122 protein-coding genes, 1 tRNA gene, 8 pseudogenes and 2 riboswitches (1 of these 133 running past the window's edge) are annotated in these 115,343 nt (G+C 42.5%); of the genes and pseudogenes, 25 read left to right on the forward strand and 106 right to left on the reverse strand.

The genetic code is table 11. From position 1 onward, the window contains the following. Nucleotides 1–51: 51 nt before the first annotated feature. The 20 genes and pseudogenes from NIE88_RS11655 to NIE88_RS11745 all read right to left on the reverse strand — a co-directional run bounded on the left by NIE88_RS11655 (nt 52) and on the right by NIE88_RS11745 (nt 13,214). Nucleotides 52–1,962 carry an exosporium glycoprotein BclB-related protein gene (locus NIE88_RS11655; protein WP_290446443.1) on the reverse strand — a complete coding sequence of 637 codons (1,911 nt, stop codon included), beginning with the start codon at nt 1,960–1,962 and terminating at the stop codon, nt 52–54. A gap of 420 nt (nt 1,963–2,382) precedes the next feature. Then, complete coding sequence (locus NIE88_RS11660) at nt 2,383–2,796, reverse strand: GNAT family N-acetyltransferase (RefSeq protein ID WP_253062314.1); 414 nt, start codon at nt 2,794–2,796, stop codon at nt 2,383–2,385. A 233-nt stretch (nt 2,797–3,029) separates the two neighbouring features. Further along, nucleotides 3,030–3,743, reverse strand: a complete 714-nt coding sequence (locus NIE88_RS11665; RefSeq protein ID WP_253062316.1) for a phosphotransferase — start codon at nt 3,741–3,743, stop codon at nt 3,030–3,032. An 81-nt stretch (nt 3,744–3,824) separates the two neighbouring features. Further along, complete coding sequence (locus NIE88_RS11670; RefSeq protein ID WP_253062318.1) at nt 3,825–4,346, reverse strand: metallophosphoesterase family protein; 522 nt, start codon at nt 4,344–4,346, stop codon at nt 3,825–3,827. An 85-nt stretch (nt 4,347–4,431) separates the two neighbouring features. Then, nucleotides 4,432–4,596: pseudogene (locus NIE88_RS22800) on the reverse strand (metallophosphoesterase); the annotation flags it as partial. Between the two features lie 96 nt (nt 4,597–4,692). Beyond that, nucleotides 4,693–5,467, reverse strand: a pseudogene (locus NIE88_RS11675) (SDR family oxidoreductase). Nucleotides 5,468–5,559: 92 nt separating this feature from the next. Next, entirely contained in the window at nt 5,560–5,694 is a 135-nt protein-coding gene (locus NIE88_RS11680) for a GNAT family N-acetyltransferase (protein WP_253062320.1), read from the reverse strand. Nucleotides 5,695–6,051: 357 nt separating this feature from the next. Next, on the reverse strand, nt 6,052–6,702 hold the full coding sequence (locus NIE88_RS11685) for an HAD hydrolase-like protein (RefSeq protein WP_253062321.1): 651 nt from the start codon (nt 6,700–6,702) through the stop codon (nt 6,052–6,054). A 263-nt stretch (nt 6,703–6,965) separates the two neighbouring features. Then, nucleotides 6,966–8,111, reverse strand: coding sequence for a glycosyl hydrolase family 18 protein (locus tag NIE88_RS11690; protein WP_253062323.1), 1,146 nt, complete (start codon nt 8,109–8,111; stop codon nt 6,966–6,968). 184 nt (nt 8,112–8,295) lie between these two features. Then, nucleotides 8,296–8,991: an HAD family hydrolase gene (locus NIE88_RS11695; protein WP_253062324.1), complete on the reverse strand. Its 696-nt coding sequence runs from the start codon at nt 8,989–8,991 to the stop codon at nt 8,296–8,298. A gap of 141 nt (nt 8,992–9,132) precedes the next feature. Then, entirely contained in the window at nt 9,133–9,540 is a 408-nt protein-coding gene (gene uppS / locus NIE88_RS11700; protein WP_253062325.1) for a polyprenyl diphosphate synthase, read from the reverse strand. Nucleotides 9,541–9,544: 4 nt separating this feature from the next. After that, nucleotides 9,545–10,156, reverse strand: coding sequence for a bis(5'-nucleosyl)-tetraphosphatase (symmetrical) YqeK (gene yqeK / locus NIE88_RS11705; protein WP_253062326.1), 612 nt, complete (start codon nt 10,154–10,156; stop codon nt 9,545–9,547). A gap of 48 nt (nt 10,157–10,204) precedes the next feature. Continuing rightward, nucleotides 10,205–10,505: pseudogene (locus NIE88_RS11710) on the reverse strand (VOC family protein); the annotation flags it as partial. A gap of 119 nt (nt 10,506–10,624) precedes the next feature. Further along, nucleotides 10,625–11,110 carry a GNAT family N-acetyltransferase gene (locus NIE88_RS11715; protein ID WP_253062327.1) on the reverse strand — a complete coding sequence of 162 codons (486 nt, stop codon included), beginning with the start codon at nt 11,108–11,110 and terminating at the stop codon, nt 10,625–10,627. Nucleotides 11,111–11,121: 11 nt separating this feature from the next. Then, nucleotides 11,122–11,301: a GNAT family N-acetyltransferase gene (locus tag NIE88_RS11720; protein ID WP_253062328.1), complete on the reverse strand. Its 180-nt coding sequence runs from the start codon at nt 11,299–11,301 to the stop codon at nt 11,122–11,124. Then, nucleotides 11,298–11,780: a tetratricopeptide repeat protein gene (locus tag NIE88_RS11725; RefSeq protein ID WP_253062329.1), complete on the reverse strand. Its 483-nt coding sequence runs from the start codon at nt 11,778–11,780 to the stop codon at nt 11,298–11,300. Before NIE88_RS11725 ends, NIE88_RS11720 begins: the two co-directional genes overlap by 4 nt. 38 nt (nt 11,781–11,818) lie before the next feature. Then, nucleotides 11,819–12,298 carry a GNAT family N-acetyltransferase gene (locus tag NIE88_RS11730; protein ID WP_253062330.1) on the reverse strand — a complete coding sequence of 160 codons (480 nt, stop codon included), beginning with the start codon at nt 12,296–12,298 and terminating at the stop codon, nt 11,819–11,821. A 32-nt stretch (nt 12,299–12,330) separates the two neighbouring features. Beyond that, complete coding sequence (locus NIE88_RS11735) at nt 12,331–12,552, reverse strand: hypothetical protein (RefSeq protein WP_253062332.1); 222 nt, start codon at nt 12,550–12,552, stop codon at nt 12,331–12,333. 24 nt (nt 12,553–12,576) lie between these two features. Next, entirely contained in the window at nt 12,577–13,014 is a 438-nt protein-coding gene (locus tag NIE88_RS11740; protein ID WP_253062334.1) for a branched-chain amino acid ABC transporter substrate-binding protein, read from the reverse strand. Then, nucleotides 13,011–13,214 carry a helix-turn-helix transcriptional regulator gene (locus NIE88_RS11745; RefSeq protein WP_253062336.1) on the reverse strand — a complete coding sequence of 68 codons (204 nt, stop codon included), beginning with the start codon at nt 13,212–13,214 and terminating at the stop codon, nt 13,011–13,013. Before NIE88_RS11745 ends, NIE88_RS11740 begins: the two co-directional genes overlap by 4 nt. Nucleotides 13,215–13,357: 143 nt before the next feature. After that, nucleotides 13,358–13,464, forward strand: a riboswitch (THF riboswitch). A gap of 62 nt (nt 13,465–13,526) precedes the next feature. Here NIE88_RS11745 and NIE88_RS11750 point away from each other — a divergent pair. Continuing rightward, complete coding sequence (locus NIE88_RS11750) at nt 13,527–14,123, forward strand: folate family ECF transporter S component (RefSeq protein WP_253062338.1); 597 nt, start codon at nt 13,527–13,529, stop codon at nt 14,121–14,123. Between the two features lie 396 nt (nt 14,124–14,519). Here the strand turns inward: NIE88_RS11750 and NIE88_RS11755 are convergent, their stop codons facing one another. After that, nucleotides 14,520–15,497 (reverse strand): NAD(P)-dependent oxidoreductase, encoded by a 978-nt coding sequence (locus NIE88_RS11755; RefSeq protein WP_253062339.1) that lies wholly within the window; start codon nt 15,495–15,497, stop codon nt 14,520–14,522. 102 nt (nt 15,498–15,599) lie between these two features. Continuing rightward, nucleotides 15,600–16,559, reverse strand: coding sequence for a pyridoxal phosphate-dependent aminotransferase (locus NIE88_RS11760; RefSeq protein ID WP_253062340.1), 960 nt, complete (start codon nt 16,557–16,559; stop codon nt 15,600–15,602). Between the two features lie 626 nt (nt 16,560–17,185). Between NIE88_RS11760 and NIE88_RS11765 the strand changes: the two genes are divergently transcribed. Further along, nucleotides 17,186–18,334 (forward strand): PucR family transcriptional regulator, encoded by a 1,149-nt coding sequence (locus NIE88_RS11765; protein ID WP_253062341.1) that lies wholly within the window; start codon nt 17,186–17,188, stop codon nt 18,332–18,334. Between the two features lie 65 nt (nt 18,335–18,399). Here the strand turns inward: NIE88_RS11765 and NIE88_RS11770 are convergent, their stop codons facing one another. The 5 genes and pseudogenes from NIE88_RS11770 to NIE88_RS11785 all read right to left on the reverse strand — a co-directional run bounded on the left by NIE88_RS11770 (nt 18,400) and on the right by NIE88_RS11785 (nt 21,239). Next, on the reverse strand, nt 18,400–18,912 hold the full coding sequence (locus NIE88_RS11770; protein WP_253062342.1) for a DUF6141 family protein: 513 nt from the start codon (nt 18,910–18,912) through the stop codon (nt 18,400–18,402). Then, entirely contained in the window at nt 18,890–19,429 is a 540-nt protein-coding gene (locus NIE88_RS11775) for a GNAT family N-acetyltransferase (protein ID WP_253062343.1), read from the reverse strand. Before NIE88_RS11775 ends, NIE88_RS11770 begins: the two co-directional genes overlap by 23 nt. A 242-nt stretch (nt 19,430–19,671) precedes the next feature. Beyond that, entirely contained in the window at nt 19,672–20,268 is a 597-nt protein-coding gene (locus tag NIE88_RS11780; protein ID WP_253062344.1) for a GNAT family N-acetyltransferase, read from the reverse strand. A 130-nt stretch (nt 20,269–20,398) separates the two neighbouring features. After that, a pseudogene (locus tag NIE88_RS22805) lies at nt 20,399–20,659 on the reverse strand (nucleotidyltransferase family protein); the annotation flags it as partial. A 136-nt stretch (nt 20,660–20,795) separates the two neighbouring features. Next, on the reverse strand, nt 20,796–21,239 hold the full coding sequence (locus tag NIE88_RS11785) for a GNAT family N-acetyltransferase (protein ID WP_253062345.1): 444 nt from the start codon (nt 21,237–21,239) through the stop codon (nt 20,796–20,798). A gap of 62 nt (nt 21,240–21,301) precedes the next feature. Here NIE88_RS11785 and NIE88_RS11790 point away from each other — a divergent pair, with 62 nt between their 5' ends. Further along, nucleotides 21,302–22,102, forward strand: a complete 801-nt coding sequence (locus NIE88_RS11790; protein ID WP_253062346.1) for an HAD family hydrolase — start codon at nt 21,302–21,304, stop codon at nt 22,100–22,102. A gap of 24 nt (nt 22,103–22,126) precedes the next feature. Here NIE88_RS11790 and NIE88_RS11795 read toward each other — a convergent pair whose 3' ends face one another. From NIE88_RS11795 to NIE88_RS11825, 8 genes are all read right to left on the reverse strand, one after another. Then, nucleotides 22,127–22,426: a GNAT family N-acetyltransferase gene (locus NIE88_RS11795; protein ID WP_253062348.1), complete on the reverse strand. Its 300-nt coding sequence runs from the start codon at nt 22,424–22,426 to the stop codon at nt 22,127–22,129. A gap of 187 nt (nt 22,427–22,613) precedes the next feature. Then, nucleotides 22,614–22,745, reverse strand: a complete 132-nt coding sequence (locus NIE88_RS22430; protein WP_290446444.1) for a hypothetical protein — start codon at nt 22,743–22,745, stop codon at nt 22,614–22,616. A gap of 195 nt (nt 22,746–22,940) precedes the next feature. Next, a complete protein-coding gene (murI, locus tag NIE88_RS11800) occupies nt 22,941–23,723 on the reverse strand; it encodes a glutamate racemase (protein WP_253062350.1) in 783 nt (260 codons plus the stop codon). A 107-nt stretch (nt 23,724–23,830) separates the two neighbouring features. Continuing rightward, nucleotides 23,831–24,460: a sugar O-acetyltransferase gene (locus NIE88_RS11805; protein ID WP_253062352.1), complete on the reverse strand. Its 630-nt coding sequence runs from the start codon at nt 24,458–24,460 to the stop codon at nt 23,831–23,833. Between the two features lie 571 nt (nt 24,461–25,031). Further along, nucleotides 25,032–25,478: an aminoacyl-tRNA deacylase gene (locus NIE88_RS11810; RefSeq protein WP_253062353.1), complete on the reverse strand. Its 447-nt coding sequence runs from the start codon at nt 25,476–25,478 to the stop codon at nt 25,032–25,034. Nucleotides 25,479–25,701: 223 nt separating this feature from the next. Next, complete coding sequence (locus tag NIE88_RS11815) at nt 25,702–26,010, reverse strand: GNAT family N-acetyltransferase (protein ID WP_253062354.1); 309 nt, start codon at nt 26,008–26,010, stop codon at nt 25,702–25,704. 112 nt (nt 26,011–26,122) lie between these two features. Next, nucleotides 26,123–26,773 (reverse strand): aminotransferase class I/II-fold pyridoxal phosphate-dependent enzyme, encoded by a 651-nt coding sequence (locus NIE88_RS11820; RefSeq protein WP_253062355.1) that lies wholly within the window; start codon nt 26,771–26,773, stop codon nt 26,123–26,125. Beyond that, nucleotides 26,752–27,468, reverse strand: coding sequence for an aminotransferase-like domain-containing protein (locus NIE88_RS11825; RefSeq protein WP_253062356.1), 717 nt, complete (start codon nt 27,466–27,468; stop codon nt 26,752–26,754). The genes NIE88_RS11820 and NIE88_RS11825 overlap by 22 nt, the downstream gene beginning before the upstream one ends. Before the next feature lie 58 nt (nt 27,469–27,526). Between NIE88_RS11825 and NIE88_RS11830 the strand changes: the two genes are divergently transcribed. Further along, entirely contained in the window at nt 27,527–28,444 is a 918-nt protein-coding gene (locus NIE88_RS11830) for a GNAT family N-acetyltransferase (RefSeq protein ID WP_253062357.1), read from the forward strand. A gap of 553 nt (nt 28,445–28,997) precedes the next feature. Here the strand turns inward: NIE88_RS11830 and NIE88_RS11835 are convergent. Beyond that, nucleotides 28,998–29,468, reverse strand: coding sequence for an alpha/beta fold hydrolase (locus NIE88_RS11835; protein ID WP_253062358.1), 471 nt, complete (start codon nt 29,466–29,468; stop codon nt 28,998–29,000). Between the two features lie 144 nt (nt 29,469–29,612). Between NIE88_RS11835 and NIE88_RS11840 the strand changes: the two genes are divergently transcribed. Continuing rightward, nucleotides 29,613–30,392 carry a hypothetical protein gene (locus NIE88_RS11840; RefSeq protein ID WP_253062359.1) on the forward strand — a complete coding sequence of 260 codons (780 nt, stop codon included), beginning with the start codon at nt 29,613–29,615 and terminating at the stop codon, nt 30,390–30,392. Nucleotides 30,393–30,420: 28 nt separating this feature from the next. Here the strand turns inward: NIE88_RS11840 and NIE88_RS11845 are convergent, their stop codons facing one another. The 11 genes and pseudogenes from NIE88_RS11845 to NIE88_RS11895 all read right to left on the reverse strand — a co-directional run bounded on the left by NIE88_RS11845 (nt 30,421) and on the right by NIE88_RS11895 (nt 43,094). Next, the gene (locus tag NIE88_RS11845; protein ID WP_253062360.1) at nt 30,421–31,395 is read right to left on the reverse strand and encodes a DMT family transporter; all 975 of its coding nucleotides are present in this window, start codon (nt 31,393–31,395) and stop codon (nt 30,421–30,423) included. A 32-nt stretch (nt 31,396–31,427) separates the two neighbouring features. Beyond that, complete coding sequence (locus NIE88_RS11850) at nt 31,428–32,297, reverse strand: AraC family transcriptional regulator (RefSeq protein WP_253062362.1); 870 nt, start codon at nt 32,295–32,297, stop codon at nt 31,428–31,430. A 232-nt stretch (nt 32,298–32,529) separates the two neighbouring features. After that, a complete protein-coding gene (locus tag NIE88_RS11855; protein ID WP_253062364.1) occupies nt 32,530–33,678 on the reverse strand; it encodes a toxic anion resistance protein in 1,149 nt (382 codons plus the stop codon). Between the two features lie 16 nt (nt 33,679–33,694). Further along, nucleotides 33,695–35,377: a VWA domain-containing protein gene (locus NIE88_RS11860; RefSeq protein WP_253062366.1), complete on the reverse strand. Its 1,683-nt coding sequence runs from the start codon at nt 35,375–35,377 to the stop codon at nt 33,695–33,697. Further along, entirely contained in the window at nt 35,374–36,123 is a 750-nt protein-coding gene (locus NIE88_RS11865; RefSeq protein ID WP_253062368.1) for a hypothetical protein, read from the reverse strand. Before NIE88_RS11865 ends, NIE88_RS11860 begins: the two co-directional genes overlap by 4 nt. Nucleotides 36,124–36,533: 410 nt before the next feature. Next, a complete protein-coding gene (locus NIE88_RS11870; protein WP_253062370.1) occupies nt 36,534–38,282 on the reverse strand; it encodes an ABC transporter ATP-binding protein in 1,749 nt (582 codons plus the stop codon). Further along, the gene (locus NIE88_RS11875) at nt 38,275–40,050 is read right to left on the reverse strand and encodes an ABC transporter ATP-binding protein (RefSeq protein WP_253062372.1); all 1,776 of its coding nucleotides are present in this window, start codon (nt 40,048–40,050) and stop codon (nt 38,275–38,277) included. The genes NIE88_RS11870 and NIE88_RS11875 overlap by 8 nt, the downstream gene beginning before the upstream one ends. 95 nt (nt 40,051–40,145) lie before the next feature. After that, on the reverse strand, nt 40,146–41,108 hold the full coding sequence (locus tag NIE88_RS11880; RefSeq protein ID WP_253062374.1) for a helix-turn-helix domain-containing protein: 963 nt from the start codon (nt 41,106–41,108) through the stop codon (nt 40,146–40,148). A gap of 623 nt (nt 41,109–41,731) precedes the next feature. Beyond that, nucleotides 41,732–41,938 (reverse strand): annotated as a pseudogene (locus NIE88_RS11885) (transposase); the annotation flags it as partial. Nucleotides 41,939–42,059: 121 nt separating this feature from the next. Further along, nucleotides 42,060–42,674 (reverse strand): trypsin-like serine peptidase, encoded by a 615-nt coding sequence (locus NIE88_RS11890; RefSeq protein ID WP_253062482.1) that lies wholly within the window; start codon nt 42,672–42,674, stop codon nt 42,060–42,062. Then, nucleotides 42,675–43,094: a hypothetical protein gene (locus NIE88_RS11895; protein ID WP_253062376.1), complete on the reverse strand. Its 420-nt coding sequence runs from the start codon at nt 43,092–43,094 to the stop codon at nt 42,675–42,677. 66 nt (nt 43,095–43,160) lie between these two features. On the opposite strand from NIE88_RS11895, the gene NIE88_RS11900 reads away from it, so the two are divergent. Further along, the gene (locus NIE88_RS11900; protein ID WP_253062377.1) at nt 43,161–43,595 is read left to right on the forward strand and encodes a hypothetical protein; all 435 of its coding nucleotides are present in this window, start codon (nt 43,161–43,163) and stop codon (nt 43,593–43,595) included. A gap of 185 nt (nt 43,596–43,780) precedes the next feature. Next, nucleotides 43,781–44,344: pseudogene (locus NIE88_RS11905) on the forward strand (DsbA family protein). 40 nt (nt 44,345–44,384) lie between these two features. Here the strand turns inward: NIE88_RS11905 and NIE88_RS22810 are convergent. The 6 genes from NIE88_RS22810 to NIE88_RS11930 form a co-directional block, all read right to left on the reverse strand. Next, nucleotides 44,385–44,621 (reverse strand): hypothetical protein, encoded by a 237-nt coding sequence (locus NIE88_RS22810; RefSeq protein ID WP_373689432.1) that lies wholly within the window; start codon nt 44,619–44,621, stop codon nt 44,385–44,387. Then, entirely contained in the window at nt 44,546–45,040 is a 495-nt protein-coding gene (locus NIE88_RS11910; RefSeq protein WP_253062378.1) for a T7SS effector LXG polymorphic toxin, read from the reverse strand. The genes NIE88_RS22810 and NIE88_RS11910 overlap by 76 nt, the downstream gene beginning before the upstream one ends. Next, on the reverse strand, nt 44,947–45,156 hold the full coding sequence (locus NIE88_RS11915) for a hypothetical protein (RefSeq protein WP_253062483.1): 210 nt from the start codon (nt 45,154–45,156) through the stop codon (nt 44,947–44,949). Before NIE88_RS11915 ends, NIE88_RS11910 begins: the two co-directional genes overlap by 94 nt. Further along, nucleotides 45,153–45,407 (reverse strand): DUF5344 family protein, encoded by a 255-nt coding sequence (locus NIE88_RS11920; protein ID WP_253062379.1) that lies wholly within the window; start codon nt 45,405–45,407, stop codon nt 45,153–45,155. The genes NIE88_RS11915 and NIE88_RS11920 overlap by 4 nt, the downstream gene beginning before the upstream one ends. Beyond that, nucleotides 45,407–45,835: a hypothetical protein gene (locus NIE88_RS11925; protein WP_253062380.1), complete on the reverse strand. Its 429-nt coding sequence runs from the start codon at nt 45,833–45,835 to the stop codon at nt 45,407–45,409. Before NIE88_RS11925 ends, NIE88_RS11920 begins: the two co-directional genes overlap by 1 nt. A 376-nt stretch (nt 45,836–46,211) precedes the next feature. Then, on the reverse strand, nt 46,212–46,505 hold the full coding sequence (locus NIE88_RS11930) for a WXG100 family type VII secretion target (RefSeq protein ID WP_253062381.1): 294 nt from the start codon (nt 46,503–46,505) through the stop codon (nt 46,212–46,214). Between the two features lie 485 nt (nt 46,506–46,990). On the opposite strand from NIE88_RS11930, the gene NIE88_RS11935 reads away from it, so the two are divergent. Both NIE88_RS11935 and splB read left to right on the forward strand, forming a co-directional pair. Then, on the forward strand, nt 46,991–47,224 hold the full coding sequence (locus tag NIE88_RS11935; protein ID WP_253062382.1) for a transcriptional regulator SplA domain-containing protein: 234 nt from the start codon (nt 46,991–46,993) through the stop codon (nt 47,222–47,224). A 17-nt stretch (nt 47,225–47,241) separates the two neighbouring features. Further along, entirely contained in the window at nt 47,242–48,270 is a 1,029-nt protein-coding gene (gene splB, locus NIE88_RS11940) for a spore photoproduct lyase (RefSeq protein ID WP_253062383.1), read from the forward strand. Between the two features lie 103 nt (nt 48,271–48,373). On the opposite strand, the gene NIE88_RS11945 is transcribed toward splB, so the two are convergent. Further along, the gene (locus NIE88_RS11945; RefSeq protein ID WP_253062384.1) at nt 48,374–49,150 is read right to left on the reverse strand and encodes an alpha/beta fold hydrolase; all 777 of its coding nucleotides are present in this window, start codon (nt 49,148–49,150) and stop codon (nt 48,374–48,376) included. A gap of 132 nt (nt 49,151–49,282) precedes the next feature. Between NIE88_RS11945 and NIE88_RS11950 the strand changes: the two genes are divergently transcribed. Next, nucleotides 49,283–49,978 (forward strand): alpha/beta hydrolase, encoded by a 696-nt coding sequence (locus NIE88_RS11950; protein WP_253062385.1) that lies wholly within the window; start codon nt 49,283–49,285, stop codon nt 49,976–49,978. Nucleotides 49,979–50,688: 710 nt separating this feature from the next. On the opposite strand, the gene NIE88_RS11955 is transcribed toward NIE88_RS11950, so the two are convergent. The 11 genes from NIE88_RS11955 to NIE88_RS22815 form a co-directional block, all read right to left on the reverse strand. Then, nucleotides 50,689–52,677, reverse strand: a complete 1,989-nt coding sequence (locus NIE88_RS11955; RefSeq protein WP_253062387.1) for an ABC transporter permease — start codon at nt 52,675–52,677, stop codon at nt 50,689–50,691. Further along, the gene (locus NIE88_RS11960; protein WP_253062389.1) at nt 52,667–53,434 is read right to left on the reverse strand and encodes an ABC transporter ATP-binding protein; all 768 of its coding nucleotides are present in this window, start codon (nt 53,432–53,434) and stop codon (nt 52,667–52,669) included. Before NIE88_RS11960 ends, NIE88_RS11955 begins: the two co-directional genes overlap by 11 nt. Before the next feature lie 120 nt (nt 53,435–53,554). Further along, a complete protein-coding gene (locus NIE88_RS11965; protein WP_253062391.1) occupies nt 53,555–54,565 on the reverse strand; it encodes a sensor histidine kinase in 1,011 nt (336 codons plus the stop codon). Further along, nucleotides 54,562–55,230 (reverse strand): response regulator transcription factor, encoded by a 669-nt coding sequence (locus tag NIE88_RS11970; RefSeq protein ID WP_253062393.1) that lies wholly within the window; start codon nt 55,228–55,230, stop codon nt 54,562–54,564. The genes NIE88_RS11965 and NIE88_RS11970 overlap by 4 nt, the downstream gene beginning before the upstream one ends. 162 nt (nt 55,231–55,392) lie before the next feature. Beyond that, on the reverse strand, nt 55,393–56,055 hold the full coding sequence (locus NIE88_RS11975) for a class I SAM-dependent methyltransferase (RefSeq protein ID WP_253062395.1): 663 nt from the start codon (nt 56,053–56,055) through the stop codon (nt 55,393–55,395). After that, nucleotides 56,052–56,621 carry a TetR/AcrR family transcriptional regulator gene (locus NIE88_RS11980; RefSeq protein WP_253062397.1) on the reverse strand — a complete coding sequence of 190 codons (570 nt, stop codon included), beginning with the start codon at nt 56,619–56,621 and terminating at the stop codon, nt 56,052–56,054. Before NIE88_RS11980 ends, NIE88_RS11975 begins: the two co-directional genes overlap by 4 nt. Before the next feature lie 492 nt (nt 56,622–57,113). Beyond that, nucleotides 57,114–57,854 (reverse strand): class I SAM-dependent methyltransferase, encoded by a 741-nt coding sequence (locus tag NIE88_RS11985; RefSeq protein WP_253062398.1) that lies wholly within the window; start codon nt 57,852–57,854, stop codon nt 57,114–57,116. Between the two features lie 210 nt (nt 57,855–58,064). Then, on the reverse strand, nt 58,065–58,916 hold the full coding sequence (locus NIE88_RS11990) for a metallophosphoesterase family protein (RefSeq protein ID WP_253062399.1): 852 nt from the start codon (nt 58,914–58,916) through the stop codon (nt 58,065–58,067). A 22-nt stretch (nt 58,917–58,938) separates the two neighbouring features. Continuing rightward, entirely contained in the window at nt 58,939–59,385 is a 447-nt protein-coding gene (locus tag NIE88_RS11995) for a hypothetical protein (RefSeq protein ID WP_253062400.1), read from the reverse strand. A gap of 412 nt (nt 59,386–59,797) precedes the next feature. Next, the gene (locus tag NIE88_RS12000) at nt 59,798–60,148 is read right to left on the reverse strand and encodes a YqfO family protein (protein ID WP_253062401.1); all 351 of its coding nucleotides are present in this window, start codon (nt 60,146–60,148) and stop codon (nt 59,798–59,800) included. Nucleotides 60,149–60,280: 132 nt separating this feature from the next. Beyond that, the gene (locus NIE88_RS22815; protein WP_373689434.1) at nt 60,281–60,442 is read right to left on the reverse strand and encodes a MerR family DNA-binding transcriptional regulator; all 162 of its coding nucleotides are present in this window, start codon (nt 60,440–60,442) and stop codon (nt 60,281–60,283) included. An 80-nt stretch (nt 60,443–60,522) separates the two neighbouring features. Here NIE88_RS22815 and NIE88_RS12005 point away from each other — a divergent pair, with 80 nt between their 5' ends. After that, nucleotides 60,523–60,903 carry a carboxymuconolactone decarboxylase family protein gene (locus NIE88_RS12005; RefSeq protein WP_253062402.1) on the forward strand — a complete coding sequence of 127 codons (381 nt, stop codon included), beginning with the start codon at nt 60,523–60,525 and terminating at the stop codon, nt 60,901–60,903. A 47-nt stretch (nt 60,904–60,950) separates the two neighbouring features. Here NIE88_RS12005 and NIE88_RS12010 read toward each other — a convergent pair whose 3' ends face one another. The 3 genes from NIE88_RS12010 to NIE88_RS12020 are packed head-to-tail and all read right to left on the reverse strand — an operon-like array spanning nt 60,951 to nt 62,530. Next, nucleotides 60,951–61,319: a cytidine deaminase family protein gene (locus NIE88_RS12010; protein WP_253062403.1), complete on the reverse strand. Its 369-nt coding sequence runs from the start codon at nt 61,317–61,319 to the stop codon at nt 60,951–60,953. Between the two features lie 18 nt (nt 61,320–61,337). Next, nucleotides 61,338–62,006: an HAD family hydrolase gene (locus NIE88_RS12015; protein WP_253062404.1), complete on the reverse strand. Its 669-nt coding sequence runs from the start codon at nt 62,004–62,006 to the stop codon at nt 61,338–61,340. Nucleotides 62,007–62,020: 14 nt separating this feature from the next. Further along, a complete protein-coding gene (locus tag NIE88_RS12020) occupies nt 62,021–62,530 on the reverse strand; it encodes a GNAT family N-acetyltransferase (protein ID WP_253062405.1) in 510 nt (169 codons plus the stop codon). An 80-nt stretch (nt 62,531–62,610) separates the two neighbouring features. On the opposite strand from NIE88_RS12020, the gene NIE88_RS12025 reads away from it, so the two are divergent. Then, nucleotides 62,611–63,069 (forward strand): hypothetical protein, encoded by a 459-nt coding sequence (locus NIE88_RS12025; protein ID WP_253062406.1) that lies wholly within the window; start codon nt 62,611–62,613, stop codon nt 63,067–63,069. A gap of 2 nt (nt 63,070–63,071) precedes the next feature. Here NIE88_RS12025 and NIE88_RS12030 read toward each other — a convergent pair whose 3' ends face one another. From NIE88_RS12030 to NIE88_RS12040, 3 genes are all read right to left on the reverse strand, one after another. Continuing rightward, nucleotides 63,072–63,599, reverse strand: a complete 528-nt coding sequence (locus NIE88_RS12030) for a GNAT family N-acetyltransferase (protein ID WP_253062407.1) — start codon at nt 63,597–63,599, stop codon at nt 63,072–63,074. A gap of 91 nt (nt 63,600–63,690) precedes the next feature. Further along, nucleotides 63,691–64,197 (reverse strand): PadR family transcriptional regulator, encoded by a 507-nt coding sequence (locus tag NIE88_RS12035; RefSeq protein WP_253062409.1) that lies wholly within the window; start codon nt 64,195–64,197, stop codon nt 63,691–63,693. Next, on the reverse strand, nt 64,194–65,894 hold the full coding sequence (locus NIE88_RS12040) for an MFS transporter (protein WP_253062411.1): 1,701 nt from the start codon (nt 65,892–65,894) through the stop codon (nt 64,194–64,196). Before NIE88_RS12040 ends, NIE88_RS12035 begins: the two co-directional genes overlap by 4 nt. A gap of 499 nt (nt 65,895–66,393) precedes the next feature. Between NIE88_RS12040 and NIE88_RS12045 the strand changes: the two genes are divergently transcribed. Continuing rightward, nucleotides 66,394–67,386: a Gfo/Idh/MocA family protein gene (locus NIE88_RS12045; RefSeq protein ID WP_253062413.1), complete on the forward strand. Its 993-nt coding sequence runs from the start codon at nt 66,394–66,396 to the stop codon at nt 67,384–67,386. A gap of 14 nt (nt 67,387–67,400) precedes the next feature. Beyond that, entirely contained in the window at nt 67,401–68,246 is an 846-nt protein-coding gene (locus NIE88_RS12050; protein WP_253062415.1) for a MurR/RpiR family transcriptional regulator, read from the forward strand. A 77-nt stretch (nt 68,247–68,323) separates the two neighbouring features. Here the strand turns inward: NIE88_RS12050 and metG are convergent, their stop codons facing one another. The 8 genes and pseudogenes from metG to NIE88_RS12090 form a co-directional block, all read right to left on the reverse strand. Beyond that, nucleotides 68,324–69,964: a methionine--tRNA ligase gene (gene metG, locus NIE88_RS12055; protein WP_253062417.1), complete on the reverse strand. Its 1,641-nt coding sequence runs from the start codon at nt 69,962–69,964 to the stop codon at nt 68,324–68,326. 466 nt (nt 69,965–70,430) lie between these two features. Beyond that, nucleotides 70,431–70,775 (reverse strand): annotated as a pseudogene (locus NIE88_RS12060) (type II toxin-antitoxin system PemK/MazF family toxin). Nucleotides 70,776–71,087: 312 nt separating this feature from the next. Continuing rightward, nucleotides 71,088–71,528 (reverse strand): NUDIX hydrolase, encoded by a 441-nt coding sequence (locus tag NIE88_RS12065; protein WP_253062419.1) that lies wholly within the window; start codon nt 71,526–71,528, stop codon nt 71,088–71,090. A gap of 101 nt (nt 71,529–71,629) precedes the next feature. Then, complete coding sequence (locus NIE88_RS12070) at nt 71,630–72,502, reverse strand: phosphotransferase (RefSeq protein ID WP_253062421.1); 873 nt, start codon at nt 72,500–72,502, stop codon at nt 71,630–71,632. A 193-nt stretch (nt 72,503–72,695) separates the two neighbouring features. Next, nucleotides 72,696–74,714 carry a beta-galactosidase gene (locus tag NIE88_RS12075; protein WP_253062423.1) on the reverse strand — a complete coding sequence of 673 codons (2,019 nt, stop codon included), beginning with the start codon at nt 74,712–74,714 and terminating at the stop codon, nt 72,696–72,698. 351 nt (nt 74,715–75,065) lie between these two features. Continuing rightward, the gene (locus NIE88_RS12080) at nt 75,066–75,776 is read right to left on the reverse strand and encodes a helix-turn-helix transcriptional regulator (protein WP_253062425.1); all 711 of its coding nucleotides are present in this window, start codon (nt 75,774–75,776) and stop codon (nt 75,066–75,068) included. A gap of 5 nt (nt 75,777–75,781) precedes the next feature. Further along, on the reverse strand, nt 75,782–76,321 hold the full coding sequence (locus tag NIE88_RS12085) for an MFS transporter (protein ID WP_373689435.1): 540 nt from the start codon (nt 76,319–76,321) through the stop codon (nt 75,782–75,784). A 403-nt stretch (nt 76,322–76,724) separates the two neighbouring features. Continuing rightward, entirely contained in the window at nt 76,725–77,342 is a 618-nt protein-coding gene (locus tag NIE88_RS12090; protein WP_253062428.1) for a cation diffusion facilitator family transporter, read from the reverse strand. A gap of 231 nt (nt 77,343–77,573) precedes the next feature. On the opposite strand from NIE88_RS12090, the gene NIE88_RS12095 reads away from it, so the two are divergent. Continuing rightward, the gene (locus tag NIE88_RS12095) at nt 77,574–78,485 is read left to right on the forward strand and encodes a class I SAM-dependent methyltransferase (RefSeq protein WP_253062429.1); all 912 of its coding nucleotides are present in this window, start codon (nt 77,574–77,576) and stop codon (nt 78,483–78,485) included. Nucleotides 78,486–79,216: 731 nt separating this feature from the next. On the opposite strand, the pseudogene NIE88_RS22820 reads toward NIE88_RS12095, so the two are convergent. Continuing rightward, nucleotides 79,217–79,438 (reverse strand): annotated as a pseudogene (locus tag NIE88_RS22820) (DUF2812 domain-containing protein); the annotation flags it as partial. Nucleotides 79,439–79,783: 345 nt separating this feature from the next. Between NIE88_RS22820 and NIE88_RS12100 the strand changes: the two are divergent. Further along, nucleotides 79,784–81,157, forward strand: a complete 1,374-nt coding sequence (locus NIE88_RS12100) for an MATE family efflux transporter (RefSeq protein ID WP_253062430.1) — start codon at nt 79,784–79,786, stop codon at nt 81,155–81,157. A gap of 685 nt (nt 81,158–81,842) precedes the next feature. Here NIE88_RS12100 and NIE88_RS12105 read toward each other — a convergent pair. From NIE88_RS12105 to NIE88_RS12115, 3 genes are read right to left on the reverse strand one after another with little or no spacing between them, the layout of a single operon-like run. Further along, nucleotides 81,843–82,193: a hypothetical protein gene (locus NIE88_RS12105; protein ID WP_253062431.1), complete on the reverse strand. Its 351-nt coding sequence runs from the start codon at nt 82,191–82,193 to the stop codon at nt 81,843–81,845. Next, nucleotides 82,190–83,071: an ATP-binding cassette domain-containing protein gene (locus NIE88_RS12110; protein ID WP_253062432.1), complete on the reverse strand. Its 882-nt coding sequence runs from the start codon at nt 83,069–83,071 to the stop codon at nt 82,190–82,192. The genes NIE88_RS12105 and NIE88_RS12110 overlap by 4 nt, the downstream gene beginning before the upstream one ends. Before the next feature lie 20 nt (nt 83,072–83,091). Next, nucleotides 83,092–83,457 carry a GntR family transcriptional regulator gene (locus NIE88_RS12115; RefSeq protein WP_253062433.1) on the reverse strand — a complete coding sequence of 122 codons (366 nt, stop codon included), beginning with the start codon at nt 83,455–83,457 and terminating at the stop codon, nt 83,092–83,094. Nucleotides 83,458–83,806: 349 nt separating this feature from the next. Between NIE88_RS12115 and NIE88_RS12120 the strand changes: the two genes are divergently transcribed. After that, complete coding sequence (locus NIE88_RS12120; RefSeq protein WP_253062434.1) at nt 83,807–85,108, forward strand: MFS transporter; 1,302 nt, start codon at nt 83,807–83,809, stop codon at nt 85,106–85,108. A gap of 48 nt (nt 85,109–85,156) precedes the next feature. Here NIE88_RS12120 and NIE88_RS12125 read toward each other — a convergent pair whose 3' ends face one another. The 4 genes from NIE88_RS12125 to NIE88_RS12140 all read right to left on the reverse strand — a co-directional run bounded on the left by NIE88_RS12125 (nt 85,157) and on the right by NIE88_RS12140 (nt 86,896). Beyond that, entirely contained in the window at nt 85,157–85,615 is a 459-nt protein-coding gene (locus NIE88_RS12125) for a GNAT family N-acetyltransferase (protein ID WP_253062435.1), read from the reverse strand. A 104-nt stretch (nt 85,616–85,719) separates the two neighbouring features. Beyond that, nucleotides 85,720–85,989, reverse strand: a complete 270-nt coding sequence (locus NIE88_RS12130; RefSeq protein WP_309247036.1) for a Txe/YoeB family addiction module toxin — start codon at nt 85,987–85,989, stop codon at nt 85,720–85,722. Then, nucleotides 85,973–86,239, reverse strand: a complete 267-nt coding sequence (locus NIE88_RS12135; RefSeq protein ID WP_253062437.1) for a type II toxin-antitoxin system RelB/DinJ family antitoxin — start codon at nt 86,237–86,239, stop codon at nt 85,973–85,975. The genes NIE88_RS12130 and NIE88_RS12135 overlap by 17 nt, the downstream gene beginning before the upstream one ends. Before the next feature lie 204 nt (nt 86,240–86,443). Beyond that, a complete protein-coding gene (locus NIE88_RS12140) occupies nt 86,444–86,896 on the reverse strand; it encodes an AraC family transcriptional regulator (protein WP_253062439.1) in 453 nt (150 codons plus the stop codon). 564 nt (nt 86,897–87,460) lie between these two features. Here NIE88_RS12140 and NIE88_RS12145 point away from each other — a divergent pair. The 3 genes from NIE88_RS12145 to NIE88_RS12155 are packed head-to-tail and all read left to right on the forward strand — an operon-like array spanning nt 87,461 to nt 89,047. Then, nucleotides 87,461–87,805, forward strand: coding sequence for an ArsR/SmtB family transcription factor (locus NIE88_RS12145; RefSeq protein ID WP_253062441.1), 345 nt, complete (start codon nt 87,461–87,463; stop codon nt 87,803–87,805). Then, a complete protein-coding gene (arsC, locus tag NIE88_RS12150) occupies nt 87,802–88,227 on the forward strand; it encodes an arsenate reductase (thioredoxin) (protein WP_253062443.1) in 426 nt (141 codons plus the stop codon). Before NIE88_RS12145 ends, arsC begins: the two co-directional genes overlap by 4 nt. 16 nt (nt 88,228–88,243) lie before the next feature. After that, nucleotides 88,244–89,047 carry an arsenite methyltransferase gene (locus NIE88_RS12155; protein ID WP_253062445.1) on the forward strand — a complete coding sequence of 268 codons (804 nt, stop codon included), beginning with the start codon at nt 88,244–88,246 and terminating at the stop codon, nt 89,045–89,047. Nucleotides 89,048–89,137: 90 nt separating this feature from the next. Here NIE88_RS12155 and NIE88_RS12160 read toward each other — a convergent pair whose 3' ends face one another. Next, nucleotides 89,138–90,400, reverse strand: a complete 1,263-nt coding sequence (locus tag NIE88_RS12160) for an APC family permease (protein WP_253062446.1) — start codon at nt 90,398–90,400, stop codon at nt 89,138–89,140. A 120-nt stretch (nt 90,401–90,520) separates the two neighbouring features. Here NIE88_RS12160 and NIE88_RS12165 point away from each other — a divergent pair, with 120 nt between their 5' ends. Beyond that, complete coding sequence (locus tag NIE88_RS12165) at nt 90,521–91,423, forward strand: LysR family transcriptional regulator (protein ID WP_253062447.1); 903 nt, start codon at nt 90,521–90,523, stop codon at nt 91,421–91,423. 739 nt (nt 91,424–92,162) lie between these two features. On the opposite strand, the gene NIE88_RS12170 is transcribed toward NIE88_RS12165, so the two are convergent. The 3 genes from NIE88_RS12170 to NIE88_RS12180 are packed head-to-tail and all read right to left on the reverse strand — an operon-like array spanning nt 92,163 to nt 93,504. Then, nucleotides 92,163–92,663, reverse strand: coding sequence for a GNAT family N-acetyltransferase (locus NIE88_RS12170; RefSeq protein WP_253062448.1), 501 nt, complete (start codon nt 92,661–92,663; stop codon nt 92,163–92,165). 23 nt (nt 92,664–92,686) lie between these two features. Next, nucleotides 92,687–92,977, reverse strand: a complete 291-nt coding sequence (locus tag NIE88_RS12175; protein ID WP_253062449.1) for a DUF5316 domain-containing protein — start codon at nt 92,975–92,977, stop codon at nt 92,687–92,689. Nucleotides 92,978–92,991: 14 nt separating this feature from the next. Further along, a complete protein-coding gene (locus NIE88_RS12180; RefSeq protein ID WP_253062450.1) occupies nt 92,992–93,504 on the reverse strand; it encodes a YcxB family protein in 513 nt (170 codons plus the stop codon). 795 nt (nt 93,505–94,299) lie between these two features. Here NIE88_RS12180 and NIE88_RS12185 point away from each other — a divergent pair. From NIE88_RS12185 to NIE88_RS12195, 3 genes are all read left to right on the forward strand, one after another. Further along, nucleotides 94,300–94,372 (forward strand) — tRNA-Ala (locus NIE88_RS12185). A gap of 688 nt (nt 94,373–95,060) precedes the next feature. Continuing rightward, nucleotides 95,061–95,690, forward strand: a complete 630-nt coding sequence (locus tag NIE88_RS12190) for a LysE family translocator (RefSeq protein WP_253062451.1) — start codon at nt 95,061–95,063, stop codon at nt 95,688–95,690. Between the two features lie 1,472 nt (nt 95,691–97,162). Beyond that, nucleotides 97,163–97,765, forward strand: coding sequence for a pentapeptide repeat-containing protein (locus NIE88_RS12195; protein ID WP_253062452.1), 603 nt, complete (start codon nt 97,163–97,165; stop codon nt 97,763–97,765). Nucleotides 97,766–97,881: 116 nt separating this feature from the next. On the opposite strand, the gene NIE88_RS12200 is transcribed toward NIE88_RS12195, so the two are convergent. The 15 genes from NIE88_RS12200 to NIE88_RS12270 all read right to left on the reverse strand — a co-directional run bounded on the left by NIE88_RS12200 (nt 97,882) and on the right by NIE88_RS12270 (nt 113,307). Then, nucleotides 97,882–98,022, reverse strand: a complete 141-nt coding sequence (locus tag NIE88_RS12200) for an FbpB family small basic protein (RefSeq protein WP_253062453.1) — start codon at nt 98,020–98,022, stop codon at nt 97,882–97,884. 223 nt (nt 98,023–98,245) lie between these two features. Further along, the gene (locus NIE88_RS12205; protein ID WP_253062454.1) at nt 98,246–98,962 is read right to left on the reverse strand and encodes a cation efflux transmembrane domain-containing protein; all 717 of its coding nucleotides are present in this window, start codon (nt 98,960–98,962) and stop codon (nt 98,246–98,248) included. Beyond that, nucleotides 98,959–99,996 carry a uroporphyrinogen decarboxylase family protein gene (locus NIE88_RS12210; RefSeq protein ID WP_253062455.1) on the reverse strand — a complete coding sequence of 346 codons (1,038 nt, stop codon included), beginning with the start codon at nt 99,994–99,996 and terminating at the stop codon, nt 98,959–98,961. The genes NIE88_RS12205 and NIE88_RS12210 overlap by 4 nt, the downstream gene beginning before the upstream one ends. Nucleotides 99,997–100,016: 20 nt before the next feature. After that, nucleotides 100,017–100,709, reverse strand: a complete 693-nt coding sequence (locus tag NIE88_RS12215; RefSeq protein WP_253062457.1) for an amino acid ABC transporter permease — start codon at nt 100,707–100,709, stop codon at nt 100,017–100,019. 63 nt (nt 100,710–100,772) lie between these two features. Then, a complete protein-coding gene (locus NIE88_RS12220) occupies nt 100,773–101,471 on the reverse strand; it encodes an amino acid ABC transporter permease (RefSeq protein ID WP_253062459.1) in 699 nt (232 codons plus the stop codon). 52 nt (nt 101,472–101,523) lie between these two features. Then, complete coding sequence (locus NIE88_RS12225; RefSeq protein WP_253062461.1) at nt 101,524–102,354, reverse strand: transporter substrate-binding domain-containing protein; 831 nt, start codon at nt 102,352–102,354, stop codon at nt 101,524–101,526. A 15-nt stretch (nt 102,355–102,369) separates the two neighbouring features. Further along, nucleotides 102,370–103,128 carry an amino acid ABC transporter ATP-binding protein gene (locus tag NIE88_RS12230; RefSeq protein ID WP_253062463.1) on the reverse strand — a complete coding sequence of 253 codons (759 nt, stop codon included), beginning with the start codon at nt 103,126–103,128 and terminating at the stop codon, nt 102,370–102,372. Nucleotides 103,129–103,221: 93 nt separating this feature from the next. Further along, a riboswitch (SAM riboswitch) is annotated at nt 103,222–103,327 on the reverse strand. A 48-nt stretch (nt 103,328–103,375) separates the two neighbouring features. After that, nucleotides 103,376–103,543, reverse strand: coding sequence for a hypothetical protein (locus NIE88_RS12235; protein WP_253062465.1), 168 nt, complete (start codon nt 103,541–103,543; stop codon nt 103,376–103,378). Between the two features lie 181 nt (nt 103,544–103,724). Further along, entirely contained in the window at nt 103,725–104,852 is a 1,128-nt protein-coding gene (locus NIE88_RS12240; RefSeq protein WP_253062467.1) for a metallophosphoesterase, read from the reverse strand. Nucleotides 104,853–105,084: 232 nt separating this feature from the next. Next, a complete protein-coding gene (locus NIE88_RS12245; RefSeq protein WP_253062469.1) occupies nt 105,085–106,458 on the reverse strand; it encodes a M20/M25/M40 family metallo-hydrolase in 1,374 nt (457 codons plus the stop codon). Then, complete coding sequence (ilvA, locus tag NIE88_RS12250; RefSeq protein ID WP_253062471.1) at nt 106,455–107,729, reverse strand: threonine ammonia-lyase IlvA; 1,275 nt, start codon at nt 107,727–107,729, stop codon at nt 106,455–106,457. Before ilvA ends, NIE88_RS12245 begins: the two co-directional genes overlap by 4 nt. Nucleotides 107,730–107,791: 62 nt before the next feature. After that, entirely contained in the window at nt 107,792–109,249 is a 1,458-nt protein-coding gene (locus NIE88_RS12255) for a DHA2 family efflux MFS transporter permease subunit (protein ID WP_253062473.1), read from the reverse strand. A gap of 47 nt (nt 109,250–109,296) precedes the next feature. Next, nucleotides 109,297–110,133: an alpha/beta hydrolase gene (locus NIE88_RS12260; protein ID WP_253062475.1), complete on the reverse strand. Its 837-nt coding sequence runs from the start codon at nt 110,131–110,133 to the stop codon at nt 109,297–109,299. A 50-nt stretch (nt 110,134–110,183) separates the two neighbouring features. Next, on the reverse strand, nt 110,184–111,602 hold the full coding sequence (locus tag NIE88_RS12265) for a M20 family metallopeptidase (protein ID WP_253062478.1): 1,419 nt from the start codon (nt 111,600–111,602) through the stop codon (nt 110,184–110,186). 91 nt (nt 111,603–111,693) lie between these two features. Continuing rightward, entirely contained in the window at nt 111,694–113,307 is a 1,614-nt protein-coding gene (locus tag NIE88_RS12270; RefSeq protein WP_253062480.1) for an ABC transporter substrate-binding protein, read from the reverse strand. Nucleotides 113,308–113,537: 230 nt separating this feature from the next. On the opposite strand from NIE88_RS12270, the gene NIE88_RS12275 reads away from it, so the two are divergent. Next, a protein-coding gene (locus NIE88_RS12275) for a helix-turn-helix domain-containing protein (RefSeq protein WP_253062481.1) crosses the window boundary here: on the forward strand, nt 113,538–115,343 show its 5' portion. 252 nt of this gene lie beyond the right edge of the window; only the first 1,806 of its 2,058 coding nucleotides appear in the window; its start codon is at nt 113,538–113,540; its stop codon lies beyond the right edge, outside the window.

The raw sequence follows: 115,343 nt of genomic DNA on the forward strand, positions 1-115,343 counted from the left end.
AAAAGGACTGCTGAAAGCAGCCCTTAATAAGATATTCATTATATTTTTTTGTTAATCAATCTCAATGCCTGCACTCGCGTAACCCGCAATGGTAGTAGCCAAAGCAATTCCTGTAGTTGTTACTGAAAAAACCATTAGTAATCGGGTTTGAGGTGTTACGGGTATATTCAATCCGGTAGTGATGTCATTTATGCTGTCACCCAGGCTTAGCAAACCTGTTAAAGGCGGAAGTGCCACACTGGCGCCCGGTACCGCGGTAAACGTATTATCGGGTGTTGTTGATTGATATAGCTGTGCTGTAATCGTAGCAGAACCTAAAAGTGTCAACGCTGCTGTAACACTGAAATATGCAGAAACTGATGTGATGATTCCGGCACGTGGAACTGAGAAAGCAAAGTTTAATAGTGTTCCGGCGGCACCCGTTAAGTCAATTGTTGTACCCAATACATTCAGACTAGGCGCTGAACTCCCAAATCCTATAAAGGATGGGGTGCCCGCTAATCCACCGGCAAGACTGGTAAGTGTCGTTGGAATACCAGACGCAAACGGTACGATTGCTCCAGCGCCTTCAGGACCGGTTGGGCCGGTCGGACCCGTTGCTCCTGTGGGACCCGTCGGGCCTACTGCTCCGTCAGCCCCGGTTGCTCCCGTTGGGCCTACTGCTCCGTCGGCTCCTGTCTCTCCCGTTGGACCGGTCGGGCCTACTGCTCCGTCGGCTCCTGTTGCTCCGGTTGGGCCAGTCGGGCCTACTGCTCCATCAGCCCCTGTTGCTCCCGTTGCTCCAGTCGGGCCTACTGCTCCGTCTGCTCCTGTTGCCCCCGTTGGGCCGGTCGGGCCTACTGCTCCATCAGCCCCTGTTGCTCCCGTCGGGCCTACTGCTCCGTCGGCTCCTGTCGCTCCCGTCGGGCCTACTGCTCCATCAGCCCCTGTTGCTCCCGTCGGACCTACTGCTCCATCGGCTCCTGTTGCCCCGGTTGGGCCGGTCGGGCCTACTGCTCCGTCGGCTCCTGTCGCTCCCGTTGGGCCGGTCGGGCCTACTGCTCCATCAGCCCCGGTTGCTCCCGTTGCTCCAGTCGGGCCTACTGCTCCGTCGGCTCCTGTCGCTCCCGTTGGGCCGGTTGGGCCTACTGCTCCGTCGGCTCCTGTCGCTCCCGTTGGACCGGTCGGGCCAGTCGGGCCTACTGCTCCATCGGCTCCTGTTGCTCCGGTTGGGCCGGTCGAGCCTACTGCTCCATCAGCCCCGGTTGCTCCCGTCGGGCCTACTGCTCCATCAGCCCCTGTTGCTCCCGTTGCTCCGGTCGGGCCTACTGCTCCGTCTGCTCCGGTTGCTCCCGTCGGGCCAGTCGGGCCTACTGCTCCGTCGGCTCCTGTCGCTCCCGTTGGACCGGTCGGGCCAGTCGGGCCTACTGCTCCATCAGCCCCTGTTGCTCCCGTTGCTCCGGTCGGACCTACTGCTCCGTCTGCTCCTGTCGCTCCCGTTGGGCCGGTCGGGCCTACTGCTCCATCAGCCCCTGTTGCTCCCGTTGCTCCGGTCGGGCCTACTGCTCCGTCTGCTCCGGTTGCTCCCGTTGGGCCGGTCGGGCCTACTGCTCCGTCTGCTCCTGTCGCTCCCGTTGGGCCAGTCGGGCCTACTGCTCCGGTCGGGCCGGTCGGGCCTACTGCTCCGTCGGCTCCTGTTGCCCCGGTCGGGCCAGTCGGACCCGTTGCCCCGGTATTTCCACCGGCAGGGCCCGTTGGACCAGTCGCTCCCGTTGCTCCCGTTGGACCGGTTGCTCCTGTACTTCCTGTTGGACCGGTTGCTCCTGTATTTCCAATAGGGCATATCGGTCCCGACGGCCAACATGGCCTTGGACGATTTCCACATCCACATCTGCGTCTGCATCTATATCCATTTCCACTTCCACTTTCATTGCAATCTTCTTGCGGCCTAGCAAAAAAATCATCGGCATCTTGCCTATACATATCTACTCCTCCAATTCCAATTCTACACACTATGTTCACTGTCTACTGTATGATCCACAGTTAAATCTGTATAAGCAGTAGACCTAGGAGATCAAAAAATTTTTTAATTGAGTTATCCTGAAAACAGGAATTTTTGTTGAATTCATATACTCAAAATCTGATCCTCATTATTTTCGCACTTGGAATCATTAAATCTAGAACATGCCTGAACGCTGATACATTTGGTTCAGCTCAACAAAAAATCCGCTTCAGGTCTGCACCCTAGCGGATTATCCTTTGGTTCGTTCAATTCAAAATTAAGAGGAGGTCTTGAATTCCTACGATCGATTACAAAAATTCCTGCTCACCAGTTCCAAATTTTGGGGAATTTGCTTGTTTGCCCTTCCTCTTCGGATCATGTCCTTACCTGTATACTAATGATTATTTCTCACTCAAGAATAGCTGCATACCCGGCGCATCATTCGGGCGTGCTTTAAATCCAAGTCGTTCATAAAAAGGCTGTTTTCCCTGCGCACACGAAAGCTGTATCCACGTCAATCCGTTCATCTTGCTGTGATTCAGTAACCGTTTAACGATTTCTGTTCCAATACCCTGTTTTCGATAATTCGGTGAAACAATTAAGTCGCAAAGGAACGACTGGTACACACCATCGGAAATGATGCGGCCAAATCCAATAAGCTGCTTGTCCTCATAAACACTCAGCGTATACCAACTGTTGCTGATCGCCTGATGAAGTCGCTCTTTACTAAGTTCAAAATTGTCATTCCAGCCGGTGGTTTGATATAGATTAAAAAATTCTGTAGAAGATGGTACCTGGTCAATAAAAGTTTTCATAGAAGACCTCCGTTTTTTATAAAAAATCTACAGTGACCCTTCAATTATGCCTTAAATAATTGCCCCTGTTCAATAATATTGAGACAACGTGATAAATGAAACAATTGATTTGTGGAAAAGCGTTTATCAATCACATCGCTTAATGCCAGTGATAAATTCATTATGGTCGACATGATGATTTGCGCCTTTAAAGCAAAATTAAAAGAATTTATATCGTGGATAATTTCACCGTTTTAATGGATAAATGCAACAATATAGTCTTTATCATTTTCAGTTAAAAGCTTATTACCTAGAAAAGACGCAGCGTCCCAAAATTTCGGCATCAGGGACACGTCCTCAAAGTCAATCCATCGCCAGCCTGTTTTAGTCGAAACAAGATTCTTTGGGTGGGCATCACCATGTGATGGAACAAGTAGCTCCGTATGATTTATTCGATCATTTATTTTTATAAATTCTTCTAATAACAAGGATATTTCGTAGCCCTTGTTATCCATTTCTTGTACGCGTTTTGCTGCCTGACTTGCATTTCTCCATGCTCCCAATCGGGGAAGCTCGCCTGAGTAAAGTTGCATAGCTTTACCCATCCCATCAAGCATTTTCACTGCCTCGCAGATACTTAGTTTGCGATCATTGATTGAAACATATTCCCATAAAGTCATCCATGTATTCCCAATTTCATAAGGACCTGGACCGATCCGTTGGCAAAAAGGAACAATCGGAATATGACATTGTTCAAGATGCTGGGCTATCTTAAGTTCGCGTGCTAAAATACCTTTCCAAAAATCGCGGTCATCTTCAGGGGAGAGTTTCATAATACGAGCAACGATCGGATACGGAGAAAGATGAACAATCAAGTTCCCTGCATCATTCAAGATAACCGGATGTATGTTTGAAAAGCCAAGTTTTTTAGTTACTTGCTTTAACTCAAAAATCAACCCATTTTCCATAGAACGATACTCCCCAATTCATTCGCTAACCACATGAAAAACCGACTTACCATTCAAACATTGTTTCTGAATTTCATCCAATTACTCAACCTTTTTTGCCAGTTTTTCTAACAATCTCATGGATTCTTCTTCGTCTGGAACGTGAAGTACGTTTTGAGCAACAAATGCTTCTGCATTCGGGCAATGAGCTTCTCTAATCTCCGAGGCTGCCTTTTCCAAATCGTAAGGAGTCCGTTTGAATGCTGCGCGTTTCGAATCAACAAGCAGCCAATATGCTCCGGGCTGTTTCGCAAACGGCATGCCGACACTGCCTGCATTAAAAATACTTATTCCCTCAAACTCCATTTCGTACTGAATATGTGTATGACCACACACAACAACAGACTGCTTCACTTCAGCAAAAAGTTCCTTGATTCGCTTTTTAGACGATAAAGGAGTGAAAAGATCGTGATCGTTTTGCGGTGTCGCATGGCAAAAGAGCACATCGCCAAGTTCGTCCACATGAATATTTGCTACGTCGTCCAAATTGGAAAGAAAGACAAGTTGTTTCTCTGTCAAGCTGTTTGCGACCCATTTTGTCGTTACTCGACCTTCTTCCGACATTATGAAGCAACGGTGCTCCCTTTGATGCGGCAACAACGTCACGATCACCATTCCCTCTAATAAATGTGACGTTTGTTTCAGTACGCAAATTCAAAAGGCAGTTTAAAGTTTGAACCGGCATCGGCCCGGAAACCATATCACCGCCAATCACGATGCGGTCCGGTCTCACTTGGACAAGCTCATGAAGCACCGCTTTCAGTGCAGGAAAATTCCCATGAATATCATAGAGCGTGGCAATGATCATCAGCATGTTCCTCCTCCAAATATAGGAACGAAATTGTCTTCCAATCTGTTACATTATGCGTCTAATAGAAGGAATATTGATGCCAAGCGATATAGTTGTTATTTACCGCATAAACCCACCTTCAGAATGAATAACTTGACCAGTAATCCAATCCGCTTCATCACTTACAAGAAATTTCACTAATTTTGCTGCGTCGGTCGGTTGCCCTATCCGCCCCAATGGAAATTTGGATAATAGCTCATTTTTTATTGCTTTTGTCATCCAGCCTGAATCGGCTGGACCGGGATTGATCGCATTGACTGTTATCCCAAGAGACGCAACTTCGGCAGACAATGTGATCGTCATCGCTTCAACCGCCCCCTTTATTGTCGCATAGGCTAATTCACCCGGCATCGGTCCCTGAAATTGACCTGAAGTGAGGGTAACAATCCTTCCGCCACTTTTTTTCTTAAAAACTCGGACAAATTGAACACTTAATAATGTTGTCGCTCGAACATTAATCAGATAATGTTTATCCAGTTCCGACTGAGTTAAATTAGAAAAGTCGGTATTTGTTGAGTAAGCCGCATTGTTGATCAAAATATCTGGGGTACCTTACTTTTTCAATAACCTGTTTAAAAAGGGTTTCGGGTGCTTCGGAATTGGCTAAGTCAAGCTCCATGCAATCAACCGTTACTCCTTCTTGCAGTAATTCATTTTTTAATTGCTCAGGTTCATTGGATTCAGCGCCCCAATGCATGTCTTTATCATAGGAAGTCCAATAGGTGAAAAACAGATCGCAACCTGATTTCGCGAGTTCTCTACAAATAGCAGCACCTATTCCTTTTTTCCTGCTTGCCCCTGTAACAATCGCTGTTTTCCCAGCTAAATCAGCCATATACATCCTCCCTAAACCCATATAGATGATCCTTAATCAACCATCGATACATTAAAACCTCATCTACATAGTCATGATCAGAAAGCTTGATTTCATGAAACTACCGTCCTTCTTCCATCTTCCATAAAACCCATAGATTTATACAAATGGATTGCTGCTTCATTGGTTGAAAAAACACCTGACGCGACCTTTTCAATCAAGGGATTCGCTTTTGCCCATTCAATCATTTCCCAATTCCCTGATGGCGGCAAGAACGTTCAACCATGATGCTCACGGTAACTACATGTTGCAGAAGTCGTTTCATAGATGCCTGCACCAGCAAAAATCCAACCAACTGTTGATTCAATAAGGCACCCCAAACATTTTCTCTTTTATTAGTGATCAATTCATTCAATAATTAAAATCAGATCGAGTCATAGCAAATTCATTAAGCTGGCTAATATAATATTTATTTTCGAAAATGGATCTCTTATAGAGTCTATATAAAGCGTCGCTATACTGATTGGTCAACATTTTGATTTCTAGACTTTGTTCCATATTCAGCCTTCTATTTACTGCAATTATTCAGAGACTGTAAGCGATGATCACAAATAATTCATGACCTCGTCCAGGGTTTTTACTTCAGAGTAAGGCATGCAATTTTGAAGACCCTTTTTCGCTTGGCGATTCACCCATATTCTTCTCCAATTCATTCTTTGTGCGGGAACCATGTCCCACCAGAAACCGGCCGCTATATGGACATGTTGATTCGTTCGCAGCTCATTTTGAACCTGCTCGAAAAAACTTAACTGCGGCTTGTACGCATGCAGATCCTCTGCCAAGTAAATAGAATCAAAATCATTTTTAAGTGATTCTAAGTTAGATCTCATAATATCCCAATCAGAATTTGACATAACTGATGTTTGATAGCCTTTGGACTTCAACGATTTCAATGTAGTGATTACTTCAGGGAACGGAGACAGTTCTTTATGTACCTTGATTAATCGCTCGTATTGATCGGTCAATTTGCCACTATTTAATTCCATTTCACAATACTGCAAAGTTTTATAAATGATATCACTGTAAACAGTAAATAATCCTTCCCCATACATCAATCGATCCTCATAATTGACATAGGTAGTGACTAATGAAGATTTATCGATTCCGTTCTCTTCAGCAATTTTCTTAAGTTCCTTCCAAAAAGGGGCCGTATCAATCAATGTCCCATAACAATCAAAAGTCAACAGTTCAGCCAAAGCCATCTCTCCTTCCAACAAATTATGAATAACAGTTTGATGATGAGAAAATCTGTTCACCTGCCGTGGCTAAAATCGAAGTATGTCTTACTTTATAATAATCGGATACAACGCAGAATCTCAATACAATTCATCTTCTGTCCCATTTTCTTCGGATCTTTTTTGCCACTCATTAATTGCTTTTACCCATTTTCACCTTAGCCACGAAAGTTCACGGAATTTTCTCCTCCATACGTTTGCTACAAAAAATATATTTTTGACCATCAAAGCCATTTTCCGACACTAAAATTACGTTCCAACAATGCCCAATTCTCCGGATAGGGAAAGCCTAAAGCCCAGTAGCTGATCCCGCGCAGATTATATTGCCGGACAAGATCAAATTTCGCCTGTGCACTGCGCGCATCTTCAAACCATACCTCATGCGTGCTCCCGCTGGCATCCACATATGTGTAAAAAGGGGATTGCGCGGTTTCATCAAATTGAATACTTACGCCATTAAAAATGGCACGTTCAAGTGCTTCTTTCGGACTGAAGGTTTCTGCTTCCTGTCCCTCTTTGTGCGGCAGCAACCAATCCCGAGCATACGTTTCAAATCCAAGCGAAATTTTACTTGCCGGCATCACCGATAAAGCATACTCAATCACGCGCTTCATTTCATTAACCGGTGAAATGGCCTGAGGCGGACCGAGGCGATATCCCCACTCATAAGTCATCAAAACAACAAAGTCGACAATTTGGCCATGCGCTTCATAATCATACGCAATGTAATCCGCACGCGGCTGATCGATGGCTGTTTTCGGCATAACCGCTGTAGATACGCTGAACCCAAACGGATGCAGCCGATCAACAACAAACTGCAAGAAATCATTAAAGCCTTGCCGGTCTTCGGGGCGTACACTTTCAAAATCAATATTTAGTCCTCGATAACCCTTTTGCTGCATCACACGAATAACCGATGATACCAAGTTTTCACGAGCGACAGGCGTAGTGAAAATCGCGTGAGCAACGTCTGCGCCCGATTCATTTAACGCGAAATTAACAATCGGCATAAGAGGCATGACGCTGTTCGCATAAGCGGCAGCTATGGATTCCTGATCGTCCAAATCATCCAGGTTTCCGTCCTCGGTTACATGATAAGCAAACGGCAGCACAGTTGAAAGAAGACCGTTTCGCTGAACAATTTCGGCAGCCGCTTCTTTTACCGGCTGATACGTATAGGCGTTGACTTCAATGACCGGGCGTTCCGGTGCGAAAACCGGTGGCATAGACGGAATAACCAGCGCCTGTCCCGGAACGAGACGTTCTGGATAGGCTAATCCATTTAACGCAACAATGCTGACAAGCGGCACTTGATAATGTTGAGTAATTCCCCATAATGATTCACCACTTTGCACAACATGAATATCCATGATTCATGACTCCTCTCGCACCATTCGTTTTTAATCGAATTCATTCAACCTCCTTATAACTATGACAAAATGTTAATGAATAGGTTAAGATCGGGAGATTTTATTTTGAGAAGGATTTGACTTACCTGCCAGAGAAAGGCTGCTCATCGTGCAGGCAGACCTTAAAGGTGGATGCGGCACAGCCTCATTCCGATATGCCCAAAAAATCCGGTAACTCATTTAAACTAACAATCTTTTTTATGTTTGTTGTCCGTTCCGAATGATCCGTTGCGGGATTTTTTCGTAATAACCAGATCGCTTTCATCCCAACATTGCTGCTGCCAATTATATCTTTCTGATAATTGTCGCCGATGTAAAAGCACTGGCTTGGCGAGTAGCCTGCCGCTGAGCAGGCATGACGAAAAATTTGTGGCTCCGGTTTTGCAACGCCGATATCTCCGGAAAAAATGAGAAACGAGAAATAATCTATGAGCCCCGTTTTTTTCAATTTTTTCATTTGCTGCGTGCTGCTTCCATTGCTGATGATTCCGAGTTTCTGTCCCTTCCGAAACAATGCGTTTAAGCATGGCAAAACATCAGGAAAGCATTTCCAATGTTGCTCATAGAATTCAAGGTAGTCGCTAAACAAGACATCCGCTTCATGATCCGTCAACGCACGCGCGAACAGTGCGCGCATCCTCATTCTTCTTTGCTGCTGAAACGAATATTTCCCGTCGAGAAATAACTGAAAGTACTGCGCAGACAGCTGATCCCACTTTTCTCTAAACAGACACTTGGTAACAGGGAAATTCTCCTTGTATTTATTATAAAAATCGGAAACCGCATTCGCATCAGCAGTCTCATGGTCAAGAAGTGTATCGTCCAAATCAAAAAAAATCATTCATGACACTCCTTTATGTAGATTCAAGCCGAATTTGATACAACTTTCTTTCTTGGATACAAATTCAGTGGTGTTTGATACAACTTTTCCTGAGTTTGATACAACTTTCGTTGCGTTTGATACAACTTTCTCCTAATCTTCTTATTTACCTCCATAATTCAATGCAAAATTAACGATTAACTTCGTATTGTTCTTGGTTTTCTCAGCCGCGTTTTTTACCGCTTCTCGCGTTAGTTTTGGGAGCCCATTAATATCACCCGAAAAAATCAAACGAATATCTTTTTTTATAAATTCAGTTATTTTTCTCTTGAAAAATTTAACGGGTAATGCCATTAAATAATCCACTTCAGCCTTCGGACGTTTCCAAATTTCAATTGAGAAAGCATACTGTGTCAATACTTTGATGTTCAGGTCTAAGGCTGCATCGATTATTTTTTCCATCGCTTGTGCTCCTGCAAAATGACCTTGACTTCTTGTGACCCCGTGTTGTTTTCCCCAACGGCCATTACCATCCATCATGATTGCGACATGAGCAGGTACTTGTCTCATTTTGTCATCTTCTCACATTTTCAAAATAAGCCTCTGCTAACCAAGGATGGACGACCTTTAACTTGTCTTTTCGTTTCCATAGATAGTGGATATAGGCATAGGCTCCCGCCTCTAAAGAGGATTGCAGTTGTTGTTTTAATTCGTCTAGGTATGGAGGTATTCCTTGTTGATCCCATTCAATCTTATCTGCCACAAATACAATGAGATCGAGAACAGACGGATGGCTTCTGAGCGTTGTGTGGCATTCAATCGCATTGAGTATTTCTAGATCAGTGACGTGAAATAAGTCTCTGGCCATAACCTTTGAGATTTTTTGATGAAGGATCATCGGAAATGCTGCCTCTTCCTCTAAAACATCAATAGTCAATTCTCTTGCTACGGAAAGACGCTGATTGTTTGGGATCACCGCGCTAATGTCATGTAAAGCACCGGCAATCTCAGCTTTTTTCTCCCCGGTTCCAAATACACGAGCAAGTCTGTTCGCTTCCTCGCTCACTCGTCTTGAATGATCAGCAACTAATGGTAATTGGTTGTTTCTTAAAAAATGATAAGAATCAAAAATAGGATCGCCTGTAAAGTGAACATTTTGAATAAATTCAGAAAATAGGTTCATCATATAAATCCTTTCGATTCGAAGTTTGAATCATGACTTTTTATCGATTCATTACTCAGGGGCAACGAATTCAACCTTGATCCGATCCGAATCCTCAAAAAAGACCGCATAATAATCCTTCCCGCCTGCAAAGGGGTGGCGGTCTTTTCACCCCACGGTGGATTAAAGCTTCGGTCATTTCATCCACTTCTTCTCTTGATTCAGCATGAAAAGCGAGATGATTAAGTCCTGTCCTGCATCGGTGGAAGGGGATATCAAGATATTTTTTCCTTGTCTGTACAAAAACAAGATATGTATCGCCTAACTTCCAGCTCTCCCCCTCCTCCCATTCTTGAAACGGCTCATAACCTAGTGGCTTTTTTCCACATAGCAATGACTTCATCACGTAATTCAAACGATCGAAAATTCAAAGGAATCCTTCCAATGAAACACCATTGTCCGCAGTTGTCCAATCCAGAAGTTGAAAAATGGTCAAACTATGCTTTTCTCAAAAACATACTGCTTCCCTTTTTTACCGATGAAGGTGCGGGCGGTGTCACGATAGCCCATTCGTTTGTACAATCCGATAGCCGTAAAGTTAACAGCATTCGCACCCAATACGATCATCGTTTTACTGGAGAAATGCTTGCGAACAAACGAAAACAGTGCTTCCATGACTATTTTTGACAGTCCTTTTCCTCTATAATTGACATCAAGTGAGAACGCTCGAAAAAGAAGCGCATGATCATAGGTGCCATAGTCAGATTGACGAGGAAGCTCCTCTAAAATGAAAAAACCGGCAACCGCATCTTGAACAAACACGACAATCGGGTAAGCTTTTGTTGTATCAGCGATTGACTCAAGTGCCTGAACGGGGTGAGAAGAAAATTTTGTCTGCCCAAATTGATAGTTTTGTAATTGTTGTGACAGAGATTCACGATAAAATGCCAACTCTACTTGCAGCAAATGTTTGCCCATTTTTTCCTCCATCAATTGAGTTTTTTTAACAATTTTTGATAAGCTCCATAGGCATCCTTACCTTGATAAAGAACATGGGTAAAGCCTTTTTTCAAATATAACTTAATTGCAATGAGTTTGTCCAAATCGACACCTACTGTTACTTCTTGATAGCCTAATTCACGCGCGTAATCGATGAGAAAATCAATCAAAGATCATCAAATTTGTCGCTTAATGCTTGAAAAAAGCCGTCAAATTTTTGCGCCTCTACTTCATTCAATAAAAGTCCGCCTAACGTTTTTACAGCTTGGGTTGGTTTATTGTCATCAATAAGAATAAGGCTATAGAAGCAATGTGCCGCAACATCTTGTCGATATTTTTCACAAGCCTGCTCAATTGTCTCTAAGGCCGAATGAATCTGTCCTACATTTCGATAAGATGACGCTAAGCAGATTAAAGCGATCCGTTCATCTTCTTTGGATAAACCAAGCTCAAGTGCCTTTTTATATTTCGGGATCGCCTCTTCCTCCATTGCCAGTTTATCAAGCGCCAACGCATACTGTAGCCAAATTTTGCTTTCCTGGGGGTGCTGATCACTTAACATTTGGAACATGTTCAACCCTCGCCCGTTCTGCCCATGTTCTATTAAGGAGCTTGCCTTTTGAATGATCGAATCAATACAATCTTCCATAATTTTTTCCACCTTACTCTCCAATTACGCGTTTAGCTCTACTCATAGGATAAGACAAAATCTGTTCGTTCCGTTTCCATTTTGATAAACGTCACAGTTTTTCCAAAACTGAGCCGTGCCTCCCTGCCTGTTTCAGAGAATTCAAGCTGCTTATATAAATGAATCGCACGTTGATTAAAATCGACAACATCCAGCTTTATGACTCCTTGGTAATTAAAGTGCTTTCTGCCAAAAGCAAGACAATTAGATGCAAATGCTCTGCCGTTGCCCTTTCCTATTTCTTGTGGGCAAATTCCCAGTCCGATTTCAAAACCGTTCGCGGACACGGTGTATTCAAAAATACCAAACAAACGTCCATCTTTCAGAACCGAAAAATAATGGTTTGCAGGATCAGTGACTATTTCTTTATAGGTTTCTTCAATTCCTTCTTCCGGAATCGTGTAAAAAGTATAAGGCTCTGCATAGGTCCAGTGGACATATTCTTCTGCCTGAACACGATTCATCGGCATGATGTTCATGTTAATATCACTCCCTTTTTCTTAACGGGAACCTATTTTTTTTCTTTTCCATAGTGACGATCAAAACAGGTCCGGCAATAGACTTTGCCATGAGCGTCTTTCACAAAACGATGAATAATCGTTTCCGTCACACCATACCATGCCTTCTTCGGTGACTGAGCGATAATACACATGAATTCGCCGGGATGAATGGTTTGACCACATTCCGTACATCTAAAAATGTAATTGTTGTTTAATTTCGAGAGAAAGCTCATATCAGTGCCTCCTGATTGGAACTTTTACTCTTCATCGTCATCATTCGCTCGTTTTTTCTTAAGATAATACATGAATGAGAAGGAACCGAGAAAGCAAACAAAAAAGATCGTTCCGCTGATCCATGCAAAGGAAGGATGTTGACGGTCGGTGAACCAGCTGATCAATCCCATCAGTACACCGACCGCTAAAGAAATAAGGACAAAAACATAATAAGGAACTGGCGTCTTGCACTTTTTTTCGGTTGCCTCAACATCCGCCGTTACTCTCATTTGCAGAAAGATGAGCAGAATGTTGGTCAGCATCATGACAAGAAAAAATGGTGATTCAATTGCCTCCCTTGAACCGCTAGTGAAGGCTATATAAATTAAAACAGCAAGCATTCCAACCGTCTGGAAAATATAGGCGATTCGAAAGTTTTTCAAGTTAACGAGAATTAATCGTTCATCAGTAATTCTCTTCATGACTTTTCCTCCTCGATCCAAAAAAGTTCATCCAGTGATTTTCCGACTGCGTAACAAATAGCTAAACATAATTTCAGCGTTGGGTTGTATTTTCCTTTTTCAATCAAGCTAATGGTTTGCCGTGTTACTCCGGTATTTTCTGCAAGCTGTAATTGCGTCAAGCCTGCTTCGATCCGGGCGCTTTTCACATGATTCATCAATGAACCGAAACACCTCCACGCTTCTAGTGTAATATATACATTACATCAGTGCAATATATACATTCCGTTTTTATCTACTATTCTATGAATACATTAACCAGTTGCAGAAATCGTGAAGATTAACTACAATAAGATTGATCTAAGGCAGAGTAGATTGTTGCGGGTTACGTGCCCGGGGGACGGGGAGTTGTCCCCGGGACGAAAAACGGTGTTCGTGCCGTTTGCCGTGCAATGATCGCATCCCGCTGCCGCATATCGGAGGTGATCCTCCCTTATGTGGCAACATTGCCAAACCATAAGGAGGATCTTTCTATGGCTATTCATTCATCTATTTTTTCCGCTGCCTATTGGAAAACGGCCGCTGCGGAGCTTCGTAAGTTAAACAGGCTGACACTTGCCGCACTGATTATCGCTTTAACCGTGGTGATCGGTTCATTTACTATCCCCGTCACCGAGAATCTGCATATTTCTTTCAACTTTTTGATCGTTGCTTTCGGATCGATGGTCTATGGTCCGCTGCTTGGCATCTTTGCCGGAGCTGCCATGGACATTGTCGGTTATATCGCCCATCCCTTCGGCGCATTTTTTCCAGGCTACACACTATCTTCCATGCTTGGCTGCTTTATCTACGGTCTGTTCTTGTATCATCGCCGGATTTCAGTGATGCGTATCTTTCTCGCCAAGCTGATTGTTAATTTTGTTATTAATGTTGGGCTTGGATGCCTCTGGAGCCAAATGTTGTTCGGAAAGGGCTACTGGTTCTTTTTGATCAACAGCCTGATCAAAAATGCATTGATGCTTCCGATCGAAACCATTATGCTTACTGTACTTTTGCAAGCATTGATGCCCGTACTGACACGCGCGCATGTAATTCCGGTTCAGAACGGCAATCGTATTTCTCTCATCTGATCACGTCTCAACTCCCTAATCAGCACGTTCGCGAAACACGGTTTGATCAACCTTGGCCCATGATGAGGCAACCGGAAATCGTTTAGTTTTGAATGGCGTTTGCAGCTCATATAATGAAAAATGACCGTTTGTGTGCTTACACCGGACGGTCGATTGCAACAGCATGCCCACAAAAATATATGTTTCGATAAAAAAATAACCTCCCCATTAATAGACGTTTAATAGACGTTCGCTCAGGGGTGGTTATTTTTTGCTATTATGAAACATCATTAGGCTTTTGAACCACGAATCAACAGGACATATGGAGCGAACACCTTGACTCAGAGCGGATAAGATCCGTTCCCGAAGGACATCGGTCGCTTTGCGCTGATCCTGTATCCTTCGCTACATTCCCGCCTAGTTTACGACGACTTTTTGCGCCTTTTCCGGTTGTTCGCTGAGGCAATACGCCAGATTCCTGCCGCTGATGGTCTGCAGTTTTTCCAACGAATCCTGCGAGTAAAACGCGCTGTGCGGTGTGATAATGACGTTATCACGCCCAAGCAGCGGGTGCCCGGCCAGACGCGGTTTTTCTTCAGCGAGAACATCCAGTCCCGCGCCGCGAATCTTGCCGCTGTCCAATGCTTCCACCAGAGCCGCTTCGTCCACACAGCCGCCACGTCCGACATTGAGAAACAAAGGCCTGCGCTTCATCTGCGCGAAGGCGGCAGAATCAAAAAAGTGAACATTGTCCGCCGTCAGGTTCATGTGGTTGGAAATGACGTCCGCTTCCGCAAAGGCTTCCTGCGCTGTCGAAGCATGTACGTTGCAGCGTGCCGCCTCTTCCGCTGTCACATTCGAACTGACCGCGAGCACCTTCATGCCAAAGCCGTGGGCAAGCGCCGCGACCTTGCGCCCGATCCTGCCGAAACCGAACACCGCCAATGTCTGTTTCCCTATTGGTCTGCCGCCGGGAATTGAGCGATACTGCCAGCGAAATTCACGATCAATCTGTCCGGTGTAGTACTTGAGGTTGCGATTCAGAGCCAAAAGCAGCGCCATCGTGTGCTCCGCAACCTCATCGGTGCAATATTCCTTGATGTGACAAATGATTACCCCATGCTTTTTTGCAGCCTGCAAATCGACCGAGTCATAGCCGACCGCATTGACGGAAACACAGCGTAACCGTTTCGCTCGACTGAAAAAAGCCGCGTCCAACGGCAGAAACACGGTAATCAATCCGTCCGCCTTTGCCAGTGCTGCATAGTAAGATGCGTCATCTGCATAGGACAGCACCTGTACCTGAGCGTCGGGCAGAATCGAGGCAATCGCGGACGTTGTTAGCCGATAATCCGATACCATCACATTTCGGTAATCACTGATCAGGATTCGCACGCCCTTACCTCCTGCAGAATTTCATGAAGCTGCTGCAGAACCATATCCATTTCTTCATCCGTCCCAATAGTTATGCGAACATAATCTCGAATCCTCGCCTCGTCATAATGCCAGAATGCCCCGCTCCTTCAGCATTCCGCATAGTTTTCCGCCTGAAATATAAGGATGCGAGACAAAAAGAAAGTTTGCATGCGGCTTGGCAACGAAAAAATTCATTTTTTCCAATGCCTTCTGTACACGAACGCGCGTAGCAAGAACAGAATGGACACACCTTTCCAAATATGCGGTATCCCGCACGGCCGCCGAACCTGCCGCAAGAGCGAATTCGCTCATGTTAAATGGATTAAATGTGAATTTAATTTTATTCATATCGTCAATAATTTCTTTTGACGCAATAGCAAAGCCGATTCGCGCACCGGCCAGATTGCGCGACTTGGAGAAGGTCTGCACCACGATAAGGTTGGCATATTTTTCTGTTAGCGGAATGCACGATTCATTGCCGTAATCGACATACGCCTCATCAATGATCACCAATCGATTCGGTTTGTCTGCAACAATGCGCTCGATATCAGAAACACTGAGCGTCAAACCGGTCGGATTGTTGGGATTCGCCAGCACAATATCGCGATCGGTTGCGATATAATCTTCCACATTCACATGAAAGCCAGTATCCAGTGGAATTTGCTCAAAATCTATACGGTTAGTCTTGGCATAGGTTCGGTAAAAGTCATAGGTAATATCGGGAAAACAAAGCTTCATCCGCGGAGAAAAGAAGCTCATGAAGCAGAAGCCGAGCACCTCGTCCGCGCCGTTGCCGACAAACACCCGATCCGCTCCGACTCCGTACGTCTCGCCGATTGCCTCGCGCAGCTGCTTGCAGTGAGGGTCGGAATAGTGACCCAATCCTTGAATCCGGCTTTGTGATACGGCTTCCAAAACACGTGGGGACGGTGGAATTGACGACTCATTGGCGTTTAGTTTGATATACGCCCGATCTTTCGGCTGTTCACCGGGAATATACGGCTCCATATTTTGAAATTCATCACATAAAAAATAGCTCATACTGATCCCCCTCATTTGTTATGTAAGCTAACAACATTCATGCATTAAAAGCCCAAAACGTTTGCAGCATTGAAGCTCACAATTTTAAATAACCGAAATTTCAGTCATTTAAAATTCAGTCTTCTGTATAAAAATCACAAGGTACATGTAAAAATTTTCACCCGCGATTTCACGCATCTTCAGACGGCATCCGGTCAGCACAGATAGAAAAAGCTTAAGAGCGGCATCCTGACCACAAGTTTAAGACAGCTTCCGTTGTCTCGAAATCCGCGGAGTTATTTTAGAATCCAAATACAAAAGAAGTTTTATGATGATTTGTTCTGCAATGATTTGTAAAGATCATGTCATAAAACCTCCCCTGCTCCTCTTACTTGTATCAAACCCCGATGGTACTGTCTATATCCGTTCATACAAGAACTTTTCCCTCATTTTGTAATTTTTACAAATCAATTTTGCCGATGCACACAGCTCTAAGGTTCATTAGTTTTCAAAACAGAAAATAAATTTTTGATATTTTCCATTTTTTTGCCTTGACTAAAACGAAGTACTTGTTGTAACTTTGCTTTTTTGACACCGACTTATATTTTTGTTACAATTTGCAGAAAATTATTATGGGAGAGATAGGGATGCCGGACGTTGCTTCTTTGCAGCAGTTTGAATTTTTTTCTAATTTCACTTTATATGCAGGTGCAAAAGGCATTCATCGCATGATTTCGAACGTGGTGATTCTTGATCACGAGGGGTTCGACGGCAACTATACGGACTTTCATGAAGGCGATTTTGTCATCACAAACTTGCTCTATGCAAAGGATAACCCGGAGCGCATCCTCCCTTCATTTTCCAAGCTGATTTCCATCAAAGTCGCTGCCATTGCAATCAAGTCGATTTATTATCACGAACTGCCTAAGGAGGTTGTGGAACTGGCAGAAGCGCACAGCCTTCCCGTCTTTTTCTTTGATTCTGTCTACATTGAAGATATCATTCTGAACATCGTTGATTACCTGCGCTCCTCTGAAAAAATCAGTTACCTTGAAAATCTAGTAGATACGGTTATTTATACCGAAACACCCGAAACGGCACTAAAGCAGCTCCTGTCGCATTGCTGCCCGGATCATCGACACTATGTTTCCTCGCTTTACCTGACCGATCCCTCATCGAAGGATAAAATGTCCCTCCAAAACAGGCTCAATCGCAACAGTTTTTCCGGAAAACAGTTCATTGACTCGTCAGATGTCTCCTTTCTTATCTATAAAAAAGGCGTCCTGATGCTCTATTTTTCGGAGGAAGTGCAGCCATCCTCCGAAATCATGAAGAACTGGAGGCACATCCTCAGTGTATCAAATCTTAGTCCCGGTGATTACCAAATCGGTGTGGATGACGAAATGCTGCCTATCCGTCAAATTGATATCGCCATTCGTCGCAGTATCTATACGAACCGCTGCTGCGCGCAACAGGATCACCCAAGGGCAGTGTACAGTTCGATGCACTTGCGCACCTTGATGCTTTCGCTGTCTGAAAACCGATATGCCCATGCTTATTTGACCGATCTATGCAAAAAGATCAGCGCTTATGACCGCCGGCACAACACCCGACTCATGGAAACCCTTTATGCCTATGCAGGATGCCTGTTCCACATTGACAAAACAGCAAAAAAGCTGACCCAGCACCCCAATACCATACGCTATCGTCTGAATAAAATTAAATCCATTCTGCATTGCACTAATGATTTTGAGTTTCAAATAATTGTCGGCCTGATTTCGGAAACACTTAGCTGAATTTTCAAACATATGAATGCGTTTAGACGAATTACCCGGCATGCTGCAACCAAATTCCGCATCCATTACTTACTCGAATCGATTCTCGCCTGCCCCATCGCCTTTTTCAAAGTTGCCGCATGACGGGAGCCGATCACAATAACCTTGCCTGATCGTAGAAGGATCTCGATTCCCCGATTGCCGCTTACCGTATACGCTTTATTACCCCGCAAATCAGTTCGAATTCCCCAGCCGCCAAACCTCACGATTGGTCGATACGTCATGACTTTGCAGCTGCTTATTTCGCCCCATTCAAAACAGTGCGGATGAAGATGAAACGGAAAAACGCGCACATAAAGACCATCCTTTTTCACCGCACATGTTAAGCGCATCGCCATAAAAAAGGTTGGAAGGATTATTCCAAAGATAATCACAAATACAATCATCATGGGATCAGGCATTGGATTCGTTCCAAATGGCTTGCCAAGAACAGTCTGAACGATGAATTCATACCACATCAGCGCAGAAACACCAAGTATGATTAACAAGAGCCACCACCGTGTCATTCTCTGAACTTCACGGTAATACACGATCGGCATGGTCCGCTCCTCCCCACAATAAACGTCTGTATCTTAAAGAAACAAATCCTTCACGTTCCGGCAATGCATACGTTGAACCTTCGCATTGGCACTCAAATCCCATCGCTTCGTAAAAGGAGATGCCCATCGTATTTCCTTTAAACACAGAAACCCATTGTTCCGTTGCACCATGGTTGATTTGATCGTCAGTGATTGCATCAAGCAATTTCGTGCCGATTCCCTCACGTTTACGGCTCGGATCTAAATAAAGAACAAATAATTCGGACTTTTTATCATCAGTAAATCCTCCGCCACCGGCGCCCACAACCTTACCATGATCATCAGCGACAAACCAGCCGTTCCAGCCTCTGTTGATCGTTAAAATTTCGCGTTTGATTCGGCCTTTATTATAAAATTGTGCGATTATTTTTTCGATATCATGCTGAGAAATAAGCGATTCATATGTTTTTCGGTATCCTTCCGAACAAACATCCATTATTCCGCCGACATCAGAAAGACAGGCACGCCTGATTTCCATAAGTAATCACTACTTTCTGCTTGTTCAATTGTCCGGAGTCCATAAATTGATTACAATACAGACAACATCTTATTTTTAAAGAAGAACACGACCTTCCTCCATGAGGGAACTATGCATCGACCACCCTTGAGCAATCATTCTATTGTTCTTCTATTACAATCAGTGAACATCCATTCGTATATATGATAATGGTCTTATTTTCCACTTAAAAATGATTAAATTGAATGTTTCTTTTATCTTCTTCAATCAGCCAAATCTTTCTGAAACCCCTGCGGATGCCATGCGTCCCATTCATCTCTAAGCACACCGTAACCGATTGAATCATAGTACTGTCCATCAACAATGCGTGCCTTACGAAAACAGGCTTCTTTTGTGTAGCCGAGCTTTTCGGCAAGTCTCATCATACCGAAGTTACCGGACCATGTACGCAGATCAACCCGCACAATTTCCGGCATCGCCTGAAAAAGATAGTCGGTCCACAGACCAAACGCTTCATAACCGCGTCCATGCCCCCAGTATTCCGGGTTGTAAATCGCGATCCCGGCGCTGAGCCAATTTGTCTCCCTGCTTTCCCAGTACCAGCTGACTTGCCCGATCAGTTTATCTGACTTTTTATCGGCAATGGCGAGATTCTTTCTAGGGATTTCAAAGGAATCCGTTCTGATTTTTTCACATTGTTCATCGACTGATTCAATGATCTCTTCTTTCGTTTTTAGAGGATAATAGGGTCCATCGAACTTCTGCCAGTCTTGTTCCGGCGATCTCCAAAAAATACAGTCATCCTTGTCCGCTAATTTCCAATCGCGGACAACGATTTGATTTCCATTAAGTAAAATCATCTGTTTTCTCATTCCTGTTCGTTTTTTATTGTGCTGCGAATAAGTTCCATGACTCTTGCCAGCACTGTGATAGAGCCGGCGGTATCAAACGTATCGATGCCGACATCCAATGAATGATCGGCATGATGGATCACTTCACGGTTTCAGGAAATTTGCCAATTGCATCTGTGGATGAGACATACGGATCAGCATCCGAACTATGCATATGCATTCTTGCTTCATTTTTTACTTCCTATTTATACTCCAGAGCTCGTTTTTTTAATTGCGCTTGTATCTTCAGTTCATAATTGTAATCAATGTCGTTATTCTCAAAATAAACAACATCGACATCGTGAACCGGTGTTTGATGGGACGATCGAGTTTGATAATTCCACATTCGCGCACGCAAGAGTCCCGCGCATACTCAGCAATCAGAGAGATTTAATTCACGAACCGAGCTCAAAATTTTTATTAATTCCTGATCATTGGTAATAAACGTTCGACTATCTTCTTCATCTTCAAGTCTCAATGAAATTACCTTTTTACTTTCATTTTAGCTCTTTCCTCATCACCATTCGACTTTCATTCATTGAATAACCCTTTTTACGGTAAAAATCGCTGATTGTACCGATTTTCTCAGTAATGAGAAAAAGTGAAGTAATCCCTTTTTCCGTTAACTTCTGCTCGAGATGATGAAGCAGCCAAGAGCCGTAACCCTTTCCTTGTATCTGGGTCGTGACACAAAATTCAGCTAAGTAAAAGGTCTTTCCCATAAAATTCATTTTGCTGTATCCGGCAATGAATCCGATTAATTGGTTGTGATCCCAGAGCGCGTACCCTAAGAAGTTCGGTGTATGGATCAAATCAAGCAACCTTTGATAGCCTACATCATCGGTCCATGATTCATTCCACGGCTCATTCCTGAAAACATTGATATATAACTCAGTATAGTCATGCAAAAAATCGGGGTCCATGACAGCTAATTTAATCATTAACATTCCTCGTTTCTTTCGGTCTACCGATGTTATAATGAAAGGCAAAAAGGCGGAGACACATGAATCAATTATCATCAATTAAAGCGCTTGTCTTTGATCTGGACGGGACGCTACTCAACGCGCAAAAAATCATCTCCGAACGAAATCAGAAAGCACTGATGCGCAGTTATCAGTCCGGGTTTAAGCTTTTCATTGCGACCGCCCGTCCCCCGCGTTCTGTACATACAATGGTGTCAAAAGAACTGCTCGATTGCGTGTCGGCTATTTATTACAACGGCGCGTATGTAAGGGATGCTAATGGAAAAACAATGAGCTTCACGATCTCCCGTGCGGATTCAGAAGAGCTCATCGATTTGATGTGCGTTCACAACGAAACAGATTCCATTTCCATTGAGTCCGAGGACATACTCTATGCACTTTCCGACAAGACTTTTGCAAAGAATGCCAAGCACATGGTCCTCCCGCCAACCATTGTCACTCCACCTGAACTCAAGAAGCTGCTGGCAAATAAAATTTTACTGTTTCACTGTTCCTCCATTGTAAAGCGCCACATCATGAACGATAAAAAACGATTGAGCATCGTCGAAACCGACGGCAAAGAACTCATGCAAATCATGGCCCAAAATGTTTCAAAAAGTCATGCTGTTGCCGCACTCTGTAAGAAAATGAACCTTTCAATGGACAGTGTCATGTCCTTCGGTGATGATTGGAATGATCTGGATTTATTCAAAACATGTGGTTATTCCGTTGCTATGGGTAATGCAGTGCCCGACCTAAAGAAATACGCTTCCATGACAACTGCTTCAAATGATGAGGATGGTGTTGCTCAGATCGTTGAGCAGCTTATAGAAGCACAGTAGCATTAAGGCGTCCATGTTTATGATCTAGTCAATGGTGCCCTTCATCCGCCAAACCTTGCCGTCACATTCGGTTTTTAATTTTTTCATTCCTTGTTTCTCGTAGAATGCCTGAGCATGTGTATTGGTTGGCGCGACGCGGAGATGATATTCGGAGGTGCCGTGCTGCTTGAAGAGGTGCATCGCATACTGATGAAATTCATGGCCTAACCCGTTGCCCCTTTTTTCCGCAATCAGATAGAAAAGATGAACATAGCCGATGCTTTTGGCTTCGTATTCGCGAATACTTAGTTCCAGCTGCCCAATTGCTCGCCCCCTCGAAAACAAGGACAAACCCGTCGGAAAATTGACTCACTTTGTTCCCCAATCAGCTTAGATATTCGTCGGCATGGAAATTCTCGTCCGTTCTAAAGCTCAGTTGAAACGAATCTCTGCGAAAAGCAGTGATACAGGCCTTATCCCTTTCCAAATCAATAGGCTTAAAACGAAGCAAAAAATGCGCCTCCTCATTCCGTCATTTATCTTTCAGTTCCCTTTTAATCTCTTGAATCGTGAAGCGAATGAGATTCTTGATTAATTTATACACAATGGCGATAACGATACCCCAGATAACAAGAATTGAAATTAATGGTGCAAACTGAAACATTAACAGGTCACTTCCCCTCGTACGTTTTTCATAAACGTCAAATAATTGGTTAATGTATTTATTATACACATTCGCGTTCGCGTTTTGTTGGCAAATAAGGAAAAAATTAGCTACAAAAAAAGCAATCCCTTAAAAACCAGTGAATTGCTTTTTCGACTAAGCTCCAGACTTATATACGTTGGAAACGGCCATTGCTTATCTAAGCATATCGTCCAATTTTTTTAGCAGCTGCGCGTAATGCGCCAGCGTTTCCTGATCGTCCACGCGAACGCCGGATTTATAGAAGGTGATTTTTCCGCTTCCTCCGCCGGTTTGATGCAGCCTTTCAAGTATCCGCTTCAGATTCATCGCCGTACCGAATCCACCGTCAATGACATGGGTTCCTTTCGGGAAGATCTGTTCAATAATGTCTTTAAAAATCGGAAAATGGGTACAGCCGAGTACAACCGTACCATATTGAGTCAAATCGAACGGTTTCAGCTGCTCTTTTAAATAAGGAATGACGTGATTTGGTTCAAAGTCAAACGCTTCAGCAAGCTCCACCAGTTGCGGCATCGGTAGCGGATCAACAATATCGTGCTTGTCGATCTGTTCAACGAGTCGATGATACTTTTCTTCCTTCAGCGTCGTCCGTGTCGCCATGACAAGCACTTTCTTTTTTTCCGGTTCGGTTTCGATCACCGCCGGTTTGACTGCGGGTTCAATACCGATAATCGGAATCGAATAGCTTTTGCGCAGATCCTCAATCGCCGCACTTGTTGCCGTATTGCAAGCGATGACCAGTGCTTTGATCTCATGGGCAACCAGAAAATCCACCGCTTCAAAAATATATTTTTTTAATTCATTTTTTGGTTTTTCTCCATAGGGAAGATGCGCGGTATCCGCATAAAAAAGAAAATTCTCATTAGGCAACAATTTTCTGATGTGATGGAGAACAGTCATGCCACCAACACCGGAATCAAATACTGCTATATTCATGGATTATCACTTTTCTTTATAGTTTTGATCTTAACGTTGTTTTATTGTATCACCTTTATTTATTATTCTCCATGATGATCGCAGAATTTCTTAATACGTGTTCAAGATTAATGATTTTCATCATTATCTATAAATAATTTCCTGTCAATTTTCCTATTTTTATAATAGTATCTTTTATCGCGTTCGCCAATTTCACGGAGAACCTTACATGGATTTCCAATGGCTACCACATTATCGGGGATATCCTTGGTAACAACGCTGCCCGCACCGATTACAGAATTTTCACCGATTGTGACTCCGGGCAGCACGACAGATTGCGCTCCAATCCAAACATTATTCCTGATGGTAACCGGTAAATTGAATTGCATCTTTCTTCTTCTCAAATTGGGATTAATCGGGTGACCTGCGGTAGCAATGGTCACATTAGGGCCGAACATGACGTCATTTCCAACATAGATCGGTGCATCATCCACAAGTGTCAAATTAAAATTGGCATAGACCGCATTTCCAAAGTGAGTATTTGATCCCCAATTGGCTCGCAAAGGCGGTTCCACATAACAGGCCTCGCCACATTCAGCTAAGAGCGCTTTCAATAGGTTCTCACGTTCAGCCGTTTCAGATGGCCATGTTTGATTAAAGTCATAGAGCAATTCATTCCACTTCTGTTGCTGTTTTAATAGTTCTTCATCGCTTGGATCATATAAATCACCACGAAACATTTTTTCTTTATGATCCATCTCTGCCCCTCCTTCGATGTATGTTCAATTATTTCCTTTTCATTGCGAATCGGGAAAAGTAAAATGGTATAATCAATTTTAAAACGAACGCTAACAAAAAAAGTTGATCACCGAGATGAATCAGTGTCTTGGAGGACCGTTGTTGTATTCTGTTAATTGATTTTCAGTATAGTGAATCACAATTTCTTTAGAAACAGCCCCCAATGTACTCATGAAATAACTCGGTGACCATAGATTGCTCCCTCCAAAGGTCCTGCTTGGTTTCAGGATATTGCTTAAACCCCAGGAGATTGGGCTACCGAGAATGGCTTCATACTCGGTGGAAAATGAATCATCATGTGGATGTGATCGAGCATGATCTCTAAACCACAAAACATCTTCGTTTTGTAGCACTTTTTTGCTCCCGGATTTAAATTTGAGATGACCACCCTGTTTCCTTTATTCTCAAAATCTTCCGGTTTGCAATTCAGATCAATAGCTGCTGCCTCATGGCAATTTTTCTGATATCTTCATGATTCAATTTCTCACCTGCTTTGGGTCATTATGCACTATAAAAAGTGATCGTCTCTGATCAAAAATCCAAGAAATCAACGCTTGAATTTAATTCCACCAGCGCTTGCGGTGAAATTTTTAACGTACTCGTGGCATTCCCTGTTCCGCCGTAAACATAATCAAATTTGAAAAGACTTTTATCGATCAAGCAAGGGAGATGCAATCCAATTAAAGCAACACTTCCCACATGAAAACCCGTCACCTTTTGAACCTCTTTTGGTGACGCTAATTTTGCATGCTTGCAATTGAGCGTACGAGCGATTTGATCAAAACTAATTTTTTCACGGCTTCCAGATATAATCAGCGCGAAGAATCCTTTATCTGTTTTAATGATTAACGTCGGAGCCGTCTGCCCAACATCAATCCCAAAGTACTTCGAACCATCTTCTCGAGTCAAAATCGGCTGATCATGTTGAATGATTTCATATTTATACTTGGTCGTGCTGAGCATGTCGCTTATTTTCATCTTAAGTCCTCCGGGTACGTTACTCATAGATATAAATTCTGTTCAAATAGTTTCCGTCAAAGCTTTTCATCACTACCTCTTCATGAAAAATAAAGTGATTATTGCTTAAAACTTTTTGTGATCACTTATTATCCGCTTTCACAATTCCGTAAATGGCATTTAATTTAAGGCTGCATTTTGCCCATCTGGAAAGAGCGCCTACTGCCTCAGTTGCGTACCCTTTTCACTGATGCTCCATGCCAATTGCATAGCCGATCTCAACACCATCTAGTTGTTCACTTAAACCGATATGTCCGATCAAGGTGTTTGTTTTCTTCAAAACGAGTCCATAAACAAGCGGATAAGACCGGGGAACGGATTTATAGGTGACAGATAGGCATTTGATTACTTCCCTGGCTTCATTTTGAGTTTCATACACCTGATCCGGTAATTCTTCCCGCATGGATTTTTCTAAATTATATTTGTAAATCAACAAGGTGTCGTTTGCATTTAATTCACGTATCGTTAACCGTTCGGTCTCAAGAAATATCATCATTCGCCTCATCTGGTTGCCTACTTTCTTCCTGCTAGAAATAGTTCACTTGTACAACCAGGACAACCTGTACGAACAGTAGGTTTGGATTTTGCCATTTGGTTGAACTCTCTTAGGTTGAGCTTTCATTCTTCGGTTCAGCCTTCTCTTCGCGGATTATTTTTAGCATCGTTTCTAATGAATCCAGTTCTTTTTCAGGCACGCCTGCAATGCAGAGACGAAGGCCTTGCGCCTCTTTATCAAGAATACCATATCGAGAGACGATAATATTTTTTTGCGCGAGCTTCTGAGCAATCCGTTTAGCTGAAATTTCAATGGGGAGCGTAATCCAGAGGAAAAGTCCCTGTCTGGGTACGTGAAAAGAAAAGCCTGTCAAATCGGCATGTGACAGAATCGCTTTTGCCTTCACTAATTTTCGCCGATAGCATGCGTTCACTTTGCGGACATGCCTATCGTACATCCCCGATGTTAAAAAGAAATTCAGTGCGCCCTGTGCAATGCCGGAAGTGCAGATGTCAGACAAATACTTCTGCTGAATAACGGTGTCACGCAAAGCATCGGAAAACACCATCGTGCCCAAACGAATCCCCGGAAGAAATGTTTTTGAAAAGCTGCGAATATAAACGGTAAGCTGATTGGTGTCGTAATAGTGTAGCGGAAGGCAGCGTTTGTCCACGCCCAAGTCTGCCAGATAGTCGTCTTCAATCATCAGAACGTGGTAGCGACCGCAAAGCTCCGCGATCATTTTCTTGTCATTTTCCAAAAGAGAATATCCGTTGGGTTATGAAATCTAGGGATGATATAGAACGCCTTGATCTGCTCTGCTTGAAAAACGCGTTCCAATTCTTTCAGATTGATCCCGGAGGAGTCACGCCGAATGGCCACGCAATCGATATTTAGCGACTTAGCCATGTCGAGAGCTGCGTGATAGGTGGGCGATTCTACTAAAAGCTTTCCCTTCGACGGAGCTGTAAAAATGGCTTTCAGAGCGAGGAGAATTCCCTGTTGGGCACCGTTTGTAAGCATAATTTGAGCGTTTGAAGCATGGATTCCATCCCGTATCAGCCTCTCTTGAAGCGTTTTTCTCAATTCAGCGAAGCCCAATGGCGATTCATAGGAAAACAATTTCTTCTTATACGCTTCGATCGATTGGTTCATCGCATGGGCAAAGGCTTGATAGGGAATTAAGGTGGGATCAGGTGCTACCGTTTGGAAATCGATTATGCTCGATAGTGGTGTCTCTTCAAAGTCCGACTTGACTACATAGTATCCGCCTCTTGGCACGCAATAGAGAAAATGTTCGTCTTCCAGAGCTTTATAGGCCCTATTGACCGTAATTTTATTGACGGAAAGAACTTTGGCGATTTCTCTGCATCCCGGAATCTTTTGGCCTTCTACAAACCGCTTCTGCTTGATTCCTCTTAGAATATAATCTTTAACCCATTCCATTTTTGACATAGAACCCACCCATTTCCATTACAATTCATCGTCTGTAGTAGTACAGATCAAATATCGAATGTTTGAACTATTAATGAGTGCATTATATACTAATGCCAACGAAATACAAGGGGGAGTCCAGGTGATTGAATTAAAAAAAGAGAGGTTTCGGGAATTAATTCCGATCCTTCGTACAGCGGATATCAATAGTTTATTTGCTATGTCCGTATTAGAAGGAAAAGTGGGTGGGAAAGTTTTTGTCGATGACAGCGCTTCTCCGGCGTCATTTTATCTTCAGCATCCATATGGAATGAATTTGCTTTTTGGAGAGAATGGGAAAGAAGATTTTTATGAAAGCTTGAAACCTCACTTGCTCGATTTTCACAAAACCAGAAAGAAAGCGGAGTGGCTTCAGGTATACCCTGCCGCGTTGTATTCGAAAATGGACACGCTTTTAGCGGATCGTCTCAGAAAAAAAGATCCAGAAGAACCCTACAGCGATTCATCAGTGGTGGAAGCAGGTAAAGTCTTGGAATATCAGAGAATTAACTTTATCTTTCAGCAAGAAAAGTATCTCAGTTTCCGGAAAAGTCTTCCAAGTAAACATCAAAAAATTGTTTCAACAACGGAACTTATTTTCAACCGGTTGGCCGGAAGTGTCGTGCCGAAATACTTTTGGAATAGTTTCCGTGATTTTGAAGCGTATGGCATAGGCTTTACGTTGCTGTTAAATGATAAAATTCCTGCTTCTACTGCTTTCGCATCCTTTGTCATTGATCGTAAACTGGAAATTGGGATTGAGACAGTTGCAGATTATCGTGGTTCCGGATTTGCCGCAAGCGTATGTGCCCAATTGATCGATTATTGTCTCGAGCATGGTTTGGAACCCGTCTGGTCCTGTAACTCTGGAAATATCGGTTCCAGAAAGCTTGCACAAAAGTTGGGTTTTGAAGAATGCAAAAGAATCCCTTATTATCGTTTACCATTATCATTTTAAACAACAGGGCACTCCCCTAAACAATTCTCTTGAATGTAAATCTTTCAGTACGTTTTTTCAGCCTCGGACACTCAAATCAATCAGTACAGCTTCCTTCAAATAGGGGCTACTCAAAAGCGATGGACACCTTTATCCGTACAAATAAAGATGTGTTTATCGCTTATTCCTGTAAAACTATATATGTGGTTACTGCGTGGTTAAGACGGACTGTGAAATATGAAGGCCAGCCATAGTACAAGTTAATGCGAAACTGAGAATGCGAAAAACAAAAGCTAAAACTAACTCGTGAAAAGTTAAAGCTAACAGTTGAAAACCCCCGCTTATTTACGCTTGCTTAAGCGTGTATACCATAAAATTCCATTTATAGTGATTAGCATAATCCGTTTTAAATTTAACTCATGCGTTTAAGGAATTCCTATATCTGGGATCAAGAGAATTCGATCTTATCGGCTGGGCGATCATGCAAAGCGCCAACTCTGATAAATAGACGGAAAAATTCCGCTTAATTAGAAAGTGAATGAAAAAATCGCTTAAATAAACGGAGAAATTCTGCTTATCGAATCGAAAAACGTGAAAATGGAGGGTTTTGCGTTGCATAAGCGGAAAAATTACCCTCATTTACACGCGAAACAAGCGCTATGATGCATATAACCGGAAAAGTCACCCTTATCAATCCTTTTACGCGCTCAGAATAGTGATCCGCAAAATGAAGAGCTAAAGAAGCTCCCCATGAATGACCGACGAGCCAAAATTTTTTCGCACGCAGTTGATCAAGTATGTCAACGAGTTGCTCGGACAATGTGGTGAAATCATAGCTTGTACTTAATCCACTGTCCCCGCACCCTGCCATATCCGGTACGATACTATGTACGCCCTGTAATCGCTTAACCATCCGCCAAACCTCGCCGGTCCATGCCTGTCCATGAATAAGCACCACCGTCTCAGATGCAGATGGATCGCCAAATTCTCTAATTTTATAGTTTATTTTTTCGTTTCCCGCAATGATATGCCGCACCATCCACATTAAGCAACACTTCCGATTGTTAAAACTGTTTCGTTAATTATAGCAAATTTATATTCTTATGCGTTGGATTTCCGCCTGGAGATTGAGGCTTAAACAAAAAATACGCGTTACACTTTATTAAACGATCAATTGGAGGAATGAGCGATGAATATTGATAATACGATTGTTCAAAAATATTTGAATGGGGTTCCTTCAAATGAATATGCTGATGATTGGATTTTTCATCACATCGAAGAAAATAATTATTTGTTTGAAGAACCGTCCCAAGCAATAAAGACGCAAATTTTCGAATTATATCAGGGTGTACAGGACATGGCGCGTCATTTTGTTCCCTGTCATACGCAATTGTGGGATGCGTTGTTTCCCCAGTATAGAGAGCGGCTGAACAGCTGCACCATTCAATTGGTTGTCGGATGCCCTGCGCCTTACGAAGCAATGGTTCGAGAAAATACGCACCATGAGGAAGTGATCATCTTTGACTTAATTCGATTTACGCGATATGGCATAAGTCGCGCGCAAGAAATCATTCGCTCGATGATGACGCATGAATGCGCCCACATTTTACTGCATCAGGACTATCCCGCATCCCACGCAAAACCATACATAGAAAAATTGAGCTATATGCTTTTCGATGAAGGACTCGCACACTTTCTGGCAACATCGGAGCCCCTGAACAATCCTGAGCTGCTTCATTACAAGAAGAGTACATTCCGGACCTATCAACAAGCGTTTAGCGAACAGGATTCCAAGCAGCAACAGGCGCTATTGATTCGTGCTTGTTCCGGTCCTTATTGGAATAAATTCGCCTGCATTGCCGGCATGTTTCTCTGGGCAGACATTTATTCCAGTTCCGGAATCAAAGGTGCATGCACCGCCTATACAAATGGATGGCGGGAATTCAGCAAATTTATAACCCCAAAATAACTTCTTGCTGCTCAGCAATGACGTACCATTAAATTACGGCTTGATGATGCTTTTTTGATGATCGTTTGTATTTATTTGTTTTCCAAATTGCTAGAGCAACCCCGAACAGAACAAGAGCGATGCAAAAAAACTCTGATAGCGACGGCAGCTCTTTGTTGTACAAATAGGAGTAGAGTAGACCAAATACCGTCTCAAAAACGATCATCATTCCGGCTATTGAAACTGGCAGCTTTATTGAGGCATTGTTCCATGCCCATGTCGCTATCCATGAGGTGAATATGCCCAGGACAATAATTCCAACTACATATTTTGAGAGATCCCGATGAATAAGAATGCGATGAAGGATTGGTTGTTTCAACAAGATGGAAACCAGTGAAACAACAAGAACTAATACTAACGTTTGAATACCAATAATAGTGGAAAAAAAGTCGGACGAGATTTGACAATCATCCTTTAGAAGATGGGCATTTGAAACCCCATACCACGTCCATAGCGCTAATGCAGTCAGACAGAAAAAAATGCCAAGTAACTGTGCTTTTTCAGAAGGGTCAATTGAAGGACCATTCTGCCCTCCGTTAAGGCACAAGATAATCATGCCTACAAGAACAAAAGCTGAAGGAAAAAATAAGATTTTAAAAGGAAATTCACGATTCCGCAAGTTACCGAAAAAACTAATTGTGATCGGTAAGATGCCAATGATTAATGTGGCAACAGAAGCACCGACAAGTTTAATCCCCAGCACCAAAAAAAAGAAATAGCCCAGATTCCCTATAAGTGCGTACTGCAATGCCCTTAGCCAAATCTTCAATGATATTTTCAGAGGATTTTTCTTATAAAAGAAAAATAAAAAAAGTGAGTATAAGCCATACATCAAGTAGCGCCCTAAAGAAATTTCCAATGACGAGAAAGCTGAAAGCATGTTTGGAACAAGATAGGCTAATCCCCACGAAGCACCGGCAATGATGCCGTACATTAAGCCCAAAAAAGTATTCTTGTTTGTCATACTTTCCTACCTCCAACGTTTTCATGATTCCATTATAGGGGGTGATCTCTTGTTTTGTATTGTACATTCTTGCTCGCTGCTTGGTATTGACCAGGCGTAATACCAAACACTTTTTTAAAACGCCTCAAAAGATGGCTCTGGTCAACAAAACCGACCTCAGCGGCAGCTTTGGGTATCGCTAAACCATGAGCTAAATATTCTTTTGCCTTTCTTACTCTAATTTGATTGAGATATGCATGAGGAGAGAGACCATATTGTCTTTTAAACATTCGAGCAAAGTGATACTCACTTAAATGCGTGACTTGAGCGAGCTCAAGAAGAGAAATATCTTCGTCAAAGTACGCTTGCATATAATCAACTGCTCGCTGAATTTCTTTATGAGGCAGCGCATCATCTTTGATGTGCGATAATGACTTACTTGCATATCTCTTTAGCAGTTTGTCAAAAAAATAAATAAACTCAGTCCTTTGTTCTAGAGCAGAATCGGAATATTCAAGAGTGTCGTGTAATTTTAAAAACAAGGACGCCATCTCTGCATTATCTATAACAGATTCTTTGAAAAAAATTTGGCTGAGATCCTCTGCATTTTCTATTCCCAACATCTTCTGAATTAAAGACTTTTCCGGATAAATCATTCGGTAAGTCCATCCCTCTTTCTCTGCGGCATATCCTGTATGAACTTCTTCAGGATTGAGTACGACCAGACTGTTCTTTAGCCCAAATTGATTTTCTCCTCTGTAAAGAAAACCTTCAATGCCGCTCTCAATGACTCCAATTGCAAATCCACTATGCGCATGTTTCGAAAAAGTATGGTCAATGTACTTTGCATGCAGGCAGTCCAGACCTTCTAAATGGTTGCTTTTCCAGAACACGATTTTTTCATTTTCGACTTGTTTACTCAAAACGACACACTCCCATCTTTTTATGCACGGGAATCCATATTTTGGGGTCGTACATTACCCATCTAATGTTCATTACAGGCCACTTTTTGCTGTGTTTTTAAACAACTTCACGATTGCACTCTCAAAGTCCGTGTGATGATCAAATAGACATTCCGCGAAAAAAATAAAACGCCGCTATACGTGGAAGGGCGCTTTAAATTAAGATGTTATTGCTTTTGAACTCATCTATTTTTTATAAAGATACGTGTGAGCCATTCTCGAAACGTTTGATCTGTTTTTCTCCGCTGTCAGCCAATTCTCTGAATTGGCTGATCGTCTCGCGCATCTTTGGCAGCGCTTCTTGCTTATAAGCGCTAATTGAGTCGAGCGCGGAAAGCACGTCAACAAATGCCTGTTTCAATGTCTCCACCGAGACTCCGGTTTCCATCGCTTGTTTCTGAATATCGGCACCCTGTTCTTTGAGCATCTTAGACGTTCCGGAAATGAACATGTTCGTCGTCTTGTTGAGCGATTCAATCTTGCTGAGGACGATTTTCTGATTATACAGCGCACTCGCAACCGTTACCGCATTTCGCAATGCGGACAGGGTCACTGTCTTTGCCCGCTCTACTCCGCGAATAAGCTCCTTGTTGTTCCGCATGACTACTTCATAAGCGATAATGCCCTGCTGGTTGACGACCAGCATCTGCTGCATATCCATAACACGCTGCCGCAATGGAAAAAGGATTTCTTCGGTGACAAACCGTACCTTTTCCGCATTTTCATCCTCCATCTTTGCCTGCTCAATGCTCGCTTCAATGGACTGATCCATTAATGAACCCAATTCGATATTCGTCTGCAGCTTCTTTGTGATTTCACGAAGTGTTTGCTGTTCAAGCAGCAGGGTTTTATTGTCGTCGGTCAGCACGCGCTTCCCTTTGTCGAGGGATTCAACGATGTCACCGATGACCGCGTCGGCTCGCTGGTACTTTTTAAAATAAGCGCGCAGCGGATTAAAAAGCTTGCCGAGAAACCCAGATTTAGTGAAGTCGACAATGCTGGGATCAAGATCCTGAAACTGTGTTTGCAGCTCCGTTAATCCTTTTGCAACCGCACCGCCTTCGTCACCCGACTTTGAAAGCTTGCCTACCGAAACCTTCAACAGAGAATTTTTACTTGCTGAACTTCTCAGCGTATCCAGTCCAAAACTTTCAACGGATTGCAGCATTTCCGTACGTTCACTGAAAGAACTCGTCGATGCCGGATCAATTTTCATGATCTCAGCAACGTTCTTATCCGCCGTTTCTTTGATTTTCTGCATTTCTTCCGATACCGGCTTTACTTGTTCCTCTATTTGAGCCTTAACCTCTTTCTCATTCACCACTTCCATTGAAAATCCCATTGACCGATCCCCTCTCTTACAGCTGTACGTTGAACAGGTTTTTGATTTTATAAATCACATCATCCGTATCAGCATTGATTGAAGCTGCTTCGTTAATGCTCGAGACTTTTTCAAGATCCTTTAAATTGGCGTTATACCCGATTGTATAAACAGGCATTTTGTAAGCTTTTATCAAGCCTTTCACTTCATCAAGCGAATGACCGCCGTTTGTCTCTCCATCGGTTAGGACAAAGATGATCGGCCTTGTGTTTGGATTTTTCTTCATTTGATCCTGAAGCATTCTGATTGCGACAATAATTCCATCGTAGGTTGCCGTGCCTCCGCTGGCTTCGAGACGCTCAACCGCACCGACAAATTTAGACTGCTGTTCAAGGGTATACTTGCCGATGGGTAGATTTATTGATACATCGTTTGCGTAGGACACTAGACCAATACTGTTCTGCCGACCGAGATACTTTTGCGATTGCAGTAATGATTTCTTCAATTGATTCAATGGGGCACCGCCCATACTGCCGGAAGTATCCGCGACAAAGACGGCCGAAATCGGTTTTTGAAGATCCTTCTTTTCCTTCCATAGCGCTTGGGCAGATGAAAGCGTCGCACCGTCTACTCTGCTGTATTCCGATTTATAATTTGACTCATGGTTAAACCCATACTTGCTTCCCAGATCTTGATACTTTGCTTGCTTGGAAAAATCGGAAAACTTTTGCAAAATCTGTTTTTTTTCAGATGAGATATTGCCTAAAGCATACAATGGGCTGTCATGACGTACGCCGAACGGAGTAAACGTATAATTTGCTTTAAGATCGGGCGCTTGACTGAACGTCTGATACTCCATCACAAAGCCGTCCAATGTTCCCGATTTTGCCGCATCACGCATCTGCAGAGTAGTCAGCGCTGTGAATGGAACATTGTTTTGAAATTTTTCAAAACCGCTGACCGCTTTATTGCCAAGCAAGTTACCAGCATCAAACGTATGCAGAATACTGATCAATAAATTTAATCCGGTGGAGCTTGCATAGGGATCTGTATAGCCCATGGTTAATTCGTTATTTGCCATTGCCTTGATCACCGTTTTGGCATCAATTTTTCCGTATTTTTTCTTAATTTCATTATACTTTGAATTTTTCAACAAAATCCCAGGAACATTTCCCACCATACGATTCGAGATTATTTCGGTTTTTACACCGCCGGCCTTTGTCATCTCACCCCATAGTTCGTTCGACGGTGTAAATCCGTCGGGAATATATTTCTTCGATTTAATAAAATCGGTGGCCGTCCCCGAAGCAATATTTCTGATCTTTACCGACACCTGCTTTCCATCGACTGTTACGTTCGTTTGATTAAAATCATCGGCTACTTTGTTAATCCAGCCATCCACGCCGGTTCCCGACTTTTCGGTTGATGAGAAGATCTCAACATAATCATTGGTCGTGTTTTTAACAGGCACCTCGAACTTGTTAATCGACGGCAGTTCGGATGCGACATTGGCAGGATTAAGATCAATACTTCCTTTAACCGTTTTTTCCTTCGTTACATCAATATCTGAGTACAATTTATTCAGTATCTCCAATTTGTTTTTATCGGTTACTTTTACGGGTTTTGAATTCGAGGTCAGCGATACCCCGATAAAAACAATTGCGAACACAGCGATAAGGGCCACTGCTCCGAATCCGATAAATTTGCCCGTATTTTTCATTCATAGACCCCCTCAGAATTCTTGTAGTACTTCGTTTGGCTAATCAATTGATTCATTTCCTGCATGCAAGGCAGATTGTCAACCTCCGACACATCAACAGTGTTCAAGTTGGAGATTTCCAATATTAGTTTGTCTAAGCTTGTCAGTACTTCTTCATTGATGTTTTTCGATGACTTGACTGAGTCGATGTAATGATTGAATAATTGCATTTTATCCTCCATCACATCTGCGGTAAAATCTTTTTCAATTCGAGCGAGTTTAAAATATTCCCCCTCATCAAAAACACTGACTTTGACAATTATGTTTCTAATGTTTACGTAAAAGAGCTTTTCAACATCGGAAACAGGGGCCATAAACTTTTGATAGCTTAATTCTCCTTCGCCAAACCGATGGGCCAGCGTTCTTTTTACCGTGTCCTTTTTCTTTTCCAAGCGCTCTACTTGGGCTAAAACTGTGTCAATATCCCTGCCAAATACCTGGCTGTCTTTAAATTCTCTTAACGAATCCAAATAATCTTCTCTCGTTTCCAATTGAGGTATGTTGCCCGCACTGCGCGGCTTGAAGTAAATTAAATACAGGGCGACAAGAATAGCCATCGCACTCGCAAATAACAGCGTTACGCCAAGAGCCGTCTGAAATGCGCTCTCACCGCCAATGGCAATGCCCAAAAATTGAGGGGATAAAATGAAAATATCGATAATGACAACCCCTGCTAATAGTCCGATGAATTTAAAAAGTCGATTCACCCTACTCCCCCGTTCTCGTTGCATGCTTATTAAATCAAGCAACGTTCACCAATCGCTTACCAGACATAAGTCGATGATTGATCCATTAAAATGACATCCTTTCTTTTATTTTAGCAGAGAATGATGAACTATTTGCAATTATTTTTCTGTTTATTACAAAATGATTGACAACTACGCCTGTCGACTTTCAAAATGCATTTTTTAGTAGAAAAACCGGGCAAAAAACGCCCGGTCATTGGCTTTGACTTTTTTTGTTACGTTACATTCAATCTCGTCTGCTTTATGAGTCCCGTCAAAAAAGCAAGGATTTGCAGGAACGCCTAGCCTGTACTTCCATCGGTTTCGCGCCTTTCCATGTTCCATTAAAAAATACGCTCTCCGTCGTGAAACAGAGAGCGTACGACAAGGAATTATCCAAGGCTCCATTCTTCAGCTTTCTCACGAATTGAAATGAAGTGTCGATAAACACCTTCTTCGTGACTCAACTGCTTATGCGTGCCCTTCTGCACGATCTGTCCATCTTGAAGCACAAGGATTTGATCGGCATTCTCAATTGTTGCCAGCCGATGCGCGATGACAATAATTGTTTTGCCGTGCGTCAATGCACTGATCGCTTCCTGAACAAATTGCTCATTTTCCGGATCGATGCTTGCCGTAGCTTCGTCAAGAATGACGATCGGCGCATTTTTAAGCATCGCCCTGGCAATTGAAATTCTCTGTTTTTCGCCTCCTGACAGAGATGAGCCGCCTTCACCGACCATTGTGTCGTATCCATCGGGAAGGTCTGTGATAAATTCATGGCAGCGTGCTTGTTTCGCAGCCTCCATAACCTCTTCCATCGTCGCATCCGGTCTTCCGAATTTGATGTTGTTGCCAATCGTATCATGAAAAAGATAAACATTCTGAAAGACCATACTTATGTTTTTCAACAGGCTGTCTAAGGTAAGATTGCGGATATCTGTCCCGCCAATCGTGACCTTGCCTGCATCGACATCATAAAAACGTGCGATCAGGTTACAAATCGTGGTTTTCCCCGATCCGGAGGGCCCGACAATGGCAGTTGTGCTCTTCTGCGGAATCGTGAAGCTGATTTCATCCAGAATTCGGCGTTTGTCATAAGCAAAAGCAACATTTTTCATTTCAATGGTGTAATTGTTCAGCGACTGATCTTTGCCATGGTTATCGATGAATTTCGCCTGTTTTATTTTTTCTAATTTGTCAATAATCGGGCCGATGATCTGCATCACATGCGTCGCGTTGTTCACCTGTTCCACCTGCCCAAAAATTACAAAGGAAAAAACAGCCAACATTAAAAAATCAGGCACAGACAAACCGCCCTGCATCGCGAGAAGAGCGGAGACGAAAGCGACCGCCGCCGAGCTCGCTTTAAGTGCGAATAAATGCAGAACGTTACACGGAACATATTCCCGCTCGATCTTGATGTTAATATCCCGCTGCTTCCGATATGCGCTGCGAATCGACTCAATCGCTGCCCCTTCCTGTCCGTAAGCTTTAATAACAGCGACACCGCGAACATATTCAAGAGTTGCATTGATGATTTCATTTTGCGCCTTTTGATGAATCGGCGCATTTCGGTGACTGTAATGCCCCATCAGACGCAATGCCAAAGCCGACAGAGCGAGCCCGATCAGAGCAATCACCGCCGCCTGCCAGCTATAGAAGGCGAGGCACAGAATCATGGCGGCGGCACCGATATAGCCGCCAATAACCGTATCAATCATTTTCATCGAGTACATTTCAACAAAAGAGAGGTCCGTAGTTACCGCGCCAACGAGTTCGCCAACACTAATCCGATCAAAAAAACCAAGAGATACTCTTTTTAGAATATACCCGATTTTCATCCGTTCCTCCGCGGTCACCTCGTGACCAATGCTCTCCTGAAAGACAGCTCTTAAGTACGAAAACAGAAAGCGCCCCAGCACCATGAGCACCATAAACAGCAATAAATAGAGGGATAAAATAGGTTTCAATTCAATTCGCCCTGTTTGATCATCAACTATGAGTTTTAAAACATAAGCAACACCCATAATCGGCATGGCGGTAAAGAGCGCCTGCAAAAACGACCAAAGGAAGCCCCAATAAAGCCAACGCTTGCGCTGTCCGGTCCAATCAATCAATCGTCGCATGGTCTTAAGCATGAATGTTCCCTCCTTTATTTCCGTCGCCGGCCGCCCATTCCTTCGCTCCGATATGTGCCTGCCACATTTTTCGGTAAAGAGGACTATGTTCCAAAAGATCGGTCTGGGTTCCTTTGGTCACAACACTTCCTCCATTCAGCAAAACAATCTGATCCGCGTCTTTTATCGTTGACAGTCGATGGGCAATGACTAAAAGTGTTTTGCCTTGGGTAAGTGCCGCAATGGATTGCTGTAACTGATTCTCATTTTCAGGATCGGTAAAAGCCGTTGCCTCATCAAGAATGACGATTGGCGCATTTTTCAGAATGGCTCTCGCGATCGCGATGCGTTGCCGCTCGCCTCCTGAAAGCTTATTCCCCGCTTCTCCAGCCATCGTGTGCCATCCTTTTTCCAGGTGACCAATGAACTCGTCGCACTGAGCGGCTCGTGCAGCGGCATAAACTTCTTGATCCGTAGCTTTCGGATTTCCGAGCCGAATATTTTCAAGCAGAGAACAATTAAACAGAAAATTGTCCTGCGTCACAAAACTGATCAGTTCAGAAAGCTGATTCAGTGGCAAATCACGAATATCGATACCGCCAATCATGATTTTGCCGGCAGATAAATCCCAAAAACGCGCAATCAGCCTCGCAACCGTCGATTTACCACTTCCAGATGGCCCTACCAGCGCTGTCATTTGATTAGAGGCCAGTGTCAAATTGATGTGGTTGAGCACATTTCCATCTTTGTCGTTATAGCGAAAGCTCACATCGGAAAGCCGAACTTCATAAGACGCTAAATTCACCGGTGCCGCAGTATCCGGCAGAGTGGGCAATCTCAGTAACTCGTTCGCATCGCTAATCGCGTATTCAATCGATTTCCAATCATTAACGGCGACTGTAAACCAGTTCACGGGAGCCAAAAGCGCTAAGGAGAGAATCATGCACAAGGTTAATTCTGCCGGCGTTAAGCTTCCGTCGATATAGAGCAGCACTCCGACGGGCAAAATCCCCAATAGTGTTGATGGCAAGAGTGCGCCGCCAAGATTCATCAGCTTCCATGTACTTCGGAACCAATCCAGCGTAAAATCCCTAAAGGAGCCAATAGCATCCGTGAATTTCTCGTAAGAGCCGGACGATTGATTGAATGCCTTGATGACCTCAACACCCTCCACATATTCAACCATGACACTATTGACATGGTTGCTTGCCTCCATATAAGCGTCGTATTGCGTACTGAAGTTCTTCATCATAATGAAGTAGACAATACCGCCCAGAACAATACACACTATAGATGCCAGCGCAATGCGCCAATCCAGATACACCATATAAGCAAAGACAGCAACGGGAAGAAGCAGATTAGATATCCCCTCCGGAATTAAGTGCGCGAGTGGCAGCTCAATGGTTTCAACCCGATCAACAATTATATTCTTAAGCCTGCCCGCCGTGCTTCCAAGCACAGTCCCGAGCGGTGCCTTGATTAAACGTCTAGTCATCGCCAAACGAATACTTTCAAGGGTCTGATAGGCCGAACAATGGGACAACGTTGTGGACAAACCATAAAACAGCAGCTTGACCACGTACCCTGCAACACAAATTCCAAACCACAATCCGATCCATTCAATTGTCGGTTTCCCATCTAAAAAAAGCAGCAGCATCTGATAGATTCCCCAATAGGGAATCAAACCACCGACAACGCTTATTATGGCGCATAAAATTGAAAGCAGCATGATTCCCCGGCATCCTTGAGTAAAATCATAAATAATCCGAAAGGTCTTCCAAGTATTCATCCAATCCCTCCAAACAATAAAGGTGATTTGCCCGGAGCAAATCACCTTTATTGTAGTGTACCTTTCACTTTTCAGCCGCTCCAAAACCCGACCGGCTACTCCATTTGGACAACCGATTTGCGGTAGTCGGAAGGCGTTGTGCCCATAATTGATTTAAATGCGGCCGAGAACTTGCTGGCATTGCCGTAACCCGACTGCAGCGCGATGGATGTGACACTGTCTTTTGTCTTATGAAGTTTAACGGCTGCGGCTTTCATTCGGTACTGCTTCATATAAGCATGAATCGACATACCGAATACACCTTTAAAGCATTTAGTCATCGATGTGACCGGCATTTGAAAACGATCAGAAAGTGCTTCAAGTGTATAATGGTGTTCAGGGTTTCGTGTCATCAGTTTCATAATGGCTTTAATCTTCTTAACCTGCAGTCGATCAAAATACGAACGTTCTTCCACTTTAGAAGGAAACTCCCAAGCACTCAATAAAAGCAACATTTCCATAACCTTGACTTTAAAAAAAGGAATTTTAATTTCATCCGGGACAGCGTAAAGTTCGGAAAAGATGTGCTCGATGCGTCGTCCGGCTCGAATGATAAACGGTTGCTTGTCTTGGCAAAACTTTGCTCTTAAAGCGTTAAAATCGACAGCAAACCCATCCAGTATATTGCGCAGCGACTCAGATGCCTTTTCTGTACAGATTGATACCGTCAATCCGCGATAAGCATGCAATGGAAATTGGTACCTTCCTTCATGCTGAGCGCGCGCATTCAGCTGAAGGTCACCTGCTTCCATATAAAGACAACCGTTGCCACGCACCTCCCACTCAAGCCGGCCTTCCTGGCAATGATCGATACAGAAAACAGGTACCTGAGTCTTGAAATAGGACATACAGTGCTCAATTTGGAAGTCGCTAAAAAGCAAATTCACGCCCGGAAAAACCTCATAAACGGTCATTAAACCTTCTCCTGTATCCGCATGAAGCCTGTAAACAGAACAAACACGATCACAAGCGACACGCGACACATTCCGTCCCAAATAAAAAGAATTTTCCAAATTCATTCCAAACACCTTCACAAAACCCATTTTTATCTTACAAAGCCTTGCCGTACCAAGAACAGTCGGAAAATGCGCCATTTTTATAGAAACCGTTCGCTTTCCACCTCTTAATAAACATAACGGATTGATACTGCTTAACACAAAAACAGACTACTTTTCCGATCACAGCCGCCATCCAATAGTTGATAATAGTTCTCATTATCATTAAATTTAAAAGATACCTCTTTGTTTGTCAAGATACGGTGATGACATGATGCGTCACTATTTTCTCGGAACCTTGGCCCTGCTTACGTGAGTTGGCGAGCTTCCAGGTAAAAAGGTTCATCATGAACACGCCTTGAAGAGACTGATTCTTTGCTTGACTTGATCATCCGCCTGCCGAACAAGTCTCTGTCGGTGGTAGCCTAGTCATGACATTTGTGGTAAGTAGGCGTTGATTCCTTTTTCACTTTAACCGAGCATTTTGAACGTTTAGAGCGTCTGATCATAGGCATTCAGTTCACGTTCATTCGCCCCGTCCCTAGCCCGTTCACTATTAATAAAGCAACATGTCTGCTTGTAGATCTGTAAAATAATCTTCAAAAACTTTACCCATCTATATCCTCCTAATTTTTTATCTTTTCTGATTATACCGTTAGCTCATTATATGTGACCGTTTTTGTAGAAGCGCAGCAGGCAAGGAGGCGATTGAACAATTCGCCCCGAAAGTTTCGACGGTTGAATCGATAACAGAATTCATCCAGATAGGCCTGAAGATGTTTTTTGTCCAAGCCATGAAACGTACCCCCGATAGAGGCCTTAGCATTAGAAATAATCGTGTGCAACCAGTGCAAACAGAGATTCCGTACAAAAGGATCCAGTGCCAGAACGCAACCAATTCGAAAGAAAGTTTGACAAAACCTTAGACAAATAAAAATTGTTGAAGTTACGCAGTGATCGCTATTTAGAGGTGCCTTATTGATTAATAGATGACCACGTTTGTATTGTACCTCTTGAACCGTCAGCTGCTAGCTGAGGTCCCCAACTTGCAGTACTATTTAATGAATAAATACCCCAATCATTAGGGCTTACTATCGGTCCCCCGCTCATTCCTGAAGTAACATATGCGTTATGAGTAATTGTACTATATTCAATTTTATTTATGGTACCTAAACTTCTGTACATGTAATAGTAATAAGATCCGTTTGATTCGAAAGATTTGTCACCTGGATATCCAATTGAGTATATGTTACCATTAGCATTTACACTTGTATGAATCGATAAGTGGTTAGGAAAATCAGTATCTGTATTTAAATTAATTACAGCATAGTCAAAAGCAACATCCAAATAATAGACGCTTTCTGGATCTGGAGGATTGGCACTTTGCCATCCACCCGAAACATATGCTTCTGTCGTAGCTTCGCCGCCATATGGTAAATCGGTGCCATTTTCTGCTGGATATACATACCATGCATCATAGAATTTATTATTATACGTGTCATAAACACAATGAGCTGCAGTAACAACTGTATTATGGTCAACAAACCAACCAGTACAACTATATCCATTTGTTCCATCAGTAAAGTCTATTTATGCTATGGCATTATAGGGAAATGATGTTGTTGGATTAACACGTACTCTATTATCTGTTGCAAGTGTTTGAAAAAGATTTGATTTAATTTGATCATGTGAAGATTTGAAAGGTGTACTAGCAATATTAGATTTAATTAAACGTCCTTGAGAGCTGATTGAATATTGATGCAGTGAAGATGATGTTTTTTTTAATTTGGTTAATTCTGAGGAACTTAACTGTTTCACAGGATGATCGATGTCCTTAGCATATTTTAATAATCTTTTAAGACGGTCCCCCTTAATTTCGGGCATAGTAATCTTTTGCCGATTATTGATCACAGTTTTTTCTTTCGCTTGTGCTGTAGGTGGATTTGTGTAGAATACTAATAATAGCAAAGCTACCACAGAAAAAAATAAAAACAATCTTTTCACTATCAAATAAATCATCCCCTAGTAATCTTATTTAAATTATATTATCATAAAATTATGAAGTGAGTGATTATTATGAGCAAAATAATTACAATATTGTTTATATTCGTTTTGCTATTGGGTTGTCAAAATATCAATGAGGATAAACCTATTAATCAAGCAAAGAAATCTAAGGTTAAAATTACCATTGAGGTTAGATATGACCACACTAAATATAATCAGTATGTAGTTCGCATTCTTCGAGAACATCAAGATAAGGATGATGGTTATTTACCCATGGGGAAGTATTTCATTGAATCTAAAACTAAATTCGGCTTAGAGTTAGATAAAGGTGTAAAATATACAATTAAAATTTCCCCGATTTCTAGTAGGGACATTAAAAATTTAATGGATAAAAAAATCGATAATTCAGGATTTTTAAATGACATATCTAATAAAGAATCCTTTGAAATTACAAAATCTATAGTTCCAAGTTTTAAGCATAATAGATTGAAATTCATAATAAAATAATTATTGGGTTTATTTTACATGAGGATAAAAATTAATAATGAGGTAATATAAAACATTAAATGGGGTGATATAATGAAAAAAAATATACTATATTGATTTCTTCGATTTTTCTTTTAATTGCTATAATTATCGTATCATTTTTGACATATAAAACGCATGAATCAACAAAACCTCTTAATACGAAAATGAGCAATAAGAGTGCAAAATTAACAATAAATCTTGACAATGAGCCGCATATTGGAAACGATAATGCCCCTAATATTATGATTGAATTTGGTGATTATAGATGTCCTTGGTGTAAAAAATTTTAGGAAAACGTATTTCCGCGACTTAAGAAAAAATATATAGATACCGGCTTAGTAAAATTCTATTACATAAATTTCACAGTATTAGGCCAAAATTCCGAATACGCAGCGAATGCCGCAAAAGCTATTTACACTCAAAATAAAAATGAATTCTGGTCTTTTCATGATGCCCTTTACAAAGCACAAAAAAATGAGAAAGAAGAATGGGTAACTAAAGATTTGCTTTTACGTTTGGCAAACAAGACTGTTCATAACTTAAATGATCAATCTTTTGAAAAAGCAATTGATAATAATATTTATGAGAAAATATTAAATAAAGAAAATAAAATTAACCTAAGTATCGGTATTCGCGAAACCCCAACACTTGTGATAAATGGAGAAACACTTGCTAATCCACAGTCATTAATAAAAATAGATCAAATGATTAATCCAAATCTTAAATAGGGGTCACTGCGTAACCCTGAAAATTTTGTTTATCTCATGATCAGTTTGTTTCTTGGCGTATGATCTGTATTTTGAACGTCCAAAAGAGAACATCGGAAAAGACGACAAAAAAGGTTCTGACTCTTTTGCACAAATTAAGTCCCAAAATAGCCAGCTCAATTTCCAATTCTGAGGTTTCCTTAAGCCGTGAACACAGACGTTCTAACCCATGAAAGGTTTTGAGTGTGCTAAACTTACTTTCAACTTGGTTGCGTTCACAGCTATCCTGATACTGAATCTTTTTATCTGGTCGAGGTCTTGAACGTCGAGCACTGTTTGCGCACGTTTTTTATCCGCGGCGTCCAGTGCCTGATCCACCTCATGGCTGGAGAAGACGTTGATCGGTACCAGGTCGGAAATACTGCTCAAGATTTTGGAAATGTCCACCCGCTGTTCTCTAACCATTTCCTTGGCGCGCGCATCCCCCATGGATAAATCTTCATTCAGAAAGGGCACTTGAATCTGCGTGTCGCCACCCAAATTTTTCTCCTCAATCGTGCCGGAAACGCCTTGGTAGTAGGCAATTTTTTTGTCAATCAGCCGTAACCAGGCGTCAACCACATTTACTTGCGCGGCATAGAATTGTTTGATCGCCTCTGCGCCTTTCCCCTGAAAATCAGAGCCGAGTCCTGAGATTTGCCCGAACGCGTGTCGCAAGGTGTGGAATTGATTGCGCAGCGTTCGATAGTGTGCGGCGCCGCGATCAGCGATTCAGCTTCATACGTTTGCGTATCGGTGGCTGAACCGGAACCGCCGCTTAGATTTGCTCTCATTTAATCGCCTCATCCTGTCGTTGCAGAAGCGCAACGTTCGCCTGCGTATCGGCAATGTTTTTTTGTACACCGGCGAGGTAGGCGGATAAAAGCTGTTCCATCATCTGCTCACCCTCCTGATAGGCGGCGGTCGCGGCGAGACGATTCCGTCCGCAGGAGACGGCTTGGAGCGGCACCACCCCTTGACGCGCCTGCTCTGCCGCCGCAATACGTCCTTCTGTCACATGTGTATTCAGTTCAATTTGGACCATTAGAACAACCGCCCTTTAATTTCGGTTAACTTGTGCTCCAAGGCGTCCGCTGCCTTTTCCCCTTGGTGAACGAGGGCACCGGCTTCGTGCGCCATCGCGCACGTTCCGGCGAGAAAATCGCGTTTCATCTGCAACTCATGGATTTTCGTCTTGATGCTCTGCTGATAACTGTCCACACTGGTTGTTAATTTCACGTGCAGTTTATCCTGAGCGGCATCACGTTTCTTTTGGAACGTGCGCGCCTTGGATCCGGTCCAATCCGAGCCAAGTTCCGGCCTGGTCAGAATGCGCAATGCATGCATCCCTGCCGCTTGTTCCTGACCCAGCTTGCGATTTGATCGCCTCAACCGGTCGATTTGATCGTCCACCGCCGCCGACTGATGGGCGAGTGTACGGAAAATCGCGTTTAGTGTTGCCGATGCGCCCATAAGACGCGCCTCCTTTCTTGACCCTAGCTCTGAATACACAGGGTATTTAAAGTAACGAGTAAAATAAGTGGAGATTTTCCGGTTATCTGCATCATGACGCTTGTTTCACAGGTAAATAAGGGTAATTTTTCCGCTTATGTCCTGCAAAACCAGCCATTTTCACGTTTTTCGATTGAATAAGCGGAGTTTCTCCGTCTATTTAGGCTATTTTTTCATTCATTTTCTAATTAAGCGGAATTTTTCCGTTTATTTCTCAGACTTGGCGCTTACCTGATCGCCCAATCGAATCTTATGACCTTATCGTCGTACCAGCAAAGCAAAACGCTGTAAAAAAACCGGACTCCACCTAGAGCCCGGTCCTTTTGTTTGTATCGCGTTAAGCGTTAATCTGTCCGGCAATCTGGTTGTCGGTATCCTCAAGGATCGTCGCGCTCTTCGCTAACTGATGATTCACGTCTTCTAGGAGCTGCTGCATCTGTTGAAACGATGGGCGAAGCCGTCCATATTGATCCTTGAACGCGCGGCTGGACGCCCCTTCCCAAACCTGAGCCAGCTGATTAATCATTCCATCGAGCCTGCCGATCAATTCGCCTGTGTTTGATGATTCCTGACCGTATTTCGCCGCGTAGCTGCGCAACTCTTCCGGAGTTAATCGAATTTGTCCTGCCATGAGTAAAAAACCTCCTTGTTTTGTCGCATGCTTTAGGCACGCATGGTGAACCTTCACCGAATCGAACGAAAAGAGCCTTCATGAATCGTCATTCGTCAATTATATGGAACCGCCTTAAGGCGGTTTTCCGCTTCGTCAGATTATGCTTGAAAGAAAAATGAAGAAAATCTTGAGGTGTTTCGTGTAATGGATCTCACCGGAGCTGTTTTTCTTGCTTGACCCTATCATACAAAATGTGACGGTTTCTTGAACACGGCCAAAACTCCTGAATTAGCAGTGAATTTTCATCAAGCAAAGCGTATTCGACCTATTTCGGCAAAAAACACCGTGTCTTTTTTACTAGTCGAAAAAAACGCATATCAAATAGAGGTTCAGCAACTTAAAATCGCATCAATTACAGACTGCCTTGACGCTAACTAAGGCATAACCCAATAATTTCTGGACATAATGAACCAAGAAAAAGAATGAGATATGAGGTATATCAAATGAAAAAAGAGGAAACACAAGTTGGCGATCATGTCTATGTCATTTGCCGAAATCCGCACACAGCAACTGCCACATTGATTCAGGAAGCAGAAATAGTTGAGAATCCGAATAAAAAAGAGGACAAGGTGTTATCCCTAAATGACATGTACTATGAATTTGCCGAGGACGACGCAGTATTCCCAACAGTCGAAGACGCGAAACGCGTGTACAAACAGATCTATGATGAAGATTAAGGAGATGTGTGGCACTCATGGTAAAACCCTTTGTTCCCCAGCTTGTCTACATTGAACCTCGCGCGTTGGACTACCCTCTTGGTCAAACGCTAAAGGACAAATTTGAAAACATGGGGATTGAGATTCGTGAAACGACTTCACATAATCAAGTACGTCATCTTCCGGGGAATAATGATTTTCAAAAATACCGCAACGCCAAATCAACATTAGTCGTTGGTGTGAGAAAAACCTTAGACTTCCAAAGCTCCAAACCTTCAGCTGAATATGCTATTCCGCTTGCCACCGGCTGCATGGGGCACTGTCATTACTGCTACCTGCAAACCACCATGGGCTCGAAGCCGTATATCAGAACCTACGTCAACGTCGATGAGATTCTCGAACGCGCCGATCAGTACATGGCCGAACGTTCGCCTGAGATCACACGATTTGAAGCGGCCTGCACCTCGGACATCGTCGGCATCGATCATTTGACCCATTCATTAAAAAAGGCAATCGAATTCTTTGGTGAGCGCGATTTCGGTGAACTGCGTTTTGTGACAAAATTCGCTCATGTGGATCATTTATTGGACGCGCGACACAATGGACGAACCCGATTTCGTTTCAGCCTCAATGACGCGTACGTGATCAAATTTTTCGAGGCAGGAACATCCCGCCTCGTTGAACGGATTGAAGCAGCGAGAAAAGTATCCGATGCCGGTTATCCGCTCGGATTTATTATTGCGCCAATCTATATCCACGACGGCTGGCAGGAAGGCTACCGCCATCTGTTTGAGACACTGCACGACCGGCTTCCGGTGAAAACGGCTGTCCCGATCACATTCGAACTCATCCAGCATCGTTTCACCGGTCCGGCTAAACGTGTGATTGAAAAAAATTATCCGAATTCAAAACTGGTTATGAACAAAGAAGAACGCCGCTACAAATGGGGCCGCTACGGAATTGGCAAATACATCTATCAAAAAGAAGATGAGGCACTTCTGCAAGAAACAATTGAAGGCTATATCCATCACTATTTTCCGGATGCTGTGGTGGCGTATTTCACGTAAAAAAGCACATGCCCCGTACGCTTTTCACGATGCCCTGTGCTTTTTATACTTTGCGCGTTTTTTAGGTGATCCAATCAAAGCTTTTATCGAGATGCGCAGCTCATCACTTAGCTGCTTTCTTTTTAACAAACGACCTGATGAAGCTGTTTAGTTCTGACGCTGCCTTTGTTGGAATTTGGTGTTTAACATTTTGAATCCATTTCAGTTCGTTATTTGGCAGGTTTTCATGCAGTATTTTTGCATAACGAAAAAATCCGCGGTCTTGACTTCCAAAAACCAGTAATATCGGCAGTTGAATCTGATCCAATTGACGGGTACAGGTGTAGGACAGACAGTATTGATAATACTCGGCCACATTTTTCCCCGATCCTTGTCGCTCTTCCCGCAGCATTTTCCAGAATGAAGAACGTGTCGCCATATTTGTCCCAGCAATATAAAAGCCTAAAATGGAGAGTGCTTTCAGGCGGGCAAGCGTCGCTGCCAGAACCAGTTTGCTTTTTAATGACCGGTCGCTGACTTCAGACAGGCCGCTGACCAAGATTCCGCCCAATGCTCGGTTCTGATACTTCAAGAAAAATTCCAGTGCGATTGATCCACCGGTTGAATAGCCGCAGATATAGGCCTTATGAATATTCAGATGATCAAGCAAATGCAGCATATCATCCGCGATGAGCGGGTAAGTTAAGGACTCATCCGTTGCTGAACTTCTTCCATGACCGCGTATATCAAAAGTAATGACTTGATAATCCTTAGATAGTTCCTTCATTTGATTTAAGAAATTTAAATGAGTCAGTAAAGGGGGATGGACAAAGAGAATCGGTATTCCGCGTCCTTGAACATTGTAGTAGAGTTGGCAATCATCTACTTTGAAATAGGGCATCTTCGGTCACCTCAGAGCAATGAATTGCACCTATTTTCCCCAAAACTTTTTGTTTTTATCCAAAATATTTTTTAGTCGATAGGAATGATGCGCCGTGGACACGGCAGACTAGGAGCGAAAGGAAGTGATTAAATGAAGCCGCCATTATGTATCATTATTCATGGATTCGCCGGAAATCCATGGGAGGTAGAACCGCTGGCACGCGCACTTGAACACTCCGGATATGAAGTCACCACCCCGCTTTTGCCCGGTCACGATCGGAATAAAAAACAAATGAAAAAAATCACTGTTCCAGATTGGCTGCACGCGATTGAAAAGATTGTTATACGAGCAAAAGACGACAAGAAAGAGATTCATCTGATCGGTTTTTCAATGGGTGCGATGATCGCCTCGATTACAGCTTCCCAGTATCCGATCTCTTCTCTTGTTCTGCTTTCTCCCTCCGTTTATGTGCTGACCCCTCATATCTTCAAAATGAGATTAAAAAAATTTCGTCAGCGAAAGAAAATGAAGCCAAATGAGTACGACCCGGTGCTACTCAACCATTCGCAACTAACTCAAAAGATCCCGATTGCCAATATCTTTCAGTTTCATAAAGTTGTCAGACAGGCAAAACAAATTTTTCACACCATTCATGTTCCGATCTGTATCATTCACGGTAAATGTGATGAAACGATTGATCCGAAAAGTGCTGAACTGATTTTTCGCGTGGCTGCTTCGCAAGAAAAAGAGCTGCACTATCTGCCGTGCGCCAGGCATCACATATGTCACGGTGCCGAAGCGGAAAAGGTCATCCGATTTGTGACAGCATTTCTAAACAAGCATTGAACTTTATAATCCCCATTGCATTTTGCTTATTAGAAAACTTGACTTTGCCAAACCCTGACAAAGGCGAAGCCTTAGTTGCACTTCACTAGATTTCTCCAAATTTCTATACCTTCTTATTTGTGTAAGAAAAACCGGGTAAAAAGCGCCCGGTTCTTACTTCCGCAGGAGGCCGCGGCTTTCGCGTTGCGTGCAGGACGTACTTTCACAGGACGTGATGGCTTTCGCTCCAAATGCGGTTTTGAATCATCAACCTTGAACAGACATTTTTATTTCATAAATCACTTTGGTTCTTCATTAAGTAACGAAGTAAAATAAGCGGAGATTTTCCGGTTATATGCATCATAGCGCTTGTTTCACGGGTAAATAAGGGTAATTTTTCCGCTTATTCAAAGAAAGGTCCTCCATTTTCACGTTTTTCGATTTGATAAACGGAATTTCTCCGTCTATTTAAGCGATTTTTTCATTCATTTTCGAATTAAGCGGAATTTTTCCGGTTATTTCTCAGATTGGGTGCTTACCTGATCCGCCCAACTGAATCCTATGACCTTATCGTTGTATCAACAGGCCAAATACTAAACTTTCTCATCTTGTTAGAAAACCTGGCTTCGCTAGACTCCGGCGGGTCATGAATGTTTCTTGGCGTAAAAAAAAGCAGGGCCGATTGCTCAGCATCCTGCCTTTTTGCCCGCTCTATTCTACTTATTATTCTCTTACGCTTTTCTCGCGTTTTTATTCACAATTGATTTTGAATTGAAATAGGTGACAATAAAATAGGCGAGATAAATGACAAGCAGGATCGGAATCACAACATAAGCGGTTTTCCATATACTCTCGCTGCTGCTAATCGCTTCATTCTGCGCGTCCATCGCCTTCAAACCGACAAAGGCATGGATCATCGCGACGCTGAGCGGAATGAAAAAGTAGATGGCGATCTGCGTGAACAATGCCTGATGTATTATTTTGCGGCTGGCGCCGAGCTGCTTGAGAACACTATAACGATGAACATTATCCGCAGACTCCGCAAGCTGCTGCAAAGCCAGAATCGCGCAACCGGCAATCAGAAAGATTAAACCAAGATAGAGAATGGCAAAATTGACCATTAGATTGTTTCCCAAAATCGTATCTGCGATAAAAGCACGGGTCAGGACTCTCGTTTCTGCTGTCGGCTCCTCAAGAGCTTTTGTTTTTTTCTGCAGATCTGCCAGTTGTTTCGTTTTGTTTCCTTCAAAATTAAAATTAATGATGGAATAAAAAGGCTTCATGCCGAGTACTTCATGATCCGGAACGACAACGCCGAGTGCGTATGAAGTACTGACCGAATTCTCTATCGTGGTCTGCTGCACCCTGCCTTTATTCCAAAAAGTTATTTTCTTTAAAGAGCTTGGCGGATTGAGCTGCTTCACAACGCCAAGGTCAGGAGTAATCAGCTTCCACTGATGGGCGGTTAAGTGAATCGGACGCTTTCCCTGCACACGCATCAGCTGATTATAGTCAGACAGCTTCATCGCCGGTATTGGTGCGTGGGTATCATAAAGTTGATCCATTGACTTTCTTTGACTTTGATTCGTATAGGGAAGAAAGTCGCTTAATTTAAGAGGCGAGCCGTACAGCATAAAGGCATTCAAGTGCCTTGAATAATCGTCAGGATTAATCCGTTTTTGCTCAAGCTGCTGCTTAAGTCCATCTAATGTCCCTTTTCCTCTTATACTCACATCAAAAGCGGCAACCTGGTCGGTTGCCGCATTTAAACTTTTACTCAGGTTCACACCGATTGCAAGACCGGTGATCGAGAAAAACAGAAGCAATGTGACAAGCGAGATGGAAATCCATGCCGTATTCATTTTGCTGCTGATTTGACGCATGACAAACATATTCAAATGCCTGAAATACACATTTTTACTTATGCTCATGAACTTGAGCGCGAACCCGGCCAGTGAGAGAAAGAACAGAAACGTGCCGATCATCCCGAATAAAATCGCGTAGCCCATTTCCTTTGATACCGTATGCAACCCGTAATAGTTGATCAGCCAGTAGCCGCGCCCGATCAGAGTCACGCTGCATGCAAGCACAATTAAGTAACAATAAGACGGCCAATGTCTGATCCGCTGATTCTTACGTTCTCCGCGAATCAACTCAATCACGCGGTAACGCCCAATCACGACCGTATTGAAAATCATGACGCAAAGAAACATAGCGGCAAAATAAAGAATCGTTTTAATACCCGCTGCAGTAGAGAAAATAAAACGAATCGAGACTTGCAGATTACCAAGAGCCAGGCGCTGAATCAATGCCGCAAATCCTTGCGAGAGGAAAACGCCGACAATCAAACCAATGATAAGCGAGACAAGACCGATCACACAAGTTTCCAGAAACAAAAGCCCGGAAACCTTGCGTCTGCTCATACCAAGTGTTAAATAAATCCCCATCTCCTTTTTTCTTCGTCGAATTAAATAATTGTTGGCATATATAAGCAGAAACCCAAGAATCAACGAAATAAAAATGGACAAGAAAGTCATCACCATGTTGATCGCTTTGGCTATATCCGCGTTTTTCAAATGCATGACCCGGCCTAAAGCATCTTTTTGCGAAAGTGCGTTAAACACATAAAAAAGGCTGACGGCAACAATAATGGTCAGAAAGTAGACCGCATAGTCCTTATAACTGCGTTTCACGTTGCGCAGTGAAAGTTTAGCGAACATGCTCTGCGTCCCCTTCCATGACCGTTGTCACTTCAACAATACGATCGAAGAAATCCTTTCGGGAGTCATCACCGCGAACGAGTTCATGGAACAATTGTCCATCTTTGATAAATAAAATCCGCCGCGCATAGCTTGCCGTCACCAAATCATGAGTGACCATCACGATGGTTGCTTTCAGTTCTTCGTTCATTTTTGTCATGTGTTCAAGCAGCAGTCGCGATGATTTCGAATCAAGCGCTCCGGTCGGTTCATCGGCAAGAACAAGCGAGGGCTCGGTCACAATCGCGCGAGCAGCAGCAGCGCGTTGGTTCTGTCCGCCTGATAATTCATAAGGAAACTTATTGAGGCAGCTCTCAATCCCGAGAAGATGCGCGATCTTGTGAATCTTCGAATCAAATTCAGAGTGCTTGATGCCTTGAATCGTAAAAGCGAGCGCAATATTTTCATAAATGGTCAAGGTGTCCAGTAAATTATAATCTTGAAAAATAAACCCTAGGTTCTCCCTACGAAAGGCAGCTAATTTTCCCCCTTTTAAATGAGTGATGTCCTGTCCTGAAATGAGAATGTGACCACTGGTTACGGTATCGAGCGTGGAAATGCAGTTCAGCAGCGTCGTCTTACCACTCCCGGACGGTCCCATGATGCCGACAAATTCGCCTTCCGATACGGTTAGCGAAAGATCATCAATCGCTTTGGTTAAATTTCGCTTATTTCCGTAATATTTTTCAATATGTGTGACTTCAAGTACATGGGCCATTTTCTATCCAACTCCCCTCATCTGATGCGTTCAGTATGGCAGGAAATCTGAGGCCGTTCCATCGAACTCGCGATCATAAACGAACAAAACTGTTCGTTTTCTCCAACAGAAAACATCGCGTTATTCATAGGGATTACGCTGCGGGATCATGACAATGGCTGTGGTACCCACACCTTTTTTCGAATCAATCACGAGGCTAAAACCTAATTTTTCACAAAGTTTATCTGCCAAATACAAACCCATGCCGGTCGATTTCCCATTCATCCGTCCGTTCTCTCCGGTGAACCCTTTTTCAAAAACGCGCTCTAGATCACGTTCCGAAATGCCCGAACCATTATCAATGACCCGCAAAGCGACAAAATTTTTGCGGTGTATTGATTCAATTCGTATCCGTGGATCACTGCCGATCCTATATTTAATCGCATTGGTCAGCAACTGCCCCAAAATAAACATCAGCCATTTCGGATCGACGGCAACCTGCTCATCAAGCGGTCCACAGTCCAAATGAACATGCGCGCTGATAAATGCATGACGGTGTTTTTGAACCGTCTGCTTCACAAGCACGTCAAGCCCGCAAGTTCGGATGACATAGTCGTAAGCCACGTCACTGCTGCGCGCATAATAAAGAACCTGTTCAAGCAGCCGTTCAATTTTCTCAAGTTCATCGCGCACGCTGTCTGCGGCCGGTGATCGATTATTTTCAAGAATCAGTTGACTTGACGCAAGCGGCGTTTTCACCTCATGCAGCCACAGCTCGATGTATTCTTTATAATCCTTCATTGTGAATTTGTAACGATTTATCGCTTCGATCATCGCTTTATCAGTCATTTTCACAAGATCATACAAAGCCTCACCCTCCGCAAAATCCGGACGCTCAATAACCTCGGCAATCAAATACTTCTGGTCGAGCTGTTCGAACTGCCGTGTGACCTCTCTGAAAAAATGCCGTCTCTTCCGGTAATCGAAAACAAGGCATAGCAAAACAGCCGCAAGCCCCATGACCGCGACCAACGCATAAATCCAGAAATTAATCTCAAAAAGCGCAAACACACCGCCGAACAGAGTAAACGAAAATAGAAGAGACAGAAGAAGCGGCAGACGTTCTTTTAAATAATCGCTGAGCACGATCATAGCCGATATCCGACTCCTCGTTTGGTTTGAATGCTCGGTTCTGCGTGAATCTCGCTCATTTTTCTTCGTAACCGATTGACATTAACCGTCAGCGTATTGTCGTCCAAGAATTGATGGTTGTTCCATAAATCATCCATCAGCTGTTCACGCGTAACAATCTTCCCCCGCTCCCGCAAGAGACAGGCAGCGATCCGATATTCATTCTTGGACAATTCGCAGGATCGCTCTCCGCAAATCAGCAGCATTTTGTTGGCATCAAGCGAGAAATTCCCATAATTCAGAACAGAGGTCTGCACGCCATCTTGCCTCACCCTTCCGGCCAATGACGCGACGCGTGCCAACAGAATCTGCGTATTAAACGGTTTCGTCACAAAATCATCGGCTCCCAGATTCATGCTCATCAGCTCGTCCATCTCCGCATTTCTGCTGGTCACAATAATAATTCCCATTTTCGATTGCTTTCTAATGGAACGGCATATGTAAAAGCCGTCATAATAAGGCAAATTAATGTCCAACAGAAGGATGTCCGGTTTGGCAGAGAGTACCTCATCCACAACATGATCAAACTGCGTTGCGCAGGCGACTACATAACCGTACCGCTCAAAGAAAAGTCGCAGTTCATCACGAATTTTTTCATCATCTTCAACAATCATTAGTTTTGTCATGCGGTCACCGCCTCTTTCGTTCCTTGTTTATTAGTAAACGCCATCTAAAAAAACACTCGGTTCCAGTTTGTCCGATACAAATTCTGATACCGTGGCGTGGTCTTTCCTACATCCATAGTGCCATTTACAATAATCAGCTTTTTCATTGTGCTCTCCTTATAATTACTTTTCAGCAACAAATATCGCCGCGCTTCGATATCGTTTATGCAGTTTGACACAACTAAATCCTGCCAGTCTCAACAAGTTCATTTGATTTCCAACGGTACATGGTGTATCAAAGTGATAAAATCCTTTAGTGATGCCTTGCTTCGCTTTAAGTCGTTTGCTTTCTGCATAGTAAAAGTCTTCGTCTTTCTGAGCGTTGGCAATATAATCCGTTTCAACATAGTAGCCATCAGCCAGTAAGCAATCGTGTAGTTTAGCGTATAGAGTAACTTTTTCTTCATGTGTAAAGTGGTGCATCGTCTGAACGGAAAGTGCAATATCGAACTTTTCCGTCCCAAAATCAACATCAAAATAGGAACCTTTAATCAAGTTAAGATGATTTGATTTTTCTTTATGCTTCAACATCAAACGTTCAAGCATTTTTGACGATAGGTCAATGCCCGTGACAAACACATTCTCATTAATCTTGAAAATTTCATCAAGTTCCAGCCCGGTACCACAACCCAAGTCCAGTAATTTAAGATTTTTCTTTGCTGGAATCAAGCTTGCTGTTTCGGCGTAAAATTGGAGAGAATCAGTTACATCATCGCGCATATGTTGCTCATAATTATCAACACGTTTATCAAAGAAACTGCTCATATCTTCCAAACGTTCACTCATTGTTTTTCCCCCTCTATGACTAACGAAAATCGCTGAAACGCATTGTTCATCAATTCAACGACCTTTTCATAGGGTAAATCAACAGCATTAGCGACAATTTGCGTTGCAATTCCGTGTGAGTAGAGCCATACATCTCTGAATAAGCAACGGGTTTGTTCCATGTTTAATCCAGTAACATTTTTCGCATTTAGAATAGAAGGCTGATTCCATTCTGCGCGCAGTATGTCGTCGATGCTTTTTCCTGCACAGGTTTTATCCATAAAAAGAGTATTAAAAATGTGCTTCTCTTGCCGAGCAAATTCAATATACGCGATACTTTGTGTCAAGAGCCTGTTTTGTTGGCTCATTCTGCCCTCCATATAGGAATTATAATAATTGTTCAGTTCCTCAATTACATCCTCTTTCAAATCATTCATATTCTGATAAATGCGAAACAAAGGCTTTGTTGAACAATTTAAACTGCGCGCAAGACTTCTTGCATTAAGACTTTCCATACCGCCGGTTCTAACTAATTTCACGGCGGCCGACAAAATATCTTTTTTATTAATTATTGGCATCGGTGGCACACAATCGCCCCTTTGGTAACATATGTTGCGTAACGTATGTTACCAAAATAATACACTAAACGTTTATTGTCAATCTCAAATTTACATATGATTTTTTGCATTTGTAAATTTAGTATCTGACAAAATCATGATCTTTCGGTTCTACTTCATAAAGAGACCTTTACCTATCAAGTGAATGTTTCATTTCAAGTTTTTCATCTGATCGTTGACCTTAATACATTTATTTATTTTTTTGTGAGCCAAACGGACTGTTGTGTTGACTAAATCATCCTGTACTTTAATACGAGGAGATGGGAAGTTCAAAATATGCTCAAGTGAGTGGCAGCCATGCCTCTGCGGAAGATGCCCAGACAAGCCTTAATATATAGCACAGGCTTTTAAAAGGCAAAAATAATCACTGTTGTAAAACAATTCATCAGACTAAGTCCCTGCACGGACCCTCTGACATGTCACGGTTCGTCCAAATACACAACGAGACTAATTGATCATTAATCATAAATTATTTTTTGCTTTGGTTGCTTTAATTAAATAGGTTGACAGCCACGGTCCCGTCCACCAACCGATCCATCCAGTATTTTGACGACTTAGATTTTTAAATGAGAGGGATTGAAGTGTCCGCATGTATTCCTTAGTTTTACTAATATCAGCAATGATTAATGTTCCTCCAGGTTTCAACACTCTCGTTGCTTCACGAAGTGCATCGTCTCTTCCTTCTTTGCTTTTTATATTATGTATTGCTAAGCTGCTAAAGATAAAGTCAAAGCTTTCCTCTTGCAAGGGAAGCTCCGTCATGTCTGCTGTTATTAGTTGAATTTTATTTGATACATTTTCTATCAATGCATTCTTTTCCGTTGCATGCATATCATTGCCGGATTGGTCGACTTTCCGCCACAAATCAACCCCTACGGCTTCCCCGCTGCCTCCAAGAAATTTGGCAGCTTTGATTAAAACAGCACCATGCCCACATCCCAAATCCAATATTCTTGCATTTTCGGGTAGTTTTAACTCCGCAAAAACATTGCTCCAAATTAAGAATTTTCCCCGTAAGGAGGTGTGCAGGTGGAAGCCTCCACCACTCAGCATAAATAATGCATAGATCAAAATCCAGTATCCTGATTTTTGATCGTGAATCAACTCAATAACTGATATACATAGAGCGCTACAACCAACTAAAACATATAATATAGGAACCATAGGTGCATCAATTCCATAATTAGTTCGATGTTGCTTCAATTGCCATCACCCCTTTAAATTTTATCTGTATAAAAACGTATAGCCCGTCTCCATTTTAATAGTTTGAACAGCAAAGCATGCTGAACAATCTTTAAATAATGAATCAAATTCTTATTCGACGCACCTTCTGACAAAGTAATAGTTTTATTGTCCGCATCCATTAGTGCCTTAGTTCCGATTGGGAGTACTGTATTGGAACAATTGTGTCAGTCATCCGTCAAGATCCAAGCTTGTTAAAAACTCACGAACATCTTTCTCGTAGCCGTAACGTTGGTTGATTTCTTTTAAAAAGTCTTTGTCATGTGTGTGCGTTTTGCCGGTTTCCAGTTGTTCTTTGTACAAAGTGAGGTAAGGAATAGTATGCCGTTTTGCTTCTTGCAGTTCTTTGTTTACGTCATAGCCGACTTTTCTGAAGCTGACTTGCGCCACACCTTGTTCATCAATTTCAAAAATGGCATACTGCGCGCGCCGATCACAGCGGTGTTTCGCCCACTTAAAATAGGGTTGGCCCACAGAACCCGGATTGATAATTAACTGATCTTCGCTGCTGTAACGCAACATCTGGTGGTGTACATGAGCATAAATGGCAACATCACTTTGAGGTTGTGTAAAAAGGCGATCAAAATTTTGCTGCGTTTGATCAGGTACCAAATCACCGCCATAATTTTTATCCGGCAAGTTATGCGCAATGCTGATGTTCAGCCCATTGATTGTCTTCGTTGCATGTAAAGGCAGACGCTTGATCATTTCTATTTGCGCGTTATTTAAAGTTTCGCATTGGTATTGAGCAAGACGCGCGATATAAATATCAGAGGAATCATTGAGGTCAACTTCCCCCGCAAGTGCTTCGAGAAGGCAGTCTTCCCAGTTGCCTTTTACATAAACGGAAACATTGATGCTTTTCAGCAGTGCCAATAGATCGGCCGAACCTGGTCCGGGCATGATGAGGTCGCCTAAAAACCAATAGTCAGTGACCTTCTCAAGAATGGAGTCTTCAATGACCGCTTTTAATGCGGTTGTATTCCCATGTACATCAGCAAACAAAGCTATTTTATGATTCACGCTCCCTCCACCTCTCTTACCATTATTCCCGATCCCCGACACTGGGCATGTCAAATGCTTTTTTGGTCGTTGATAAGCGTTTGCCATTAAGCGCGACTTCTTTCAGAACGGATTGGTCTCTCACATACAATGTGATCTGTGTTGCTTTGCTTCCCGCATAGATGAGATTCTTTGAGGTATAAAGGTTTAAGGATAGGATGCTTGAATTCGGCCGCAATTGTTCAAATTCGTTCTTAACGAATGAAGGGACAGAACCGGTAATGGAAACATAGTCGTACGGTTTCGAACTTTTTCGAATTGCTACATGATAATCGATTTTTGCTTCTGTTAGTTTAAACGATTGAAGATGATTCTTAACCCGTATTTGTTGATTCACTTTGGCTAATATATCAAACGATGTGAAGATCTTAATAATAAGGATGGCTGCTAAAACACATACAAGGCCGACAATAATGAAACGTTTTTTCATGATTCATAATCTCTTTTCCGCCCACTATATTTTTTTATCCACTGCTCTAATTCGGCTTTAAAATCTCTTTTTGTTCATCATTTTAAAAATACTTTTTTTAGATTGTATTTTTTGATGAATCTTCTAAACTTCAGGTCACTTAGCAGCTTCCTGTCGTATTGGTGTTTAAATCATTCCTCGCCCTCAAGATATTCAAAATTTGACTGAATTCCAATCTGGTGAGTAAACAAAAAGTCCAAAAATGGAAATGAGGTCAAATAAATTGATGATGAACATCTCCGCCAGTTATTTTACATCCATTCGTTAACAATGTTTTAATATCAAACACCATTATAGTTCGACGAACGATCGGACACGACAGCGCGTTGAATATATTTGGCACATCAGCCATGGTCATCCTCTATAGTCTATTTCAATAATATCGATTATCTTTACTTATATCAAAACAAAGCAAAGGAATAATATTAACAATTGGTTCTTCGTAGGGGTGAATGGCTTTAATGATCATCAGGGCAGCATCAATCTGCTGAAGCCGGCATCTGAATTCCATTTTACATTCCGTCCCCTCAGATAAAGTACCAGCTTCTCCATCATAGGGATCCGAGCCTTCAAGCGTTCGCCAGTAACCTTTAACTTCTGAATATGAGATAACGTTGTCATATTTCCCCACTGTAAGAATACCGGCTTCGTTTAATCGATTCCTAAGTGAAGCAATATAACGTTCGGGAATCAGCACTTCAATTTTGTATGTGTTGCATTCCATTTTCTCTGCCCCCTTTATTCACTGAAAAAGTACCTTCTGATTCATTCTTTAAGTGCGATAATAACCGCTGCATGGATTTCTATTTTCTGGTCAAGATGGCCCAAATTATGTTCAAGCTTTTCGCTGTTTCTTTCAGTCTGAGGATAGAGTCAATCCACACTCTATCTTTCTCCGTGAACTGTCTCTGATTGCTCGTATTTCTGCCCAGATGAATGATTTTTCTTTTTCATAATAACGAAGGGTATCGATGCTTATACCCGTTAATTTGGAAAACCCGCCAATTGAGTAAACCAGGAGCGTCCCTCGTGATGCCTTGACATGGAGTGAGCTCCAGCTGCTACACTTTTATTGTAGCAAAAAAGGAGATGGAAAAATTGGAAAAAAGTCGTTATGAAGCAGGTTTAGAAAAGTTAAATGAAGTAGACGGAAAAACAGGCGATCGGGTTGTCCAATCGTTGAAGGACATTGCGCCTGATCTGGGACGGTTTATTATCGAATTTGCCTTTGGCGATATTTATACCCGTCCCGAGTTGGATCTAAGGCAGCGTGAATTGATCACACTGAGCAGTCTTGCCTCGATTGGCGGTACGGAAAATCAACTGCGCGTACACATCAATGGCGCATTGAATGTAGGCGTCACCACAAAAGAGATCTCCGAAGCTTTCATCCAATGTGTTCCTTATGTTGGATTTCCAAGGGCACTGAATGCCGTTGCCGTCGCAAAGGAAGTCTTCAAAGAAAGAAATTTGATTTAAGCAAGACTCCGGCAATTTACTTTGGTAAATTGCTTTTTTTGAGTTGCTTAAATAATATAGGGCAGTAATTCCTTTATTTTCATGATTTTTGTCGCAGAGAGCATAACATCTGTCTCAATATTTTCGTGGTTGACAAAATAAATGAACGCTCTGCATCGCCCGCATGGAGGCAAAATCTTTCCCTTTCGCCCGACCGCAACAATTTTTGCAATTCGCGATTCTTCATGGGTAATCATTTGCGCGATGGCTGCGTGCTCTGCACAAAATCCGAGGCTGCAGGCGGTGTCAATACAGACACCAACATAGACGTTTCCTTTAACGAGCGCACTGGCAACTGAAGCGACCTGGCAGTCTTCAGACAGTGCTCTGGGATTCACCTTTTCCTCCGCTAATCGCTTTAATTCGCTGAAATCCATTTGCCGTCCCTCCATTCCCTACGGTGCTTCACGCAATTTCAAGCTTAAATCATCAATTGCTTGAATCGTCATCATGGGTGCATAATCCGAATTCCTCGGCTGCTGCAGGCAAGCCATCCCTTGCAGAACACGGATTGTTTTCATCCCAAGTTTATTCGCCGGATAAATATCAAAATCCAGCCGATCACCGACCATGTATGCTTCATTCGGCATGCTGCCGGCCCGTTCCAGAGCATAGGTAAAGATGCGCAGATCCGGCTTTTTGACACTAAGTTCAGAGGATAAGGCAAAAACAGAAAAATACCGATGAATGTTCAGCTTTTTCATCCGCTCCTGTGCGTCCTCGGATTGATTCGCGATGATCCCCAAATTAAAGTTTGCGGATAAATCGCTTAATACCTCGATCACATTTGGATACAAAAACTCTTGCTCCGGCAAATAGACAACCTTACTCCGCACAAATTCATACTGCTCTTTCGTTTGTACCAATGAAGGTAGAACATCGTTTACCGTGTGTTGATACGACCTGCACGCATTCTCTCTCAGATGACGGATATGCTCGGCTGAGCAAGGAAAGCCCAATGCGGAAAGTGCGTCGCTCATTACATGGACAATCGATTCTTCCTGCGCACTTTCATCAATTAAAGTAGAACCCAGATCGAAGAAAATCCATCTTTTTGTTTTCATGACACATCATCCCGTCAAATAAAATTATCTACGAAAATACATTCCAGCTCATCTGAAGTCACGATTTGAAATCCGCAGTTCTTCAGTACCTTAATCGATCCGACATTTGTTTTGAGCACGCGAGCGGTAACACCTTTACAGTTTGGATTTAAACGTGCCCATTCCGCTAACGTATTCACCGCTTCAGTCATCAGTCCTCTTTTCCTAAAGTTTAGCGACATGCCGTAGCCAATTTCTGAGTATCCTTTTTTATTGGGAAATCCTTTAAAACCAACGAAACCAATTCCTTTATCTACAGTTTTGTCAATTATTGCCCAATACGTGTACCATGGATGCAGCTTTTCGCTGATTCGTTTCATCTTGCGAATCTTTTTGCTGATTGCCGCCTGAAATGATTCTGACATGGTTTCAGAGTCAAACGAGATCTCAATCGTATCCGAATCGTTGCTGTTGATTTGCGTGAGTTCACGGATTGATAAAGGGTATAAAAACAAACGGTTTGACTGCAATTGCGGTTCGTTCAATTTAATTCCTCCACATCCCCTTACCGAATGTAAATAAAGTCGTACGGCAGGGATATACTATTAAAAAAAGGAATGACACAATGATTGGCCTATTGCTCGCTGTCGCGCTCTTTAATAGCGCTGCCTTTCTCATCAATAAACGGCTTACAAAAAATCAACTGGTACATATTTGGATGTTCACCGTCGCCGTACAGGTGCTTACCGATAGCTATTTGAAAAAAAATCATGCCTATTGGTACTTCTCCCAGGGATCTTTTGAGTGGCGAGCACTCCTTGTGCTGACCGTATTGATTCCACCGGTCAACATCATTTTCTTAAACAGCTACCCATTTGGAAAATTGTTTACTAAGAGGCTGCTTTATATTCTTGTCTGGGATCTAGCCATCACCGCTTATGAACGCATCGCACTTCTGCCTCAGCCATGGGGTTACTTCAACTACGGCTGGTGGCAAATCAGCTACTCGTTTCTTGTGTATCCGTTTTTACTGTGGATTGTTGCAGTTTACTATCAATGGATTCGAAAGATCGAACGGGAATAACCTTAAATGCTGCAGTTCACAGTGTCAATGACGTATTTAAAAAGTTCTTTATCTTCCTCTTTATTATAAAGAGTACCCAGACATGTTCCGCCGTTTTTTTCGATGATTCTTTTTGATGGCTCATTATTCGTTCTGCAGGTCACCACGGCTTTTTTGATTCCAAGCTCTCGCGCCTTAGCCAAGGCTAAGTTAAGAATCTGCGTCCCATACCCTTTGTTTCGGTGTTTAGGCGAAACATCATAACCGATGTGCCCGGCAAACCTGACCTCCTGATGCCTGATCCGCACCACACCAACCACCTCATGCTGATCAATCAGCCAAAAGGTCGACGACGCTACCCGGCCCTTCGGCAAATGAGTTCCATGTGCTTCATGGATCAAGTGCCTTACAAAACCGGAGAAGTCTGTTAACGCTTTGCTGTATTTCTTAAAATAATACGCATCTTCACCCGCCTCATTATAATCAAGCGCATAATTTTGAAAACTTTTCTTGTAACGTTCCGTTGGCTCAGTTAGAAATAGCTTTTTCACTTTTTCACCTTTTCTCATCAATAACTTACTGCCACAATTTCGGAAAAAACCGTACCGTTAAAAAAACAGGAGCCTTATCCATCGCTGTTGGTCAATGTCCTTGAAACTTTTTTAAAATCTCAATCTCCGAACGATAGGATTCAATGCCGATTTGGCAGCATAGTTTCTGATACGAAGACATATCTTCTTTCCACACCTCAAATTGGCTCTCAAGTTCTTCAACGAGCTGCTCCTTCCGATTAATCTCCTCTATAATGATTTGCTTTATCTGCTCTTCAGGCAGGTATTCTCCATGATACAGGCGCATGAGGAAGTCGGATTTCATGACCTCGGTTTGCACAGGTGACCGGAGATATTTATTGAATTCTTCTCTGCCGGACTCTGTAATCGAGTAAAGATTTTTATTCGGTTTTCCCTCTTGAACGATGATCTTCTTTGTGACCTTTCCCTTATTTTCCAATTTGTGCAGCACCGGATAAATGCTCCCATAAGAACCGTCAAAGAAGTGCGAAAAAATGGTCTTAATTTTTTCCACAATATCATAACCGGTTTGCGATTTTTCATTGAGAATACCTAGTACAACATCTTCAGTCTTCATCTTGTCAGCGTCCTTTTCTTTTCCTTCTTTTCGTAGATAAACGTAATAAAACTTGAAGCAAAGACAAATGGAATGCCCCATCCGTAAAGTGAAGAAAATGCGTCCTTCATAACCATGCTTACGTTCGTTTGTATTCTATTCATTGTTTTTTGAATCTGTTGGTTCAGAGCAACAACCTTAGCTTTCACTTGAGCTTCGACTTTAGAATGAATCCTCCGTTTTTCCTGCACGGTGATCGACTGCTGACCCATTTGTGTGAGCTGATGATGGTAAGCAGAGGAAATCATTGATTGTTCTTTTGAGTCGGAAATGGCTGCACTCTTCTTCATCGGACTCTGATTCTTAATGCCAAGAGTCACATGTTGATCCATTTTATCGCGATCAGCCACAGGCAGTGTTAACCTGCTGATTTGTTTCTTTGAATAATGAATCGCTTCACCTTCCGCATGACTGATCGTTCCCGTTAATCCGGAAATAAAAATTGCGACCGCGAGGACAGAACCAAGCTGTCGCAAAACGCCGACCATACTCTGTGATGCAGTAAGAAGTTCTCCTGTAAAATCAGCGGCCGCAAGTGTTGTGATCGGACCAACAATCAGACCATAACCGGCACCGAGTACAATACAGGTCCAAATCAACTGCTGATAGTTTTGCGTCACATCTAAATGATAGTACGAAAAATAAGCAAGCGCCATAAGAAAAAATCCGCTGAAAATAATAACACGTGGACCGAATCGATCAATAAGCAACCCTGCAATCGGTGCAAAAATAAAAATCGTCATCGAAACCGGGGTGACAAGTAATGCGGCTGTCAATTCGGTCTCATTCTGCATTCGTGTCAAAAAGGTCGGCAAAATAACCATAACACCGACAAGAAATAATTGACTTAATACGGCAGCTAAAGCTGAACCAGTAAACTGACGATTCTTAAAAAGACCCATTGGGATCATCGGCGAACTGATACGCATTTCATAAAAAATAAAACCGACAAAAGCAGCAAGACAGGTGAGAAACAGACAAATCACTTCCATTGTTCCCCAACCCCAGTCATTCCCTTTAACCAAAGCCAAGGTTAATGTGAATAAAAAGAGCATACTTAACAGCGAACCGCCAAGATCTAATCTTATCGCCAATTTCTTTTCATTTTTGAACGTTAGCTGCATCAGAGAAAGGCAAAGAGCAACGATTAAAACAGGGATGTTTACAAGGAAGACCCATCGCCAGCCGAAAAATTGGGTCACGATTCCTCCAATCGCCGGGCCTAAAGCAGCCGCCAATCCCTGTGTAATCCCCAGTGCTGCAATTACATTCTTGCGTTTCTCAATAGCCACCTGTGAGATACCGATGATCATACTTGCTGGAAAAACAATCGCAGCACCAAGGCTCTGAATACTCCTCCCGGTAAACAGACCCGAACTGCTGGCAAGACCGCTCAGCAACGATCCTAAACCAAACATTACAAGGCCAACAACATAAACCTTATTCTTCCCCAATCGATCCGCCACACGTCCAAGCGGAATTGTAAAAACAGCAAAAACAATCGTGTAACTATTCATCGCCCAGGAAAGTGACTCTAAAGAAACATTTAATCCGGATTGAATGGCAGGTAAGGCAATATTCATAATCGTCGTATCGAGCATACATAGAAAAATGCCAAGACACATAGCCGCAACCGTTAATTTATAATTTCTCTTCACATAAACCGCCTCAATATATATATTTTATATATAAATATATTATATATAAATAAAAATAATATCAAGAACAAATTTTTTGTGCGATTAAATTGAAGCTAAATAACGATGGCTCGAAATAGACGCAGCAGTCTCTTGATTGATTTAAAAGGCAGAGGGTGCTTCTTATTGACATGGAAATCCGATCTTGACCCTTGTTCATGCATTGAATTCTAATTTTCTTGCATTGAGACATCGGTTTTATGCATAGATTCAGCGCAACGTTGGGCTCGTACATTGCGTGTGAACACCGGTACAAGTAAAATCATGCATGATCTCATTTGAAATGAAAATTATTTTAATAATTACTATTTTGTTGACAAATTCATTGCAAACGAATATATTAAAATTAATTACAAAATAAAAATAAATAATAAAATTATTTTCATTTTGTAAGACAAAACAATCGCTTATAGCGGTTTCGATCATTTCAAAAAATAAATCATTTGGAAGGATGAATTAAATGAAAACGTATCATTGGGGCATGATCGGTACAGGTTGGATTGCACATGAAATGGCTGACGCGCTGAATCATGTTAATGGAGAAATTTATGCAGTGGCAGATGTTAATGAAGTCGCTTTACAGGCTTTCAGTCAAGAAAAGAAGATTCAGCGGACATTCACCAATCCTGATGATTTGCTTAAAGATCCTAATGTTGATATCGTATATATTGCGACCCCGCATAATTTTCACTATGAATACATTATGAAAGCTCTGGAAGCGGGCAAACATGTCTTTGCTGAGAAAGCGATAACTGTAAACGCACAACAGTTAAGCAACGTAAAGCATTTGGCCGCTGAAAAAGGTTTGATTGTCACTGAAGGCTTGACATTATTTCACATGCCACTTTATAAAAAAGTGAAACAGCTGATCCGTGACGGTAAAATCGGCGATGTTAATTTGGTGCAAGTTAATTTTGGCAGCTTAAAAGATTATGATGTCAAAAACCGCTTCTTTAATAAAAATTTAGCTGGCGGCGCACTCCTAGACATCGGCGGTTATGCAACTGCCTTTGCCCGTTCCTTTTTAAAATCGCAACCAGTTAATGTTTTGACAACCGTTAAATACTTTGAAACAGGGGTTGACGAACAATCAGGCATTCTGCTTAAAAATCTCGATGATCAAATCGCTGTGATGGCATTGTCAATGCGCGCGAAACAGCCGAAACGCGGGGTTATTTCAGGTACCAAAGGCTATATTGAAATATCGAATTACCCGCGCGCCACTGAAGCCGCAGTCACCTATACAGATGATGCACACGCCGAAACACATGAAGTGATCACGGCAGGAGATGCATCGCTTGCCTTGCACTACGAAGTTCAGGATATGCAAAGATATATTGAACAGGGACATGACGACGGCGAATTTTCACTATCCTACGACATTATGGACATTTTAACAAATGTGCGCAATCAATGGGGCATGAAGTACCCGTTTGATCATACAGACTATTAAAAAAGGAACGCAATATGGAAGCAACTAATAAAGAATTCGTCAACAGAATCTACTCGAATTTAGGAAATTATTCTAAGTCAGAAAAAAAAATCGTTGATTTAATCATCAGTGATCCAAAGTTTGTAATCAATGCAACCATTTCACAGCTGGCAAACCGTGCGGATATCAGTGAAGCATCCGTGTCTCGTTTTTGCAAAAGAATCGATCTCGATGGATTCCATCATTTAAAGGTGTTACTGGCGCAAAGCTCATTAATTAATGCTGAACCACCAAACCGTTCATCCTTTGCCGGTCAGGATAAAACGCTGGACAAATTGATGAGCAATAAAGAGGAAGAAATTCAGGCAACATTAGAGAGTTTTGACAAAGCAAACATTAAGAAAATAATGAGTATCATTAAGAATGCTCGGTTAATGCAAATCATGGCAGAAGGCAATACGTTTCCGGTTGCACTCGATGCTTGCTTTAAATTTAATCAAATCGGGCAATTAGCGTTTACTGCCAGCTCCTGGGAAGTTGCTATGGCACAGACATTGAATTTAACGGATTCGGATGCAGTCATGGTCATCTCCAACTCCGGTGAATCCAGACAGCTGCTTCAATTAATTAAAACTGCTAAAAGCAATCATGTAACGGTTATTGCGCTTACAAATAATGAAAGTTCTCCTATTGCAGTGCAAGCCGATTACAATGTGGTTACAGCCAGCAGAGGTACAATCTTTATGTCTGAGTATTTCTTTTCGAGGGTATCTGCAGTCACAGCGATCGAAGCAATTTTTATGCTGCTTATCGCAGATGATCCTCGGCTTAAGCGCAAAATTCAAGAGCATGAACTGTTAATCTCATCGCAAAAGATTTAATCAGGAAACGATAGGAATCTATGGCATCAGCAACCCCGCACCTGTAAAAAGTGCGGGGTTGTATTTGTCCACTCATGTCATTCCACATTCGCGTTCTTTGTCAAACGCTCATGCTCAACCTGAATCTGTGCAGGATCAATACGAGCGAACAGAGGTTCAAAATCCTTCGGCAGTTTTCCCGGGCAATGAATGACTTCCCATTTAAACGGTGCGAGATGAAGCGCATCAGCCAACTTCCGGCTTGAAAACGGAAGAAACGGCGCTAGAATCTGCGCCAGATTAGCAATGCTGAACACACACGTATTTAAGGTGGTATAAGCTGACGCTTGATTGGTGTTAACTGTCTGCCAAGGTTTTCGTTCATCAAAATACTTATTTAAACGGCGAATCCATGAGAAAATTTCACTAAGTGCCGCTTTCAAATGCGCGGATTCAATCAGTCCGCCAACCTTTTCGTAAAGCGCCACAGTCGTTCGGAAAATTTGCGGGTCAACTTGATTGGAAGCCACGTTAAAATCAGGCAGCTTTTCAATGAACTTGAGCGTGCGATTGACAAAATTGCCATATGCCCCGAGCAACTCACCATTATGGCTTTCGATAAATGCCTTCCATGAAAAATCGGCGTCATGCGTTTCAGGGGCATTGATTAACAAAAAATAACGAATGCTGTCCGGATCATAGTGTTCGAGAATATCCGGTGCCCATACTGCCCAGTTGCGGCTTGTGGACAGCTTCTTATGCTCAAGCGTCACGTATTCATTAGAGACAAGATGCGTTGGCAATGCTTTCTTGCCGACCCCGATCAGGATGGCGGGCCAAATGATCGTGTGAAACGGTACATTGTCTTTCCCTTGAACATAATAGGAAACTGTTTGTTCATTCCAAAACTCGGAGATATCCTGGTGATGCTCTTCTCCCCAGCGAACACTTGCCGAATAATAGCCGGACACCGCCTCAATCCAGACATACACTTTTTTATCCTCGAAGCCTTTAATTGGGACGGTGACTCCGACCGGCAAATCGCGGGTGACGGCCCGATCCTGCAAGCCCTCGTCTAAATACCGTCGTGTCAATTTCAACGCGTTTTCCCGCCAATCGTTATTCTTTTTTGCCCGTTGATACTGCTGCTCCAATTCCAGTTGAAATTTGCTCAATGCAAAATAAAGATGCTCGACCTCGCGCAATTCCGGTTTGTGACCGCATAGCTTACAAGCGGGATCTTCAAGGTCCATCGGATCGAGAATTGTTGAACAGGCATCACATTGATCGCCGCGTGCATGTGCGCCGCAATGCGGACAGCTGCCTTCGACATAGCGATCCGGCAGAAACTGCGTGCAGTGCAGGCAGTACATCTGCTTGGTCTTCTTGTGATAGATATAGCCATTATCATACAAGCTCCTGAAAATATCCTGAACCACTCTGTGATGAATCAGTGTGTCTGTACGTGTGTAACAGTCATAGGTAAATCCCAGTTTCTCAAAACATCGCTGAAAGGAATCATGATAGCGATCCGCAATTGTTTTCGGTGAGACAGCCTCCTGCTTCGCGCGAATCGTGATCGGTGTTCCATTGCAGTCGCTTCCGGAAACATAGAGCACCTTTGCTCCCTTCTGCCTGAAATAACGTGCCAAACAATCTCCCGGGATCAAGCTTGATAGATGTCCAAGATGAAGATCCCCATTCGCGTAGGGCCATGCACCCGCAATCAATACTGCCATATGTCTTCACTCCTTTTAATAAAGAAAAACTTGGCGAATCCAGCTTTTTGGACACCGGATGAGCCTCAGTTGTTCTTATACTAGAAACCGCTAATCTTTGATACTTTCTTATTTGCACAAAAAAAGCCTCCGACCTCATACATTCGTCATGTATAAGGACGGAGACTTGTGTCCACGCGGTACCACCTTAATTTATCAGCCATTCGCATCACTGATCTCAGCGAGTACAGAGCGTCTGCTCGATACTCGGGATTTATTAACCGGGGACCGCCCGGCCATAGCCTAACCGCAAACGATGCGGATCGGTATGGATGCTCAGAGGCCATTGTTCAGCTTGGAATTCTGCTTCTCTCACCAGTTACGAAGCTCTCTGCGGAGAATCCGGCTGCTTACTTCTTCTCGTCATCGCATAATGTAGTTAATAGGAATAGTATAGACAGTTCAATGGGGAGATGCAAGGTGTCCTTTAAATTTGAAATAAGATCGTTTGAATCAATTTAAGACAATCATCAATAACGTGCGCAGGTACTTTATCCTTATAGTGAAAATGATGTGCATATCAATCTAAACTTTTTAATTGAACCATTAAGATCACACCCTTGATGGAAAGAGAAAGACTCTGAGGAAGATCCACTTCAAGCGGATAGCCTTTCTTTTGTGAAGTAATGGGACATACAGGTGCAATATGAGTGGCTCTATTAAATGTTTCCGGAGATAAAACAATAGCTGGGCGATGTTCCGACTGTTCATGTCCGGACTGAGGATTGAAGTTAAGGAAAACAAGATCACCACGTTCAGGAACATAAGTCATTACAACCATCCACTCCCCACTCGACCAAGATCTAGTTCATCAAGAGACGGAGCGGATTTTAATGGTTTTAGAATAATATCTTAAAAATTCAAATTCAGTCCCTTTTTCACATACTTACAGATTCTGCAACTGACCGAGGCAAACGGACGGCAAGACTGTTTCCCTACATTTGAATCTTCGTTGTCACATGAACCCCTCTCTTCTTTGCTGCTTGACGCTTTCTTGTATCCATTATATTATCTCTTCCTTTCTCTATAGATAGAGAACGAAAATCTGATTCATTTTCAAAACTATCGATCTGATTCACGAATCTTAGCCTTGCAATGCTTGCCCCACTGCCCAAGCCTGATGTTCATGGAACAACAATGATTTGCATGCACGCGCATCAACCCACTTTAAAAAATGATTATTTTCAATGGGCCGTTGCACATTTTGTAGAAGGCGTGCGGTATAAAAGTAACCGTCACTCAAGATGGGCAAACGCTTTCTCGAAAGAAAATACTGTTGTGCCTCACCTATATACCGATTGATTTGAATCGCATCTCCAATTTCCTCCAACGTTTCCCGCCGCAAGCATTCTTCAGGGGACTCTCTCGCTTCAATCCCGCCGCCAAGTAAAAAATAATGACCATTCGATTGAATCACACCAAGTTCACGTTTTGACGAATCGCGAAACAGCACGGCATAAGCGCCTTTTCTTAATTGATAGTCTAAATCTTTTATTTGAGATCCAAATAATTGCAAAATAAACACTGCCCTCTTCCAAATTGATTAACTGTTCTTCTATACATTTAGCCGGATTAGCTCGTTAAGAAATTAAGCAAGCGTTTCAGAACAAATAATATAACATCTTATTATGAAATCAGTTGCTTTAATTCCATAAATCTTTTAAGCTGTTTCTGATTAATTGCTTCGTCATTGTCCACGGAATGAAGCAACTCATGGAATATCGGCTGCAGCCCGTAAAATGTACGGATGCGGTCCAGCATTTCTTCCGAGGATTCATCGGAATGATAAAATGAAAAGACTTTTCTCGTGTACTCAGGCCCATAGTTCCAATAAATGCCCGCAAAATCAAAAGCTGAATCGCCCATTTGCGCATCAGTAAAATCGATGATCGCACGGATTCGATTTTCAGCTCTGTCAAAGAGTATATTAGATGCTGAGAGGTCACCATGAATGGGCACCTTTTTATAGCTGAATACCGGGTATCTGTTCAAAAAATGAGTAAACACGTCTTCAATCGCCTGACGTTCCTCATCACGCAACATCATAAATACTCTTTTTTTAAGTGATTCAAATAACGATTGCCAATAACGAAAAGTATGGATTGAGCGCAGGTGACTCCCCTTGATTTGATGCAGTTTCATCAGAAAATCACCAAGTAAATGAGCATTTTCGGGATTTTTTCTTAAATCAAATGGATGTTCATTTAGCGATGCACCGTTCAAAAAAGGATAAGTCACGGCACGAAGGGTTTTGCCTTCATAAATCGGTTTATACCTTGGAATCTGCAACAGAGGTTTCTTTAGTGAGAGTCGCTGCAAAAGGTCACATTCGGATTTAATTTGTTTCATGATCTGATTTGTTTTCGGAAAGCGGAAAACCTGCTGTTTATTGATGATTAAAATATCGTTATCCCAGCCGTTTGTCTTTACTTCACTTGTATCAATAGCCAGTTCCGGCATCATGCATCTGACAAAATGGATCATTTCTTCTTTTTGCACAACCTCTCACCTTCTGCCCAAATAATAAACCTGCTCCGCTATTTTTCGCGGCCGAACATCCAGACAAATTTATTCGTGATCAATTAATTAAGAAAAAATCGAGAAAACGAAAAGCTTTCCCGATTTTTTCATTACACACGGATCTGCGGTTCGAAAAAAAAATTCACTACGAATAATTTTCCGGTTCCTGCCCTCAGTCCCGAACAATCAAAACATCATAAGGACGCAGGATCGTTTGGCTACTAATAGGCGCGCCATTAAGCAGATTGATTTTTCCTTCAAATCGTGAAGTGTCCATATTCCGCATCTCTTTGGTATTGTTTATTACAAAATACAATTGATAATCGTCATAGCTTCTGACTGTAATTTCGACACCTTTTGGTGCGGGATAATGGGGCAAATGACGCTCTTCGATCAGGCGGTCAACGAATAGATCCATACCTTTTTCATCCAAAACCGTACCGATGTAGTAGGCTTTGCCTTGCCCAAATGAGTTTACGGAAACGACAGGCGCGCCTTTATAGAAGACGTTATCTTCATAGACCGCCAACGCCTGAGCACCTTCCAAATGAGAAATATTGGCTACAATTGAACCGCTAACCGCATGGTCGCTAAATAATAGATTCACATTTTCTTTGGGCGGCAGCGCGTCGATTTCCTCTGCCCAAATCCCGCATAGTTTACGAAACGGTCCGGGATACCCGCCCATAATTACGTTGTCATGTTCATCCGAAATGCCACTTAAAAATGTGGTTACGAATGTGCCTCCGCCTGTCACAAATTTTTCAATTGTATCTGTGACACCCGGCTTAACCATCATAAGAACAGGGGCGATCACCAGATCATATTTTCCTAAATCATCGGCAGTAAGATCGGTGGGGATCATATCGACCGCGACATTCTCTCGATACAGAGCGGCATAATAACGATGGACTTGGTCAACGTACTTCAACTCGACATTTGGCCCGCTTGAGTACTCAAACGCCCAATAATTATCCCAGTCAAAAATAATGGCCACCTTGGCTTTTGTTTGACCGTTCATGAACTGAGTGCCGTAAGCTGCCAATTCTTGACCCAGTTGTGCCGTTTCTCTCAAAATTCGCGTAGCGTCATGATCGGCGTGACTAATCACGGCACTGTGAAATTTTTCAGTGCCGCCGCGTGACTGTCTTAACTGGAAGTATTGAATCGTATCCGCGCCGTGGGCGATCGCCTGATAACTGAGCTCACGCATTTGTCCCGGCTGTTTCACCGCATTGTACGGCTGCCAGTTCTGCTGGCTGGGTGTCTGTTCCATGAGCATGAACGGCCGGCCGTTCTTTAAGCCTCGCATCAGATCATGCTTCATCGCGATGAGGCTGGCAGGTGTATCATAGGCGGGGTAGCTGTCCCATGAAACGATATCCAACTCCTTTGCCCACTTAAAATAGTCTAAACCTTTATACGTCCCCATCATATTGGTTGTAATCGGCGTTACAGGATCGAATCGGCGAATTGCTTCTTTTTCGGAAATTAAATTATTCAGCAGGCTGTCGGAGCTGAATCGACGATAATCGACCGACAGTCCGGACAAAGTCGTATGGTCTTCACCAATCGCGTCGCCCAGATCATTTGGGGGAACAATTTCATCCCAATCGTAAAAAGTATGTCCCCAAAAGTGGGTGTACCATGCTTCATTTAGCGCGTCCAAAGTCCGATACTTGTTTTTCAGCCAAACGCGGAATGCTTTAGCGCAGTGTTCACAGTAGCACGCTCCGCCGTATTCATTTGAAATATGCCAGCAAACAACGCATTCCAGATACCCGTAGCGTTCAGCGAGTTTGCCCGCTAAGCGCGCGCTGTATTTTTGAAAGGTGGGTGAGTTCGGGCAAGCATTATGCCGCTCGCCATAGCGGTGGTGCCTGCCATAGAAATCCGTCCGCGCGACATCCGAATATTTTTTGGCCATCCATGCCGGCAGGGCACCGGTCGAAGTCGCCAAAACAATGTGGAAATTATATTGCGTTAATAATCGGACGATCTCATCCAGCGTGGAGAAATCATAGTCATCTTCACTCGATTGCAACTGCGCCCAAGAAAAAACATTAATTGTTGCTTCATTTATTTGAGCATTGCTCAAGATTTGCATGTCTTTCAACCAGATCTCTTTCGGCCATTGTTCGGGATTCCAGTCGCCGCCAAAAAGAAATGTAGTGAAGGGTGTCTGTTTCATTGTCTGTCTCCCTTATCTTATTTACTACTCTAAAATAATCTTAGCACAAAACATTGGATCAACTCATTCAAATGAAAATAATCTTTCCTATAAATGTAAACGATTTCAGTGAATTGGATTCCCAACATTAAAAATAGGAGAATTTATTTCTCCCATTGAACAAAAGGAAAAAACGGAGAGCAAAAGACAAACGTTCCTCTCTGTTCATTTATTTTAAAGGTCTTTGGCACAGCCTCTTTGGAACTTAACGTCTGAAAACATGCGCTCCTTACAGCTTAAACGATACCAACATTGAAACTGAAACTAGCATCTTTATTTTTTGATTCCCCTACCTTCCCGTCTTTAAAAAATCTAGTGCTGCTTCATGTCTTTATCAATTTCTTCACGAATTAATTTCTTGGATTTTAACGTTCTGTTTTGATAATCATTTTCCAATTGATCAGTTACCTTGACATACAATCGGTATTTCAATGGGGACATGCCCGTCTCGTCTTTAAAGACCGTACTGAAATAGGAACTGTTTTTGTAACCCACTGATCCTGCAATCTTTTCCACCGACCACTCAGTTGTCACAAGCAATTCCTTTGCTATCCGGCTTTTTTGCAAATTAATATACCTTTGAACTGACGTTTGTTTATATTTTTTAAACAAGCGACTCAAATAAGCTTTATTTATAAACAGTTTTTCGCTAATGCTTTTTAAAGTAATCTTGTTTTGAACTTCCGAATTTATTATTTTTACCGCATCTTCCACAATTTTTTGAGGCGAGAACGCATTTGATTTATTCGATTGAGAGGACAGATTACGTTTTACCGTAATCATGAATTCAATTAACTTACACACCGCCATTTCTAAATAATCTGGCTTCTTACTCATTGACTCATCAACAAGGCTCAACAAAACACTTTTGATTTCTTGATAGACATTAGCCTCCAAGTGATAAACGCCCAGATAATCATCGAAGAGTCTGACTGCGCTGTACCCCAGCAAAATCTCTGTTTTCTTCTGTATATAATTAGCATCAAATTCGATGTTAATCCGTGTATGTGTTTTTGATTTCATCATATCTAAACGATGAGGGACGTCAGATGCCCAAGTTTTAACTGACCATATTCCACAATATCTGTAATTGTCATCAACACAACCAAAAAGATCAAAGGCTGCGGGAGATTAAACAGGGCACCGGCCAGAAGCACAAGAGGCAATGACTTATCGACAAGCATGAATACCACCAATGCTAGTAACATGACAGAAATTGAGAGAATGAATACGTTTCGACGATGGAACTTCTTAGCAAGACTCGGAAACAAAGAAACAGATAACAAGCCAATGAATATGTTGATTATTCCAAGCCAAGAAAATTTAGAAGGATCGCCAAGAATATAAGTAAAATAATAAAGCATCAATGTATTCGTTAAATATGTGCCGGCTCCATACAACAGATAAGCGAAAGACAGCCACATCAGTTGGTCATTATGAGCAAGAAACCAGAGAACCCGTTTAAAACTGGTATCTTCTTTATTTTCCCGCAAGCGAGAACTGACTTCTTTCGTACCGACCCCGATTATAAATGAATAATTAATCTTAACAGTCCTAAGATCGTTGATTACCCGTTATGTATGAGTATTATTCACAAAAAAGACCGTTTTCCGATCTTTTCGACAACGTTGGAAAATGAACAAAGGGTTATTAACGAAGGACGACTAACACGGACTCAGTTTATCAATTGGATTTAGCATACTGATACCGTACCAATGTCCCGGTTTCCCATAAAAAGATAACAACTGCAACAGAAGAATCGTAGTAATGAACGGATCATAATGCGAGCTGTTTGCGAGTTGTTATTTTTAAAAAATTTTCTTCAATGTTTCTCACTCTGCGCACTCTTTAAGAGACTAACCTTTTTCAATTCCTCCCCTACGTAGTCATGGTCATCTCTATTGAACATTCGATTAATACAGCCTTACCATTTTGAACTATGGAAGCCGATCCGCGATTTCTCATTGGTACTCACTCCTCATCAGGATGAAGGGCTTCCCATCCTTCGCTGACAATAAAGAAAACAAGTACCAGCGCCGCGACGGAATCGGCCCACCACCAATTGACTAATGCGGTAAATCCCGCACCAATTAATACAGTAAAAGCCATATAGGCGCAGACCAAATTGCACATGCCGTCTTCGATCAAGGCATCACTTCCGATAGCCTGACCGATCCGCTTTTTGGCGATCATCAGCACTGGCATCAGCACACACGAACCAATAACTAAGGCAATGCCTAACACACTTGCTTCCGCACTCTGCCGTGTGATCAAACGATAAATAGACGAAAAGATAACAAAGACTGCGAGCAGCATCAAGGCTGTCCCGACCACGTAGGAAGCGATGCGCTCTGCGCGAGCAACTTTTTCCTCATTATCGGATTGCTTTTTTTCCGTTTGCAGCCGCCAAAGCAGAAATGCCCCGGAGATCAGTTCAATCAAACTGTCCAATCCTAAAGCGACCAATAGTAAAGAGTGGGCCAACACCCCGGACACGAGAGCAACGAAAAATTCGACCGCCATCCATGCAATAGAAAGGCTTTCAATTTGAATCCCTTTATTAATTAAGCGCAGATTGTCATTGTTCACGGTTTTTCCTCCCCTCTTGCTTAAACAAAACATTTTGAAAAAAATAGGTGCAACGCGATCCATGCTCTCTATTAGATTCACCTTTTATTTTAAGTCTATTATAACCGATGATCGAGTCATTATTTTTGCAAAAAAAGTCATTTTATGCTATAATTATATTAATTAAATGTTCGGTTATAATAAGATTCTCTCGGCCGGGAGAATCTTATTTTTGTGGGAGTGTTTTGTCTTATGAAGGATCAATCAAGTATCACCGCACTTGTTTCTGCATTCAGTCGCGCCTACCACAGTCAATACGATCATCCGAAGGTGTTTGATGATTCAGTCGCCGCTCAATTAATTACCGCTGAGGAATTTGATCAAATCAAGAAAAACATGATTCAGGGAATTTCTTTTTTCAACAAAAAGGTTGCTGTTCAATTAGCGAACCAACCGGATGAACTCTTGAAATGGATTACTCAAGTTCAACTGTCACCAACACCTTTGGCTCGCGCAGCCTTCTGCGAACAAATTTTGTTCCATGAAATTGATTTGGGAACGACTCAATACGTAATCCTCGGTGCCGGGCTCGATACATTTTGTTTTCGTCATCCTGAGGTAAGCCGTTCACTGCAAGTATTTGAGGTGGATCATCCCGCAACGCAAACGTTTAAAAAGAAACGGCTGGCTGAATCTCATTTGACCATTCCGGATCATCTTCATTTTGTGCCAATGGATTTTACACGTGAATTTTCCGAGCAAAAACTCGTCGGCAACGAATTTGAGAATAGGCGAACCTTTTTCAGTCTGCTTGGCGTTACCTATTATCTATCAAAAAAAGAGATTGCTCAATTAATCAAAAATCTGTTTGCACTTGTTCCCTCCGGAAGCTCGATTGTCTTTGATCACGCAGATGAGGCACTTTTCGAAACAAAAGGGCGCAGCAACCGAGTGGAGAATATGGTAAAAATGGCTGCCGGAAGCGGGGAGCCGATGAAAAGCTGTTTTCCGTTTACCGAATTGGAACATCTGTTAGAAAACGCCGGCTTGCTTGTTTACGAACATTTATCGCCTGATGAGATAAACGAACGCTACTATAATGAGCGGCACGATTATTTATCCGCATTTGAAACGATCCATTATGTTCACGCTGTAAAAAGATAAGATTCAGCTTATTTCGATGCAATCCAAAAGAGGCGATCATCATTTAATAGCACCTCCGCTCGCATCAATGGGAACGTTCGCGTGACTCCCTTGTCTCGCTGATGGGCGCACTGAAAAACACATGTCTATAATTGGTACAAAAAAGGTCACTGATTGTCCGTATTTTTATAATCAGTGACCTTTTTCAAAAGAAAAGATTAGGAACTAGCGGTATTTAGTATAAGAAAAACTAAGGCTTTGCCAGCGTCAAGGATTTGGGCGATCAGGTAAGCGCCCAATCTAAGAAATAAACAGAGAAATTTCGCTTATCGAATCGAAAAACATGAAAATGGAAGGTTTTTCTTTGAATAGGCGGAAAAATTACCCTTATTTACCCGTGGAACAAGGGGCATAATGCATATACCCGGAGAATTTCCGCTTATTTTATACGGGGCAACGCGAAAACCACCGCTTATCAGAACTCGCCTATGACTGATTGCCAAAATTGCTGTCATGGATTACGCACTAGTGCATTTTTGCCGGTATTTTAGGAATCTTTTACATAGGACGATACAGCAAAAAAATTTCATAAACGCAAGAAAGTAAATAATCAATAACGCAAGAAAGAATAGCCATGTAAATCCTCTGCCAATTGCGAATGGCGCTTCAAACAAAAAGGCGCCTGTATCTGCCGGCTTTAGAAGACAAATCAGAAAAATGTCGTTTGAAGCATGATCATTTATTCTCACAAATTACTGTGATCCTGAGTTCTTTGTACCCCAAAGAGGTTTCCAGGCACAATCCTCAAAGAGAGCGCAATAGTCCTGTAAATCACTAGAATTTTTGAAAAGTCGATCGTCAATTTTATAGTTGTATGTTCCTGGCTCAATCTCCTGAAAGGTGTACTTGACAAAACGCTTGACTGAAATGAGCACATACCCTTTTTCAGACATTTTTGAGAGCCAAGCTTCCTCTTTAGCAAAATCAAAAAATCACTTGTGTACGCTTTTTACCCTGTCTAACTCACCTCAGATAAACAACCGATCACTGATATGTATTGATGCGTCATCAGAAAGCGGTAAATACTTAGTTAAGTTCAAAAAATCACTTCCTAGTCAACTTGATTTCTTATTACGGATTTTTGAGCCGCTCTCTTTTCTGATTTTCCGCATGTAAATAATTATGGAATTGTTTTCAAAGAACAAGTACACTGAAAAATAGATGTTGATAAGGAGGTGATTCGCATGGACGTCGCACAGTATGAATTCCCATTGGTTACGGAAGCTGATGGGAATTCATAAAAGAACGGAGTCCTCCCAATGAACGAAACGTTAAAACTGCATATCAAGCCGCTCAATCAGTTGGCGGTTCCTTTAATCGCCAACTCGATTTTCGGCTTATCCATAGAATTAATCGATCAGGCAATGGTCGGACATCTGTCTGTGTCCGCCTATGCTTCGGTCGGAGCGGCCGGAAATTTTCTGTATACAATGGCGGGAATTTTTGGCGCCATTGCGATTGTTTTAAACATTTTAGGATCGAAAGCAATCGGCGAACATCGCGAAGACAAGTATCTGAGTATACTATCGTCCTCGCTTTTGATTAATCTGCTGATTGGCATCATTTTCGGCGTACCTGCTTTTTTATGTGGCCGAACGTTTTTGAAAGCGGTCTACGGTTTTTCCGGCACCGCACTTTATGAAGGAACAACTTATCTTTCACTGATGAGCGGGTACATGCTGCTTCAATTATGTATTTTCACACTGACGAACTGCTTGAAAATCAAAAAATGCACACAATGGATTATGATCATCTCAACAACGACGGCTGTGCTGCACAGCGGATTAAATTATTTGTTGATCTATGGTTTATTCGGCTTTCCCCGGCTCGAGATCGCCGGTACCGCAATTTCAAGTACAATCACCCTATGCATCGACTGTCTTGCTTATTGCTGGATTTTAAGAAAAGATCTTCAGTCAGCACTTCATATTCGCCCAAAGAAAGTGCGATTGATTATTTACCAAAGCCTGCCTTTGATGGGGCAGGAGCTGCTTCAGGGAAGTTTGTTTGTCATCGCACTCAATGCGTTTCTCGCCCATTTGGGGATGCTCGTCCTTTCGAGTTATCTGTTGATTGGACAGCTGCTCCAGATCGGCTTGATTCCGGCATTTATGTACAGTTCGGCACTGCTCACGCTCGTCAGTGAAAGCAGCGGCGCACACCGAATAAGTGACCTGAACGCTTATCCAAAAACAGCTGCTGTGCTGACGATGACCCTTTTTTCATTGACCGGAATCGTCTTTTATCTGTTTCGGGCGCCTATTGCCGGGGTGATCACAAACGATCCCCATTTGATCAGCTTCTCTTCCGGTATCTTTTTGATTCTGTGGCTTGCCAATTTGTTCAATCCTTTGTTTGAAGTTTATAAGGCGGCCATGCAATCCGTCGAGAAAAGCACCTTTGTATTAATCGCGACTCTGGTTGTCCACTTGGGCGCGCTCGCAACCATGCTTTGGCTGACGTTTCCGCTTCGTCTCGGAATCTACGGAATCGCCGCTGGCCTGTTCATGAATTATTTTGTCATGTATTTTTGTTTAAAAATCGCTTATTCGCGTGATGTACAGCAGTTGAAGCAAAATACCGTTCAAGAACAAATCGCCAGTTTGGGCCGCGAAATTCGTATTAAAAAATGAAAGTTGTATCAAAAGCTGTATCAAACTCGGGAAAAATCGTATCAAAAGACGCCCGAAAAAGACATTTGAGCGCTTGAATGGGACAGAGTCGCCATTAACCCGGACAAAGTGCCCGGCGAAACGGACACGTTTGACTTTGACTCAGACAAATTGCTCGATTATTTTGATCCAACCATCCAAAAGTTCAATGAATCGTTTAACGGAGAGTTATCCACAAGTGGATCGTTTATAATTTTCTAGACAATGAAAAAGCTTCTTCTTGAAAAATGAAGAGAAGCTTTTTTCATTATATATAATCAGCTTCAAATCACGATCCAATGATTTGCGCGAGTTATGGCTTGATCGGCATGCGCCCAACAATCACTCGAAGCAAAACACTAAGCAGTACAAAAATCCCAATGCTTCCGGCAAACGCGGCAATTAGTGAAATCTGTGCACTGGGCACAACTCATCAGCAACTCCAACCGCCAAGGAAGCTTAAAATAGGAATTCCAGAATGACTCGAATATGCCGACCAGTACAATGGATAGAGCGATGGAAAACATGCCTGGGAAAAAGCCGTATTGGGAGAATACGAGTCCAATTAGCCATCCGATTGTAAAGTAGGTGACGCAACACAAGAAAAAGATAAGAAACAGGGTCAGAACCTGACCGTGATATACCTGTGACAGACCACTTGGCTGACTCATATCATTGCCGAAAAGCCATGCAGAATCTGTACTGCAATGGATAAAAGTCCGGCCATGCATGACATGCCGAGCAGCATGCCCTTGAACATATTCTTTCTTGTTACCCCTTGTCTGACGTAGGCGACGGGAACATACAGCGACAGGATGATCCCCACAACCAGCATATATATTTTCGACGCCTGTACTGCGCCGTCAAAAAAGTTATGATCGAGCTGAATTTGCGGCACAAAATGTGCAAGGATGAAAAAACCGAAATAAAAAGGCAGACACCAAGCCATCCAAGTCGACAGCATCAGAAAAATATCCACAGCGACTTTTCGGCTGACGCGATTCATCAATCCGTTCATTCTCCATCCCCCTCATGTTCTGTTAAGTAAATAAATAATTCCTGCAGTCCGATCGGACCAAGTTCAAGTCCGGATCTTTCCAGTTCTGACAACCGTAGGCTTTCAAGCTGCCCGTAAATCATCACGGATTTTGTTCTTCCCAGTTGCTGCTGCTTCAATACGCGAAGATCACTCGTCAACCGATTCACCGTTTCCGCAGGTCCTGTGATACTGAGTCCATGAGCCATGAGTATGTCCACCGGTTCATGAACAAGCAGCTTGCCTTGATCAATAATCACGACTTCTTCCAAAAGAGAGGCTACTTCAGAAATTAAATGGGTCGACAGAATAATGCAACGCGGATGTTCGGCATAATCCTTGATCAGTTCCTCATAGAATACGGATCGCGCCGGAGCGTCCATCCCCAGATAGGCCTCATCAAAAATCGTAACCGGCGTACGCGAAGCAAGACCGATGACCACATCAAGCGCCGACTGCTTTCCTTTAGACAGTGCTTTGACCTTCTGATCCATCGGCAATTTGAATCGTTTCACAAGCTTTGACGCGTACTCAGCATCCCACTCAGGGCGATAGCGTTCGGCAAATTCAAGCATGCCTTTTACGGTTTCCGACTCATCATTCTGATTTTTTGCATAGATAAAGTTAACGTTGTTCATCACGCGCTGATTTTCGAAGGGACGCTCGCCATTAATCAGAACCGTTCCCTCAGTTGGTTCACGGAAAGAGGCAAGCAGCGATAAGAGTGATGTCTTTCCTGCCCCGTTTCTGCCAAGCAAGCCGTATATTTTATCGCCTTTTAATTGAAAAGATAGGTCCGATAAAGCGTTCTGATCTCCAAGCCGCAGCGATACATGGTCCACCTTTATTTCCGTTGTCATCATATCCTCCTTAGGTTCAATCATTTTTGACCGTCTTCAATCATCTGAATTAACGTTTCTTTTTCTATGTGCAGTTTCTCTGCCTCCCGAAGCATGGCAGCCACGTAATCTTGGAAAAAGGTTTTTTTTCGTTTCTCGATCAGTTTTTCACGCGCATGCTCAGCGACAAACATGCCGATTCCTCTTTTTTTAAAAAGAATTCCTTCATTCACCAGCACATTTACCCCTTTCGCTGCCGTCGCCGGATTGATTTTGTAGAAAGCGGCAAATTGATTGGTTGAAGGGACTTGCGCCAATTCCTCAAGTGATCCCCCAAGAATTTCATTTTCAATATGTTCGGCAATCTGCACGAAAATGGGCCGACCATCGTTCATTGGCTCACACATCGGTTCACCACCCAATCGGTTAATTACTTATGTAATTAACTATATAAGATGATTTATTTTCTGTCAATAAAAACAAGCGGAAAGCCTTACAAATCGCCGAGCATGTAAGTTGCGGTTTTGTCATTATTTTTCCGTAATTGTGCTATGGTTCAGTTCAAGCCGTGCATCTCGTGGTATAGTGAAATTGAAATTATTTTCACAGAAAGGCTGGGCAAAATGAAGAGCTGCATTGCCAATGCTCCGTGCAAGGTCTAAGTCAGGACGAACCTGCATGGGGCCCATTCAACATCGTCCGTTAGGCTTTGCACTTTAATTTAAGAACCATTAAATTAAAGGGAGCAAAGTTAAAATGAAAAATTTAAAAAAGACAATAAGTGAATTGCACACTTTTCTTATTTTTTGGATCACACAATCGTTTTCGGTGCTGGGCAGTGAAATGACCAATTTCGCACTGGTGATCTGGGTCTACCAGCAGCATGGATCAGCACTTATGACGGCATTGCTGACCATCTGTTCCTATTTTCCTTACATTCTGCTCAGTATTTTTGCGGGTGCATTGAGTGATCAGTGGAACAAAAAATGGACCATGCTGGTTTGTGACAGCTTTGCCGCACTATGCAGCGCAACGGTTCTCGTTTTACTTACAACAAGGAACCTTGAACTGTGGCATCTCTATTTGATTAATGCTTTAAACGGCCTAATGAACACGGTGCAGCAACCCGCGTCGGAAGTGACCATAAGCTTGCTCATTTCACCAAAGCATTACCAAAAAGTAAGCGGCATACGTTCGCTTTCCAATTCATTGATCACGGTGCTGACTCCGGCACTTGCTGCTGCCATGCTGGCTTTTACAACGATTCAAGTCGTTATTTTCTTTGACCTGATGACCTTCTCTGTCGCTTTTATTGTGCTTTTAGGATTTATTAAGATTTCAAACGACGCAAAGCAGAGACCTGATAAAAAAGAGACGGTCTTGCAATCTGCTAAAAAAGGGCTGAACTTTCTTAAAAAGAATCGCGGTATTCTTGATTTGATTTTATTTCTTTCCATAATCAATTTTACCGTTTCAATTTTCAGTGCCGCCCTGCCGGCGATGATTCTTTCACGAACAGGTGGAGGAAAAACAGCACTCGGGATGGTGAACACATTCTCAGGACTGGCAATGGTGCTCGGAAGCATTTTGGTCACCGTCGCTCCGACTCCGAAGAGCCGCGTCCGTGTCATTTTCAGTTCTTTACTTTTTTCAATGGGTACGGAGAACTTCATTCTCGCCTTCGGAAGGAGTACCCCGATCTGGTGTCTCGGCGCAGTCCTGGGATGGCTATTCGTTCCGGTTATGACCGCGCAGATGGATATCCTGCTCCGTTCAATAGTTCCCGTTCAGATGCAGGGGCGCGTTTATTCTGTGAGAAATACACTGCAGTTTTTTACGATCCCTGTCGGCTATTTTTGTGGGGGATTCTTAATTGATACGGTATTCGAACCATTTATGATGACGCAAGCGTCCGGTAGTCTGTGGCATGTTCTGTTTGGGATGGGGAGAGGTTCCGGAGCTGCCTTATTGTTTCTGGTCATCGGTATTTTGGGGCTGTTCTCTTGTTTTCCATTTCTTGCAGACAAAAAGATCTGGAACTTAGAAAAGTCAGCATAATTTTATTGAGAGCGGCGGCCGCAGGGCCACCGCTCTCTTTTGTTGGGATTATAGATCTAAGCGCAAGCGCACCATATCCTTTAGCGTCAAATTATTTTCGATAATCGGCTCGCTATAGTGCTTAACAAAGAAATCGGTATCGATGGAGACCATGCGAAACCCGCATTTTTGATACAAATAAAGCTGGCCAAAACTTGTACTTCCCGTTCCAATCTCGATAACTTGGTAGCGTTGCTCTTTAGCCCATTTGATTGAGTACTCAATGAGTGCTTTTCCAATTCCTTTATTACGCAGTTCAGGTACGACCGCAAGATTAACGATTTCAATCGTTCCCGGTCTCGTCGGCAGCAAAATGACAACCCCTGCCATTGTGTCCTGCTCATACGCCTCAATACAGATGCTTCGTGGTAAGTAAGCGTCAATCAGCTTCTTTGATGGATCAGCATCAAGAAGCAGTTGGTAGTGCTGAGGTGTGGGGTGATGAAAAATTCTGTATAGGAGATCCATAGTCACATGCCTCACTTATAGATAATAGAATGTGCTATTAAGAAAACTCACAAAAAAGATCCGTTTCTGTTACAGTCAGAAATCAACATTCATGGTAGGATCATTCATCTTTCATAATGCGTGCGACACTGTAATACATATAACGTATCGTTCTCAATTTTAAATACGATCCTATTAGCTTTATCGATCCTGACACTGTACCATTCGGATAAGTCACCCTTTAATTTTTCTAACTTACCTAAACCGTGATACTTATTTCGCTCAATATCCTTTAACAACATGTTAATGCGTTTTAATATCTTTCTATCTTGTTGTTGCCAGTATAAATAATTTTCCCATGCAATGTCAGTAAATAACTTATTCATCCTCTTCATCAATCAACTTATGGGATTTTAGTTTACCCATCTGATATTGCTTTAACGATTCTCTTAATACGCTTTGATTTTCTTCACTGTAAAACGGATCAGCAACAATTTCAAAAGGAATTCTCCGTTGTGTTACCACCTGTTTAATAAACAAGGTGATGGCAGAAGTCATAGATAAGCCCATTTCATCAAATACTTTATTAGCCTCATCTTTTAACTTCTCATCTAGGCGGACCTGAACATTTTTTGTTTGAGCCATATTATAGCCTCCTCATCAATATTATACTGCATATTAAATTTTATGTGTATACAATGCATTAATTATGCAATACAACAATTAAAAAAAAGCTTTTCCTTTCAATCAACTAACCACAAGCAGATCAGAAGCCCAACAATGACTGCAGACAGAATCGGAACAGCCTCTGAAATTGTAAGCTCTATCTTTTGTATGTTCCACGAAGGTTTATAAAATAGGAACACATAATTCGCATAAATCTTTATCTACGAGCACCTGTCTATATCTTTCGATGATTGGCCTCGCACCATCCATCGTATATCCTTTGGCTTGCAGGATTGCCGGAAATGATTCCATCGCCTTTTGAACATCATTCGTAAAGTGGGGAAATAACAGAACCATATAGTGACCGCCAGGAATTTTTCCAAACAAAAAATCATTCGGTTCAGGAATGGTTTCATCCGAAGTGATCTCAAGCGCTACGTCGTAACGGCATGCTTCAGATGGCGTTATTTGAGGATTATCCCACGCTATTCCGTAAATGGTCTTTTGATTCGTATTAATGCCTTGAATTTTTTCTTTAAAGCGAGACATGAGCGTATTATTTTCTCGCCCGTACTCACCTACTCTTCGCATGTACAAAATAGATGTTGCTTCAAATCGTTCGACACGGATATCCATTGCTTCCTCTCCTCTCAAACACAGGATATAATGTTATAAAAAATTTTTCACTAACTTTTTTAAACGCTCTAGTGCGATACTATAATAAATCGAGTGTAACTAGCCAATGAACCGCATCACTAGGAATAATGCTGTTGAGCCGCCCCTTCTTTACATTGTTTGTCAATTGGTTATGAATTCTTAATTTCGTTACGACTTTGAACTCTTCTGTTACAACTCCCTTCGGTTTAACGTTTCGATCATTCGGTCTAACTCCTTCTGTTCGGTTCAGCTTTTCTAGTTTTATCCCTTTTTCTATCGATTCGCAATTTAATCTTGTCCATCCACGATTTGTATGGAGCCAATTATTGCGCTTCTTCCATCTACTACAAACGGACCTATTTCTCCAATAAAAAACACTTTTATCACAAAATCTATGGTTGAATACTGCTCTGTCAGCATGAATAATATCATTAATCACCTGCACTTCATGTAAGCTCTGATTACTTTCGTAGGTGCTTTAATTGACTAAAATATAAGTATTCGCTAATATAATGATATCATTATATAAGTGAGGATGAATATATGAACAATGAAAAAAGAATTGAATCCATATCCCATTTGCTCAAGATTGTCGGCGACAAGAATCGGCTGAAGATGCTCGCCTTCTTAAAAAAAGGTGAACGATGTGTCTGTGAATTTGTGGATTTATTCGATTTATCGCAACCGGCAATCAGTCAGCATTTGAAGAAAATGCGTACAGCTGGCTTAATCAACGAACGCAAGCAGGGAACTTGGGTCTATTATCGCCTTAATGATCAGCTTCCAAGCTATGTATCAGAGATTATCCAAGTACTGCCGCTCTTAGAGGCACAGACATGCGACTGTCAAACAATCAGCAAGAGCATTCCATTGGAGACGTTAAAATGAAAAAGTTGATTTATTTTCTCTGCACCGGCAACTCCTGCCGCAGTCAAATGGCTGAAGGGTTTGGAAAAAAATATTTAAGTGATGATTACGACATTCGATCGGCAGGAATCGAAGCACATGGACTGAATCCAAACGCAGTCGCCGTCATGAAAGAAGTCGGCATCGACATTTCCAACCATGAATCGAAGCTGATTGATCTTGCTCTAGTCAACCGTGCATATCTTGTCGTTACATTATGTGGGGATGCTGAGGATCGATGCCCGATGACCCCGCCGCAGATAAAAAGAGAGCATTGGGGATTTGACGATCCGGCAAAAGTACAAGGAACACCTGAAGAAATCCGGAGCGTTTTCCAAAACGTCCGAGACGGCATTGCGGATAAAATAAAAGCATTCGCTGAAGAAGATAAAATAACTCGATAAAAAGGAGTTCGTTCTCATGACACGATCAAAGGATCAAATGAGGCAAAATGTCCGCAACCGTTACAAACAAATCGCTCTGCAAGACGTGTCAGTATCATCTTGTGGATGCTCTTCCTCTGATGTCGGCTGCTGCGCGACACAAGAAAACAAAAATGATGTTTCCGAGCAGCTCGGTTATTCAACAGATGAATTAAACGCTGTGCCCGATGGCGCAAATCTCGGGTTAGGCTGTGGCAATCCGCAAGCGATCGCGTCACTGAAACCGGGCGAATGTGTACTGGATCTTGGCAGTGGCGGCGGATTCGACTGCTTCCTTGCCGCCCGGCAAGTCGGCAAAAACGGATTGGTCATCGGCGTGGATATGACACCGGAAATGATCAGCAGAGCAAGAGCGAATGCAGAAAAAGGATCGTTCTCAACTGTTGATTTTCGCTTAGGCGAAATCGAGCATTTGCCGGTCGCCGACCAATCCATTGATGTCATTCTATCCAATTGCGTCGTCAACCTCTCACCTGACAAGCCGCAAGTGTTCAAAGAAGCATATCGCGTCCTGAAGAAAGGCGGACGGTTGGCCATTTCCGATGTTGTTCTGACCGCCGAGCTGCCGGAGAAACTAAAAACCGATTTGGATGTATCTTATTCCGGCTGTATTTCCGGCGCTTCTTCCATTAACGACCTGCAAAGCATGCTCAAGCAAAGCGGCTTTGTACAAATTGAAATTAAACCAAAGGATGAATCGAAAGCATTCATTAAAGAATGGCTGCCAGGAGTCCGTATCGAAAAATATATCGTCTCATCAACCATCCAAGCGGTAAAATAACCCACATAGGCAAAAGAATGAGAATCCAGAGATCAGATGATCTTTAAGGATTCTTTTTCATTATTGAGAAGTGACATTCATTATTGAAAATCATTCGCGGCCACGATCATTCATAATATTTTTTCTGCGTGAATGGACCATTTTTTGTCCCGCCAGGAACAGACAAATGATGATCGGATAGAGAATGGCTGAACCAACAAAAAGGAACATGAAAAGTGTGGCAAGAAAAGCAATCAGGCTGATGAGAAATTTTTTCTTCTCCCCTCTGAAAAGGAATAGTCCGGCGGCGCATCCGCCCATATAATTGAGCAGAAAGGTCGCATTCGGCAGTTGGATCAATTTTGTCAGTGAAATGAATTGAGTGGAATACGCAATCATCACCAAAATGAAACAAAAGGCCAAAAAGAGCAAGCCTCCAACCGGAGTTTGATATTTTTGCGATTGTTTCATTAACCCTCTTGGGGCCGATCCTTCTTTTGCCATGGCATAAGCCATTCGAGACGCAGAACCAATGTAGGCGATGACCGTCGCCAAACAGATCAGCAGACCCGCGATACCGGTGATGATTGCCCCACCCTGGCCAAATACTTGCTGCGAAACGGTAACGAGCGCCGCCTGACCTTGGTTTTGGTAGCTTTCCGTTCCGACAACAATAAGTGCAGTCAGGAAATAAAGGCAGCCTAAAATGATTGCAGAAATAACCGTTGCCCGGTGAATATCTTTTTCCGGATCAACAAATTCCGCAGAATAGTTGGTGATTGCTTCCCAGCCGATAAAACACCAGAAGAGCAGCGTCGACGCATGGCCGACACTCCATGGACCTTTGGTCATAAAGGGGGTGAAATGGGTCATTTTTAAATGCGGAAACGCGGCAATAAGTGTGACGCAAAGAATCACTAAAATGCCTGTAATTACCGCGACCTGCACTTTTCCTGCAATGCGCATTCCGAGATAATTGAGCACTAACGCAATCAGTAAAACTACGCATGCCATACCCATGATGATCGGTTCAGGCAGCCCCAATGCCGTACCTAGATAGGCGGACCCGGTGATCGCGGTCACCGGTGCCCCGATCGGAACCGACATGAGGAAAAACCAGCCGATCACCTGTCCCGCACGCTGACCAAACGCCTCCGTAACAAAATAAGAAACACCACCGGAATGAGGAAATTTCTGTGATAAATACGCCATGCAAAGGGCCATCGGGAGAACCAAAACCACGAGCAGTCCCCAATCAATTAATGATGCCGGACCTGCAACTTGAGCGGCGAGCCCCGGTACAAGAAGAATTCCCGCACCAAGAACAGCGCCAATGTATAAAGCAATTGCCTGTGGCAAACGAATCGTTTTCATACGTAACCTTCTTTCGACTTGTTTTCTTTGCCACTTTATCTTAAAATAAAGCCATCAATCATTAAAGATGATTATTTTGTTTGGATCAATCAATATTTTCTATAAGGAGATGAGAGCATCATGGACACAAAGCAACTCCTGACCTTTAAAATTGCCGCGGAAACACTTAACTTTACACGAACCGCACGTCAGTTGCACTTCGCTCAACCTAGTGTCACCGCTCAGATTCAGGCTCTGGAACGCGAACTGGGGCAGCCTCTTTTTGAACGTCTGGGCAAAAAAATAAAACTGACAAAGTCAGGAATAGATTTTAAAAAGTATGCCGACCAGATGGTGCAGCTCACACGTGATGCTGAAGCAAGGATTATGGACGCACCGCCAACATTGACCATTGGCGTTACGGAAAGTCAATGTACTTACCGGCTTCCGCAGCTGCTGAAAAAATATAAACTTCATTATCCGAAGGCGCGGCTGATTGTAACGACAGTCAATTTTGACTCGGAAGTGCGTGAAGGAATTATGGATGGCCGCATTGATTTAGGATGGATGATGGGTTCGCCACACGCGACACCTTTAATGACCGGAAAAGATTTGATCGATGAAAAGATGATTTTGGTTGCGTCCTCAGAAAAACCAATAAGCGCCCACTTGGACATCTCAGATGATGACCTCAATGGTGAAACCTTTTTATTAACGACTAAGGGCTGTTCTTACCGCAATTCATTAGAAGATGCCTTTGAAAAAAATGAGATTGTTCCTGAGACCGTCATGGAATTTGTTACGACCGAAGCAATTAAACAGTGCGCCATTGCCGGGATTGGTATCGCGTTTCTGCCGGAGGTCACCGTTCAGGCAGAGATTGAAAAGGGACTGCTTACCAAACTGAACTGGCAGTCGGCCCCAAAGTCCGTTCCCACATATCTCGCCTGGCACAAAGACAAACAACTTACCGACAACATGCGCTTTTTCATCGAGGCGGCGCACGCTATGTATGGAAAAGATCATGTCTCCATGCATTCATAGATATCATCGTTTATCATTTTTGGTGTCCCGGAAATAGTACCTATTTTCGTTTTTCAACAGGAGCATGAGATGTACCAATTAGTGATGATTTAAGCTGCAAAAGCACGGATGTCGACGCTTTAAAGGAGATTGCGATATAGTCGTGGTTATTTTTTGGAGTACAAAAATCGTTTATAGCCATCTATAATAGTTATCTGCGGCTTGAAGAGGCCATTCCCAAAAATTTGACTCTTGAGGAATAACAAACCGGTCTAAAAACAGTTCTAAACTTAGTTTCATTGGTGTCATTTTTGGTCGGAATTCAGTTATATAAAGATAGTTCGGATCTTTCTTTACTACAGCTCTGTTGCTGATAAAGAGTGAATTTCAAATACAAACCCGATTAGATAAAAATCTGTTTTCAGCGAGAGGCTTTTATACGTTTTTTGAACTTCTTGGAGCAGGAATAACGCTAACGCCCCTCCGATATTTGTGTTCTTTATGGACAATCAGAGATGCTTTATAAGCTTCAGGCAAAGTCCATGAAGTGGTTTTGATTGTTTCTTTATTCAGGGGAGGGTAGAATGCACACTGAGCTTTGCATATATTCCCTCGATCACCGATCAATTCTATAGTTCCATCCGAATCCAGTCTGCTTTTCAGTACCTGGAGTGTCCGATTAATGTATGGCACAACAATTCTCCCTTTTTAATAGGCTCTCCCACCAAGGAGTTACAACTACTTAGTGATGCAGCCGCTTCTATGTCTCCGGATTTACTTTTTTGCTGAATAGATACATCACACCTTGTTTACCCATGGCCCGCCTGCCTGTATCTTTGAATCCTGCTTTCATGTAGACATGCTGAGCAACTGCATTCTTGTGATTGACCGCTAAAATAATCTCGTTCACGTCAGGAAAGTTTGCGTTGACAAATAGATCCAGTGCAGCTAAAGCCTTTGTTGCAATCCCCTGTCCTTGAAATATGCTGTTTACAGAGAATGCGCGCAACAAAAGTGCGTTCCTGTTCTCACTAAGGTCCTTCACGCCGCCCCAGCTATGCAAGACAAAAAATCCCGCGACTTCTTCGCCTGAACGGATCAAAATAGGATGCCTTTCATTGTCCTGAACACAATCCTGCAAACAATCAAGTGGATTCCCACTGTACTTTAATTGTTGCTCTGTTAAATAATAGTTTTCTAGAGAAGTTTGATCCTTTTTCTGATAGAAATTCAATTGAATCCTTTGTTCTTGTGATACCATCCGCCCTCTTAGCCTCTCCATTATTAATTGGTCAACGCGATTAACGCGATGCACGACGCGAAAATAGGACCACCAAAAAGAGCGAGCTTCTTCAATATACTTATTCTTTGATGCCTTTCTTCTCGATTTTCAGCAGCAAAATTGGCGCGATTGCGGTCGCCACTGACAAAAGCCCCTGACGCCATTCCCGAAATGACCAGGCTTCCTGCCCCCAGGATACCCGAAACAACGATAAACACATAATGAAGCGGCGTATAATAGCCCAGCAAGAAGAGTAAAATGCCAACAATGATTCCAACGCTAAACAGCTTCAATGCAATTCCTTCTTTCATAGAAAGTTTTGTCGGACTTGATCATGTAATTTTTCTAGTATCAATTTTTCAAATTCCTTTTGCTGCTTTTCATTTTGAAAAAAACGTTTGGGAATTATGATTCCTTTTATTACCGAACGATAAAGAATATACAATTTCTTATTGTTGCGGATGGAGCGAAAATTGCTCCATTGATAGAATGCTTCTGAATCCGCTGTCCTTACCTGTACACCTTCATTTCGGATCAAAAAGCGGCGCTCCTGTCTTATTTCCCGATCTATTTTATAGATCACAAAGTATTCCACATACATAAGAATACAGCAACCAATAAGAATACAGAGCGCAAAGAAAAGAGCATAGAACAAAGAGGGAAGCCAAGATGTACTTCTCAAATTAAGAAAAAAATTTGAAACCAGGCCTAGAAAAACACCGCAGAAAATGATCTTTCTGCCCACAGGCGCATTTCCTTTTCTGTATTCTTGAAAAGTAAGCTTGCCGCCGAATTGAATGTCTTGATCTTCCGTAATCAATCACCTTCTCAATCACTAATTATCTGAAACTTCATTTAACTAGTATAGCAGAAAATGACTTGGTGCAAAGAAAATCATTTTGAAAACCTGCAAGTAAGGTAAGGATCAAAAATTATATACATAAAACAGCATTCTGAATGACTTTAGAATTAGGAAAGCTTCCCAATCGTTTTCTGTAGTGATGGATGGAGTCCAAACAAATAAAAAACAAATCCATCTCAGTTGCGTGACATGAAAAATAATATTTATTTTAAAGAAACAATTGATTACACTATGATTGTGATACCATAGACTTAAGGTGGTACTTGTGACAATCGAAGACGTTAAGTCTTATTTAGATGATCCGTCAACGGCCATGGATGCTGCAAAAAATCTTTATTCACTGAATCCGATTTAAGAAATGCTCAATCAAATTTATAAGGAACTTGATCCGTCATGAAAAAAGCTTGGTCCTTATCAAAAACTCATTTTTGGTTGGTCAATGAGTGCTCCCAAAATGCTAATACCGCAAAATTATCTGGATGAGGTCATAAAACTATTTATTAAGCAAGTCAATCAGACACTTAACTGGCACCTGAGAACACCCGCCGATTCCATGAAGTGAATGCCGAACATTACCTCAGCAGCTAAGCAGAGGTTTGTTTTTTCAATGATTCAAGGAGCTTACCTTGCAACCTGTTTTAAAGCAGAATGACTGGTTGATTATTGGATTTTTTTAAAGGCTCTTGACCTTCACATCGGAGATCATGTACTATAGTAACGTTGTCGATCAAATTTTTTATCATTCCTGATAACGGGGCATTAGCTCAGCTGGGAGAGCGTTGCGCTGGCAGCGCAAAGGTCAGGGGTTCGAGCCCCCTATGCTCCATAACCCCCACTGTAGTTGGCTTTTCAAGCATACAACAGGGCAAAAACACACAGGCTCTATGACAGACCTATTTTTGACCAGTTTTGAACCTCTGAGGGTGAGTTTTCAGAAACTTACTCTCAGAGTTTTTTTCTATGCTTATCAGTATGGCTTAGCGAATGAACTTCACACCTGCATGTACGCCCCAGAATCTCACCTTTCAGTGATCTCCGCAATATTGCCCCGCTCAATAGCCTTCACTACACCGCCACACTGAGTCGCGCTTCACAGCTCAGCCTACTAGACCGCAGAGCAGTATACGATGCACTACGAGAATAACCAGCGTAGAAATCGCAATACAGTAGACTTTCTTGTGGTTTTCTATGAGCTTAGGAAGAAGACAGGCTCTTTTCTTTCACTCAAAAATTATGAGAGCGAGCTGTCTCTGTACTGTATAGAGATATTTTTTTATGAGGCGATTTTTCAAAATATCATTTTCCTAGTAAGTTTACGTTGACCAGTACACTGACAAAAGCAAGTATATAAAAGCACGGGACAAGCAGATACTACCTTAGAGAATGCTTGAGAGAGCAGATGCCTTTCGAGCTGACTTACTTAAAAAATTACCTCCACTGGTTGTCTGGCGGGAACTTTTTGGTGTTAATATGGAAAGTAATTCAACAAAACTGTAATTGGGGAGGTAAATTATGTGATTGATATTTCATTTTTCTCTGCTTTCCTTTTAACCTCAATGGTAATTTTAATTGCTCCTGGACCTGACATGGCTTTTATAATCAGTAGAAGTATTGGTGAAGGTAGAAATGCAGGAGTTGCGACTGCGTTTGGAATGCAAATAGGTGTGTTTATTCATATTTGTTTAGCCGCATTTGGACTTTCAGCTATTCTTATGACTTCAATGTGGGCATTTCAAATTGTTAAATACATTGGTGCGGCTTATCTCATTTATCTCGGTATTCAAACTTTAAGAAAAGGAAAATCAATAGTAATAACATCAAAAAAGGATAGAATTAGTATCAAAAAAGCATTCCTACAAGGCGCATTGACAGATATTTTTAACCCGAAGGTTGCATTGTTCTTTTTAACTTTTCTCCCACAATTTATAAATCCGCATTTATCTAGCCCAATTGCACAATTTTTTATTTTTGGATTGATGTTCAGTGTAATGGGATTGATTGTTGATATTATAACTTCTGTATTAGCTAGTTCGTTACGGCAATTACTCTCAAAAAACAAACGAGTATTTTGGTGGCAACAAAAAATAAGTGGTATCACGCTCCTCAGTCCAGGGACATGGCTTGCCTTTGAAAAAAGAAGTTGAATAAGTTTTTTCATTGAACAGAACGCGTTTTACTGCGTAACCTCAAAAAATTATTGACAAATTGAACCAGCATATTTCACTGAAACAGAGGTTTTCTGCATGGGAAAGCCCTTTTTCATATTGTACCCAGGCTCATGTCACATAAAAAAGACCATCCTCACAAATTTTTCGTTGTGAGAAGCAGCCTTGGTTATTACTCAATTTCACTTCTGATCCATCGGTTCACGAGTACGAACATGTAGGGAGGTGTTTTAATTATTAAACAACCCACTTCATAATTTTGTAAATATTATCTTTCACTATTATATATCAAGGTTTGTTTAGTCTTCTCCCACCGCGACATATTGCTACTACTCACTTAAAAACAACTTACATTCTAAATTCACCAATTTATTTTTTATGCTGGACCGCTGTCATGTTTTGAGTATTTGTCAGGCTGCTCGCTTTCAGTGCTATTACAAATTTCTTCCCAGTTTCGGGCTAATGTGCTGACGGGACACTATTTGTGGGTGCAGACAAATGCCCGCCTTAATCGCCTGCACCTCTGCAATAACCCCAAGTTTTTGAAGCTTTTTTAGTGTACGGCAAGCAAAGTCTTTAGAAACTTCGAGTCTGTCAGCATATCTTTTTTATACAGGAGGTCGTCTAACTTGGTGAATGGGGGCGGCCCCACGTCGAGGTCGGTGTTAAGCACTTAGTTAAGCTAGGGGGTAAGCTCGTGAGTTTACGCTTGTCAGTTCCTTCTCAGTGTTACTGACAGAGTGTCTGTTCCGCGCCTGCTCGTGGGTAGGGTAATAAATGTAAATGCGGGACTGCTGAATTAAAAGAGCAAGACATGGCATAGGGACGCTAAGAGTTATGCATGATCGCTTCCCCACTCATTTAACGCTGAATGGGGGGTTTTTAAGGAAAATTTTTACTGTGATTCATTCATCTTATCCTGATGATCTGATTTCAGCATCACAAAGGACAATGTGATCAGTAGAAAAGCGACCCACGGACATCCGTGAAATTGTCATGAAAGCGAATAGGCGAAAATTCCTCGGTGATGCATGGATTTTCTTCGAAGTGCCGACCTTGGGCTGCATCTGAATGGTATAATGAGAGCATGCTAAAAGGAAAAATAAGATTAAAGCGAGAGAAACGTATCCTTTAATTGAAACATCGTTATGTAAATAAGCGACATTGATGCTGATCACTAACGAATTAATGAGAATACGTTGATACCAGCATCGATGCACGGCACAAAATGCATGATCCCGCTGAAAAACAGACTGCTGCCCGCGGCAGTGATTGGACAATCCAAGAAAAGAGAAGCAGATCGTGATCAGAAATTATTTATAATCAAATGAACATTCTCAATGGATTGACGATTAATCGTACGAATTTCCTTTATTTTATCTGAAAAGTGGCAAATAGTGCGCGGATTGTTCTCTCACAATCTTTTAATTAGGAAGGTTTGGTGAACATCAATGGAACCGATAACACCAATTGAAAATAAAACCCTTTATCTCGAAGAAATCGAAGAGGGATTGATCTTAAAAAACTGCGAAATTGATAGTCATCAGGAGAGGGATCTCCTAAATGGCGTACAGTTTATCCATTGCGTTTTCCTCTTTGAGGATTTCACAAAAACGGAGCTGCTTGACTGCTCCTTCTCACATTGCGAGTTTTCCAATTTTAATTTTGAGAAGGCAATTCTTTATCGAGACAGGTTTTCTGCGTGTAAGTTATTGGGAACCAATTTTATCCAAGCTACATTTAAAGATTCCGTTTTCACTGATTGCCTGATGACCTATGCCAACTTTTCTGATGCGAAATTTACGAATGTTACTTTCGAAACTGATAAGCTGAACGAGAGTTCTTTCCAAAATGTGCAAATGAAAAAAATGAATTTTAATCGCTCATTCATTGACGGCGCTGATTTCAGTGAAACACGGCTCAAGGATATTAACTTATCCAACTGTGAATTCTCATCAATTCGAATTGATGCTTCTTTAGCGAAGGGGCTTAAAATCAATCAATTTCAAGCAGCAAGCCTGATTTCATCTTTTGGAATTAGTGTGGTTGAGTAGGTTAAGTATGCAACTTATCCGCCAATTCAAAAAGACGGCTTTAAAGAGCTCAGCCGTCTCTATTTAACAATCAACTCATGTTTCATCAGGTTAATTCATGTGCCGGAGCATTTCTTTTATCTCGCGGCACTTTTTTTCACTTGCAAGACGCGGCGTTCATCGAGAGCCTTTTCAATGCGGTTCAATTCGATACGGTCGTTCATAATCTCTTCCTTGTTCTTTTTCACTAATTGAAGATACGTAACCTTTTTCCTCATATCAATCATCCTCTCTTTTTGTTATCTATAGCATAGCCTAGTTGTTTGAAGAAAGGATTAACGAATTGTGTGATATTTTTGATTTTAATTTGGACGACTGATCTAATTCATCGTTCTCCCATATGCCGAATTAATCCATAATTTAGACAGGTGTTTTTCAGACTTACATGTGATTTGTGAAAAGTTCATCGTACAATGATTTGACAACTTTATACTATGCTTATTATGGTCTATTGAACAGGTGCATGAATGTTTGCTTAAGTGAATCCTTAATGACATAGAAGATTACAAGTGCTGCTGCCAAACCCGCGATGGAAACAAATGCCGAAAAACCTAACCAACTGCCAATCACGCCGACGAAAACCGTAAGTGAGGTCCATCTGTTGAGCCGAACATGCCTGCCATAGGTGATTGCATCACTTTTGCCCCATTTAATTCCCATTTGAATCATATAGAATGCTACGCTCTGGTTACTCACAAAACCTAGCAATACGGCAATCGCTGTCATCTCCAGATACATTGGCTGCGTTCCATTGACAAGTTCAAGAAGCGATTCATATCCGGCAACAAATATGCCCATCAGAATAGCAAGTAAAATAAGTAATTTCACCACTTTCTTAATACGATGATAACTAAAAGAAGAAGCGCTTGTGAGTTTTTTACAGTTCAAAGCAGACGCGATCCATAAAGGAATACATAGTGCGAAGTCGCAGTATCCATGAATGGTGAGCGCAAACAACGCCGGACTTTTAGCAATTACAGCCACATAGGTCTGAAAGATTGCTGTTATTAGCAACACGGCAACAGATATAAAAACGCTTTTGGCTGCATCCTTATTTTGAAGTTTGCCACCATCTACTTCTCCACACAGGTCTAAATAATCGCCGTCACCATGTACATGGTTCATTAAATAATCGGCTTTTTTCCCTGATTCTTTCATGCGGACTGTATGCTTTGCCCGGTTAAGACTGAAGCTTTACGCACAGCATATATATTTTTTTCAGAAACCTCTTGATCGGCGACACAGCCAGGACCGAGGATAAGTCCTTTTCCATTGACTTCTTGAATGGCTTCTTGAACGTGAAGCTCTACTTCATTGACTGAACCGTCTACAAGCAGACTCTTTTTCGTGATTTGATGATGAACATCAAAGTATGGAGCTTCCTGAATCCCGCCAAGCAAACATTTATTTGTTCGTTTTCTCGCTTCAGCTAATGAAGGAGACGTCCATCTGTCATGCCAATTGAGACAATTAACCGGATACTTTTCAATAATATCAAATAAATTGTTCTCTCCATGAATATGTGCAATATTAAAGAACGTTTGTCTGTTATAACTTTTGATGACCTCAAGATCGTACGGCACGCCAAAGCGTTGATACTCAAATTCTGTTACCAGATCCGTAGTTGCCAGTTGTGTTGCAAAGAAGAAGCCAGATACACCGGCCTCAATATTTGCTTTGACAAAATTAATTGTAGTCTCAGTAATCACCTCAAGCGCTTGGCGGACATATTCAGGATGTTCCTTTATGTCAAGCAGCAGCCTGTTTCCCCCTAATTTATACGCTGTAGTTAACGGGCTAAAAATAGTCTGAACAAACGGGATTTCACCCTTTGAAAGCTTCGCGACATGCTGCGCCAACTGTAGCTGCTTCCCATAAGTTCCGAATATAGCCGGCAGCACTTCAATCGTTGCCCAATCCTGCGGTTTTTCAATAGCATATTTTGTAGCCAGTGGGGGTTGATTTACTTTGTTAAAGTACTCAATTTCGACACCCCAGTCTTCGACACTATACAAACCAAACGGAGCTAACTTTATAAAATCAAAGTCATATTTACGCGCATAGTCAACTTGCTTTTCGGCAAGCAGTCTTGGATTTTGATCATACGCAGAAAAGTGCATCCAGAGATTAACCGGAATCCTATCAACTTCCTTGCTGTGCAGTGCCGCATTAATACGTTCAAATTTATTCATCGTATCGCTCCTTTTTTTAACTACGCACGTTTACGTATCAATTTTTCATAGATTCCTAAGATATAAGTCATGATCGAGCATAATAGCCAATATGCTGTAGCTGCAGCCGCATAGGATTCGAGATAGCGAAAATTCAATGCCGATTCAAGTTTCGCCTTTGCCAGAATATCAACCACTCCAACCAAAAAAGCCAGCGACAGTGATTTAATCACTGAAAGATACGAATTAAAAAAATTAGGAAGCGCCTCGATAATTGCCTGAGGGATAATAATCCGTCTCATCGTCTGAAAGAAGCTGAAACCTGAAGCCTGAGCGGCTTCAATTTGACCATAGCCAACAGATAAAAATGAACCTCTGATGATTTCTGATTGGAAGACCGCAAAATGTACCGAATAAGCAACAATAACCGTATACACAGGGTTAAAATCATTCTGATTAAACGGCAAATACGCCAATAACGCGGCTTTTTGCAAGACAACCGGCAAACAATAAAAAGCGAGGTACAGCTGCACGAGTAACGGTGTCCCTCTTAAAAACGAGCGGAAAAGTTGAGAGACCTTCCATAAAACAAAGACTCTTTTCTGCTCGATGAACGCCAAAACGCCGCCAAGAGCAATGCTGATCAACAATATAAGTAATGCAAGCGCTAATGTACTCGGTATAACCGTACTAATGTTTAGAAAATCTTGGGCAAAAATATTAAATTCAAACAAAAGAAGTCCCCTCGCTATCTTTCATCGCACAGCGAAACTAATCACCGTGATCACAACACAATGCTATGACTTCAAACCGTTTTCCAGATGGTAGCGCTCCGTAATTTTCTCCAGCCGCTTAACTCCTTTATCCGAAAGATAAGTGACTGCCCAATATACGAACGCGACGGCAAGATATACTTCGATTTGGTCCGTTCCATAACTGCTTGAGACTAGATTGCTCGCCACACCCATGACATCTACAACCCCAATGACGAAAAGAATGGATGTATCATGGATTAAATAAATCAGCCCGTTTCCTAGACCGGGAAGTGCGATGGGAAGCAGCTGCGGAATAATAATTCTTCTCAGCTTCTGAAATGAAGTGAACCCTAAACTGTCCGCCGCCTCATGCTGCCCCTGCTCAACGGCCAAGTATGCCGGTCTCAGTACCTCAGATAAAAAGCCGCCGTTGTGCAGGACAAGTGTCACTATGGAAAAAGCGGTTTTGCTCCAGAAATTAATGTTGATTCCAAACAATGACAACAAGACCGGCAGCCCATAATAGATGAGCAGCAACTGCAATAGGATTGGTGTGCTTCTCACAAACGAAATATATAGATGTGCCAACGGTGTCAGCACTTTTATCGATTTAATCTGAATATAAGTAACGGCGATACTGAGCAGCAATCCAAAAAGCTGTGAGAAAAAAATAACAATTAACGTTATCGGAAGCGCGCTGATAAAGTGAGGCAATATTTTAAAAAAATAAGCAATATCCATCACTTGTACTCCTCTTAAAAATTCAAATAAATCGAATGTATTTTTTGTCTGATTAGTAATCCAGATCCGTAATTTTATATTTCAGATTATCCTCGCCGTAATATTTTACCGACAGCTTTGAAAGGGTTCCATCTTCCTTCAGTTCTTTCAACGCGTTGTCAATTTCCTTCTTCAGCTTTGTATTCTTTTTCGATAATAAGAAGTAAGTCGGGATAACCAATACGGGTTCCGAAGTCGTGATGTTCAGCTTTTCCTTCTTGATAACATCGGCCTGGCCCAAGTTAGACGGAAGAATCAGCGCATCATATTTGCCCGAATCAACCGATTTCAATTTGTCTGCGGTAGACAATCCTGAATCTGTGGTTTTAATCTTCAGTTTATTTTCCGGATATGATTTATTAAACAGAGTCAATATATAGTACATACCGCCATTTGCATCGGTAGGAACAAGATTTAGTCCGCGTAAATCTTCTACAGAGTTTAGATTTTTATTTTTTTTATTGGAATAAATCCGGATTAAACTTGCTCCATCGTTTTCATCAGGAATAAGATACTTCTTTTCTCGAACCGGATTTTTGAAAAAGCCTTCGGCAATCAGATCATACTTGCCTGTATCCAATCCTACTTGCTGCGCGTTTGAAGACACGCTCTGAATATTGAATGTGTATCCCTTGATTTTCTTATCAACGGCTTTTAAAATCTCAACCTCATAACCTGTCAGTTTCCCATTCTCATCGGTATAGCTCAGCGGTTTTTCAGCCGTAGGAACAGCAATCTGCACCGTTTTTACGTTACGCTTCCCCGAGCCTGATGATTTGCCCGAACACCCGGTTAGTGCTAAAATTAGAACCGATATCAATAGTAATGCGATTAATTTTTTCATAGAGTCCTCACCTTTTCATAATGATGTTGTTTTTTGATAGTTGTTGGTAAAATGTTTTAAGAATTCTTTCGTTCTAAGTCGATTTGAGTGATTGAAGATTTGGGATGGCGGTCCTTCTTCGACAATTTCTCCATGATCCATAAAGACTACTTTAGTAGAAATACTTTGAGCGAAACTCATTTCATGAGTAACAAGTAAAATGGTCGCTCCTGTACGAGCGATTTGATCAATGACATTCAAAACTTCACCGACAAGCTCAGGATCGAGTGCCGATGTGGGTTCGTCAAACAATAATATTTCCGGTTTGATGGCCAATGCTCGGGCAATGCTGATTCTTTGTTGCTGTCCACCGGAAAGCTGTGACGGATAATAATCTTTTTTCTCAACGAGACCGACTTTGTTAAGCAGCTCTAAGCTGTTTTCATAGGCCTCTTTTTTTGTCTTTTTTTGAACGACTATTTGCGCTTCCATAACATTCTCAATCGCCGTTTTATTTTTGAACAAATGATATTGTTGAAAAACCATTGCCGATTTACGACGAAGCCGTAAAATTTCCTTCTTTTTTGCATGACTATAATTTAATTGGAAATTTGAGAATTGAACCTCCCCTTCATCAGGTTTTTCTAAAAAATTTACACATCTCAGAAGTGTTGTTTTCCCCGTTCCACTAGGCCCGATCAGCGTAACGACGTCACCTTCATTTACTTTTAAACTGATTCCTTTTAACACATCAGTTCCATTGAACGATTTTCGGATGTTTTTAAGTGCAAGCATTATATCACCTCCTCTCAAATTAAAAAAAGCGTTAATCAAAAAAAAAACAAAATAAAAAAAGCCACACAGATGAGAGAGGCTTATCGTCGCGTCTTCTCATCTTTCGAACACAATGTGTTCCTGGAATTGACACCATACATGAACTAATGCTGGTTGTCGGATTTCATCGGGCCAGTCCCTCCATCTCTCTTGATAAGAATGTTTTATTTAATTGCATCAGCTTTCAAAAGCTAAATCCTCTACAATTTTAAATTGCTTCCACCTTTTCTTTTTCATTTTCGATCAGGAAATTAGTATGATACACATTTAATTCTTGAAAGCCACTATCGATTCCAAGTGAATACATTAAGTTTCCTAATATTACATGATTTCTTGCCCATTCATTTTTGAACTTTGAAAGTAAACCAATCTTCATTATTTATAACCTCCTTTTCTTATTATTCATATGATATTACTGAGAATTAAATGTGTCAATGTTTATTTAATTAAAACTAATAAAAGAGTTAAAAGACTTAGACACAAGGGATTTAAATCAAGATTCTGGTCACAAATTCTCCACACTTTTATCTTGCGCCAAGCTATTTAATGAGCAGCTATTACCGACCATGTTTCTTTTTTGTCTTTTTCATTTTCTGGTCCAGATCAAAGCTGAATGTAAAATTGTCTTTGTTTTTCTTAAATGCGTGCGTTCGATTTACCTGCGGCGAAAAGGTGCGTACATAAATCTTATCATGCTTCAGATCAAAACCCATGACACGAATGTAGCCCTGCCCGCCTTTCACCGATTGATAGTCAGACAAAATTTGCATGACTTTTCGATCGGGCTTTCCATCGAAATTATCATCAATCTTGTCAATTCGACGTGCGGCACCAAAGCTGTGGCCGTTCATGACCATGCGAACATTCGGATTGGGACGCACTACTTTTTCAAACAGCATCTGCCCCTGCACGGTGCGCTTCCCATAGCTTCCCAAATAATCGTGCACGAACAGAATCGCAATCCGTTTGTGATAGAGCTTCAGTACATGGTTCATCCAGGAAATTTCTTCGCCGCCGATACCCCAGCCCATGCCCAGCATAATATATTTCTGACCGTTTGCGTTAATTAAATCAAAATGTCCCCTGTTATTGTCATAAGAACCGCCGTACCATGGATTCCACTGATAGCGCTTTTCACCAAAATAACGATCAAATGATTGATATTTTTTCTGAAAGCCGACATCATGATTGCCTGTAATAATCCCATAAGGCACCTTTTCCTCATCAAGAATCCGCATCGCCTTGTCGGCTGTTTTCCATTGATAGGGCTGATCAAAGTTATTAACGATATCACCTAAGTGAAAAATATATTTCAGATTTAATGAAGCACGATTGTCAACGAACCAGTGATTCATCCGTTTAAAAATGTCCGGATGCAATTTACTGTAGTACTGAGTATCCGGAAGTACACCGAAGGTAAAATCAATGGAGTGAATCCCTTTGAACAGCTTATGGGTCACCTTTGGTTCCTGATTCTCAGCCGGACTTAAATTCGGTCTTTGAAAAAAAACATGATGAACAACATGTGTATTCACTGCATGCCGCTCAGCATTAACCATTTGTGCGTTCGTTTTCAATTGTTTACCGGGGAAAAGACTAAGAATCCCTGAAACAACGCAACAAAGAAACAGAAAAATAATCATAATCTTTACAGCTAAAAAATCTCGCCAGTTCGTACGATGCATACTGCCTTTCTCCCTTCCGTATCGGACTATTGTCCCGGAGGGCTCCTCGCCATCTTCGGTTCGCCTCTCGAGTCCCTTCTCGCTTTACTGCGCAAGAACATCGATTTTCTCCTGTGAGCAACTGTATTTAAATTGCGCGATTTTTAACCTTTTCATGCAATAAAAAAAGAACTTTCTCCCAGATTTCGGAAAAAAGTTCTGTTCGGATCATCGATTCGGATCCTTCTTATTGTCATTTTGCAAAGTCGATGAGCAAATACGCCATATGCAGACTGCCATCAATGTAATCTTTAATACGAATAGACTCATTTGGTGCATGAACCCTTGATTGTGCCCAACCGGCGCCGGTGCTGACAATCGGAAGCTGAAGATGTTGATGAAACACATACATCGGACCCGTACCCGGAGAAGTTGGATTCAGTACGGCTTCCCCTTGATAGGCTTGTTCAGCAGTTTCTTTGACCAGATTCAAAAATGGATCATGGATGTCAGAGAAAAAGGCACGCTGCGATTCGATTAATTCGATTTTAATATCAGAAAATCCATGACGAGTCAGATGACGCTTAAAACACTTGAGTAAATGCTCACCGGTCTGACCCGGAACCATTCGGCAGTCAATTTTTGCCTTTGCTTCTTTTGGTAATACGGTTTTCGCTCCTTCACCCGTGTAACCACTGACCATTCCGCAAATGGTCAGTGTCGGATGAAGCATCAGTGCATCCCGCGCTCCTTCGCCGCGTGCTTCAGTGATTAACGGCCTGCTCAAACCAAAGGTATCCACCAACGCCTGTTTTTCAAATGGAATGCTCCGTACCGTTTCCATCAATGTGTCATCTGCTTGTTCAATTTCATCAAAAAATCCCTCGACCGTAATATCATTATTTTGATTCTTCATGCTGGCAAGTGCCTGAACAAGACGCCAGGCCGGATTATCGATAACCGCAGCAAGTGATGAATGAATATCAATCTCTGAGCTTTTCGTTGACATTTCAAAATATGCGGAACCCTTGACGCCGGAAAACAGTTGAACACGTTCCGCAGCATCCTTTTCACCGAATTCCCAGATGCATGCGTCTGCTCTAAAGAGATTGGCATACTTTTCTAAATATGCGGGCAATCCGGGACTTCCGACTTCCTCTTCACCCTCAACAATAAATTTAATGTTGCACGGCAGGCTCCCTGTCTGCGCCAGCACTTTAACCGCTACAATGCGCTGCATCAGGGCGCCTTTATCGTCTGCGACTCCACGCGCATATAAAGTACCTTCCTTTAAAAGCGGTTCAAACGGCTCCGAATCCCATTCATCGAACGGTTCTGGCGGCTGTACATCATAATGATTGTAAAACAGTAATGTTTTTTCCGCGTTCCCCTTCTCTCCAGCCGGCAGGAAGGCATAAACGACTGGATTGCCGCCCAGATCGTCCAACACGTTCACCTCGGCGCCAAGATCATGAAATAATTCAGTAACAAAATGGACGGTTTCCGGTATTGCCGAATTTTGTGCAGATACCGAGGGAAGCCGCAAATAGCTGCAAAGTGTTTCAATGGATCGTTCCGCCTGAATGTGCACAATTTTCTCCAGTTCTTTTCTTTTTCCAGCACTCATGATTGATCGCCCCCTATCTGATTTGCTGCACGGAGGAGCCCATCCGTCACCTCCTGATAAATGATTCCTAAGGCATTCATTCGATCAATGAACGCCATGTACTTTGCCATATTTTCAAATTCAACGCCGATAAACATGTGTTCAAAGGGCTTGTTTCTTTTCTCTGTAAAATGAATATGAACAATTTCATCATCCGAACCGATGACCTGATCGAAGAAAAGCTTGAGTGCCTTTGACCGCTGTGGCAGATTGACTGCAAAATAGTGCCTGATTCCTTCATATAGTCGTGAACGCTCCTGTATTTCCTGCATGCGATCAATGTCGTTATTCCCGCCGCTGATCACGCAAACCACCGTTTTGCCCACGATTTTGTCTTTATAAAAATCTAGAGCAGCCACAGGAAGCGCACCGGCTGGTTCCGCAATAACCGCACTGTTGGTATATAAATCAAGAAGAGCGCTGCACGCTTTTCCTTCAGGAACAACAACCAGATCGTCTACAATTTTCCTGCAAATGCTGTAGGTAATCTCACCCGGTCTTTTCACTGCGGCGCCGTCGACAAACTTATCGATTTCAGGGAGCGTAACTACTTCGCCCTTTTTCAATGATGCCTTCATGCAAGCAGCCCCGGCCGGCTCCACGCCAATGATTTTGCTACTTGGATGCACCGTCTTGATATAGGTGCCCGTTCCGGAAATGAGTCCGCCGCCGCCAATGGTCATAAAAGTATAGTCGATCGGGTGATCGATATCCTGAACGATTTCAATACCAACCGTCCCTTGACCGGCAATGACATCCAGGTTATCAAAGGGATGAATGAACGTCATCTTATGCTCATTGCAATAGCGCATTGCTTCCTGATAAGAATGATCAAAGGTTTCACCGGTCAAGATAATTTTTACCGCGGATTTACCAAAAAAATGCACTTGCGAAACTTTTTGCTTCGGTGTTGTCATCGGCATAAAAATGGCCGCTTGGATACCCAGTTTATGACATGTATAGGCAACGCCCTGAGCATGATTACCTGCGCTGGCGCAAACGACACCGTTTTTCCATTCATCTTCGGGCAATTTTCGGATGCAATGGTAAGCACCACGCAGTTTAAACGACCGGACGAACTGCAGATCTTCTCTTTTTAAATAAACCGTGCATCTATATTTTTCCGATAAATGTTCATCCTTTTGCAGCGGGGTCTTCTTCACAACGTCCTTCACAATGTCATGTGCGGCCATAATGTCTTCGATTTTCAATCGATCTTTCACACGGTTCATCGCTTCAAAACTCCTTAATAAAACGGTTTGCTTCCGGTTTATTGCGCGCCGGAAGTGGGCATTCATTCGTTGCTTGGCTGGATGCGTACTCTCTTCACAAACAAGGTGATGATAAAGCCAATAAGTGCAAGGATCAGTGCGGCAGTCAACGCGTGCCGAACACCAACCGTTAGCGCCTGGGACATATCGGCCGGTCCTGGTTTTTGAATCCCTTTAAGTGCGCTCTGCTGTCCGGTCTGCATGATGGTGATAAAGAAAGCCGTGCCAATCGCACCCGATACTTGCAGCACGGTTTCAAGAAGCGCCGTACCATGCGGATAAAAGGATTTCGGCAAATTATTCAGTCCGTTTGTTTGCGCCGGCATCATCACCATGCCCATCGATGTCATGAGAAGTGCATAAAGTAAAGAGACGATCCATGGATTCACGCCGGCTTGTACAAAGCGCAGTGCGAAAAGGGTAGCAATAAGCAGCACGATTCCGGGAATAAGCAATCCTTTTGGTCCAAATTTATCATAGAGCGTGCCGGTCACCGGTGAGATCAGTCCGTTGATGATTCCGCCCGGCATCATAATCAGACCGGTCAACACCGCACTGAACGCCAGCGCAGACTGCATATAAATCGGCAGCATCATCGTCATTGATGAAATAATGATGACGATAATGATCACGAACACAATAGTCAGGCGAAACGTTTTGAAACGAAAAACACGCAGATCAAGCATCGGCACCTCTAATTTCAGTTGACGCCATGCGAACAGCGCCAGTGAAGCAAGACCAATGGCAAGACAGATCATGACCATCGGATTCACGAAACCAACCTTGCCGGCTGAACTGAATCCGTAGACGATACCTCCGAATCCGAAAACGGATAGGATAAAGGATAGAATATCAATTGTCGGCCGTGTCTGTTCGGTAACATTTTTCAGAAAAAGTAATCCGGAGAGAATACATAGAGCGGCAATCGGAAGCACAATGAAAAACAGCCACCGCCACGATAGATTTTGCACGATCAGTCCGGAAATCGTCGGTCCCAATGCGGGTGCGAACATAACCATCAGCTGGACAGTGCCCATTGCCGCACCTCTTCGGGCAACAGGTACCGTCACAAGAACAAGATTCATAAGCATCGGCAAGATGATGGCACCGCCTATCGCCTGAAGCACACGGCCGGTCAGCAATAATTCAAAACTGGTGCTTATACCGGAAAGGATCGTCCCCAGAAAAAACAGAGACATCGCGGATGTGAACAATTGCTTTGTTGTAAATCGTTGAATGAAAAATGCCGAGACGGGAACGAGAATACCAAGAACGAGCATTCGGCTTGATCCCAGCCATTGCGCGACATTGGGTGCAACATGAAACTCGACCATGATTCTGGCAATGGCAACATTGACAAAAATATCATCCAGTATAATGACAAAATAACCGGAAAACAGAATCGCGAGCATGATGATTACATTTTTTGTTACTTTCTCATTTGTGTTTGTCACTACTGCCTGCTGTGTCTCTAACTCCATAATGTACATCCTCCTAAGGTGTATCTGATGATTCTTCGTTTCTATGATCAGTCTTTTTCCCCATCCGAATCCAGCATGAATCTCAGCGCTTTACTAATTAAGGGATGGATCACCGGAACATGGTCTTCTCCTTTGAAAAGTCGGTAGGCAACATGGAGATTCGGCACATCTGCACGTAATTGCTGATACATCTGCTCAGCATCCGCGATCATAAAGTCGACTTCTTTCCCACCGACGGCAAGCAATAGTTTACTCACTTCAGCGCTTTCTCCCTGATCAGCCGTTACTTTCTCGCTGAAGGATTTCTCAAGTTCAATAAGATAGCGATTCTTCCACCAAATGGATGGACTGCCGGCAATATAGCATTGAAAGGCAGAAGGATTCGTAAACAATGTATAAAGGGCAAAAAAGCCTCCCAATGAATGTCCGAATAGCGCCTGACGGTTCGTATTAATCGAAAATTGGGTTTGGATTTCCGGCTTTAATTCTTCGTTGATAAACTTAAGAAAAGCGTCGGCGCCGCCATTTTTCGGCCAACTTTTTCCATCGCCGCGCGGGAGCAGTTCATTGTCGGCTGCTTCGACCGTAAAGTCTCTAAATCGTCCGGTGATATCGAAGGGACCGTCGGTCTGATAACCGATGCCGACGACAACGGTAGGATCGTACCCTTTGGGCTGCCGCGTCTGCAAACGTACGGCTTCAACGATTGAACCGAACGTGGCATTCGCGTCCAGTACATAAAGAACAGGATAGCCTTCCTCCGGTGCGGGCACATTCGGTTTATAGGTAAAGATTTGATAAGTGCAAGCCACATTTTCAGATTTCAATTCCCAATGCTGCGTATCAGGAATACTGTATGGTAAGTTTGTTTGGCTTAATTTCATGAATCAAACGCTCCTTTTTTCTCTGTTACTGGGCATGAGAAGTCCGACCTTCAGTCTTGCGGAGGATTCGTATCTTCCGGAATCAGACATTCATAACGTACACCGTTAAGTCTTTTGGTAAACTCCTGTTTCGCTCGTTCTCTCAGTACGCCGTCGGTCATCACTTTTACCGCCGTACAGGCTAATGCTTTTCCGGCAAACAGTGCCGCATTAAGCGCATAACGCTGTGTACCCTGGCTGACCGCCTGCCAGGTGTGAAACGGTGTTCCCAATGCCCATGTTGCTGTCATACACTGGGCAGTCGGCACGTTCCAACTGACATCAGAGACATCGGTGGAAGGCTGCATGAACCGTTCCTGCTCAGGACATGGGTCAATCCAGTCCGCAATCGGCTTCTTATCTGCTTTTCTGATTTGCTCGCTGCTTAATTGAGCAAGTGCCGCTTTCTTCTCCGAAAGATCCAGAGTCTGATAGATTTCACTAATGAACTTAAGATCCTGCTCGTTGTAATCCGGATACTTCAGTTCGTTCATAAATTGTGTGAGCGTCTGATGCAGCGTCGTATTCGGAATTAAATTGTGCGTGGCGCCGACAATTTTATAGGTCATCTGCGTTTCAGTCATTAACGCCGCACCTTCTGCGATACGGATCACACGTTCAAAGATTTCTTTTACCTGATCCGGTTTTTCAGCGCGCGTTAAGTACATTTCCTCGGCGCGGGACTGGACCACATTGGGAGAAAATCCGCCCGCATCCGTAATCGCATAATGAACTCTTGCCCTGTCCGGTATATGCTCCCGCAGATAATTAACACCGACATTCATCAGCTCAACGGCATCCAACGCGCTTCTTCCCAGTTCAGGCGATGCGGATGCATGAGAGCTTTTCCCCTTAAAAGAAAAATTTGCCATGATTGAAGCTGTAGATGAGAGATGCATCGCACCATTGACCGTGCCCGGATGCCATGTAAAGGCAGCGTCTACATCGTTAAAACAGCCCGCGCGCACCATAAATGTTTTCCCGCTGCCATTCTCTTCAGCTGGACAGCCGTAATAACGTACCGTCCCCAAAAGATGATGCCGTTCGATATATTTTTTCACGGCAAACGCTGCTGCAAGCGCGCCTACGCCAAGGAGATTATGTCCGCATCCGTGTCCGCTGCCATTAGGAATAATCGGCTCGCGGACTGTACTTCCTTTTTTTTGACTGAGACCGGCGAGCGCGTCAAATTCACCAAGAACAGCAATCACCGGTTTGCCTGACCCATAGCTGCCTACAAAGCTGGTTTTTAATCCGGCAAGCCCACGTTCAACCGCAAATCCTTCATCCGCAAGGGCTTTGCAAAGTAAATCTGAAGATTTAAACTCATGATATTTAAGTTCCGCAAATCCCCATATTCTTTCACTTAATTCACTGAATAAGTCTTTGTCCATTTCGATGCATTCTGTTATTTCTTCTGATAATCGCACACAAGTACCTCCTGAAATTTAAACCATCAATGCCTGTAACTCATGTTTGGAAAGAACAACAGCGAGTGTGAGCGCAGGCTCCATCTCCCGATTATTGATTCTTGTACGCCCACTGATGCAATTCGTGCAGTGTTCCCGGCCAAAAGGCTGCGATCCCTCCAAAGGCAAGATCCTTGCTGACACATGCGATTTGATCCGGTGCATACAGTGTCAGCATCGGCATGTCCTCCTGCCAGAGCGCCTGCAGCTCGCTGTAGATCTCTTTTCTCTTGGCAGAGCGCGTTTCTTTCTTCCCTTCCTCCAGCAATCGATCGGATTGGCGGCTGCTGTATCCCATAAAGTTATAGGAAGAGCCTGTATAATAATAGTTTGTATCCGGATCTACATTCATCGGCAGCCCGATTAACAGCAGATCAAAGTCTGCTTGTTTTCCTTTTTGCATAATGGTCGGAAAATCATAAGTCGTTTCCTTCACTTTAACGCCTATGGCCTTGAGATTCTGAACAATCAAATCCGCTGATTGCTGACGAACGACATTGCCGATCGGAACCACAAGATTCAGTGTTCGACTTGAATCCCATCCGGAGGCTTTCAACATTTGTTTCGCCTTTTCAGGATTGTAGGCAATTTTCTTCAGACGCTTATCCAGATAAGGGCTTAGCTTTGTATAAGGACCATCATTGATCTCTCCATAACCCTTGAGAAGCTTATCAACGATTTTTTGGCGATCAATCGCGTATGCAAGCGCCTGACGCACGTTTTTATCCGGCAGATTTTTCGTATTGAACATCATCGTCTGAAAGGTTGTTTGTGGATTGATGCTCGTTTTAATTCCCTTCATCTTCTTAACCATAGCAACATCCTGAATCGGCAAATCACCACCGCCATTCATTTGAATGGCGCCTGACTGAAGTTCAGCAGCAATATTGGATGCCGGCAGGATTTTAAGAAACAATCTTGGTATTTTCGGTTTGCCAAGATAATAATCATTATTGGCTTTATACTCGACAAATGTGTTCTTACTGTACTTAACGAATTGATAAGCACCGCTCGTCACACTGGGCGCCGTCATGAACTTGCTTGTTGCCAGTTTTTCGGGAGCAATGTCCTTCAGAACATGCTGTGGCAATGTGAAAATCTTCGTGCCAATCATTTCCTTGATATAGTTTGGATCAATCGGATCTTTGGTTTTAAAGCTTACCGTATGTGCATCAATTTTTTTCAGGTTCGGAATTGCCGACAGACCGTTTTTCAGTTTTCCGTTGCTGTCTAATCCTTCCAAAGATGAAATGTTAAATCCAATCGCTGTTTCTGATTTGGGATTGGCGATTAAGTTGAATGTAAAAATGACATCATCAGCCGTAATCGATTGTCCGTCGGTCCATTTCGCTTTTGAATTTAAAACAATCGTATAATTCTGGTTATCCGTCGTTTTCATTGAATCTGCCAATTTCGGTTCAAATTTTAAAGGCTCAGTCATGTCGAGAAGCGGATCAAACATAATTGCCACAGAAAAAAATCCAGACTGATCACCATTATTGATCGGATTAAACCCGGCAGGAGGATTAACCATCCCCAGATAAATCGAATCTCTCGTCTTTCCTTTTTTATCAGATGAGGCGTTTCCACATGCACTGAGAAGGACTAAAGCTGCGATTAATAATAAGACGGTTATTCCTTTTATTGTCCGTTTTGGCTTTTGCATCAACGAGTCACATCCTTTCTTCTTTTGACACACCTTCTGTTGACGTGACTGCTTCGCCATCAAATAATCTGAACGCCGGTCCTCCCTTTTTTGTAATCTCTTTTTTAGAAAATATTTAATTAATTTAATAATTAAAACTTTAATGGAAATCGGTTATAATAACAATGTGAAAAAATCTATAATTAATAGTATTTTTATATAGAAAAACACACAAGAAAGAGGGTCTGTTGTTGGAAACGTTAACAAATGTTCAAGAATCATTGACCTTTTTATATCAGAAGGAATACGAACTTTGGATTAGCTTCAACCATTCCAAATTTCACATGCTTATACCAGCCGCAGCTTCATCGCGGCCGCCGTCAGACGTTTCGTTCAAAAAAAATGAGACGTGCAGCGTACGTTCACTGTCGTCCCATAAGGACATTCATTTTCACTTTCCAACTGCCTGTCAGATTGTTTTTCGTATTTTTGAAGAAAAGGATTTTCCCGAACATGAATTGAAGCAATTGTTCCATCTGTTTCAGCCATTAGTCATTAACTATCGCCAACAGGAGACATTGGACGTTATTCTGAAAAGCGTTCGGAATATCTCTGATTTGAACGATCAGGACGGACTGCTGACAAAGATATTAGAGCATGCGCTTTCTGTTATTTACGCGGCCAACATCGGTGTTTTTTGGATGTTCGATAAAGAGGAGAACGTTTTAACCGCTCGAGCCTGGGCGGGTGGACCTAACGAGAATCTGCTGAAAATCAAAACGAAACCGGGAGAGGGAATCGTTGGAAACACATTTCTTGATAATCGTTCACGAATCTATACCAGTTATGACGACATCGAAAAAGCTTCGGTGACCATGCGCGCTGAAAATATGCAGGAATTATTTAAATCCTATGATTTCAAGGAATTAAAATCTGTAATCACTGTCCCTATTTCTGTCGCAGAAGAAACGACGGGCGTACTGATCATTTATCAAAGCGGTCCTTACGCGATGCTTCGTGAAGATGACAAAAAGCTGCTCGAAGGGTTTTCCGATCAGGTTTCAATTATTTTAGCGAATCGGAAGCTCTACAGCAATTTGCAAAAGCAAAATAAGCTGCTCGTCATGCAATCCAAGATTCATAAAACATTCATGGGACTCTCACTGGAAAGCAAGGGCTTGCAAAATATCGCAAATAAATTGGGTGAACTCATTAATCTGCCACTAATGATTATCGATTTCAGCGATCATGAATACTATTCTTGCCGAATGCGCAAGAATCAATGGGGTGAAACCGACCGGCTGAGCAAAACCTTCAGCAATTTAAGCGAGCCGCAATTTCAATCCCTTTTTGATCCATCACTTTCTTTTTATATTCATCCGATTATCGCCAATCGTTCTTGTTTAGGCATCATCATGGTTAGAGCCGAGGAAAACAAATTTCCCGATTACTGCAGGGCCTCTGTAGAACAAAGCAGTTCAATGATCGCATTGGAGATGATTAAAAAGCAGTCGGTTGTCGATTTTTATTATAAAAAGACGCATGATCTGTTCTTCTCGTTCTTAAACAGCAGAAATAACCGTCTGCTGCATGAAAAAGCGAGCGAGCTGGGTCTCAGTCGACATGCCCATTTTCAAGCCATGATTATCCAATTGATTGCCGATCTCCATGTCATCAATGTACAAATCTACACGCTCATATCAGAGCTCAAATTAAGACTTCAGGAGCGAATCGCCGTGATTTACGGCTATAACGCAAAAATCACCGTGCTCTTCACATTAAGAAATCCGGAAGATCAAACGATGATTACTAAACAGATCAATCAGTTGTTGCGTTACTGGCATCAGGATCACACACCTTTTCTGCGTATTGGTGCAGGTACTTGCTACCCCGCGTTTGAAGCCATTGACAAGAGCTATCACGAAGCGGAAAAGTCACTGGCTTATCTGCTGTCAACGAATCAAACAGGCATGATACAGTACAGAGAAATCGGTGTCAATCGACTGTTTATTCACCAATCGGCAGAAGAGATCGACACGTTTATCGACGAAGTGTTC

It is taken from the genome of Sporolactobacillus shoreicorticis, from assembly GCF_024125445.1.
GTDB lineage: Bacteria > Bacillota > Bacilli > Bacillales > Sporolactobacillaceae > Sporolactobacillus > Sporolactobacillus shoreicorticis.

Excerpts from the sequence above, each read along its gene's own strand:
- NIE88_RS11655 (WP_290446443.1), bottom strand. The coding sequence starts at position 1,962 with ATGTATAGGCAAGATGCCGATGATTTTTTTGCTAGGCCGCAAGAAGAT.
- NIE88_RS11660 (WP_253062314.1), bottom strand. The coding sequence starts at position 2,796 with ATGAAAACTTTTATTGACCAGGTACCATCTTCTACAGAATTTTTTAAT.
- NIE88_RS11665 (WP_253062316.1), bottom strand. The coding sequence starts at position 3,743 with ATGGAAAATGGGTTGATTTTTGAGTTAAAGCAAGTAACTAAAAAACTT.
- NIE88_RS11670 (WP_253062318.1), bottom strand. The coding sequence starts at position 4,346 with ATGTCGGAAGAAGGTCGAGTAACGACAAAATGGGTCGCAAACAGCTTG.
- NIE88_RS11680 (WP_253062320.1), bottom strand. The coding sequence starts at position 5,694 with ATGATTGAATGGGCAAAAGCGAATCCCTTGATTGAAAAGGTCGCGTCA.
- NIE88_RS11690 (WP_253062323.1), bottom strand. The coding sequence starts at position 8,111 with ATGGATATTCATGTTGTGCAAAGTGGTGAATCATTATGGGGAATTACT.
- NIE88_RS11695 (WP_253062324.1), bottom strand. The coding sequence starts at position 8,991 with ATGATTTTTTTTGATTTGGACGATACACTTCTTGACCATGAGACTGCT.
- uppS (WP_253062325.1), bottom strand. The coding sequence starts at position 9,540 with ATGAGACAAGTACCTGCTCATGTCGCAATCATGATGGATGGTAATGGC.
- yqeK (WP_253062326.1), bottom strand. The coding sequence starts at position 10,156 with ATGATGAACCTATTTTCTGAATTTATTCAAAATGTTCACTTTACAGGC.
- NIE88_RS11715 (WP_253062327.1), bottom strand. The coding sequence starts at position 11,110 with ATGGGCAAACATTTGCTGCAAGTAGAGTTGGCATTTTATCGTGAATCT.
- NIE88_RS11725 (WP_253062329.1), bottom strand. The coding sequence starts at position 11,780 with ATGGAAGATTGTATTGATTCGATCATTCAAAAGGCAAGCTCCTTAATA.
- NIE88_RS11730 (WP_253062330.1), bottom strand. The coding sequence starts at position 12,298 with ATGAACATCATGCCGATGAATCGTGTTCAGGCAGAAGAATATGTCCAC.
- NIE88_RS11735 (WP_253062332.1), bottom strand. The coding sequence starts at position 12,552 with ATGAGCTTTCTCTCGAAATTAAACAACAATTACATTTTTAGATGTACG.
- NIE88_RS11740 (WP_253062334.1), bottom strand. The coding sequence starts at position 13,014 with ATGAAGAGAATTACTGATGAACGATTAATTCTCGTTAACTTGAAAAAC.
- NIE88_RS11750 (WP_253062338.1), top strand. The coding sequence starts at position 13,527 with ATGGCTATTCATTCATCTATTTTTTCCGCTGCCTATTGGAAAACGGCC.
- NIE88_RS11760 (WP_253062340.1), bottom strand. The coding sequence starts at position 16,559 with ATGAGCTATTTTTTATGTGATGAATTTCAAAATATGGAGCCGTATATT.
- NIE88_RS11765 (WP_253062341.1), top strand. The coding sequence starts at position 17,186 with ATGCCGGACGTTGCTTCTTTGCAGCAGTTTGAATTTTTTTCTAATTTC.
- NIE88_RS11770 (WP_253062342.1), bottom strand. The coding sequence starts at position 18,912 with ATGCCGATCGTGTATTACCGTGAAGTTCAGAGAATGACACGGTGGTGG.
- NIE88_RS11775 (WP_253062343.1), bottom strand. The coding sequence starts at position 19,429 with ATGGAAATCAGGCGTGCCTGTCTTTCTGATGTCGGCGGAATAATGGAT.
- NIE88_RS11780 (WP_253062344.1), bottom strand. The coding sequence starts at position 20,268 with ATGATTTTACTTAATGGAAATCAAATCGTTGTCCGCGATTGGAAATTA.
- NIE88_RS11785 (WP_253062345.1), bottom strand. The coding sequence starts at position 21,239 with ATGATTAAATTAGCTGTCATGGACCCCGATTTTTTGCATGACTATACT.
- NIE88_RS11790 (WP_253062346.1), top strand. The coding sequence starts at position 21,302 with ATGAATCAATTATCATCAATTAAAGCGCTTGTCTTTGATCTGGACGGG.
- NIE88_RS22430 (WP_290446444.1), bottom strand. The coding sequence starts at position 22,745 with ATGTTTCAGTTTGCACCATTAATTTCAATTCTTGTTATCTGGGGTATC.
- murI (WP_253062350.1), bottom strand. The coding sequence starts at position 23,723 with ATGAATATAGCAGTATTTGATTCCGGTGTTGGTGGCATGACTGTTCTC.
- NIE88_RS11805 (WP_253062352.1), bottom strand. The coding sequence starts at position 24,460 with ATGGATCATAAAGAAAAAATGTTTCGTGGTGATTTATATGATCCAAGC.
- NIE88_RS11810 (WP_253062353.1), bottom strand. The coding sequence starts at position 25,478 with ATGAAAATAAGCGACATGCTCAGCACGACCAAGTATAAATATGAAATC.
- NIE88_RS11815 (WP_253062354.1), bottom strand. The coding sequence starts at position 26,010 with ATGATATTTCTTGAGACCGAACGGTTAACGATACGTGAATTAAATGCA.
- NIE88_RS11825 (WP_253062356.1), bottom strand. The coding sequence starts at position 27,468 with ATGTCAAAAATGGAATGGGTTAAAGATTATATTCTAAGAGGAATCAAG.
- NIE88_RS11830 (WP_253062357.1), top strand. The coding sequence starts at position 27,527 with ATGTTTGAACTATTAATGAGTGCATTATATACTAATGCCAACGAAATA.
- NIE88_RS11835 (WP_253062358.1), bottom strand. The coding sequence starts at position 29,468 with ATGTGGATGGTGCGGCATATCATTGCGGGAAACGAAAAAATAAACTAT.
- NIE88_RS11840 (WP_253062359.1), top strand. The coding sequence starts at position 29,613 with ATGAATATTGATAATACGATTGTTCAAAAATATTTGAATGGGGTTCCT.
- NIE88_RS11845 (WP_253062360.1), bottom strand. The coding sequence starts at position 31,395 with ATGACAAACAAGAATACTTTTTTGGGCTTAATGTACGGCATCATTGCC.
- NIE88_RS11855 (WP_253062364.1), bottom strand. The coding sequence starts at position 33,678 with ATGGGATTTTCAATGGAAGTGGTGAATGAGAAAGAGGTTAAGGCTCAA.
- NIE88_RS11860 (WP_253062366.1), bottom strand. The coding sequence starts at position 35,377 with ATGAAAAATACGGGCAAATTTATCGGATTCGGAGCAGTGGCCCTTATC.
- NIE88_RS11870 (WP_253062370.1), bottom strand. The coding sequence starts at position 38,282 with ATGCTTAAGACCATGCGACGATTGATTGATTGGACCGGACAGCGCAAG.
- NIE88_RS11875 (WP_253062372.1), bottom strand. The coding sequence starts at position 40,050 with ATGAATACTTGGAAGACCTTTCGGATTATTTATGATTTTACTCAAGGA.
- NIE88_RS11880 (WP_253062374.1), bottom strand. The coding sequence starts at position 41,108 with ATGAATTTGGAAAATTCTTTTTATTTGGGACGGAATGTGTCGCGTGTC.
- NIE88_RS11900 (WP_253062377.1), top strand. The coding sequence starts at position 43,161 with ATGAGCAAAATAATTACAATATTGTTTATATTCGTTTTGCTATTGGGT.
- NIE88_RS11915 (WP_253062483.1), bottom strand. The coding sequence starts at position 45,156 with ATGAGAGCAAATCTAAGCGGCGGTTCCGGTTCAGCCACCGATACGCAA.
- NIE88_RS11920 (WP_253062379.1), bottom strand. The coding sequence starts at position 45,407 with ATGGTCCAAATTGAACTGAATACACATGTGACAGAAGGACGTATTGCG.
- NIE88_RS11925 (WP_253062380.1), bottom strand. The coding sequence starts at position 45,835 with ATGGGCGCATCGGCAACACTAAACGCGATTTTCCGTACACTCGCCCAT.
- NIE88_RS11930 (WP_253062381.1), bottom strand. The coding sequence starts at position 46,505 with ATGGCAGGACAAATTCGATTAACTCCGGAAGAGTTGCGCAGCTACGCG.
- NIE88_RS11935 (WP_253062382.1), top strand. The coding sequence starts at position 46,991 with ATGAAAAAAGAGGAAACACAAGTTGGCGATCATGTCTATGTCATTTGC.
- splB (WP_253062383.1), top strand. The coding sequence starts at position 47,242 with ATGGTAAAACCCTTTGTTCCCCAGCTTGTCTACATTGAACCTCGCGCG.
- NIE88_RS11945 (WP_253062384.1), bottom strand. The coding sequence starts at position 49,150 with ATGCCCTATTTCAAAGTAGATGATTGCCAACTCTACTACAATGTTCAA.
- NIE88_RS11950 (WP_253062385.1), top strand. The coding sequence starts at position 49,283 with ATGAAGCCGCCATTATGTATCATTATTCATGGATTCGCCGGAAATCCA.
- NIE88_RS11955 (WP_253062387.1), bottom strand. The coding sequence starts at position 52,677 with ATGTTCGCTAAACTTTCACTGCGCAACGTGAAACGCAGTTATAAGGAC.
- NIE88_RS11960 (WP_253062389.1), bottom strand. The coding sequence starts at position 53,434 with ATGGCCCATGTACTTGAAGTCACACATATTGAAAAATATTACGGAAAT.
- NIE88_RS11965 (WP_253062391.1), bottom strand. The coding sequence starts at position 54,565 with ATGATCGTGCTCAGCGATTATTTAAAAGAACGTCTGCCGCTTCTTCTG.
- NIE88_RS11970 (WP_253062393.1), bottom strand. The coding sequence starts at position 55,230 with ATGACAAAACTAATGATTGTTGAAGATGATGAAAAAATTCGTGATGAA.
- NIE88_RS11975 (WP_253062395.1), bottom strand. The coding sequence starts at position 56,055 with ATGAGTGAACGTTTGGAAGATATGAGCAGTTTCTTTGATAAACGTGTT.
- NIE88_RS11995 (WP_253062400.1), bottom strand. The coding sequence starts at position 59,385 with ATGAAAAAACGTTTCATTATTGTCGGCCTTGTATGTGTTTTAGCAGCC.
- NIE88_RS12000 (WP_253062401.1), bottom strand. The coding sequence starts at position 60,148 with ATGGAATGCAACACATACAAAATTGAAGTGCTGATTCCCGAACGTTAT.
- NIE88_RS12010 (WP_253062403.1), bottom strand. The coding sequence starts at position 61,319 with ATGGATTTCAGCGAATTAAAGCGATTAGCGGAGGAAAAGGTGAATCCC.
- NIE88_RS12015 (WP_253062404.1), bottom strand. The coding sequence starts at position 62,006 with ATGAAAACAAAAAGATGGATTTTCTTCGATCTGGGTTCTACTTTAATT.
- NIE88_RS12025 (WP_253062406.1), top strand. The coding sequence starts at position 62,611 with ATGATTGGCCTATTGCTCGCTGTCGCGCTCTTTAATAGCGCTGCCTTT.
- NIE88_RS12035 (WP_253062409.1), bottom strand. The coding sequence starts at position 64,197 with ATGAAGACTGAAGATGTTGTACTAGGTATTCTCAATGAAAAATCGCAA.
- NIE88_RS12045 (WP_253062413.1), top strand. The coding sequence starts at position 66,394 with ATGAAAACGTATCATTGGGGCATGATCGGTACAGGTTGGATTGCACAT.
- NIE88_RS12050 (WP_253062415.1), top strand. The coding sequence starts at position 67,401 with ATGGAAGCAACTAATAAAGAATTCGTCAACAGAATCTACTCGAATTTA.
- metG (WP_253062417.1), bottom strand. The coding sequence starts at position 69,964 with ATGGCAGTATTGATTGCGGGTGCATGGCCCTACGCGAATGGGGATCTT.
- NIE88_RS12075 (WP_253062423.1), bottom strand. The coding sequence starts at position 74,714 with ATGAAACAGACACCCTTCACTACATTTCTTTTTGGCGGCGACTGGAAT.
- NIE88_RS12080 (WP_253062425.1), bottom strand. The coding sequence starts at position 75,776 with ATGAAATCAAAAACACATACACGGATTAACATCGAATTTGATGCTAAT.
- NIE88_RS12095 (WP_253062429.1), top strand. The coding sequence starts at position 77,574 with ATGAAGGATCAATCAAGTATCACCGCACTTGTTTCTGCATTCAGTCGC.
- NIE88_RS12100 (WP_253062430.1), top strand. The coding sequence starts at position 79,784 with ATGAACGAAACGTTAAAACTGCATATCAAGCCGCTCAATCAGTTGGCG.
- NIE88_RS12105 (WP_253062431.1), bottom strand. The coding sequence starts at position 82,193 with ATGAACGGATTGATGAATCGCGTCAGCCGAAAAGTCGCTGTGGATATT.
- NIE88_RS12110 (WP_253062432.1), bottom strand. The coding sequence starts at position 83,071 with ATGACAACGGAAATAAAGGTGGACCATGTATCGCTGCGGCTTGGAGAT.
- NIE88_RS12115 (WP_253062433.1), bottom strand. The coding sequence starts at position 83,457 with ATGTGTGAGCCAATGAACGATGGTCGGCCCATTTTCGTGCAGATTGCC.
- NIE88_RS12120 (WP_253062434.1), top strand. The coding sequence starts at position 83,807 with ATGAAAAATTTAAAAAAGACAATAAGTGAATTGCACACTTTTCTTATT.
- NIE88_RS12125 (WP_253062435.1), bottom strand. The coding sequence starts at position 85,615 with ATGGATCTCCTATACAGAATTTTTCATCACCCCACACCTCAGCACTAC.
- NIE88_RS12130 (WP_309247036.1), bottom strand. The coding sequence starts at position 85,989 with ATGAAGAGGATGAATAAGTTATTTACTGACATTGCATGGGAAAATTAT.
- NIE88_RS12135 (WP_253062437.1), bottom strand. The coding sequence starts at position 86,239 with ATGGCTCAAACAAAAAATGTTCAGGTCCGCCTAGATGAGAAGTTAAAA.
- NIE88_RS12140 (WP_253062439.1), bottom strand. The coding sequence starts at position 86,896 with ATGGATATCCGTGTCGAACGATTTGAAGCAACATCTATTTTGTACATG.
- NIE88_RS12145 (WP_253062441.1), top strand. The coding sequence starts at position 87,461 with ATGAACAATGAAAAAAGAATTGAATCCATATCCCATTTGCTCAAGATT.
- arsC (WP_253062443.1), top strand. The coding sequence starts at position 87,802 with ATGAAAAAGTTGATTTATTTTCTCTGCACCGGCAACTCCTGCCGCAGT.
- NIE88_RS12155 (WP_253062445.1), top strand. The coding sequence starts at position 88,244 with ATGACACGATCAAAGGATCAAATGAGGCAAAATGTCCGCAACCGTTAC.
- NIE88_RS12160 (WP_253062446.1), bottom strand. The coding sequence starts at position 90,400 with ATGAAAACGATTCGTTTGCCACAGGCAATTGCTTTATACATTGGCGCT.
- NIE88_RS12165 (WP_253062447.1), top strand. The coding sequence starts at position 90,521 with ATGGACACAAAGCAACTCCTGACCTTTAAAATTGCCGCGGAAACACTT.
- NIE88_RS12170 (WP_253062448.1), bottom strand. The coding sequence starts at position 92,663 with ATGGTATCACAAGAACAAAGGATTCAATTGAATTTCTATCAGAAAAAG.
- NIE88_RS12195 (WP_253062452.1), top strand. The coding sequence starts at position 97,163 with ATGGAACCGATAACACCAATTGAAAATAAAACCCTTTATCTCGAAGAA.
- NIE88_RS12200 (WP_253062453.1), bottom strand. The coding sequence starts at position 98,022 with ATGAGGAAAAAGGTTACGTATCTTCAATTAGTGAAAAAGAACAAGGAA.
- NIE88_RS12205 (WP_253062454.1), bottom strand. The coding sequence starts at position 98,962 with ATGAAAGAATCAGGGAAAAAAGCCGATTATTTAATGAACCATGTACAT.
- NIE88_RS12210 (WP_253062455.1), bottom strand. The coding sequence starts at position 99,996 with ATGAATAAATTTGAACGTATTAATGCGGCACTGCACAGCAAGGAAGTT.
- NIE88_RS12220 (WP_253062459.1), bottom strand. The coding sequence starts at position 101,471 with ATGGATATTGCTTATTTTTTTAAAATATTGCCTCACTTTATCAGCGCG.
- NIE88_RS12225 (WP_253062461.1), bottom strand. The coding sequence starts at position 102,354 with ATGAAAAAATTAATCGCATTACTATTGATATCGGTTCTAATTTTAGCA.
- NIE88_RS12230 (WP_253062463.1), bottom strand. The coding sequence starts at position 103,128 with ATGCTTGCACTTAAAAACATCCGAAAATCGTTCAATGGAACTGATGTG.
- NIE88_RS12235 (WP_253062465.1), bottom strand. The coding sequence starts at position 103,543 with ATGAAGATTGGTTTACTTTCAAAGTTCAAAAATGAATGGGCAAGAAAT.
- NIE88_RS12240 (WP_253062467.1), bottom strand. The coding sequence starts at position 104,852 with ATGCATCGTACGAACTGGCGAGATTTTTTAGCTGTAAAGATTATGATT.
- NIE88_RS12245 (WP_253062469.1), bottom strand. The coding sequence starts at position 106,458 with ATGAGTGCTGGAAAAAGAAAAGAACTGGAGAAAATTGTGCACATTCAG.
- ilvA (WP_253062471.1), bottom strand. The coding sequence starts at position 107,729 with ATGAACCGTGTGAAAGATCGATTGAAAATCGAAGACATTATGGCCGCA.
- NIE88_RS12255 (WP_253062473.1), bottom strand. The coding sequence starts at position 109,249 with ATGGAGTTAGAGACACAGCAGGCAGTAGTGACAAACACAAATGAGAAA.
- NIE88_RS12260 (WP_253062475.1), bottom strand. The coding sequence starts at position 110,133 with ATGAAATTAAGCCAAACAAACTTACCATACAGTATTCCTGATACGCAG.
- NIE88_RS12270 (WP_253062480.1), bottom strand. The coding sequence starts at position 113,307 with ATGCAAAAGCCAAAACGGACAATAAAAGGAATAACCGTCTTATTATTA.